This is a genomic window from Amycolatopsis sp. NPDC004378 (assembly GCF_053602455.1).
In genome coordinates, this window is record NZ_JBSGDR010000005.1 from 177,876 (window position 1) to 291,138 (window position 113,263).

110 protein-coding genes and 1 tRNA gene (1 of these 111 running past the window's edge) are annotated in these 113,263 nt (G+C 71.6%); 43 read left to right on the top strand and 68 right to left on the bottom strand.

Translation table 11 applies throughout. The features are described 5' to 3' along the window. The first annotated feature begins 258 nt into the window (after positions 1-258). Positions 259-825 (top strand): M23 family metallopeptidase, encoded by a 567-nt coding sequence (locus ACWEN0_RS18415; RefSeq protein WP_451975177.1) that lies wholly within the window; start codon positions 259-261, stop codon positions 823-825. On the opposite strand, the gene ACWEN0_RS18420 is transcribed toward ACWEN0_RS18415, so the two are convergent. From ACWEN0_RS18420 to ffh, 18 genes are all read right to left on the bottom strand, one after another. Beyond that, complete coding sequence (locus tag ACWEN0_RS18420) at positions 826-1,677, bottom strand: FliA/WhiG family RNA polymerase sigma factor (protein WP_451974626.1); 852 nt, start codon at positions 1,675-1,677, stop codon at positions 826-828. A gap of 109 nt (positions 1,678-1,786) precedes the next feature. Beyond that, positions 1,787-2,767, bottom strand: coding sequence for a tyrosine recombinase XerC (locus tag ACWEN0_RS18425; RefSeq protein ID WP_451975179.1), 981 nt, complete (start codon positions 2,765-2,767; stop codon positions 1,787-1,789). Positions 2,768-2,869: 102 nt separating this feature from the next. Beyond that, entirely contained in the window at positions 2,870-4,009 is a 1,140-nt protein-coding gene (dprA, locus tag ACWEN0_RS18430) for a DNA-processing protein DprA (RefSeq protein ID WP_451974628.1), read from the bottom strand. 406 nt (positions 4,010-4,415) lie between these two features. Beyond that, positions 4,416-5,927: a YifB family Mg chelatase-like AAA ATPase gene (locus ACWEN0_RS18435; protein ID WP_451974630.1), complete on the bottom strand. Its 1,512-nt coding sequence runs from the start codon at positions 5,925-5,927 to the stop codon at positions 4,416-4,418. Further along, positions 5,927-6,304: a YraN family protein gene (locus ACWEN0_RS18440; RefSeq protein ID WP_451975181.1), complete on the bottom strand. Its 378-nt coding sequence runs from the start codon at positions 6,302-6,304 to the stop codon at positions 5,927-5,929. The genes ACWEN0_RS18435 and ACWEN0_RS18440 overlap by 1 nt, the downstream gene beginning before the upstream one ends. 267 nt (positions 6,305-6,571) lie before the next feature. Continuing rightward, positions 6,572-6,895 (bottom strand): DUF2469 domain-containing protein, encoded by a 324-nt coding sequence (locus tag ACWEN0_RS18445; RefSeq protein WP_003096226.1) that lies wholly within the window; start codon positions 6,893-6,895, stop codon positions 6,572-6,574. After that, positions 6,892-7,731 (bottom strand): ribonuclease HII, encoded by an 840-nt coding sequence (locus ACWEN0_RS18450; protein ID WP_451975183.1) that lies wholly within the window; start codon positions 7,729-7,731, stop codon positions 6,892-6,894. Before ACWEN0_RS18450 ends, ACWEN0_RS18445 begins: the two co-directional genes overlap by 4 nt. A 91-nt stretch (positions 7,732-7,822) precedes the next feature. Then, entirely contained in the window at positions 7,823-8,761 is a 939-nt protein-coding gene (lepB, locus tag ACWEN0_RS18455) for a signal peptidase I (protein ID WP_451974632.1), read from the bottom strand. Between the two features lie 31 nt (positions 8,762-8,792). Further along, complete coding sequence (gene rplS, locus ACWEN0_RS18460) at positions 8,793-9,161, bottom strand: 50S ribosomal protein L19 (protein ID WP_072480952.1); 369 nt, start codon at positions 9,159-9,161, stop codon at positions 8,793-8,795. A 165-nt stretch (positions 9,162-9,326) separates the two neighbouring features. Continuing rightward, the gene (gene trmD / locus ACWEN0_RS18465; protein WP_451974634.1) at positions 9,327-10,073 is read right to left on the bottom strand and encodes a tRNA (guanosine(37)-N1)-methyltransferase TrmD; all 747 of its coding nucleotides are present in this window, start codon (positions 10,071-10,073) and stop codon (positions 9,327-9,329) included. A gap of 4 nt (positions 10,074-10,077) precedes the next feature. Further along, complete coding sequence (locus tag ACWEN0_RS18470) at positions 10,078-10,782, bottom strand: hypothetical protein (protein ID WP_451974636.1); 705 nt, start codon at positions 10,780-10,782, stop codon at positions 10,078-10,080. Next, a complete protein-coding gene (rimM, locus tag ACWEN0_RS18475; RefSeq protein ID WP_451974638.1) occupies positions 10,779-11,291 on the bottom strand; it encodes a ribosome maturation factor RimM in 513 nt (170 codons plus the stop codon). The genes ACWEN0_RS18470 and rimM overlap by 4 nt, the downstream gene beginning before the upstream one ends. Positions 11,292-11,314: 23 nt before the next feature. Next, positions 11,315-11,554, bottom strand: coding sequence for an RNA-binding protein (locus tag ACWEN0_RS18480; protein WP_003103110.1), 240 nt, complete (start codon positions 11,552-11,554; stop codon positions 11,315-11,317). Then, on the bottom strand, positions 11,551-11,994 hold the full coding sequence (gene rpsP / locus ACWEN0_RS18485; RefSeq protein WP_086680523.1) for a 30S ribosomal protein S16: 444 nt from the start codon (positions 11,992-11,994) through the stop codon (positions 11,551-11,553). Before rpsP ends, ACWEN0_RS18480 begins: the two co-directional genes overlap by 4 nt. A 159-nt stretch (positions 11,995-12,153) precedes the next feature. Further along, a complete protein-coding gene (locus ACWEN0_RS18490; protein WP_451974640.1) occupies positions 12,154-12,951 on the bottom strand; it encodes a CPBP family intramembrane glutamic endopeptidase in 798 nt (265 codons plus the stop codon). Between the two features lie 102 nt (positions 12,952-13,053). Beyond that, positions 13,054-13,779: a CPBP family intramembrane glutamic endopeptidase gene (locus tag ACWEN0_RS18495; protein ID WP_451974642.1), complete on the bottom strand. Its 726-nt coding sequence runs from the start codon at positions 13,777-13,779 to the stop codon at positions 13,054-13,056. Positions 13,780-13,823: 44 nt separating this feature from the next. Continuing rightward, entirely contained in the window at positions 13,824-14,900 is a 1,077-nt protein-coding gene (locus ACWEN0_RS18500; protein WP_451974644.1) for an amidohydrolase family protein, read from the bottom strand. Then, entirely contained in the window at positions 14,897-16,432 is a 1,536-nt protein-coding gene (ffh, locus tag ACWEN0_RS18505) for a signal recognition particle protein (RefSeq protein WP_451974646.1), read from the bottom strand. The genes ACWEN0_RS18500 and ffh overlap by 4 nt, the downstream gene beginning before the upstream one ends. A gap of 196 nt (positions 16,433-16,628) precedes the next feature. Between ffh and ACWEN0_RS18510 the strand changes: the two genes are divergently transcribed. Together ACWEN0_RS18510 and ACWEN0_RS18515 are read left to right on the top strand one after the other, a co-directional pair. Next, positions 16,629-18,419 carry an ABC transporter ATP-binding protein gene (locus ACWEN0_RS18510; protein WP_451974648.1) on the top strand — a complete coding sequence of 597 codons (1,791 nt, stop codon included), beginning with the start codon at positions 16,629-16,631 and terminating at the stop codon, positions 18,417-18,419. A gap of 10 nt (positions 18,420-18,429) precedes the next feature. Further along, positions 18,430-18,894: a MarR family winged helix-turn-helix transcriptional regulator gene (locus ACWEN0_RS18515; RefSeq protein ID WP_451974650.1), complete on the top strand. Its 465-nt coding sequence runs from the start codon at positions 18,430-18,432 to the stop codon at positions 18,892-18,894. 279 nt (positions 18,895-19,173) lie between these two features. On the opposite strand, the gene ku is transcribed toward ACWEN0_RS18515, so the two are convergent. Next, positions 19,174-20,046: a non-homologous end joining protein Ku gene (gene ku, locus ACWEN0_RS18520; RefSeq protein ID WP_451974652.1), complete on the bottom strand. Its 873-nt coding sequence runs from the start codon at positions 20,044-20,046 to the stop codon at positions 19,174-19,176. Positions 20,047-20,099: 53 nt separating this feature from the next. After that, positions 20,100-20,459, bottom strand: a complete 360-nt coding sequence (locus ACWEN0_RS18525) for a hypothetical protein (RefSeq protein ID WP_451974654.1) — start codon at positions 20,457-20,459, stop codon at positions 20,100-20,102. Between the two features lie 121 nt (positions 20,460-20,580). Here ACWEN0_RS18525 and ACWEN0_RS18530 point away from each other — a divergent pair, with 121 nt between their 5' ends. The 6 genes from ACWEN0_RS18530 (at position 20,581) to ACWEN0_RS18555 (ending at position 26,403) form a co-directional block, all read left to right on the top strand. Further along, complete coding sequence (locus tag ACWEN0_RS18530) at positions 20,581-21,165, top strand: TetR/AcrR family transcriptional regulator (RefSeq protein WP_451974656.1); 585 nt, start codon at positions 20,581-20,583, stop codon at positions 21,163-21,165. A gap of 23 nt (positions 21,166-21,188) precedes the next feature. Next, complete coding sequence (locus ACWEN0_RS18535; RefSeq protein ID WP_451974658.1) at positions 21,189-21,941, top strand: glucose 1-dehydrogenase; 753 nt, start codon at positions 21,189-21,191, stop codon at positions 21,939-21,941. Positions 21,942-22,442: 501 nt separating this feature from the next. After that, positions 22,443-23,747, top strand: a complete 1,305-nt coding sequence (locus ACWEN0_RS18540) for a diguanylate cyclase (protein WP_451974660.1) — start codon at positions 22,443-22,445, stop codon at positions 23,745-23,747. A gap of 70 nt (positions 23,748-23,817) precedes the next feature. Beyond that, entirely contained in the window at positions 23,818-24,420 is a 603-nt protein-coding gene (locus tag ACWEN0_RS18545) for a TetR/AcrR family transcriptional regulator (protein WP_451974662.1), read from the top strand. Further along, entirely contained in the window at positions 24,417-25,079 is a 663-nt protein-coding gene (locus ACWEN0_RS18550; protein ID WP_451974664.1) for a VC0807 family protein, read from the top strand. Before ACWEN0_RS18545 ends, ACWEN0_RS18550 begins: the two co-directional genes overlap by 4 nt. Beyond that, the gene (locus tag ACWEN0_RS18555) at positions 25,072-26,403 is read left to right on the top strand and encodes an FAD-dependent oxidoreductase (RefSeq protein ID WP_451974666.1); all 1,332 of its coding nucleotides are present in this window, start codon (positions 25,072-25,074) and stop codon (positions 26,401-26,403) included. Before ACWEN0_RS18550 ends, ACWEN0_RS18555 begins: the two co-directional genes overlap by 8 nt. Here ACWEN0_RS18555 and ACWEN0_RS18560 read toward each other — a convergent pair. Genes ACWEN0_RS18560 through ACWEN0_RS18570 form a run of 3 tightly spaced genes read right to left on the bottom strand, consistent with a single transcriptional unit; the run spans position 26,400 to position 30,436 of the window. After that, positions 26,400-28,709: a [protein-PII] uridylyltransferase gene (locus tag ACWEN0_RS18560; protein WP_451974668.1), complete on the bottom strand. Its 2,310-nt coding sequence runs from the start codon at positions 28,707-28,709 to the stop codon at positions 26,400-26,402. The genes ACWEN0_RS18555 and ACWEN0_RS18560 overlap by 4 nt on opposite strands. Positions 28,710-28,718: 9 nt before the next feature. Then, a complete protein-coding gene (locus tag ACWEN0_RS18565; RefSeq protein ID WP_072480971.1) occupies positions 28,719-29,057 on the bottom strand; it encodes a P-II family nitrogen regulator in 339 nt (112 codons plus the stop codon). Continuing rightward, positions 29,054-30,436, bottom strand: a complete 1,383-nt coding sequence (locus ACWEN0_RS18570; RefSeq protein WP_451974670.1) for an ammonium transporter — start codon at positions 30,434-30,436, stop codon at positions 29,054-29,056. The genes ACWEN0_RS18565 and ACWEN0_RS18570 overlap by 4 nt, the downstream gene beginning before the upstream one ends. 173 nt (positions 30,437-30,609) lie before the next feature. On the opposite strand from ACWEN0_RS18570, the gene ACWEN0_RS18575 reads away from it, so the two are divergent. Together ACWEN0_RS18575 and ACWEN0_RS18580 are read left to right on the top strand one after the other, a co-directional pair. Then, complete coding sequence (locus ACWEN0_RS18575; protein WP_451974672.1) at positions 30,610-31,458, top strand: putative RNA methyltransferase; 849 nt, start codon at positions 30,610-30,612, stop codon at positions 31,456-31,458. A gap of 47 nt (positions 31,459-31,505) precedes the next feature. Beyond that, on the top strand, positions 31,506-32,216 hold the full coding sequence (locus tag ACWEN0_RS18580; protein WP_451974674.1) for a (2Fe-2S)-binding protein: 711 nt from the start codon (positions 31,506-31,508) through the stop codon (positions 32,214-32,216). Between the two features lie 6 nt (positions 32,217-32,222). Here ACWEN0_RS18580 and ACWEN0_RS18585 read toward each other — a convergent pair whose 3' ends face one another. The 4 genes from ACWEN0_RS18585 to ACWEN0_RS18600 form a co-directional block, all read right to left on the bottom strand. Further along, positions 32,223-33,080, bottom strand: coding sequence for a sigma-70 family RNA polymerase sigma factor (locus ACWEN0_RS18585; RefSeq protein WP_451974676.1), 858 nt, complete (start codon positions 33,078-33,080; stop codon positions 32,223-32,225). Between the two features lie 108 nt (positions 33,081-33,188). Then, positions 33,189-33,626, bottom strand: a complete 438-nt coding sequence (locus tag ACWEN0_RS18590; RefSeq protein ID WP_451974678.1) for a VOC family protein — start codon at positions 33,624-33,626, stop codon at positions 33,189-33,191. After that, on the bottom strand, positions 33,623-34,939 hold the full coding sequence (locus ACWEN0_RS18595; protein ID WP_451974680.1) for a serine hydrolase: 1,317 nt from the start codon (positions 34,937-34,939) through the stop codon (positions 33,623-33,625). The genes ACWEN0_RS18590 and ACWEN0_RS18595 overlap by 4 nt, the downstream gene beginning before the upstream one ends. 20 nt (positions 34,940-34,959) lie before the next feature. Then, positions 34,960-35,487: a DUF3887 domain-containing protein gene (locus tag ACWEN0_RS18600; protein WP_451974682.1), complete on the bottom strand. Its 528-nt coding sequence runs from the start codon at positions 35,485-35,487 to the stop codon at positions 34,960-34,962. Positions 35,488-35,765: 278 nt separating this feature from the next. Here ACWEN0_RS18600 and ACWEN0_RS18605 point away from each other — a divergent pair, with 278 nt between their 5' ends. From ACWEN0_RS18605 to ACWEN0_RS18620, 4 genes are all read left to right on the top strand, one after another. Continuing rightward, complete coding sequence (locus ACWEN0_RS18605) at positions 35,766-37,052, top strand: O-acetylhomoserine aminocarboxypropyltransferase/cysteine synthase family protein (protein WP_451974684.1); 1,287 nt, start codon at positions 35,766-35,768, stop codon at positions 37,050-37,052. Next, complete coding sequence (locus ACWEN0_RS18610) at positions 37,049-37,525, top strand: CoA-binding protein (RefSeq protein ID WP_451974686.1); 477 nt, start codon at positions 37,049-37,051, stop codon at positions 37,523-37,525. Before ACWEN0_RS18605 ends, ACWEN0_RS18610 begins: the two co-directional genes overlap by 4 nt. A gap of 35 nt (positions 37,526-37,560) precedes the next feature. Beyond that, on the top strand, positions 37,561-38,316 hold the full coding sequence (locus tag ACWEN0_RS18615) for an MBL fold metallo-hydrolase (RefSeq protein WP_451974688.1): 756 nt from the start codon (positions 37,561-37,563) through the stop codon (positions 38,314-38,316). A gap of 332 nt (positions 38,317-38,648) precedes the next feature. After that, positions 38,649-38,822, top strand: coding sequence for a hypothetical protein (locus ACWEN0_RS18620; RefSeq protein ID WP_451974690.1), 174 nt, complete (start codon positions 38,649-38,651; stop codon positions 38,820-38,822). A gap of 40 nt (positions 38,823-38,862) precedes the next feature. Here the strand turns inward: ACWEN0_RS18620 and alc are convergent, their stop codons facing one another. Together alc and allB are read right to left on the bottom strand one after the other, a co-directional pair. Then, entirely contained in the window at positions 38,863-39,876 is a 1,014-nt protein-coding gene (gene alc, locus ACWEN0_RS18625; protein ID WP_451974692.1) for an allantoicase, read from the bottom strand. Between the two features lies 1 nt (position 39,877). After that, entirely contained in the window at positions 39,878-41,206 is a 1,329-nt protein-coding gene (allB, locus tag ACWEN0_RS18630) for an allantoinase AllB (protein ID WP_451974694.1), read from the bottom strand. A gap of 130 nt (positions 41,207-41,336) precedes the next feature. Between allB and ACWEN0_RS18635 the strand changes: the two genes are divergently transcribed. The 6 genes from ACWEN0_RS18635 to ACWEN0_RS18660 all read left to right on the top strand — a co-directional run bounded on the left by ACWEN0_RS18635 (position 41,337) and on the right by ACWEN0_RS18660 (position 45,982). After that, a complete protein-coding gene (locus ACWEN0_RS18635) occupies positions 41,337-41,861 on the top strand; it encodes a helix-turn-helix domain-containing protein (protein ID WP_451974696.1) in 525 nt (174 codons plus the stop codon). Between the two features lie 79 nt (positions 41,862-41,940). Next, complete coding sequence (uraD, locus tag ACWEN0_RS18640; protein ID WP_451974698.1) at positions 41,941-42,420, top strand: 2-oxo-4-hydroxy-4-carboxy-5-ureidoimidazoline decarboxylase; 480 nt, start codon at positions 41,941-41,943, stop codon at positions 42,418-42,420. Then, complete coding sequence (gene uraH / locus ACWEN0_RS18645) at positions 42,417-42,734, top strand: hydroxyisourate hydrolase (protein WP_451974700.1); 318 nt, start codon at positions 42,417-42,419, stop codon at positions 42,732-42,734. Before uraD ends, uraH begins: the two co-directional genes overlap by 4 nt. 3 nt (positions 42,735-42,737) lie before the next feature. Beyond that, positions 42,738-43,619, top strand: coding sequence for a factor-independent urate hydroxylase (pucL, locus tag ACWEN0_RS18650; RefSeq protein WP_451974702.1), 882 nt, complete (start codon positions 42,738-42,740; stop codon positions 43,617-43,619). Positions 43,620-43,719: 100 nt separating this feature from the next. Continuing rightward, a complete protein-coding gene (locus ACWEN0_RS18655) occupies positions 43,720-44,304 on the top strand; it encodes a TetR/AcrR family transcriptional regulator (protein ID WP_451974704.1) in 585 nt (194 codons plus the stop codon). Between the two features lie 100 nt (positions 44,305-44,404). After that, positions 44,405-45,982: a glycoside hydrolase family 27 protein gene (locus ACWEN0_RS18660; RefSeq protein WP_451974706.1), complete on the top strand. Its 1,578-nt coding sequence runs from the start codon at positions 44,405-44,407 to the stop codon at positions 45,980-45,982. Here the strand turns inward: ACWEN0_RS18660 and pucD are convergent. The 4 genes from pucD to ACWEN0_RS18680 are packed head-to-tail and all read right to left on the bottom strand — an operon-like array spanning position 45,975 to position 50,885. Further along, positions 45,975-48,230 (bottom strand): xanthine dehydrogenase subunit D, encoded by a 2,256-nt coding sequence (gene pucD / locus ACWEN0_RS18665; protein WP_451974708.1) that lies wholly within the window; start codon positions 48,228-48,230, stop codon positions 45,975-45,977. The two genes, ACWEN0_RS18660 and pucD, sit on opposite strands and share 8 nt — an antisense overlap. Next, the gene (locus tag ACWEN0_RS18670) at positions 48,227-49,567 is read right to left on the bottom strand and encodes an 8-oxoguanine deaminase (protein WP_451974710.1); all 1,341 of its coding nucleotides are present in this window, start codon (positions 49,565-49,567) and stop codon (positions 48,227-48,229) included. The genes pucD and ACWEN0_RS18670 overlap by 4 nt, the downstream gene beginning before the upstream one ends. Next, positions 49,564-50,031, bottom strand: coding sequence for a (2Fe-2S)-binding protein (locus ACWEN0_RS18675; protein WP_451974712.1), 468 nt, complete (start codon positions 50,029-50,031; stop codon positions 49,564-49,566). The genes ACWEN0_RS18670 and ACWEN0_RS18675 overlap by 4 nt, the downstream gene beginning before the upstream one ends. Beyond that, on the bottom strand, positions 50,022-50,885 hold the full coding sequence (locus tag ACWEN0_RS18680) for an FAD binding domain-containing protein (protein WP_451974714.1): 864 nt from the start codon (positions 50,883-50,885) through the stop codon (positions 50,022-50,024). Before ACWEN0_RS18680 ends, ACWEN0_RS18675 begins: the two co-directional genes overlap by 10 nt. Before the next feature lie 124 nt (positions 50,886-51,009). On the opposite strand from ACWEN0_RS18680, the gene ACWEN0_RS18685 reads away from it, so the two are divergent. From ACWEN0_RS18685 to ACWEN0_RS18695, 3 genes are read left to right on the top strand one after another with little or no spacing between them, the layout of a single operon-like run. Further along, on the top strand, positions 51,010-52,332 hold the full coding sequence (locus tag ACWEN0_RS18685) for a PucR family transcriptional regulator (RefSeq protein WP_451974716.1): 1,323 nt from the start codon (positions 51,010-51,012) through the stop codon (positions 52,330-52,332). Positions 52,333-52,364: 32 nt separating this feature from the next. Continuing rightward, on the top strand, positions 52,365-54,851 hold the full coding sequence (locus tag ACWEN0_RS18690) for a P-loop NTPase fold protein (RefSeq protein WP_451974718.1): 2,487 nt from the start codon (positions 52,365-52,367) through the stop codon (positions 54,849-54,851). 47 nt (positions 54,852-54,898) lie between these two features. Continuing rightward, positions 54,899-55,387: a MarR family winged helix-turn-helix transcriptional regulator gene (locus ACWEN0_RS18695; protein ID WP_451974720.1), complete on the top strand. Its 489-nt coding sequence runs from the start codon at positions 54,899-54,901 to the stop codon at positions 55,385-55,387. An 8-nt stretch (positions 55,388-55,395) separates the two neighbouring features. Here the strand turns inward: ACWEN0_RS18695 and ACWEN0_RS18700 are convergent, their stop codons facing one another. Next, positions 55,396-56,583, bottom strand: a complete 1,188-nt coding sequence (locus ACWEN0_RS18700) for a DUF6986 family protein (RefSeq protein WP_451974722.1) — start codon at positions 56,581-56,583, stop codon at positions 55,396-55,398. Beyond that, positions 56,583-58,160: a malate synthase A gene (aceB, locus tag ACWEN0_RS18705; protein ID WP_451974724.1), complete on the bottom strand. Its 1,578-nt coding sequence runs from the start codon at positions 58,158-58,160 to the stop codon at positions 56,583-56,585. The genes ACWEN0_RS18700 and aceB overlap by 1 nt, the downstream gene beginning before the upstream one ends. Positions 58,161-58,273: 113 nt before the next feature. On the opposite strand from aceB, the gene ACWEN0_RS18710 reads away from it, so the two are divergent. Further along, entirely contained in the window at positions 58,274-59,050 is a 777-nt protein-coding gene (locus ACWEN0_RS18710; RefSeq protein WP_451974726.1) for an IclR family transcriptional regulator, read from the top strand. A 73-nt stretch (positions 59,051-59,123) separates the two neighbouring features. Then, entirely contained in the window at positions 59,124-59,444 is a 321-nt protein-coding gene (locus ACWEN0_RS18715; RefSeq protein ID WP_451974728.1) for a hypothetical protein, read from the top strand. 1 nt (position 59,445) lies between these two features. Here the strand turns inward: ACWEN0_RS18715 and ACWEN0_RS18720 are convergent, their stop codons facing one another. Then, the gene (locus tag ACWEN0_RS18720; RefSeq protein ID WP_451974730.1) at positions 59,446-59,946 is read right to left on the bottom strand and encodes a GNAT family N-acetyltransferase; all 501 of its coding nucleotides are present in this window, start codon (positions 59,944-59,946) and stop codon (positions 59,446-59,448) included. A 146-nt stretch (positions 59,947-60,092) separates the two neighbouring features. Between ACWEN0_RS18720 and ACWEN0_RS18725 the strand changes: the two genes are divergently transcribed. Further along, positions 60,093-60,542, top strand: coding sequence for a hypothetical protein (locus ACWEN0_RS18725; RefSeq protein WP_451974732.1), 450 nt, complete (start codon positions 60,093-60,095; stop codon positions 60,540-60,542). On the opposite strand, the gene ftsY is transcribed toward ACWEN0_RS18725, so the two are convergent. Then, entirely contained in the window at positions 60,539-61,804 is a 1,266-nt protein-coding gene (gene ftsY / locus ACWEN0_RS18730) for a signal recognition particle-docking protein FtsY (protein ID WP_451974734.1), read from the bottom strand. The two genes, ACWEN0_RS18725 and ftsY, sit on opposite strands and share 4 nt — an antisense overlap. A 140-nt stretch (positions 61,805-61,944) precedes the next feature. Here ftsY and ACWEN0_RS18735 point away from each other — a divergent pair, with 140 nt between their 5' ends. The 4 genes from ACWEN0_RS18735 to ACWEN0_RS18750 all read left to right on the top strand — a co-directional run bounded on the left by ACWEN0_RS18735 (position 61,945) and on the right by ACWEN0_RS18750 (position 65,588). Continuing rightward, the gene (locus ACWEN0_RS18735; RefSeq protein WP_451974736.1) at positions 61,945-63,147 is read left to right on the top strand and encodes an anhydro-N-acetylmuramic acid kinase; all 1,203 of its coding nucleotides are present in this window, start codon (positions 61,945-61,947) and stop codon (positions 63,145-63,147) included. A 20-nt stretch (positions 63,148-63,167) separates the two neighbouring features. Continuing rightward, positions 63,168-64,730, top strand: a complete 1,563-nt coding sequence (locus ACWEN0_RS18740) for a sodium:solute symporter (protein ID WP_451974738.1) — start codon at positions 63,168-63,170, stop codon at positions 64,728-64,730. An 84-nt stretch (positions 64,731-64,814) separates the two neighbouring features. After that, the gene (locus tag ACWEN0_RS18745; RefSeq protein WP_451974740.1) at positions 64,815-65,315 is read left to right on the top strand and encodes a DUF3455 domain-containing protein; all 501 of its coding nucleotides are present in this window, start codon (positions 64,815-64,817) and stop codon (positions 65,313-65,315) included. A gap of 48 nt (positions 65,316-65,363) precedes the next feature. Then, positions 65,364-65,588 carry a hypothetical protein gene (locus tag ACWEN0_RS18750; protein WP_451974742.1) on the top strand — a complete coding sequence of 75 codons (225 nt, stop codon included), beginning with the start codon at positions 65,364-65,366 and terminating at the stop codon, positions 65,586-65,588. Between the two features lie 4 nt (positions 65,589-65,592). Here the strand turns inward: ACWEN0_RS18750 and smc are convergent, their stop codons facing one another. Together smc and ACWEN0_RS18760 are read right to left on the bottom strand one after the other, a co-directional pair. After that, positions 65,593-69,195, bottom strand: a complete 3,603-nt coding sequence (gene smc / locus ACWEN0_RS18755; protein WP_451974744.1) for a chromosome segregation protein SMC — start codon at positions 69,193-69,195, stop codon at positions 65,593-65,595. Between the two features lie 169 nt (positions 69,196-69,364). Then, positions 69,365-69,652, bottom strand: a complete 288-nt coding sequence (locus ACWEN0_RS18760; protein WP_451974746.1) for an acylphosphatase — start codon at positions 69,650-69,652, stop codon at positions 69,365-69,367. A gap of 187 nt (positions 69,653-69,839) precedes the next feature. On the opposite strand from ACWEN0_RS18760, the gene ACWEN0_RS18765 reads away from it, so the two are divergent. Continuing rightward, complete coding sequence (locus ACWEN0_RS18765) at positions 69,840-70,481, top strand: hypothetical protein (RefSeq protein WP_451974748.1); 642 nt, start codon at positions 69,840-69,842, stop codon at positions 70,479-70,481. 42 nt (positions 70,482-70,523) lie between these two features. Here the strand turns inward: ACWEN0_RS18765 and ACWEN0_RS18770 are convergent, their stop codons facing one another. Next, a complete protein-coding gene (locus ACWEN0_RS18770) occupies positions 70,524-71,165 on the bottom strand; it encodes a TetR/AcrR family transcriptional regulator (protein ID WP_451974750.1) in 642 nt (213 codons plus the stop codon). Positions 71,166-71,230: 65 nt separating this feature from the next. On the opposite strand from ACWEN0_RS18770, the gene ACWEN0_RS18775 reads away from it, so the two are divergent. Then, complete coding sequence (locus ACWEN0_RS18775) at positions 71,231-72,370, top strand: acyl-CoA dehydrogenase family protein (RefSeq protein ID WP_451974752.1); 1,140 nt, start codon at positions 71,231-71,233, stop codon at positions 72,368-72,370. Positions 72,371-72,382: 12 nt separating this feature from the next. Here ACWEN0_RS18775 and ACWEN0_RS18780 read toward each other — a convergent pair whose 3' ends face one another. Genes ACWEN0_RS18780 through kdpF form a run of 6 tightly spaced genes read right to left on the bottom strand, consistent with a single transcriptional unit; the run spans position 72,383 to position 80,015 of the window. Beyond that, positions 72,383-73,081, bottom strand: a complete 699-nt coding sequence (locus tag ACWEN0_RS18780) for a response regulator (RefSeq protein WP_451974754.1) — start codon at positions 73,079-73,081, stop codon at positions 72,383-72,385. Next, entirely contained in the window at positions 73,078-75,663 is a 2,586-nt protein-coding gene (locus tag ACWEN0_RS18785; protein ID WP_451974756.1) for a DUF4118 domain-containing protein, read from the bottom strand. Before ACWEN0_RS18785 ends, ACWEN0_RS18780 begins: the two co-directional genes overlap by 4 nt. Next, positions 75,611-76,201, bottom strand: a complete 591-nt coding sequence (locus ACWEN0_RS18790) for a potassium-transporting ATPase subunit C (protein WP_451974758.1) — start codon at positions 76,199-76,201, stop codon at positions 75,611-75,613. Before ACWEN0_RS18790 ends, ACWEN0_RS18785 begins: the two co-directional genes overlap by 53 nt. Before the next feature lie 6 nt (positions 76,202-76,207). After that, the gene (gene kdpB, locus ACWEN0_RS18795) at positions 76,208-78,256 is read right to left on the bottom strand and encodes a potassium-transporting ATPase subunit KdpB (protein ID WP_451974760.1); all 2,049 of its coding nucleotides are present in this window, start codon (positions 78,254-78,256) and stop codon (positions 76,208-76,210) included. After that, on the bottom strand, positions 78,253-79,914 hold the full coding sequence (kdpA, locus tag ACWEN0_RS18800; protein WP_451974762.1) for a potassium-transporting ATPase subunit KdpA: 1,662 nt from the start codon (positions 79,912-79,914) through the stop codon (positions 78,253-78,255). The genes kdpB and kdpA overlap by 4 nt, the downstream gene beginning before the upstream one ends. Next, on the bottom strand, positions 79,914-80,015 hold the full coding sequence (gene kdpF, locus ACWEN0_RS18805) for a K(+)-transporting ATPase subunit F (protein ID WP_451974764.1): 102 nt from the start codon (positions 80,013-80,015) through the stop codon (positions 79,914-79,916). The genes kdpA and kdpF overlap by 1 nt, the downstream gene beginning before the upstream one ends. A gap of 398 nt (positions 80,016-80,413) precedes the next feature. Between kdpF and asnB the strand changes: the two genes are divergently transcribed. Continuing rightward, positions 80,414-82,255: an asparagine synthase (glutamine-hydrolyzing) gene (asnB, locus tag ACWEN0_RS18810; protein ID WP_451974766.1), complete on the top strand. Its 1,842-nt coding sequence runs from the start codon at positions 80,414-80,416 to the stop codon at positions 82,253-82,255. A 34-nt stretch (positions 82,256-82,289) separates the two neighbouring features. Then, entirely contained in the window at positions 82,290-82,610 is a 321-nt protein-coding gene (locus ACWEN0_RS18815; protein WP_451974768.1) for a hypothetical protein, read from the top strand. 70 nt (positions 82,611-82,680) lie between these two features. Here ACWEN0_RS18815 and ACWEN0_RS18820 read toward each other — a convergent pair whose 3' ends face one another. Continuing rightward, positions 82,681-83,679 carry a Gfo/Idh/MocA family protein gene (locus tag ACWEN0_RS18820; protein ID WP_451974770.1) on the bottom strand — a complete coding sequence of 333 codons (999 nt, stop codon included), beginning with the start codon at positions 83,677-83,679 and terminating at the stop codon, positions 82,681-82,683. Beyond that, complete coding sequence (locus ACWEN0_RS18825; protein ID WP_451974772.1) at positions 83,676-84,695, bottom strand: LacI family DNA-binding transcriptional regulator; 1,020 nt, start codon at positions 84,693-84,695, stop codon at positions 83,676-83,678. The genes ACWEN0_RS18820 and ACWEN0_RS18825 overlap by 4 nt, the downstream gene beginning before the upstream one ends. 113 nt (positions 84,696-84,808) lie before the next feature. Between ACWEN0_RS18825 and ACWEN0_RS18830 the strand changes: the two genes are divergently transcribed. After that, a complete protein-coding gene (locus ACWEN0_RS18830; RefSeq protein WP_451974774.1) occupies positions 84,809-85,687 on the top strand; it encodes a TIM barrel protein in 879 nt (292 codons plus the stop codon). Here the strand turns inward: ACWEN0_RS18830 and ACWEN0_RS18835 are convergent. Next, complete coding sequence (locus ACWEN0_RS18835) at positions 85,671-85,970, bottom strand: hypothetical protein (protein ID WP_451975230.1); 300 nt, start codon at positions 85,968-85,970, stop codon at positions 85,671-85,673. The two genes, ACWEN0_RS18830 and ACWEN0_RS18835, sit on opposite strands and share 17 nt — an antisense overlap. Between ACWEN0_RS18835 and ACWEN0_RS18840 the strand changes: the two genes are divergently transcribed. The 6 genes from ACWEN0_RS18840 to iolD all read left to right on the top strand — a co-directional run bounded on the left by ACWEN0_RS18840 (position 85,864) and on the right by iolD (position 92,389). Then, positions 85,864-86,802, top strand: a complete 939-nt coding sequence (locus ACWEN0_RS18840; protein WP_451975185.1) for a sugar ABC transporter substrate-binding protein — start codon at positions 85,864-85,866, stop codon at positions 86,800-86,802. The two genes, ACWEN0_RS18835 and ACWEN0_RS18840, sit on opposite strands and share 107 nt — an antisense overlap. Beyond that, a complete protein-coding gene (locus tag ACWEN0_RS18845) occupies positions 86,802-87,845 on the top strand; it encodes an ABC transporter permease (RefSeq protein WP_451974776.1) in 1,044 nt (347 codons plus the stop codon). Before ACWEN0_RS18840 ends, ACWEN0_RS18845 begins: the two co-directional genes overlap by 1 nt. Continuing rightward, complete coding sequence (locus ACWEN0_RS18850; RefSeq protein WP_451974778.1) at positions 87,842-88,621, top strand: ATP-binding cassette domain-containing protein; 780 nt, start codon at positions 87,842-87,844, stop codon at positions 88,619-88,621. The genes ACWEN0_RS18845 and ACWEN0_RS18850 overlap by 4 nt, the downstream gene beginning before the upstream one ends. After that, positions 88,618-89,547 carry a 5-dehydro-2-deoxygluconokinase gene (gene iolC / locus ACWEN0_RS18855; protein ID WP_451974780.1) on the top strand — a complete coding sequence of 310 codons (930 nt, stop codon included), beginning with the start codon at positions 88,618-88,620 and terminating at the stop codon, positions 89,545-89,547. The genes ACWEN0_RS18850 and iolC overlap by 4 nt, the downstream gene beginning before the upstream one ends. Positions 89,548-89,666: 119 nt before the next feature. Further along, on the top strand, positions 89,667-90,557 hold the full coding sequence (gene iolB, locus ACWEN0_RS18860) for a 5-deoxy-glucuronate isomerase (RefSeq protein ID WP_451975187.1): 891 nt from the start codon (positions 89,667-89,669) through the stop codon (positions 90,555-90,557). After that, complete coding sequence (gene iolD / locus ACWEN0_RS18865; protein ID WP_451974782.1) at positions 90,554-92,389, top strand: 3D-(3,5/4)-trihydroxycyclohexane-1,2-dione acylhydrolase (decyclizing); 1,836 nt, start codon at positions 90,554-90,556, stop codon at positions 92,387-92,389. Before iolB ends, iolD begins: the two co-directional genes overlap by 4 nt. Here iolD and ACWEN0_RS18870 read toward each other — a convergent pair. Further along, positions 92,374-93,756: a cytochrome P450 gene (locus ACWEN0_RS18870; protein WP_451974784.1), complete on the bottom strand. Its 1,383-nt coding sequence runs from the start codon at positions 93,754-93,756 to the stop codon at positions 92,374-92,376. The genes iolD and ACWEN0_RS18870 overlap by 16 nt on opposite strands. A gap of 78 nt (positions 93,757-93,834) precedes the next feature. Between ACWEN0_RS18870 and ACWEN0_RS18875 the strand changes: the two genes are divergently transcribed. Next, complete coding sequence (locus tag ACWEN0_RS18875; protein WP_451974786.1) at positions 93,835-94,407, top strand: TetR/AcrR family transcriptional regulator; 573 nt, start codon at positions 93,835-93,837, stop codon at positions 94,405-94,407. Here the strand turns inward: ACWEN0_RS18875 and ACWEN0_RS18880 are convergent. From ACWEN0_RS18880 to pcaG, 18 genes are all read right to left on the bottom strand, one after another. Continuing rightward, complete coding sequence (locus ACWEN0_RS18880) at positions 94,397-95,329, bottom strand: TolB family protein (protein ID WP_451974788.1); 933 nt, start codon at positions 95,327-95,329, stop codon at positions 94,397-94,399. The genes ACWEN0_RS18875 and ACWEN0_RS18880 overlap by 11 nt on opposite strands. Continuing rightward, on the bottom strand, positions 95,326-96,555 hold the full coding sequence (locus ACWEN0_RS18885; RefSeq protein ID WP_451974790.1) for an MFS transporter: 1,230 nt from the start codon (positions 96,553-96,555) through the stop codon (positions 95,326-95,328). The genes ACWEN0_RS18880 and ACWEN0_RS18885 overlap by 4 nt, the downstream gene beginning before the upstream one ends. A gap of 8 nt (positions 96,556-96,563) precedes the next feature. Continuing rightward, a complete protein-coding gene (locus ACWEN0_RS18890) occupies positions 96,564-98,123 on the bottom strand; it encodes a discoidin domain-containing protein (protein ID WP_451975189.1) in 1,560 nt (519 codons plus the stop codon). A gap of 444 nt (positions 98,124-98,567) precedes the next feature. Further along, on the bottom strand, positions 98,568-99,626 hold the full coding sequence (locus ACWEN0_RS18895; protein WP_451974792.1) for an NAD(P)-binding domain-containing protein: 1,059 nt from the start codon (positions 99,624-99,626) through the stop codon (positions 98,568-98,570). Between the two features lie 238 nt (positions 99,627-99,864). After that, positions 99,865-101,091, bottom strand: coding sequence for a diguanylate cyclase (locus ACWEN0_RS18900; protein WP_451975191.1), 1,227 nt, complete (start codon positions 101,089-101,091; stop codon positions 99,865-99,867). Between the two features lie 747 nt (positions 101,092-101,838). Further along, complete coding sequence (locus ACWEN0_RS18905) at positions 101,839-102,558, bottom strand: SRPBCC domain-containing protein (protein ID WP_451974794.1); 720 nt, start codon at positions 102,556-102,558, stop codon at positions 101,839-101,841. 87 nt (positions 102,559-102,645) lie between these two features. Next, entirely contained in the window at positions 102,646-103,500 is an 855-nt protein-coding gene (locus tag ACWEN0_RS18910; RefSeq protein ID WP_451974796.1) for an FAD binding domain-containing protein, read from the bottom strand. Further along, positions 103,497-105,938, bottom strand: a complete 2,442-nt coding sequence (locus ACWEN0_RS18915; RefSeq protein ID WP_451974798.1) for a xanthine dehydrogenase family protein molybdopterin-binding subunit — start codon at positions 105,936-105,938, stop codon at positions 103,497-103,499. Before ACWEN0_RS18915 ends, ACWEN0_RS18910 begins: the two co-directional genes overlap by 4 nt. Further along, positions 105,938-106,462 carry a (2Fe-2S)-binding protein gene (locus ACWEN0_RS18920; RefSeq protein ID WP_451974800.1) on the bottom strand — a complete coding sequence of 175 codons (525 nt, stop codon included), beginning with the start codon at positions 106,460-106,462 and terminating at the stop codon, positions 105,938-105,940. Before ACWEN0_RS18920 ends, ACWEN0_RS18915 begins: the two co-directional genes overlap by 1 nt. A 261-nt stretch (positions 106,463-106,723) precedes the next feature. Continuing rightward, positions 106,724-107,836, bottom strand: a complete 1,113-nt coding sequence (locus ACWEN0_RS18925) for an XdhC family protein (RefSeq protein ID WP_451974802.1) — start codon at positions 107,834-107,836, stop codon at positions 106,724-106,726. Then, positions 107,829-108,941 carry a vWA domain-containing protein gene (locus ACWEN0_RS18930; protein ID WP_451974804.1) on the bottom strand — a complete coding sequence of 371 codons (1,113 nt, stop codon included), beginning with the start codon at positions 108,939-108,941 and terminating at the stop codon, positions 107,829-107,831. Before ACWEN0_RS18930 ends, ACWEN0_RS18925 begins: the two co-directional genes overlap by 8 nt. 23 nt (positions 108,942-108,964) lie before the next feature. Beyond that, positions 108,965-109,038 (bottom strand) — tRNA-Arg (locus ACWEN0_RS18935). Positions 109,039-109,299: 261 nt separating this feature from the next. Then, entirely contained in the window at positions 109,300-110,169 is an 870-nt protein-coding gene (locus ACWEN0_RS18940; RefSeq protein WP_451974805.1) for an AAA family ATPase, read from the bottom strand. A 171-nt stretch (positions 110,170-110,340) separates the two neighbouring features. Further along, the gene (locus ACWEN0_RS18945) at positions 110,341-110,928 is read right to left on the bottom strand and encodes a nucleotidyltransferase family protein (RefSeq protein ID WP_451974807.1); all 588 of its coding nucleotides are present in this window, start codon (positions 110,926-110,928) and stop codon (positions 110,341-110,343) included. A 34-nt stretch (positions 110,929-110,962) separates the two neighbouring features. After that, the gene (locus ACWEN0_RS18950; RefSeq protein ID WP_451974809.1) at positions 110,963-111,796 is read right to left on the bottom strand and encodes an IclR family transcriptional regulator domain-containing protein; all 834 of its coding nucleotides are present in this window, start codon (positions 111,794-111,796) and stop codon (positions 110,963-110,965) included. Between the two features lie 10 nt (positions 111,797-111,806). Next, positions 111,807-112,211, bottom strand: a complete 405-nt coding sequence (gene pcaC / locus ACWEN0_RS18955; protein ID WP_451974811.1) for a 4-carboxymuconolactone decarboxylase — start codon at positions 112,209-112,211, stop codon at positions 111,807-111,809. Next, the gene (pcaD, locus tag ACWEN0_RS18960) at positions 112,208-113,011 is read right to left on the bottom strand and encodes a 3-oxoadipate enol-lactonase (protein ID WP_451974813.1); all 804 of its coding nucleotides are present in this window, start codon (positions 113,009-113,011) and stop codon (positions 112,208-112,210) included. Before pcaD ends, pcaC begins: the two co-directional genes overlap by 4 nt. Next, a protein-coding gene (pcaG, locus tag ACWEN0_RS18965; protein WP_451974815.1) for a protocatechuate 3,4-dioxygenase subunit alpha crosses the window boundary here: on the bottom strand, positions 113,008-113,263 show its final stretch. The gene runs 299 nt beyond the window's last position; the window shows 256 of its 555 coding nt (coding positions 300-555); its start codon lies off the right edge, out of view; it ends in the stop codon at positions 113,008-113,010. Before pcaG ends, pcaD begins: the two co-directional genes overlap by 4 nt.

A 113,263-nucleotide genomic window follows, 5' to 3' on the forward strand; every position in this document is an offset into this window, starting at 1 on the left:
CACGAGCCAGCCCACAAGCCCGCCGAACCACCCGAGCCAGCCCACAAGCCCGCCGAACCACCCGAGCCAGCCCACAAGCCCGCCGAACCACCCGAGCCAGCCCACAAGCCCGCCGAACCACCCGAGCCTGCGAGCGAGCCCGCCGCGCCGTGGACACCCGGGCCTGCGAGCGAGCCGGTGCCCGTCGGGCCCTGGGCCGCGGCGCCCGGCTCGGATTCGAGCCGGCCGACCGCGCCCAGCCCGTTCATCGCCTCGGCCATCGGCTTCGGCGCGGCTACCGCCGGCCGCGAGCTCGCGTCCCCCGATCCCTGGGCCGCCGGATCCTGGACATCGCCCCTCGGCACCACCCCGACCTGGCCACCTCGCGTCTCCCCGGCGAGCGGCCGCGGCGCCACACAGCAGGCGCGACTGTCCTGGCCACTGTCACCCACACCGGTGGTCACGAAGTACTTCGACGCCCCGGAGACCCCCTACGGCGCCGGGCACCGCGGCGTCGACCTCGCCGCCGTACCCGGGCAGGACGTGCTGGCCGCCGATGCCGGGGTCGTCGTGTTCGCCGGGGTCGTGGCCGGGCGGCCCGTCATCTCTGTCGACCACGATGGTGGCCTGCGCACCACCTACGAGCCCGTCGAGCCGCAGGTGGCCGTCGGCGACCAGGTCTACCGGGGACAGGTGCTCGGGAGCGTGCTCGCCGGGCATCCCGGCTGCGCGGTCGCCGCCTGCCTGCACTGGGGCGTACGGCGCGGTGACGAATACGTCGATCCCCTCGCCCTGACCGGCGAGGTGGGCGAGTTCCGGCTCAAGCCGTGGGGAGGTGGCCCCTGATCAGGCGCCGCCGGTCTGCTCGACCAGCTTGGCCCGCAGCCGCATGACCGCGCGCGTGTGCAGCTGGCTGACCCGCGACTCCGTGACGCCCAGGACCTTGCCGATTTCGGCGAGCGTCAGGCTCTCGAAGTAGTAGAGGCTGACCACGATCTTGTCGCGCTCCGTCAACTGCGCGATGGCCTGCGCGAGCTGGCGGCGGTTGTCCTGGTCGACGAGCACCGCGACCGGGTCGACGGCGTCGTCGTCGGGCAGCGTGTCCACCAGCGAACCGCTGTCCTTGCCCGCGGCCACCAGGTCCTCCAGCGCGACGACGCTGGTGAGCTGCAGCTGGCCGTAGAAGTCACGCAGGTCGTCGAGGCCGATGCCGAGCTCGGCGGCGAGCTCCGCGTCGGTCGGGGTGCGGTTGAGGCGGGCGCCGAGGCGCTCCATCGCCCGCTCGGCCTCCTTGGCCTTGCTGCGGACCGCGCGCGGCACCCAGTCCTGCGAGCGGAGGTCGTCGAGGATCGCGCCGCGGATGCGCTGCATCGCGTACGTCTCGAAGCGCAGGCCGCGCTCGGGGTCGAACTTCTCGATCGCGTCGACGAGCCCGAAGATGCCGGACTGCACGAGGTCCCCCACGTCGACGTGGGTGGGCAGACCGGTGCCGACCCGGCCCGCGACGTACTTGACCAGCGGGGCGTAGTGCAGCACGAGCCGATCGCGTGACGCCTGGTCGGGGCTGTCGGCGAACTGCCGCCACAGCGCCGCGATCCCGGCGTCGACGTCGTAGCCGGCGCGCGATTCCGCGGGCACGGCGGCCTCACCGTGAGTGGTCACTCCGGCGGCTTCGGTCACGTGCGGTCCTGCGGTCATTGCACAGTCGTTCTCGGCATGCGGCTCAGTATCGTCTCCGTGCTCGTGCGGATGCGCGTGCGCCGCCGGGCCCGCTGGCCACGACCCCGGCGAGACTCCCCGGGCCGCCTCAGGCCCTGGGATGCGCTCGGTCATGGATCGCTTTCAACCGGTCGACGGTCACATGAGTGTAGAGCTGCGTCGTGGCAAGCGTAGCGTGACCAAGCAGTTCCTGAACGCTCCTGAGATCGGCACCCCCCTCCAGCAGATGCGTCGCGGCCGAATGCCGCAGGCCATGAGGCCCCATGTCGAGCGCTCCGGGCACCGCGGAGACCGCGTCGTGCACGACACGCCGGACCGCGCGCGGGTCGACGCGTTTGCCCCGGACGCCGAGGAAAAGCGCGGGCTCGACGCCGCCACCGGCGGTTTCGGCCAAGATCTTCGGCCGCCCCTCGTCGATCCAGTCGTGCAGCGCGCCGGCCGCCGGGACCCCGAACGGCACCACGCGCTCCTTGCCGCCCTTACCCAGGACCGTCACGACACGACGGGAGAAATCGGCGCCACCGACGTCCAGCCCGCACAACTCGGACACGCGGATGCCGGTCGCGTAGAGCAGCTCGACGATCGCACGATCACGCAGCGCCACCGGATCACGCTCGGCCGCGCCGGCCGCCGACGCCTGCATGACCTCCCCCGCCTGCCCGGCGCGCAGCACCCCGGGCAGGGTCCGGTGCGCCCGCGGGGCGGCGAGCCGCCCGCCCGGGTCGGTGGTGAGGACGCCGGAGCGGTGCGCCCAGGCCGTGAACGTCCGGGCCGACGCGGCCCGCCGCGCGAGCGTCGTCCGGCTCGCCCCGCCGGTCTGCTGGGCGGCGAGCCACGCCCGCAGCCGCGCGAGGTCGAGCTCGGCGAGCGTGCCCCCGCCGTCCACGAGGAACCCCAAGAGCGACACGGCGTCGCCGATGTAGGCCCGGACGGTGTGCTCGGACAGCCCGCGTTCGAGCCGGAGGTGCCGTTCGTAGCCGGTGACGACGGCCTGGACCGGCTCGGGCAGCGCGGCCCGGAGCGCGCGCAGGTCCGGACGGCCTCCCCGGCCGGAGCGTGGTGGCGGCATGGTGTCACGCTGCGCGAACAACCGCCGCCGGTCAAGGATCGCCACGCGGGCCCACCGGACCGGCCGAACGGATTCGACGTTTTCGGGCGGAATTCGTGGTCCTCACGCGCTTTCCCTCCGTCGTCGCCAACCGCCGTCCCCGCGGACGGCGAATCCGTCGATCTCCAGTGCCGGCAGCAGCGCCCGCACCTTTCCCAGCGGCAGCCCGGATTCGACCGCGATCTCGGCATCGGACCGGTCGGCGCGCGCGACCAAGGCCTCGTACGCACGGAGCGCATCGGGCCCCAGCCGGTCGGTGGGCCGCCTCGGCCGGGCGGCCTGGTCCTCGGCGATGCCGAAGCGGCCCACGGTCTCGAGGACCTCGTCGACGGTCGAGACGAGCGTCGCGCGCGCGTCGCGGATCAGCTCGTGGCAGCCGACGGACATCCCCGACGAGACGGGCCCCGGCAGCGCCATGACGACCTTGCCGAGGGCACCGGCGGTGCTCGCCGTGTTGCGCGCGCCGCTGCGCCGGCCGGCTTCGACCACCACGGTGCCCTCGGTGAGGGCGGCGATGAGCCGGTTGCGGACGAGGAACCGGTGCCGGGCCGGCGGGGTGCCGGGCGGGTACTCGCTGACCACGACGCCGCCGTTGCGGACGATCCGGTTCAGCAGCCCGACGTGGCCGGCTGGGTAGCCCGCGTCGACGGCGCACCCGAGCACGGCACCGGTGACCCCGCCGGCGGCGAGCGCGCCGCGGTGCGCGGCACCGTCGATGCCGTAGGCCGCGCCCGAGAACACCGGGACGCGCCGGCTGGCCAGCCCGTACGCCAGCTCGGCGGCGTGGTGCTCGCCGTAACTGGTCGCCGCACGAGCCCCCACCACGGCCACGGCCCGATCGGCGGCGGCGCCGAGCGCGACATCGCCGGCAACCCACAAAGCCAGCGGCGGCACGGCTTCGGCCACCCCACGCCGGGCCGCCTGCTCGAGCGCGAGCAACGGCCAGCCGGGCCACTCGTCGTCCTCGGGCACGACCAGCCGAGCACCAACCGCGGCGGCGCGCGCGAAGTCCTGCTCCACGAGGTCGTACTCACGGCGGGCTTCGGTCGCTTTCAGCACCTCGGGCGGGCAGTCACCGCACCGCACCCGGGCGGCCGCATCGATGGGACCGTGTTCGGCCACGAAGGCGACCAAGGCCGGGGCCGGGGGTTCGGCCACGCGGAGGAGGTAGGCGCGGGCTCGGTGCAGCTTGTCGGGGGTCATGGCGCCACCGCTTTCGGCATGGTTCGAAGGTGGTCGGCCCGTGCTCCGCGCAGCTCTTCCAGGCTTGCGCCGCCTCTCGGAGGGAGCCGGTGCGCCTCGCGCGAGTCCCTCAAATTCACGCAGCCGCCGCGCGGAAGGAGCCGACGCAGGACGGCTCGGGCCATACGCGACTCACCCAGCTTCGCGCGGCCACCTCGCAGACGATGCCCATGCAGAAAGGTGCTGATCTGGCGCGACTCTCTTGGCTTCGTCGCGCGCAGAGAGACGTGGGTTCGGCGTGACCCGTCCGGGCTGACGCAGACGCTCTCACGGTGCCGGGAGGCGCAGGCTTGGTGAAGGTTCGGGTACATGCCGTCGTCTCTCGGGAAGGGCTGGCGAGGAACGGCCGGGCCCAGCTTGTCGGGGGTCATGCCGCTACTCGTTCGCGGAAGTCCAGGGCCGTGGCGACCTGGTCTGGGCCTGGTTGGTCCTCGTCGTCCAGGTCGGCCAGGGTCCAGGCGATGCGCAAGCACCTGTCGGCTCCTCGGCCGCTCAGGGCACCGCGGTCCATTGCTCGGTCCAGGAGGGCCGTTGCTTCCGGGCGCAGGGCGAACTCGCGTCTCAATGCCGGGCCTGGGACTTCCGAGTTGGAGCGCCAGCCGTGGGTCTGCCAGCGGTGGGCCGCCCGGTCGCGGGCCCGTAAGACCCGCTCGCGGACCGACGCTGAGGACTCCCCCGCGCCCGTGTCGTGCGCGTTGATCGCGCTCAAGGGGCGGAGGCGGACGCGCAGGTCCACGCGGTCCAGCAACGGGCCCGACAGCCTGCTGAGGTAGCGGCGGCGGGCCGTCGGGGAGCACACGCAATCGGCTTCCTTTGGGGGTGCGCACGCGCACGGGTTCGTCGCCAGGACCAGCTGGAAGCGCGCCGGGTACGTGACCGCGCCCTTGACCCGCGCGATGCGGACCTCGCCTTCCTCCACCACCGTGCGCAGCGACTCCAGGCGCTGGGCGCCGAACTCGCAGACCTCGTCCAAGAACAGGACCCCGCGGTGGGCCCGGCTGATCGCGCCCGGGGTGGCCAGGCCGCTGCCGCCGCCGATCAGGGCCGCCACCGTGATCGAGTGGTGCGGGGCCACGAACGGCGGGACCGTCACCAGCGGGGACGACTTCGACAGCGAGCCGTCGACCGAGTGGACCGCCGTCACCTCAAGGGATTCTTCGGGCGACAGGCGTGGCAGGAGGCCGGGCAGCCGGCGCGCCAGCATCGTCTTGCCGACTCCGGGCGGTCCTGTGAGCAGCAGGTGGTGGCCTCCGGCGGCCGCGACTTCCAGGGCCCAGCGCGCTTCCGGTTGGCCGACCACGTCGGCGAGGTCCGGGACCGACGGCGGTTTCGCGGGCTCCGGCGGCTCCGGAGACACGAGACCGCCTTCGTTCTTCAGCCACGCCACCAGGTCGCGGAGGTGGGCCGCGCCCGCGACGTCGATGCCGTCCACCAGCGCCGCCTCAACCAGCGAGTCCGCCGGGACCACGGCTCGTTCGTAACCGGCCGCCCGAGCCGCCAGCAGGCCGGGGAGGACGCCGCGGACCGGGCGGACGCGGCCGTCGAGCGCGAGCTCGCCCAGCAGCACCGTGCCGAGCAGCCGCGTTGCCGGGACCGAGCCCGTGGCCGCCAGGACGGCCGCCGCGATGCCGAGGTCGTACGCCGAGCCGACCTTCGGCAGGTTCGCCGGGGACAGGCCGAGCGTCACCTTTCCGTCCGGCCAGGGCTGGCCGGAGTTGCGGACGGCCGAGCGGACTCGGTCCTTGGCCTCGCGTAACCCGGCGTCGGGGAGTCCGACGAGCGTGACGCGGCTCAGCCCGCCGCCGAGGTCGGCCTCGATCTCGATCACCCGGCCGTCGATGCCGAGCAAGGCAACACTCCACGCCTTCGCGATGGGCATCAGAACGCCGCCTCGATGTGCTGGACTCGGGGGGTTGTTCCCGGCTCGGCGAGGATCGTCACCACGTCGTAGCGGACTGGGCACCAGCCGATGCGGAACTCTCGTAACCAGCGTTGGGCCGCCTGGCGGACTCGGCCTGCCTTCTCCTCCGAGACCGTCTCCGACGGGAGGCCGTACTCCGTGCTCGTGCGGGTTTTCACCTCGCAGAAGACCACTCGGGTCCGGTCCGTCAGGATCAGGTCGATCTCGCCTTCGCGGCAGCGCCAGTTGCGGCCGAGCAGGACGAGGCCGCGCTCCTGCAGGTGGCGGGCGGCGAGGTCTTCGCCCCACGCGCCCAGGTCGCGGCGGTGTCTTGCGAGCTCGTCGGTGCCCGTCATCGTGTTCGCCCCCTCGTCGGTCACCGGGGCGATCCCGGTGATCACAGTGCGTGTGCGTTCGACGATGCCAGCGGGCGGGGCGGCGAAACCAGAGCGGAATCGGCCGTCTGTGGACAACCGGGGGTATGTGGACAACCCGTCCACGGATCGCGGCGGAACGAGCAGAACTGTCGGGGTGTTGTGCTACGGCGCCAAAAGATCACGCAAAAACGAGCCGCGCCGGCCCGTCGGGAAGACGAGCCGGCGCGGCTGGGAACAGGACCGGGGTCAGCCCGAGAACGGGCCGTCCTCGGGGAGCCGGAGGTCCGGCTTGTCGAGCTCCTCGACGTTCACGTCCTTGAACGTGATGACCCGGACGTGCTTGACGAACCGGGCCGGGCGGTACATGTCCCAGACCCACGCGTCGGACATGCGGACCTCGAAGTACACCTCGCCGCCGCCGTCTCGGACCTGGACGTCGACCGCGTTCGCCAGGTAGAACCGCCGCTCGGTCTCCACCACGTACGAGAACTGTCCGACGATGTCGCGGTACTCGCGGTACAGCGAGAGCTCCATCTCGGTCTCGTACTTCTCGAGATCCTCTGCGCTCATGAAATCCGCGCCCCTCCTCGGGATCGTGCCGCTGCTCCGCCGGCGGAGCGTTCATTGTGACCCACAGCCGCGCCCGGGGCAGCCAGCGGCAGGCTGAGTTGTGGCTCGAGTGCCTCGTCGAGGACCGCCGCCAGCCCCGCGGACGCCCCGGGCTCCATCGCCTTCTCCAGCGCCGCGTAGGTCAGCAGGACCGGCCGCGAGGGCCGCAGGCCACGCTTGATGGCCACCGTGGCGACGTTCGTGTACGACCAGCGGTGGACGTCGCTGGGGCCGTGTTCGCGAAGCGCCGCGAGATGGTCCGTCGTGCTGTACCCCTTGTGCACGTCGAAACCGTAGTGCGGGAGGTCGTCGTGGTGGCCCGCCATGATGCGGTCGCGCGTCACCTTCGCCAGCACCGACGCGGCCGCGATGCACGCCACCGAACGGTCGCCCTTGATCACCGCCGCGTTCGGGGCCGTCAGGCCCGGGACGCGGAACCCGTCGGTGAGGATGTAGCCCGGGTGCACGCGCAGCGCCGCCGCGGCGCGCCGCATGCCCTCCAGGTTCATCACCCGGATGCCGTAGAGGTCGACTTCGGCGGTCGGGATGACGATCACCGAATAGTCGACCGCCCGCTTGAGCACCAGGTCGTAGACGCGGTCGCGCGCCTTGGCCGTCATCAGCTTGGAGTCCGTCAGCTCGGTGAGCTTCGCGTCGCCCTGCTTGAGCACGCAGGCCGCTACCACCAGCGGCCCCGCGCACGCCCCGGCGCCGGCTTCGTCCACACCGGCGACCGGGCCGAGGCCACGGCGGTCGAGCGCGCCCTGCAGACCCCAGAAGAGGTCGCCGCGCACCACGGCCCGCGGCGGCCGGATCGGCTCGGCCGCGGTGAGGGGACCGGGAAGAGTCAAAGCTGGATCACCCGTCTGCCGACACGGACCGGGCTGGCTAGCGTTTCCGCCCGGCCGCCCGGAGCAGTCCGGACTTGAGCTTGCGCCCGAAGAACAACGCCGGCCACGCCGCCGCGATCCCGGCCCCGAGCGGGATGCCGCTCTGCCAGGCCGGCGCACCGAGCGCCACCGGCTGGGCCGACGCCTGCGGGTTGTGGTCGGTGATCCCGCCCCACCGGCTCGGCGGCAGGACGATGATCCGCGCCTTGCCGATGATGTTGTCCACGGGAACAGCGCCGTTCACGCCGCCGCCGCCCTGGAACCGGGAGTCGTCCGAGTTGTTCCGGTTGTCGCCCTGCACCCAGACCGTGCCGGCCGGGACCTTGACCGGATCGAAGGTCTTCTGCTCCTGGTTGGACGGGTTTTCCCAGTAGATGTAGGGCTCGTCGAGCGCCTTGCCGTCCACGATCATGCGGCCCTGCGGGTCGCAGCACTGGACGGTCTGGCCGCCGACCGCGATCACGCGCTTGACGAAGTCGCGCTCGTCCGGCGGGGCGAACCCGACCAGCGAGCCGAGCCCGCGCAGGCCCTGCACGATGATGTTGCTCGACTCCTGGGGCGCGATCTCGTTGTTGATCCACGCCTGCGGGCCCTTGAACACGATCACGTCGCCCGGCGAGGGCTCGGTGAAGTCGTAGGTGACCCGGTCGACCAGGATCCGGTCGCCGGTGCAGCCGGGACACCCGTGCAGCGTCGCCTCCATGGACCCCGAGGGGATCATGAAGACCTTCGCGAGGAATGTCTGGATCAAGATCGTGAGCACCAGGGCGATCACGAGCAGGATCGGCAGTTCCTTCCAGAACGACCGTTTCTTGGCGGGCTTGGCTCGCCGCCGACGGGATCCCCCGCGCTCTTCGGATCGGGACAGCCTGGGCTTGTCCTCTTCGGAGCGATCGGGGTCATCCTCGGGAGCGTTCTGGGACACGGGTTCGGCCACGTCGTCAGGCTACCGGTAACCGAGTGGTGACTCAGTTAGCCGAGGCCGTCTCGCGGTTCTCACGCCGCTCCTTGATCTTGGCGGCCTTGCCGCGGAGGTCGCGCAGGTAGTACAGCTTCGCCCGGCGGACGTCACCGCGCTTGAAGACCTCGATCGAGGCGATGTTCGGCGAGTGCACCGGGAAGGTGCGCTCGACGCCGACGCCGAACGAAACCTTGCGGACGGTGAAGGTCTCCCGGATGCCACCGCCCTGACGGCGGATGACCACGCCCTGGAAGACCTGGTTGCGCTCGCGGTTGCCCTCGATGACGCGGACACTCACCTTGAGCGTGTCGCCCGGGCGGAAGTCCGGGATGTCGGAACGCAGCGACTGCTTGTCCAGCGCGTCCAGGGTGTTCATCGGTGGTCCGTCCTCGTCTTCGTATGGCTTGCGTACACGTCCCCGGGCGCGCAACGGTGCCGCTGCGGGCGACCCAGGGGGCTGATGGCGGGCTCGTGAACGACGAGGTCCACTCACGCCAACCTGTCAAGTATTACAGACCCTGCCACGCGTCGGGTAACCGGGCTAAGCCTGTTCGGGATCCAAGCCCTCCAGGACCCCGCGGTCGTGCTTGTCGAGACTACCTTCCGGCAGCGCCGCGAGGAGATCGGGGCGGCGCCGGGCGGTCCGCTCCAGGGCCTGGTCACGCCGCCAGCGGTCGATCAGGGCGTGGTTGCCGGACCGCAGGACGTCGGGGACCGCCAGGTCCCGCCAGACCTCGGGGCGCGTGTAGCTGGGCCCTTCGAGCAGGCCGTCGGAGAAGGAGTCCTCGGCGGCCGAGCGCGCGTTGCCGAGCACGCCGGGCAGCAGCCGGACGACGGCCTCGACGATGACCAGCACCGCCGCCTCGCCGCCGACCAGCACGTAGTCGCCGATCGACACCTCGTCGACCGGCATCCGGCGCGCGGCGTCGTCGACGACCCGCTGGTCGATGCCTTCGTAGCGGCCGCAGGCGAAGACCAGGTGCTTCTCCGCTGCGTATTCGTGCGCCAGCTCCTGGGTGAACGGCTTGCCGGCCGGCGTCGGGACGACCAGGCGCGTCCCGTCGCCGCAGACGTCGTCCAGGGCCGGGCCCCAGATCTGCGGCTTCATCACCATGCCGGGCCCGCCGCCGTACGGCGCGTCGTCGACCGCGCGGTGCACGTCGTGCGTCCAGTCGCGCAGGTCGTGCACGCCGACCTCGATCAGGCCGCGGTCGATCGCCCGGCCCAGCAGCGCCGCGCGCAGGGGGTCGAGGTACTCGGGGAAGATCGTGACGACGTCGATGCGCACCCGGTCACCACTTCCAGTATTCGGTGGCCTCGGCGTGCCAGGGCGACGGCACCTGCTGGTCGATCAGGAAGGCCATGCCCAGGCCCTGGGCGATCTTGATGTCCCGGCGCAGCGTCTCGCGGACGGGCGAGCCGGCGGCCAGGTCCTTGTTGTCGGACCAGGATTCGCTCTGCGTGACGCAGGTCCGCGCGCCGAAGCGGGCCGAGCTGCACGGCGCGGGCGCGCCCCAGGTCTGTTCGTGCTTGAACCGGAACGACTTACCGCTGCTCTGCTCGGTGACGGTCCCCTCCGCCACCAGCCGGTAACCGGTCGAGGGCACGGTCCAGCGCACGTAGTGCTGGCGCCCGCCGTCGGAGGCGATCGGCGTGCAGACGCCTGCCCGGCAGAACGACTCGGCGGTCACGCGCTGGGTGTAGTACGTGCCGTTGCCGCCCCAGCCGTCGAGCAGCACCCAATCACCCGATCGAAGGAAATGTTCCGCGTACGACGGCGGCCACGCGGCCGGGTCGCCCCAGGAGATCTGCGACTCCGTGGCCGACTGCGGCGACCACGCCCACTGGAACGCCTTCTCCCCCGGCGGCGCGTACTGGCCCGCGCTGCGCTGGAACATCATCGAGAAGTCGCCGTAGGTCGGGCTCGCCGCCCGGGCGGCGGGCGCGAAGGTCAGGGCGATCAGCAGGGCCGCGAGAACGGCTGTCCAGCGCCTCATGCGTCGAGCAGGCCTTCCGGCGGGTCGAGCACGACCCGCCCGCCCGCGACGTCCACCGTGGGGACGATCGCGCGGACGAACGGCACCAGCACGGCGCGCCCGTCGACGTCCAGCTCCAGCAACTCGCCCGCGGGCGAGTGGACGACCTCGACGACCTTGCCCACGACCGCGCCGTCGAGCAGCTCGGCGCGCAGGCCGGCCAGCTCGTGGTCGTAGAACTCCTCGGGGTCGCCCGTCGGCGGCAGCGTGTCCGTGTCGGCGAGGAGGAGCGCCCCTCGCAGCGTCTCGGCGACGTCGCGGGTCAGCACCTCCTCGAAACGCACCAGCAGCCGCCCGCTGTGTTCGCGGGCGGCTGCGATGGTGAGTTCCCTGGTGCTGCCGTCACGCAGCTTCGTCGTCACGGCCGCACCGACCTTGAACCGCTCTTCCGGCGAGTCCGTGCGCACGTCCACCGCGAGTTCTCCGCGGATGCCGTGCGCCTTGGCGATGCGGCCGACTACGACGTCCATCCTGACCGTGTTCCGAAAGGGGCTCAGCGATCGGTGTCGACGACGTCCACGCGGACGCCGCGGCCACCGATGCCGCCCATGACGGTGCGCAGGGCGGTCGCCGTGCGACCACCCCGGCCGATCACCTTGCCGAGGTCGTCGGGGTGCACGTGCACCTCGAGCGTGCGGCCACGGCGCGTGGTCAGCAGCTCGACCCGGACCTCGTCCGGGTTGTCGACGATCCCGCGCACCAGGTGCTCGAGGGAGTCAGCCAGAAAGCTCACTCGGCCTTCTCACCCTCGGCGGCTTCGGCCTTCTCGGCCTCGGCCTTCTTCGGGGCGGACTTCTTCTTCGGCGTGGTGGCCTCGGTGGAGGGCTCCTCGCCGGCCGCGGCCAGCGCCGCGTTGAACAGGTCCTGCTTCGACGGCTTCGGCTCGGCCACCTTCAGGGTGCCCTCGGCGCCCGGCAGGCCCTTGAACTTCTGCCAGTCACCGGTGATCTCCAGCAGGCGCTGGACCGGCTCGGTCGGCTGCGCGCCGACACCCAACCAGTACTGGGCGCGCTCGGAGACGACCTCGATCAGGCTCGGCTCTTCCTTCGGGTGGTACTTGCCGATCGTCTCGATGGCCTTGCCGTCCCGGCGGGTGCGCGCGTCGGCGACGATGATGCGGTAGTACGGCGCACGGATCTTGCCGAGGCGCTGCAGCTTGATCTTGACGGCCACGGGTGTGGGTTCTCCTCGAGTCTCTCTGGTGCTGGGGTGGGCGCACGCGAGCCGAGTGGGGACACGGACGCGGGCACCCGAAGGTCAGGAGCTTTCGCGCGGTGAGAGGGTCCGGCGGAAGCAGGCAGTGAACCATTCTGCCAGATGACACTCGCGCACTCAGAAAGAGGCCACCCCGAGCGCCCCGAGCAGGATGGTCAGCGCCGGGAGGAAGTTGTTCACCTGGTGCGCCACGATACTGCCCGGCAGCCGCCCGGTGACCAGCCGGGCCAGGCCGATCGGCACCGCGATGACCAGCAGCAACGTCGTCCGCAGGGGCTCGAGGTGGCTCGCCGCGAAGACCGCTGTGGACAGGAGGAACGCCGCGACGCGCCCCCAGCGTTCGCTGCGCCACTGCAGTTGCTCGACGGCGCCCCAGAGCAGGCCGCGGTAGATGATCTCCTCGCAGATCGGGCCGAGCAGCCACAGGTAGACGAACATCACGACGGCCGCCGAGAGGGACATCTTCCGGTCTTCGACCAGGGAGCTGATCGCGGACGTCGCGTTGGCGTTGCCGACCAGCCGCGTCCACAGGTAGGCGGCGATGGTCGTGAAGACGAGCCCGATGCAGCCGTAGCGGAACCCGGTGCGGACGTCGGCCCAGCGCCACTGGAGCCGCAGGTCGACGACCGGGCCGTTGCCGCGTACGCAGGTGATCAGCACGGCGACACCGGCCGCGATCATCGTCGGGAGCATGGTGCCGAGCAGCACGACCCGCATCGGCAACGGGCCGGGGCCGGTGTCGCCGACCAGCACCGACACGAACGCCGCCGAAGCCAGCAGCACGGCTTCGACGAGCAGGAAGGCCCCGAAGCCCCACCGGTGGCGCCGCACCGGCGGGAGGAAGGCCGTCGCGGCGGGCTCCTCCGGCTCCGGAGGCGCGTCGGAAGCCGGGTCCCGGGGCTGGGAAGTGGTCACGCCTTGCCCTCCGCGGTCGCTCGGCTCCAGGTTCCGAGCCTAGCCGCCGGAAAGTGATCGCACAGTATCCGCACGGCTACTGTCCATCGATCTTCGTAACGCTCAGTGGGCGACGAACAGGAGGACCGCCGGCGGCAGGTTGTTGGCCGCGTGGGCGATCACCCCGGCGCTCACCCGCCCGGACAGGTGCCGGGCCAGCCCGATCGCGATGCCCTGGCCGAACAACGCGATCGTCCGCGTCGGCTCGCCGTGCAGCTGCGCGAACACCAGCGACGTCAGGATGAGCACGACCCACGGCGGGATGCGGTGGAACGACAGCGCGTTCCACAGCGTGCCGCGGACCAGCAGCTCCTCCGTGATCGGCGCGCCGGCGATGACGATCACCGCGGCGAGCACCAGCCAGACGGTGTCGCCGTCGAAGGTGTCGGCGAGGTCGGAGAGCGGGCTGTCGGAGACGTCGTCGGCGCCGTAGACGGCGATCAGCACCAGGTTGAGCCCGTACCCGACGACCAGGGCGAGCGCGCCGCAGGCGAGACCGATCCGGACGTCGCGCCAGGTCGGTTTGAGCCCGAAGTCCGCGCGCAGCCCGTGGCCCCAGAGCCACGAGCCGGCCGCCGGGCCGAGGCCGAGCAGCAGGTTGGGGACGAACGCCAGGAGCAGCAGCGGGCCGATGTCGTGGAGTTCGAGGGGGTCGAATTCGCCGACGTTGCGGTTGACGGCGGCGGCGATGATCAGGTTGATGAGGTAGTAGCCCGCGATCCCCGCGAAGAACGCGACGAAACACCAGTGCGCTCCGAGCACGCGCCGCGCGCCGTCGTCGTCCGTCACGGCCCCAACGCTAAAGTGCCGACCCCGCAAGGAAATCGGCGGGGTCACGCGTAGACGGCGCCGCCCAGCACGATGTGCTCGGGATGCCGCAGGACGCCCAGGTCTTCGCGCGGGTCGCTCGCGTGGACGAGCAGGTCCGCGGGCGCGCCGTCGGCGATGCCGGGGTGGCCGAGCCAGTCGCGGGCGGCCCACGACGCGCTCGCAAGCGCCGCCTCGCGCGTCATGCCGGCGCGGTGCAGGGCTTCGATCTCGTCGACGAGCCGGCCGTGCTCGACCATGCCTCCGGCGTCACTGCCCGCGAAGACGCGTACGCCCGCTTCGATGGCCGTCGCGACCATCTCGCCGACGCCGGCGTGCAGCGCGCGCATGTGCGCCGCGTACGCCGGGTACTTGCCCGCCTTGTCCGCGATGCCGGGGAAGTTCTCGATGTTGATCAGGGTCGGCACCAGCGCGACGTCGTTGCGCGCCAGCTCGGCGAGCTGGTCCGCGCTCAGGCCGGTGCCGTGCTCGAGGCAGTCGATGCCGGACGCGATGAGCCCGGGCAGCGCGGCTTCGCCGAACACGTGCGCGGTGACGCGGGCGCCGTGGTCGTGCGCGACCTTGACGGCTTCGGCCAGGACGTCGTCGGGCCACAGCGGCGCGAGGTCGCCGGCGCCGCGGTCGATCCAGTCGCCGACGAGCTTGACCCAGCCGTCGCCGTCGCGGGCCTGCTCGGCGACGGCGTCCGGCAGCTGCGACGGGTCCTCCAGCTCGATGCCGAGCCCGGGGATGTACCGCTTGGCCAGGGCGAGGTGCTGCCCGGCGCGGATGATCGTCGGCAGGTCGGCCCGCGCCTGCAACGGCCGGACGTCGATCGGCAGGCCGCAGTCGCGGATGAGCAGCGTGCCCGCGTCGCGATCGGCCGCGGCTTGCGAAGCCGCCTCCTCCAGCGACACGGGCCCGCCGACGCCGATGCCGGGGTGGCAGTGCGCGTCGACCAGGCCGGGCACGAGGAAGACGTCACGCCCGAGCGTCTCGGCGTCCGGCACCGGCTCGAACGAGATCCGGCCGCCGGTGATCCACAGCTCGCGGGACTCGCCGCCGGGCAGCACCACCCCGGCGGCGTGGAGCGCGGTGCTCAATTGTCCTTCGGGTTCTTCGGCAGCTTGAACTTCGACGGGTCGAAGCCCGGGACGTCGTTCATGCCGCCCAGCTGGGAGAGGTCCGGCATGCCGCCGCCCATCCCGCCCGGGGGCAGCATCGGCATGCCACCGGGCAGCCCGCCGCGCATCTTCGGCTGGGTCGGGCCGCGCCCGCCCTTCTTGCCCTTCTTGCCCTTGCGCTTGGAGCTGCCGCCCCCGCCGCCGAAGCCGAACCGCCCGGCCATCTGGGCCATCATCTTGCGGGCCTCGAAGAACCGGTTGACCAGGTCGTTGACCTCGCGGACGGTGACGCCGGAACCGTTGGCGATGCGCAGCCGGCGCGACCCGTTGATCATCTTCGGGTTGTCGCGCTCGGCCGGCGTCATGCCGCGGATGATCGCCTGCAGCTTGTCCAGGTGCTTGTCGTCGACCTGGGCGAGCTGGTCCTTCATCTGGCCCGCGCCCGGCAGCATGCCGAGCAGGTTGCCGATCGGGCCCATCTTGCGGACCGCGAGCATCTGCTCGAGGAAGTCCTCCAGGGTGAGCTGGCCGCTCGACAGCTTCTCCGCGGCCTTCTCGGCCTGCTGCTGGTCGAAGGCCTGCTCGGCCTGCTCGATCAGGGTCAGCACGTCACCCATGCCGAGGATGCGCGAAGCCATCCGGTCCGGGTGGAAGGTGTCGAAGTCCTCGAGCTTCTCACCGTTGGACGCGAAGAGGATCGGCTGGCCGGTGACCTCGCGGACGGACAGCGCGGCACCACCGCGGGCGTCGCCGTCGAGCTTCGTGAGCACGACACCGGTGAAGCCGACGCCGTCGCGGAACGCCTCCGCCGTGGTGACGGCGTCCTGACCGATCATCGCGTCGACGACGAACAGGACCTCGTCCGGGCTGACCGCGTCCCGGATGTCCGCGGCCTGCTTCATCAGCTCTTCGTCGACACCCAGGCGACCGGCGGTGTCGACCACGACGACGTCGTGCTGCGCGTGCTTGGCCTCTTCGATGGCGCGGCGGGCGACGTCGACCGGGTCGCCGACGCCGTTGCCCGGCTCGGGCGCGAAGGTGACGACGCCGGCACGCTCGCCGACGACCTGCAGCTGCGTGACGGCGTTCGGGCGCTGGAGGTCGCAGGCGACCAGCATCGGCGCGTGGCCCTGCTTCTTCAGCCACATCGCGAGCTTGCCGGCGAGGGTCGTCTTACCGGCACCCTGCAGGCCCGCGAGCATGATCACGGTCGGCGGGTTCTTCGCCAGGTTCAGCCGGCGCGTCTCGCCGCCGAGGATCCCGACGAGCTCCTCGTTGACGATCTTGACGACCTGCTGGGCGGGGTTCAGCGCCTGGGAGACCTCGGCGCCCTTCGCCCGCTCCTTGATCCTCGCGATGAAGGTCTTGACCACGCCGAGGGCGACGTCGGCCTCCAGCAGCGCGATGCGGATCTCGCGCGCGGTGGCGTCGATGTCGGCGTCGGACAGCTTGCCCTTGCGCGTGAGCGTCTGCAGGGCGGCGGTGAGCCGATCGGAGAGGGTGTCGAACACGGGTGTGCACGCTCCAGCTGGGTCGAGAGTGGCGCGCCGGACGAGGCCGGCCCTTCCGAGGGTAGTCGCTCCGGCTCCCCCGCCTCACGGGTACGCGAAGATCGCACGCACAGGTAGTACGTACGTGCGTACTACCTCCATGGCAGCTTCGGGAAAATGACTGGATAGTCGTCGATGATTCGGTAAACATACGTGTATGACTTCCGCGACCAGACCCCGGCCTTCGCTCGCCGAACCGGCCGCCGACGCCGACGAACCGGTCCCCCTGCGGCGGATCGCCGGCCTGTTCCGCCCGCACCGCGGGGCCCTCGCCGCGCTGTTCGCGCTGATCGTGGTGCAGGCCGGGCTCGGCGTGACCTCGCCGTTCCTGCTGCGCGAGATCCTCGACGACGCCCTCCCGCACCGCGACACGCTGCTCCTCAGCTTCCTGGCCGGGGGGATGATCGCCTGCGCGGTCGGCAGCGCCTCGCTGGGCGTCGCCACCACCGGGCTGTCCAACACGATCGGGCAGCGCGTGATGAACGAGCTGCGCGTGTCGGTCTACGGGCACCTGCAGCGGATGTCGCTCGGCTTCTTCACCCGCACGAAGAGCGGCGAAGTGCTCTCGCGCGTGTTCAACGACATCGGCGGCGTCGACAACGTCATCACCACCACGGCCGGGTCGGTGGTGCAGAACCTGACGACGACGACCGCGATCACGGTCGCCCTGATCCTGCTCGACTGGCAGCTCGCGGCGCTGTCGCTGATCGTGGTGCCGCTGTTCCTGCTGTTCACCCTGCGCCTGGGCAAGAAGCGGCGGAACCTGGCCCGCGGCCGGACCCGGCGGATGGCCCGGCTGACGACGATGGTCGAGGAGTCCCTGTCCGTCACCGGTGTGCTGCTCGCCAAGACGATGGGCAACGAGCGGGCGATGCGCGAGCGCTTCGGCGAAGAGTCGCGGGAGATCGCTTCGCTGGAACGCGCCGCCGCGCTGGCGGGACGCTGGCAGATCGCGTCGCGGGCGATGAGCCTGACCGTGATCCCCGCGCTGGTCTACTGGATCGCCGGGCTGGCGATCGCGGGCGGCGCGTCGCCGATCTCGCTCGGCACCGTGGTGGCGTTCACCAGCATGCTCAACCGGCTGGTCGCGCCGGCCAGCGCGATGCAGACGATCGGGCAGAACGTGGCGACGTCGAAGGCGCTGTTCGGGCGGATCTTCGAAGTGCTGGACCTGACGGTGGAGATCACCGACAAGCCGGGCGCGGGCACGCTCGACGTGCGCCGCGGCGACGTCTCGATGCGCGGCGTCTCCTTCCGCTACGACGAAGACGGGCCGCTGACGCTCACGGACATCGACCTCGACGTCCCCGCCGGGACGACGACGGCGCTGGTCGGCTCGACCGGCTCGGGCAAGACGACGCTCGCGTACCTGGTCGCGCGGCTGTACGAGGTGAGCGGCGGGTCCGTGGAGATCGACGGCACCGACGTCCGGGACGTCACCCTGGCGTCGCTGGCCGCGGGCGTCGGGATGGTGTCGCAGGAGACGTACCTGTTCCACGACACCGTGCGGGAGAACCTGCGCTTCGCGAAGCCGGACGCGACCGACGAGGAGATCGAGGCCGCCGCGAAGGCCGCGCACATCCACGACACCCTGGCCGGGCTGCCCGAGGGGTACGACACTGTCGTCGGCCAGCGTGGCTACCGGTTCTCCGGCGGCGAGAAACAGCGGATGGCGATCGCGCGGATCCTGCTGCGCAACCCGCCGGTGCTCATCCTCGACGAGGCGACCAGCGCGCTCGACACCCGCACCGAACGCTCGGTGCAGGCCGAGCTCGACCGGCTGGCCGCGGGCCGCACGACGCTGACGATCGCGCACCGGCTGTCCACTGTGGAGCACGCCGACCAGATCGTGGTGCTGCACGAGGGCCGGATCGTCGAGCGCGGGACGCACGAGGAGCTGCTGGCGCGCGACGGGCGTTATGCCCGGCTGGTCCGGGGAACCGCCTAATCTGGGGGCCATGCACCCCGAACCCGACGTCGCTCCCCCGGTCAGCGCGGACCCCGAGCTGGCCGACCTGGCCCGCCGGGTGCGCGAGGGCGTCGGGCGGCTGAACTGGCGGATGCGGGCGGAACGGGACCCGAACGGGCCGGGCCCTGCGGTGCTCGCGGTGCTGAGCCGGCTCTACCGGGCGGGCACGCACACGCCGACGGAGCTGGCCGAGGCCGAGCGGCTGCAGCCGCAGTCGCTGACCCGGATCCTCGCGTGGGTGACCGAACGCGAGCTCGTCACGCGTTCGCCCGATCCGGCGGACGGGCGCCGGTCGCTGGTCAGCATCACCCCGGCCGGGCTGGACGTGCTGCGCGAGTACAGCATCCGGCGGGAGCGCTGGCTGGCCGGCGCGATCGAGTCGACGCTGTCGCCGACCGAGCGGCAGCTGCTGAGCCTGGCGTCGGAGCTGATGCTCCGCGTCGCGGACGCCTGAAAGCCGCCGCGGAGACCCCTCGATCCCTCCGCGGCGACCTTCACGACACCCCCCTGTTCGCACCACCTCCCCGTGGTGCGGCACGGGTCCCGGAACGGGCCGCTCCTCCTGTCGGCCCGCCCCGGAACCCTGGCCGCCCGGACGGCTCACCTCCCCAGGGGCCGTCCGGACTTCCCCCCTCTGCCGGCGATCCGGTATCCGCCGGCAGGACGAAGTCTGCCGCCCGGAGGCACCCGGCCAGCAGTGGGAGAACCCTCAATTACCCGTGGGTAGTAATACTCAAGACGTCTTCGCGCGCCCTCGCGACGCAGCTCGCGTCGCCGTCGTACGCGCCTTCGCGGCCCTCGATGCTGCGGCTTTGGCCTTCGCGACGGCCGCGTTGCGCGCGTCCTCCGCTTCGGCCGCGGTCTCCTGCAGCGCCGCCAGCAGCCGCGTGACGCCCTCGGCCTGCTCGGCGGCCGTCGGCTGGACGACTTCGGATCCGTCGATCTTCGCCTGCACCAGCGCCTGGAACGCCTCGCGGTAACGGTCGGGGTAGCGGCCCGGGTCGAACTCGCCGGTCAGCTCCTCGACGAGGTTCACCGCGCGCCGCAGCTCGCCGGGCCGGATGTCGACGTCGGCGTGCTGGAACGGGAAGTCGGGCGTGCGGACCTCGGCCGGCCACAGCATCGTCTCGAGGACGATCACCTGGTCGCGCACCCGCAGCGCGCCGAGCGTCTCGCGCCGCCGCAGCGCGACCGTCACGAGCGCGATCCGCCCGGACTGCTGCAAGGCCTCGCTGAACAGCACGTACGGCTTGGTGCCCGCCGGCTCCGGCTCGAGGTAGTAGCTCTTCGCGAACCAGATCGGGTCGACCTCGGCGAGCGGCGCGAAGCCGCGGATGGCGATCGTGCGGCCGGGCATCGGGAGCGACGCGAGCTCGTGGTCCGACAGCAGCACGACGTCGCCACCGGGGACGGGGTAGCCGCGGACCATCTCCTCGGGCGGCACCTCGGCGCCGTCGACCTCGCACACCCGCTTCACCCGCACGCGCCCGCCGTCGGCCTCGTGGACCTGGTGCAGCGGGATCTCGCGGTCCTCGGTCGCGCCGTACGCCTTCACCGGAATGGCGTAGCTGCCGAACCCGATCGTGCCCGTCCACACCGCGCGCATGCGAGCCACCTCCGCAGCTCCCAGGCTAGTCAGCCGCCCTCGCGCGAAAACAGCTACAAACGGGTGTCAGGTGCGACGGATTCGCTCACACATTCGAACGACGGCGTGACCTCGTCGAGCGCCTCGGCCGAACAGCGGGCCGCGATGGCCGCCGCGCGGAGCACCTCGGTGACGACCTCGACGTCCAGCGGCGGGGCCGCGACGAGCGCGTTCGAGCCGCCTTCGACGCGGGCGGCGAGGCCGGCCAGCGCGTGGGAGATGGCCTCCTGGCCGGCGACCAGGTCCGCGATGACGTCGATGAGCTCGGCGGTCGTGGCGCCCGGGCCGCCGCAGCGCAGGCCCGCGGCGAGCTCCTCGGCGCAGGACCGCAGGTGGGTGGCGACGACCGTCGGCGGCAGCGTCAGGTCCTGCATCACTCACCCCCTCGGGCCCGTCAGAGCAGCCATAGTGCCACCGCACCCGCCGGCACCGGAGACGACACACCGCCATCCGGATATTTGACCGATCGTTCTCGATAGGGCTAGGGTTTCGATCATGTCCCGGGTCAAGGAGTTCGACGTCGGCGAAGCCTGCGACGCCGCGCTCACGCTCTTCCGGCGTCAGGGCTACGAGGCGACGTCGGTCAACGACCTCGTCACGCACCTCGGCGTCGCCAAGGCCAGCTTGTACGCCACGTTCGGCACGAAGCACGACTTCTACCTGACGGCGTTGAAGCGCTACGCCGAGCGGACCGACGCGCGAGTGCTGGCCCAGCTGTCCGAGCCGGGGTCCGGCGTGGCCGCGGTGCGCCGGCTTTTCGACGGCTACCGGGCGGAAATCCTCGGCGACGAGACGAGGATGGGCTGTTTCGTCGTCAACGCGGCGATCGAACTGCTCCCCCACGACCCCGACGTCGCACGGCTGGTGGAACGCAGCTGGGACACCCTCGAGGTCGCCCTCACCATGACGCTGGAACGCGCTCGATCCCAAGGCGAACTTCCCGGCGGCAGCGACCCGGCGATGCTCGCGCGGTTCCTGCTCACCGTGCTGCAAGGACTGCGCGTCCTGGGCAAGAGCGCGGACGCGGCGAACCGGCTGGACGCCGCCATCTCGCAAGCAATGCGACTTATTCAAGACTGATCGGACCAGAAAGAAGGCGGGCAATGGGGGCACGGTTCACGGGCAAGGTCGTCCTGGTGACGGGCGGCGGCTCGGGCATCGGGAAGGCGGCGGCGCGGGCGTTCGCGGCCGAGGGCGCGACGGTTGTCGTCGCGGGCCGGGACGAGCAGCGGCTGGCGTCGGCGGTGCAGGAGATCGGCGGGGACGCGAGCGCGGTCACTGTGGACGTCACCGACTCCGCGGACGTCGCGCGGATGGTCGAGACGGTCGTCTCGCGGCACGGCGGGCTGGACGTCGCGTTCAACAACGCGGGCATCCTCGGGTCGCCCGCCCCGCTCGCGGACCTCGACGAAGACGACTTCGGCGCGGTGCTCGACACGAACGTCACCGGGACGTGGCTGTGCCTGAAGCACGAGGTCGCGCACATGCGGGCGCACGGCGGCGGCGCGATCGTCAACATGGCGTCGAACATCGGCGCGCACGGCCGCCTGCCGAACATGGCGGCCTACGCGGCGTCGAAGGCCGCGGTCAGCGTGCTGACGCGCACGGCGGCGCGCGACCACATCGCCGACGGCGTCCGCATCAACGCGGTCAGCCCGGGCGCGACCGACACGGAGATGTCGCTGCGGCCCGGTGAGACGGCCGCGGACCGCGCCGCGCGGCTGAAGGACGCGATCCCGCTGGGCCGGGTGGGGGCCACCGCCGAGGTGGCCGCCGCGGTGCTGTGGCTGGCTTCGGACGAAGCCGCCTTCACCGTGGGGCACGACCTGGTCGTCGACGGCGGCGCGACCGCCTGAGCGGCCCCACCCGGACCCGCGTTCGGAGTGGCCGGAACTCCTCCGGCGGACGTTCACGACTCACGGTTGCGCATGGTGACGTTCCCCTCTCGTGCTGGGACGGACTGGTGCCGGACGTGGTCAGGACTCGCGGTTGCGCACGGGGCTCTCCTTTCCGGGTGCAGGGGCTGGTCAGCACGGGTTCACGACTCGCGGTTGCGCACGGCGGTACTCCTTCCTGGCGCGGGGGCGGGCACGGCGATCAGGACTCGCGGTTGCGCACGGGCTTCTCCTCTCCGGGCGTCGGGACCGGTCAGCACGGGCTCAGGACTCGCGGTTGCGCACGGCACTGCTCCTCTCGGGCGAAGGAACGGGCGTCAAGGCGTCAGGACTCGCGGTTGCGCATGGCGGCGGCCTCCCTTCGCTGCTCCGATCGTGTGGCAATCATCGATCGCGGCCGCCCGGTGTGATGGGGTGGACGCGGATCGTCGGATCACCCAGGGGAGTTGCACCGCCTTGAGTATGGACGGCGCCCGACCGGCGGAACGCCACGCGGGCCGGATCCGAGGGGCGCTGAACCCTGCTCGCTGGACCCTCTGGCAGCAGCGCGGGTCGCTGATCTTCTACTGCTTCCTCGTCGAGTCCGTGGCGCTCGTGGCCACCGTCTGGACGGCCGCCGCGGTGCCCGTCCGGGCGTGGGACCTGGCCGTCTTCGGCGTCCTCGCCGGCCTCGGCGTGCTGCAGGCCGAGCTGGGCCGGCAGATCGAGCGCGTCCGCCGGCTGGTGTCGGACACCCCGCACATCAACCTGACGTCGGTCTGGACGTTCGCGGGCGTGCTGCTCCTGCCGCCGGCGCTGGTCGTGGCCCTCGTGGCCGTCCTGTACGTGCACCTGGCGACGCGCAGCCTGGCGCGCATCAAGCGCGTCCCGCCGTTCCGGACCACGCTGAACGCGACCCTGGTCGTCATCACCTGCTACTCGGCCGAGCTGGTCCTGAGCAGGCTTCACGTGCCCGACATGTACTCGGCGCTGACGTCGGGCTGGCGCGGCGTCACGGCGATCGCGCTGGCCGCGGCAACCTACTTCCTGGTCGCGGCGATCACGATCGTCCCGGCGTTGACGATCACGAAGCGCTCGGTGAAGGCGTTCTTCGGCGGCCTCGGGGACAACCTCCTCGAGGTCGCGACGCTGTGCCTGGGCCTGCTCACGGCGCTGACGCTGGCGACGCTGCCCGCGCTGGCCGTCGCGATCGTGCCGCCGCTGCTGGTGCTGCACCGGGCGGTGCTGATCAAGCAGCTGGAGATCGCCGCGACGACGGACGAGAAGACGGGCCTGTTCAACACGACCGGGTGGCACCTGCTCGCGTCGCGCGAACTGGCGCGCGCCCAGCGCAGCACGCGAAGCACGTTCGGCGTGCTGATGATCGACCTGGACTACTTCAAGCTGATCAACGACGAGCACGGCCACCTGGCCGGCGACACGGTCCTGCGCGCGGTCGCGACGACGATCAAGAACGCGGTCCGCGACTACGACTCGGTCGGCCGCTTCGGCGGTGAGGAGTTCGTGGTCCTGCTCCCGGACATCGGCCCGGCGGCGGTGCTCGCGGTGGCCGAGCGCATCCGGGCGGCGATCGAGAGCCTGAAGGTCGAGTACGAGGACGGCAGCCGCGTCCGCGTCATCGGCGCCCTGTCGGCCTCGATCGGCGTGGCGACCTACCCGGACGGCGGCACTGCCGTCGAGCGCCTGCTGCAGGCGGCGGACAAGGCCCTCTACCGGGCCAAGGACGCGGGCCGCAATCAGGTCGTCGACGGCACTGCGCCCGCCTGACCCACCCCGCTGTTTCCCGCCCTTGACCAGGTGACTTGTCATTTTTGCTCGGCTGAGCTAAATTTTGCTCATGCGAGCAAGAACCTTCACCGAGTCCGGCCGCCGAGCACAGATCGTGCGAGCGGCGATCGCCGTGATCGCCGAGGCCGGGTACGCGAAGGCGTCCTTCAGCCGGATCGCGAAGCAGGCGGGCCTGTCGAGCACCGGCATGATCAGCTACCACTTCGCCGGCAAGGACGACCTGCTCGCGGCCTGCGTCACCGAGATCGAAGAGATCACCGGGGCGTACATGCAGCCCCGCATCGACGCGGCCGTCGGCCACGTCGCGCAGCTGCGCGCCTACGTCGAATCGAACGTCGACCTCGTCGGGGAGCACCCCGCCGAGGTCCGGGCGCTGATCGACCTGGTGAAGAACGCCGGCTCGCAGAGCGCGAGCGTCAACGGGCGGCTCGCGCTGTTCGAAGAGCACTTCCGGACCGGGCAGGCGGCGGGCGCGTTCGGCCCGCTCGACGCCCGGACCACGGCGCTCGCCTTCACCGCCGGCCTCGACGCCGTCGTCGCCACGGCGGCCGCCGCCGGGCTGGCGCCCACCGAGCTCACGCGCATCGGCCGTGAGCTCGCCGACCTGTACGTGCGGGCGACCGCACCGGAATCCACTGGGGGAACCGCATGATGATCGAGCAGAAGTCCGAACCCGACGCCGGCCTGCGCCGGGTCGTCCGCGCCAACGTGCTGAACGTCGTGTTCGAAGTGGTCGTGCCGATGGCGCTGTTCTACGGCCTGCGCATCGCCGGCGTGAGCCAGTGGTGGGCGCTGATGGCGGGTGTCCTGGTGGCCGCGCCGTACGTGCTGTGGACCATCGCGCGCACCCGCAAGGTCGACCTCGTCGCCCTGGTCACGCTGAGCGTCCTGGTGCTGTCGGTGGTGCTCGGCCTGCTCTCCGACGACCCGCGCACGCTGGTGATCCGCGAAGGCTGGACAGCGGCGCTCGGTGGCCTGTTCGGCGCGTGGATGCTGGTCACGGTGTTCGTCGGCCGGCCCGCGCAGCTGACGCTGGGCCGCACCATCGCCGAGGTCAAGCGCGGCGCCGAAGGGGCGGAGGCGTGGGCGGGCCGCTGGGACACCGACGCCCGGTTCCGCCGCGGCCTGCGGATCAACACGGCCGCCTGGGGCGCGGTGCTGCTGGGCAGTGCGGTGGTGCACGTCGTGCTCGTCTACACCCTGCCGATCGACCTCATCGCGCTGGTCACCAACCTCGCGTGGTTCGGTGCGCTGGCCGTCCTGATCGCCTGGCACGTCTGGTACCTCCGCAAGGAGAACCTCGATGCCTGACGTCCTGGTCGCGGGCGCGGGCCCGACCGGCCTGCTGACCGCGTTCGAGCTGGAACGCGCCGGGCTCGACGTGCTGGTCCTGGAGCGGGACGCCGAGCCGCCGGCACAGTCGAAGGCGCTCGGCCTGCAGCCGCGGTCGGTCGAGGTGCTGGCCGACCGCGGCCTGCTCGCCGCGATCGAGCCGCACGTCCAGGCGAGGCTGCCCGCCGGGCACTTCTCGGGCCTCCCGATCGACTACGCCGACCTGCCGACGCCGTTCCCGTACCAGCTCGGCGTCGAGCAGGCCCACGTCGCGGCGGCGATCGAGGCGCGGCTGCGGACCCCGGTGCTGCGCGACGCGGCCGTCACGGCGGTGGCCCAGGACGACGAGGGCGTCACCGTCACCGCGGGCGGGCGCGAGCACCGGGCCGGCTGGCTCGTCGCCGCCGATGGCGGGCACAGCACGGTCCGGGCGCTGCTGGGCGCCGCGTTCCCCGGCAGCGCGGCGCGGATCTCCTTGGTCGTCGCCGACATCACCCTGTCCGCCAAGCCCGCCGGGCTCGCCGAGGCCTGGCAGCTGCCGTCGTCGGCGTCGGGCTACCTGCTGCCGCTGTCCGGAGGCCGCTACCGCACGATCGTCTACGGCGAGGAGCAGCAACGGCTCGGCCGCGACGAACCGGTCGGCGCCGACGAGCTGCAGCGCGCCCTGACCGCGGCGCACGGACCGGAGCTGCTCGTCGGCGAGGTGCTGTGGGCGTCGCGCTTCGGCGACGCGGCCCGGCAGCTCGAGCGGTACCGGCACGGCCGGGTGCTGTTCGCCGGTGACGCCGCGCACGTCCACCTCCCGGTGGGTGGCCAGGGCCTCAACCTGGGCCTGCAGGACGCGGCGAACCTCGGCTGGAAGCTGGCCGCGACGGTCCGCGGCACGGCGCCGAGCGACCTGCTCGACAGTTACCACGACGAGCGCCACCCGGTCGCGGCGCGCGTGCTGGTCAGCACCCGCGCACAGGCGGTGCTCGGCGTCCCGGACCCGGACGCGGCGGCCGTCCGGGAGGTCGTCACGGGGCTGCTGGCGGTCCCCGAAGCCCGCCGCGCCGTCGCCTCGGAGCTCTCCGGTCTCGGGGTGACGTACCCGGGAACGACGGGGCGTGCCACCGACGTCCCGGCGAGCCCCGACGGCCGCGCGGTCCTGGTCGGCACGTCCGTGCCCGCCGGGTGGGCCGGCCGGGTCGAGGGCCGCGAGGGGGCGGCACCTCGGCTCGTCCGGCCCGACGGATACGTCGCGTGGGCGGGCGGACCGGGCCTGGAAGATGCACTCCACCGGTGGCTCGGCGCGCCCGCCTAGGAAGCCGCGGCCAGGATCGCCTGCTCCACCTCGCGCCGCCACCCCGGCTCGATCCGGCCGCTGCGGGGTGTCACGGCGAAGGAGTCCACGACGGCACCGCCCAGCGTCGACACCTTCGCCCAGCGGACCTCCGCCTCGCAGCGGCGCAGCGCCCCGGCGACCCGGAACAGCAGGCCGATCCGGTCGGCGGCACGCAGCTCGAGGACCACCGTGTCGGGGCCGCTCGTCTCGTCGTCGAACCAGAGGACCTTCGGCGCGACCGCGTCGGGCGAGCCGTAGTCGCGTTCCTTCGCCGCCAGGCGCTGCGTCAACGGCAGAGTGCCGGCGACCGCGCGGGCGAACTGCTCGCGCAGGAGCGTCGCGTCCGGCAGGGAGCCGAACTTCGGGGACGCGGTGAAGACGCCCGCGCGTCCGCCGTCGTGGCCGCGCAGGACCGCCGAGTGCACCTCCAGGGAGTTCAGCGCCAGCACGCCCGCCGCCGGGGCGAGCAGTTCCGCGCGGGCCGGCACGGCCAGCAGGACCGTGACGACCTTGCCGTGCGCGCTGATCCGGATCTCGCCGGTGCCCGAGGCCACGGCCTGCGCGACGAGCTCGCGCTGTTCGTCGTTCATCGGCTCCGGCGCGGTGAACCCCTTGCCGCGCAGGACTTCCTCGCAGCCGGTGACGAGCTCGGCGAGCAGCCGCGCCTTCCAGTCCGTCCAGACGCCGGGGCCGGTGGCCAGCGAGTCCGCCTGCGTGAGCGCGTGCAGCAGCTCGACCAGGACGATGTCGCTGTCCAGGGTCTTCACCACCCGCGCCACCGTTTCCGGCTCGCTGATGTCGCGGCGCGTCGCGGTGTGCGGCAGCAGCAGGTGGTGGCGGACGACCGCCGACACCGTGCCCGCGTCCGCCGGGCTCAGGCCGAGCCGCGTCGCGACCTGGGCGGAGATCTTGGCGCCCAGCTCGGAGTGGTCGACGTCGCGGCCCTTGCCGATGTCGTGCAGCAGCGCGCCGATCAGCAGCAGGTCCGGCCGCGACACCGTGGTGGTCAGTTTCGCGGCCTCGACGCAGGTGCGCACGAGATGCCGGTCGACCGTCCACTGGTGCACCGGCGAGCGCGGCGGCAGGTCGCGGACCGCGCCCCACTCGGGGAACAGCCGGGCCCACAGCCCCGTCCGGTCGAGCGACTCGACCGCGTCGACCAGTCCCTCCCCCGCGCCCAGCAGCTCGACCAGCGCGTTCAACGCCTCCGGCGGCCACGGCGCCCGCAGCTCGGGTGCCGATTCGGCCAGTGCCCTGAGCGTGCCGAGCGCGATCGGCTTGCCGGTGCGGGCCGACGCCGCGGCCACCCGCAGCAGCAGCGCGGGGTCCTTCGCCGGGACGGCGTCGCGGGCCAGCGCGACCTCGTTCCCGTGCAGGACGACGCCTTCCGCGAGCGGGGTCCGCGACGGCCGTCGCCCGAACCGCGGCTTCGGCGGCTCCACAGTGGACCGGAGCGCGACGTCCAGCGCGTACGCGATGGTGCGGCCCGCGCCGGACAGTTTGCGCGCCAACGTGAACCGGTCGCCGAAGCCGAGTTCGGCGGCGACCAGCTCGGCCTCCGGCGCGGCCAGGACGTCCCGTTCGCGCCGGATCTCGCGCCGCAGCTCGGTGCGGACGTCGAGCAGAAGCCCTTTCGCATCAAGGAGTTCTTCGCCGGGGCGAGCGGTGAGCTGTGCCGCGGCCAATGCTTCCAGGACGGCGAAGTCCCGCAACCCACCCCGGCCGTGCTTCAGGTCGGGTTCGGCGGACTGCGCGATCTCCCCGCTGCGGGTCCAGCGCTGCCGGACCGACGCCGTCAGGTCGGGCAGCTGCTTGCGCGCCGTGCGGCGCCACTGGTCCCGCGCCGCGGAGACCAGCCGGCTCGACAGCTCGGCGTCCCCGGCGAGGTGCCGGGCGTCGAGCAAGCCCATCGCGGTGCGAAGGTCCTCCGAAGCGACCTTCAGCGCTTCGCCGGGCGTGCGCACCGAGTGGTCGAGCCCGACTTTCGCGTCCCACAAGGGATACCAGAGCGCGTCCGCGATCTCGCCGACGCCGCTGTTGCCGTTGTGCACCAGCAGCAGGTCGAGATCGGAGAACGGCACCAGCTCCCGGCGGCCGAGCCCGCCCACGGCGACCAGCGCGACACCCGGTTCCGCGGTGTCGACGCCGGCCGCCGAGGCTCCCCTGCCCAGCCAGAACTCGTAGAGGTCGACCAGGGCCGCCCGCAGTGCGGACGCCCCCAGCCTCCCGTGCCTGCCCTCGAGCAGTCGCTCGGTGGCCTTGACCAGTTCGCCCCCGTCGGCCATCCCGGACGCCTATAGAGCGTCCGTGCCGCGCTCACCGGTCCGTACCCGGATGACCGTCTCGACCGGCGTCACCCACACCTTGCCGTCACCGATCTTGCCGGTGTGCGCGGCGGTGGTGACGGCCTCGAGGACCTTCTCCACGTTGGTGTCGTCGGTGACGACCTCGATCTTCAGCTTGGCCACGAAGTCGACCGAGTACTCGGCACCGCGGTAGACCTCGGTGTGGCCCTTCTGCCGGCCGTAGCCCTGGACCTCGCTGACCGTCATGCCCAGCACGCCCAGCTGCTCCAGCGCGGAGCGGACGTCGTCGAGCGTGAACGGCTTGACAATCGCCGTGATGAGCTTCATGCCTTGCTCTCCTCGAGTTTCGCGGCCGGAGCGGTCTTGACCGGAATGGTGGACGGTGCGCCACCGCCGGACAACCCGGTGAAGTCGTACGCGCTCTCCGCGTGCTGCGCCTCGTCGATGCCGGCGACCTCGTCCTCGGTGCTGACGCGGAAGCCGCCCGCCTTCTTGATCACGAAGGCGATGATGAAGGACAGGACGAACGAGTACGCGAGTACCGCACCGGCTGCCGCCGCCTGCTTGACCAGCTGGCTCCAGCCACCGCCGTAGAAGAGGCCGTTGCCGCCCGCGCTGTTGGCGTCGGTCGTGGCGAAGAAGCCGATGAGCAGGGTGCCGACGATGCCGCCGACCAGGTGGACGCCGACGACGTCGAGCGAGTCGTCGAAGCCGAACTTGAACTTGAGCGAGATGGCCAGCGCGCAGACCGCACCGGCGATGACGCCGATGGCGATGGCCCCGAGCGGGCTCACGAAACCACACGCCGGGGTGATCGCGACCAGGCCGGCGACCGCGCCGGACGCGGCGCCGAGCGTGGTCGGCTTGCCGAACTTGAGCTGCTCCACGATCAGCCAGCCGAGCACGGCGGCGGCGGTGGCGACGGTCGTGTTGGTGAACGCGACGGCCGCGAGGTCGTTGGCGGCCAGCGCGGAGCCGGCGTTGAAGCCGTACCAGCCGAACCACAGCAGGCTCGCGCCGAGCAGCACGAACGGCACGTTGTGCGGGCGGCCGGTGTCCTTCGGCCAGCCCTTGCGCTTGCCGAGCACGATCGCCAGCGCGAGACCCGCCGCACCGGCGTTGATGTGGACCGCCGTACCACCGGCGAAGTCGAACGCCTTGAGCTTGTTGGCGATCCAGCCGCCGCTGAAGTCCGCGCCCGTGAAGCCGTCGAACGAGAACACCCAGTGCGCGACCGGGAAGTACACGACCGTCACCCAGATGACGACGAACAGCGTCCAGCCCCAGAACTTCGCGCGGTCGGCGATGGCGCCGGAGATCAGCGCGGGCGTGATGATGGCGAACATCAGCTGGAACATGACGAACGCGAGCACCGGCAGCGCGTCGGAGCCCGGCCACGCGACCGCAGGCGACGAGCCGCTGGCGGCCGTCGCGAGACCGACCAGCTTGCCGATCGAGTCGCCGAGACCGGCGAAGTGGAAATTACCGACCAGCCCGCCGAAGGCGTCGTCGCCGAACGACATCGAGAAGCCGTACAGCGCCCACAGCACCCCCACCACGGCCAGCGCGATGAAGTTCATCATCAGCATGTTCAGGACGCTCTTCGCGCGGACCATACCGCCGTAGAAGAAGGCCAATCCCGGTGTCATGAGCATGACCAGCGCGGCGCTGGCCAGTACCCATGCGGTGTCTCCTGCGTTCAGCACATCGTCCTCCCGTGCCCTGGGTCTGTGCGATGGCAGTTTTGGCGCGCGGTGTTTCACGGGGCGGCGTGCGAGGTTTCGCCCGCGTGAACTGTCCGCACCCCGTTGTTACGGCCACGTTTCCCGGGGCGTGTACCGGAGTGTCCGGTTGCGTTACGTCGTGGTCGAATATCCCCATGACCTCGACCGACCACGGGAATGACCCACTGCTACCCCCGGTCGTGGCCGCGTTGCGCTGTTCGGTGTGCGCAGCGCCACTGAAGGCGGTCGAGCGCACGCTGCGTTGCGAAAACCGCCACTCGTTCGATCTAGCCCGCCAGGGGTACGTGAACCTGTTGCACGCGCGAATCCCGGCCGGAACGGCGGACACGGCCCCGATGGTCGCGGCCCGCGCGGACTTCCTGGCGTCGGGCGCGTACCGCCCGCTGGCGGACGAGCTGGCCCGGGTGTGCGCGGAAGCCGACAGCCTGGTGATCGACGCGGGCGCCGGAACGGGCTACTACCTGGCCCACGTCCTGGAGGCTTCCGGAGCGTACGGCCTCGCACTGGACGTCTCGGCGGTCGCACTGCGCCGCGCGGCCCGCGCGCACGCCCGCCTGGGCGCGGCGGTGTGGAACCTGTGGGAGCCGTGGCCGGTGGGCGACGAGGTGGCGTCGGTGGTGCTGAACGTCTTCGCGCCGCGCAACGGCCCGGAGTTCCACCGCGTGCTGGCCCCGGGCGGCCTGCTCGTGGTCGCCGCCCCGGCCCCGGACCACCTCGCCGAGCTGGGCGACCTGGTCCTGGCGGTGGACGAGCGCAAGGAGGAGCGCCTGGACGGCACCCTCGGCGAGTACTTCGCCCGGACGGGCCGCACGGAGATCCGGCGCACGGCGTCGCTGACGCCCGCGCAGGTCCGCAAGGCGGTGGAGATGGGCCCGACGGCCTTCCACCTGGACCGCGGCAACCGTCGAGCACGCCTCGACGCGCTGCGCGAGCCCCAGACCGTGACGGTGTCTTTTTCGGTCTCCACCTACCGGCGCCTCTGACGGCCTGTCCCCGGTCTTGTTCTACGGGGTCTGGAAGGCTGGGACAGGTGAAGCCCGACTGGACCGCCCCGGCGACCCTGCTCGCGGACGCGGAGTGGGTACGCGCCCGCATCGGCGGCGCGGCCAAGCTCTACGGCTGCGCCCCACCGGAGGTCCTCGGCACGATCTGGTGGTACTCGCTCTCGTCGGTCCTCGTCGCTCCGGCGGTGGAAAGCCTCGTGGCCGCGGCGCCTGCCTTGACTGGCGGCGGTTTCACACCGCCTGGTGAACCGCCGCCGGACGCCGCGGCGCCTGCTCCGAGCGACCTGGCCGCGCTCGCGGACCCGTCGCTGGACGCCATGGAACTCGACCTCGTGGCCGACGGCCGCTTCCTCGGCGCCCGGTCCACCCGGCGCCTGTCGGGCGGGCTGCCCGAGCTCGCCGCCGCGTTCGGCAAGGCACTCGGTGCCGCCATCACGACGATCGCCGCCGTCACCGGGGCGCGTGAACGGGCGCTCGGCGCCATTGCCACCGACTCGATCGGCAACCGGCTGCTGTGGACGCCCGACCCCGAGCGGGCCATGGCGCTCGCCGAACCACTCGTGGCCGCGATCGGTCTGGGTCTGCCGAAGCCGCGCTTCGTGCACGTCGGCCGGACGCCCGCCGTACGCCGGGCGTCGTGCTGCCTGATCTACGAAGTCGGCAACCCGAAGTGCGTGAGCTGCCCGCGCCAGACCCCCGCCGAACGTGAAGCCCGGCTGCGCGCCGCCTTGGGCTGACCCGGCTCAGTCGAGGACGGCCAGCTCCAGCCCCCGCAGCCGCTCGGGGTCGGCGATGACGTCGATGCCGCTGATCCGGTCGCCGTCGACCTGGAACGCCAAGACGACCGACAACCGGCCGTCGCGCACCCAGAGCAGCCCCGGCGAGCCGTCGACGAGCGCCAGCTCGCTCGTGCGGGCCCGTTCGGAGGCCAGCACCGCGCCCTTGCGCACGTTCTCGACGCCGCGCAGCACGACCGGCGCCGGACTGGGACCGACGAACCGGTCGGCGTGCAGCACCACCTCCGGATCGAGCAGGGCGAGCAGCGCCTCGAAGTCGCCACCGCGCGACGCCGCCAGGAAGGCCTCGACGACCTTCCGCCGCCTCGGCAGGTCCGCGTCCGTCGCGGCGCCGCCCTTGACCCGGCGCCGGGCGCGGCTCGCGAGCTGCCGCGCCGCGGCCGGGGTCCGGTCGAGCATCGGCGCGATTTCGTCGAACGGCACGGCGAACATGTCGTGCAGCACGAACGCGACCCGCTCCGCCGGCGCCAGCGTGTCGAGCACCACCAGCAGCGCCAGTCCGACCGAGTCGGCCAGCTCGGCCTCCTCCTCGGGGTCCCGGCGCTCCTCGCCCGGCTCGGGCCGGCCGTCGAGAGGCTCCTCGCGGTGGTTGCGACGCGTCCGGAGCATCGACAGGCACACCCGCGCGACGACGGTGGTCAGCCACGCGCCGACGTTCTCGACCTCGCCCATGTCGGTGCGGTCGAAGCGCAGCCAGGCCTCCTGGACCGCGTCGTCGGCCTCGCTCGCCGAGCCGAGCATCCGGTAGGCCACCGCACGCAGCCGCGGCCGCTCCTGCTCGAACCGCCCGGTCAGCGTGTCCACCGTGTCCCGTTCCTTCCGCCGCAGTCAGAGCAGTAGACCCCACAGCGGCGGCCGATGTGACCGGAACACCCGACGTCGCGAGTGATCTCGATCATCCGGGCCGGCGGCTCAGAGCACGCAGAACTCGTTGCCGCCCGGGTCCGCCATCACGATGTGGTCCGGACGGCCGTCCAGCTCGTACTCCCGCACCACCGTGGCACCCGCCGCGGTGAGCCGGGCGACCGCTTCGACGACCCGCTCCCACCGCGTCTCCCACGGGACCTCCCGGCCGCCGCCGGCCTGGACGTCGAGGTGGAGGCGGTTCTTCACGACCTTGGCCTCGGGCACCTTGAGGAAGCTCAGGTTCGGCAGCACGCCTTCCGGATCGCTCAGGTAGGCGCCGTCGTCCCATTCCTCCTCGGGCACCTCGTGGTGCACGAACCAGGCCTCCCAGGTCGCGAAGCCGGCGGGCGGCGGCCGTTCGATGTAGCCGAGGGCCACCGCCCAGAACCTCGCCAGCGCGCGGGGATCCGCGCAATCGATCGTCAGGCTCCACCGCACCGTCACGGACGAAGCGTAGCCGCGAGAAGCGCCACCGCACCCTTCGCGACGGCGATTCCCCGGGCCGCGACGTGGCTCTCGTTCAACGGAGCGGCCGGATCCGACACCATCACACTGGTGACCAGCGAGCGGCCGTCCGCCGTGCGCGCCAGGTAGTTCAAGGTCAGCACGCCGGGTTCACTGCCGCCCTTGAACCAGACCTCCGGGAACCTCGCCCGGTCGAGCCCCAGGCCGCCGTCGTTGAGCGACAGCGCATGCCCGATCTCCGGCTGGTTCTCCTTCTGCAACCCGGAGAACGCACGGCAGATGTCGTCCGGCGAACCGAACCACTCGAGGTCGTCGATCTTCTCGGGTGCCTGCCAGGAGGTGAGACCGGTGAGCGGCAGCCGCTCCAGGCCGGCGAGCGCCGCGGGCCGAGCCCATCGGGGCAGCGCCAGGTAAGCGTCGGCGCGAGCCGGGTACTGCGTGGCCTTGAGCTCGAACAACGCCTTCGTCGTCAGGAACGGGATGTTCGCCGACGGCCGCTGGTTGCCGAACGCCGTGAGCTGCCGCTGCACGGTGTCGCGGCCGAGCCGGTGGATCAGGTGGTCGGTCGCGGTGTTGTCGCTGATCGAGATCATCTTGTCGGCGTACGTCGACAGCGGGAGCCGCGTGCCGGCCGGTTCGTTCTGCAGCACCCCGGACGGCAGGCTCTTCCAGTCGTCGCGGATCGCCAGCTGCTCGGTCCAGGACGCCTTGTGCTCGGCGACCGCCTTGCCGAGCGCTCCCAGCACGTAGAGCTTGAACGCCGACCCCAGCGGCCGTTGCACGTCGTCGCGCACGCCGTGCACGTCACGACAGCGCCCGTCCGGCAGGATTTCCGACGCGCCGAACGACACGCGGCCACCGAGCGCCGCCAGCTGGGTGTCGAGCTCCTGCCAGGAGGCCGGGACCGGGTCGTCCGGGCTCGCTTTGAGCCCGTCGATCAGCCCGGCCTGGTCGACGTGGAGGTCGAGCAGGTAGTCGTCGACGGTCCCGTGGACGGCGGCCTCGACGTGGTCCGGCGCCTCGGTGACGACCCGTTTCACCTCGAGCCGGCCGAGCTGGGTCAGCGCGCCGTTGACGCCCGCTGTGCCGCCCACCGCGGTCAGGAAGACCTGGGCGACGTGTCCGCGTACCTCGGCATCGGACACCGGGACCCGCCCGGTCGCGTCGACCACCCACTCGAGCTGCTGCGTCGCCGTGGGCACTTCGGCCGCTTGGGCGGCCGGAGCCACCAGCGGTGCGAGGACCACGAGCACGCCCGCTATCGCCGTCTTCATCTTTCCCCCTGTCGTCATGGTTCCCCCTGGTGTCGCGCCTACTGTTCGGGCGGCCGGATCCAGAGCCCGACCACCTGGCCGTTCTCGCGGTAGGTCACCTGGACGGTCCGCTCGCCGGCCTCGAAGGCCAGCGGCATGTGGACGACGGTGTAGTCGCCCGTGGACCGCGCGTACGGCTCGCCCATCCCTTCGTAACGGCCGACCGCTCCGGCGACCTGGGCCCAGGCGAGCCGCAGCTCGTCCTCGCCGACCGCGGCTTGCATCCGGTCGTCGAAGTCCCGGCGCACCTCGTGCCACTGACAGCCGACCAGCTCCGCCACGAGCCCCTCGGCGCGGTGGATCGCGTCCGGCGGCTTCAGCTCCGTCATCGGCACTCCCGTCGCCGGGTCGACCGGCCGGCCGAACCGCTGGAAGGCGGCCTGCCGGCTGGTGCCGAGCAGGTCACCGATCTCCTGCCACGTGTGCCCGGCGGCCCTGGCCGCGTCCACGGCGTCCCGCAGCGTCGCCTCCGCGTCGCGGACTTTCCGCAGCGCTTCGCCGACCGCGACCAAAGGACCTCCCGGCACGACGTCAAGATTGGATTGACGCGGCCCGGTTGTCAAGTCATTCTTTACGTGCGCTCGCTGCCGACGGGCGGCGCTCCGACAGGTTGCGTCGCAGTACTGGCGGTTTCGACCAGCTCCGCGCCGAGGTGGCAGCGGCTTGCCACAGGCAGCACATTTCATGCTTTCGAGTGTAGCGCACGGAATTTCAAATCGTGCTAACGTGGACAGCACGAAATGGCCTCGCCCACGACCTGGGAGGCGTGGCCATGCGAAGGGGAGGACGGTTACGGTGAGGACCGATGAGTGAACGCACCTGGGGCTTCCGCACCCGCGCCCTGCACGCGGGCGGCACCCCCGACCCGGCGACCGGCGCGCGGGCCGTGCCGATCTACCAGACCACGAGCTTCGTCTTCGAGGACGCGGCCGACGCGGCCAACCTGTTCGCGCTGCAGAAGTACGGCAACATCTACAGCCGCATCGGGAACCCGACCGTGGCCGCGTTCGAGGAGCGGATCGCCAGCCTCGAAGGCGCCATCGGCGGAGTCGCCACCGCGAGCGGGCAGGCCGCGGAATTCCTCACTTTCAGCGCGCTCACCGAGGCGGGCGACCACATCGTGTCGGCGAGCGGCCTCTACGGCGGCACGGTCACCCAGCTCACCGGCACGCTCAAGCGGTTCGGCGTGGAAACCACGTTCGTCAGCGGCGGCATCGACGACTACGCGGCGGCAGTCACCGACCGGACCCGGCTGCTCTACACCGAGGTGATCGGCAACCCCGGCGGCGGGATCGCCGACCTCGCGGCGCTGGCGGATCTCGCGCACTCCCACGACATCCCGCTGGTGGTGGACGCGACGCTGGCAACGCCCTACCTCTGCCGGCCGATCGAGCACGGTGCCGACATCGTGCTGCACTCGGCGACGAAGTTCCTCGGCGGGCACGGGACGACACTCGGCGGGATCGTCGTCGAGTCCGGGAAGTTCGACTGGGGCAACGGGAAGTTCCCGCGGATGACCGAGACCGTCGAGAGCTACGGCGGCCTCAGGTACTGGGAGAACTTCGGCGAGTACGCGTTCTGCACGCGGTTGCGCGCCGAACAGCTGCGGGACATCGGCGCGGTGCTGTCGCCCCACTCGGCTTTCCTGCTGCTGCAGGGGGTCGAGACGCTCCCGCAACGGATGGAAGCGCACGTGGCCAACGCCCGGGCGGTCGCCGAGTACCTCGAATCCGACCCACGGGTGGCCTGGGTGTCCTACGCCGGCCTGCCTTCGCACCCGCACCACGACCTGGCGAAGAAGTACCTGCCCGCGGGCCCCGGGGCGGTGTTCTCGTTCGGCATCGACGGCGGGCGGGCGGCGGGCGAGAAGTTCGTCGAATCGGTGGAGCTGTTGTCGCACCTGGCGAACGTCGGCGACGCGCGGACCCTCGTGATCCACCCGGCTTCGACCACGCACGCCCAGCTGTCGGAGGACCAGCTCGCGGCCGCGGGCGTGGGTCCCGACCTGATCCGGCTGTCGGTCGGGCTCGAGGACGTGGACGACATCCTCTGGGATCTCGACCAGGCACTGGGCAAGGCGGTGGCCGGATGACCTACGCGGCCGGTGCCGTCGAGCGGCGTGCGATCCTCAACCGGACCAAGTCGGTGACGCTGGTGGGTGCGTCGGCCAATCCGGCGAGGCCGAGCTATTTCGTGGCGACGTACCTGCTCTCGTCGACGCGCTACGAAGTCAACTTCGTCAACCCGCGGCTGGACACGCTGTTCGGGAAACCGGTGTACGCCTCCTTGAAGGACGTCCCGGGTGAACCGGATCTGGTCAGCGTCTTCCGGAAGCACGACGACCTGCCTCAGGTGGCCGAAGAGGTGATCGACGCCGGCGCGCGAACGCTGTGGCTGCAGCTGGGGTTGTGGCACGAGCCGGTGGCCGACCGGGCGCGGGAAGCCGGGCTGGACGTCGTGATGAACCGGTGCGTGAAGATCGAACACGCGCGCTTCGCCGGCGGGCTCCATTTGGCCGGGTTCAACACCGGCGTGATCAGCTCCCGGAGGCAGTCGGCACCCTAGGGAAGAGACGGTCCGATCCCGCTGTTGGCCGGAGTATGACCGAGAACCTGGGGATCACTCTGTCCGGCGGCCCGACCGCGCTGCTCGAACTGGGCGGCGTCCGGCTGCTCACCGACCCGACCTTCGACGCGCCGGGCGATCACTCGATCGGCGAGCGTGTGCTGGTCAAGACCGAAGACTCGGTGCTGACCGAGGACGCGGTCGGGGTGGTGGACGCCGTGCTGCTGTCCCACGACCAGCACCCCGACAACCTCGACGACCGCGGTCGCGCCTACCTGGGGGCGGTGCCGCTGACGCTGGTCACGCCCAGCGGAGCCGAACGGCTGGGCGGGACGGCGCGGGGCCTGCGGCCGTGGGAGGAGGCGAGCGTCGGTCCGCTGACGGTCACCGCCGTCCCGGCACTGCACGGACCGGAGGGCGCGGAGCCGACAACCGGCGAGGTCACCGGCTTCGTCCTCACGGGCGACGACCTGCCAACGGTGTACGTCAGCGGCGACAACGCGTCGGTCGACCTGGTGCGGGAGATCGCGTCGCGGTTCCGCGTGGACATCGCGGTGCTGTTCGCGGGCGCCGCCCGGACGGCGCTCTTCGACGGCGCTCCTCTGACGCTGACCAGCGCGAACGCCGTCGAAGCGGCGAAGGTGCTGGGCGTGCCGAAGGTGGTACCGCTGCACTTCCGCGGTTGGCAGCACTTCAGCGAGGGCCCGGACACCTTGCGCAAGGAGTTCGAGACGGCGGGCCTTGCCGACCGTCTGGTGCTACTGGAGCCCGGCGAGCGCGCGGAGGTCTGACGCCAGCCCGGCGCTCGCGGGAGTGGCACCGACTGGTTGGCGCAAGTCCGACACGAGCGAACGCACTCGACCGCGACCCGGGAACCAGACGGAACGGGCGGCGATGGATTCGGCGAGCGGTGTCGGGCGATTCAGGCGTATCCGGCCCCGGGAGCGGGCCGAGCCCAGCGACTCGGGCGAAGCCGACCACCACCCGCGAGCAGGCGGCGCCCAGCGACTCAGGCGAAGCCGACCACCACCCGCGAGCAGGCGGCGCCCAGCGACTCAGGCGGCACCGGCCGCAACTCGGGAGCGGGCGGCAGGCCTCGGCTCGGCCGTGAGAGGCTGGCCGCATGGCCAAACCCACTCCGCTGCAGTTCCGGAACCTTCTTGTCGCCCTCTTGGCGGCGGCGGGCTTTGTCTGGAGCATCGTGGCCGGGTTGCCGTGGTGGGTCAGTGCGATCGTCGGCTGCGCGTGCGTGCTGTCGCTGGCCTCCGCTTACCTGAACCGTCCGGACGCGGGCTGACCGCGAGCCGCCTGGTGGGGACGGCGGCTCGCGGGCGGCTTCAGCGCGTCTTCGAGAACCGGGCCTTCAGGTTCGTCCGGCCCGCTTCGGTGAGGCGGCCGAACAGCCGCAGCCTGGCCAGGCCGCCGTCCGGGTAGATGTCCAACCGGGCCTCCGTCACCTCCGGGCCGTCCTTCAGGGCGAAACGGTGGCGGGTGTCCGGCTGCAGGCGGGTCTTCGGCAGCAGGTCGACCCACTCGCCGTACGTGTCGCGGCCGCTCACCGACGCCCAGCCCGGTGCGTTGCCCTTGAGGTTGCTCGTGTCCAGCTCGGCGAAGCGGACGATGCCCGCGCCGGCCAGGCGCAGCGTCACCCAGTCGTTGCCGTCGTCGCGGCGGCGGGCGGTCTCCCAGCCCTCCGCCTGGTGGGCCGCCAAGCCCGGCGAAAGAATGTTGTTCGGCGACGAATAGAACCTGTTGCTGCAGCCCGTGACCAGCGCGCCGTTCTCCAGCGCCGCCAGGTCGAGGGCGTCCATGTCCAGCAGCTCCGGGTCCGGGATCGGCGCGCCGTGCACGCGAAGACGCGCGACACCGCCGTCGGGGTGCTGCGTCAACCGGACGTGCGTGTAGCGGCGGGAACCGTTGACCGCGTAGAAGTTCTCCGTGTGACCGGCCGCCGGGGCGTGGTCGACCAGGGTGTCCCAGTCCGCCGACGCCAGCTCCGCCGCCGACGGGTAGCCCGGCACCGAGGCCGCCTCGACCGAGACGAACGGCGGGTAGTTGCCCTTGAAGAACGCCGTGTCGACGATGACGCCGGTGACCGTGCCGGCCAGGCCGAGCCGCACCACGGCCTGGTCGTCGCCCGGCTCGCGGTGGCGGCGGGTCTCCCAGCCGTCGTAGACCTGGCCCTTCGGGCCGAACGTCTCGGCGCGGTGCGCCGGCGTCCACGGGTTGACCAGGTTCTCCTTCTCGGCGAACAGCTCGTCGGTCGCCCACATCACCGTCCCGCCGAAGCGGCGTGACGCGAGGTCGGGCAGTTCGGTCCACTCAGGACGGTCGGACAAGGCAGCCTCCATTTCAGCAGTCCCCCCGGGTCAGCAACGCGCCGTGTGGCTCGTCGCCGGTGATTTCGGTGCCCCGCAACCACGTCGAGCGCACGACGCCGGCGAGCGGGCGGCGGTCGTAGGCGCTGACCGGGTTGCGGTGCTTCAGTTTCGCGACGTCGACGACGAACGCCTCGTCCGGCGCGAAGACGCAGAAGTCGGCGTCGTAGCCTTCCGCCAAGTGGCCCTTGCGGCGCATCCCGGCCTGGGCGGCCGGCCGCTCGGCCATCCAGCGGACGACGTCGGTGAGCGCGAACCCGCGTTGCCGCGCCTGCGTCCAGATCGCCGGGAGCCCCAGCTGGAGACTGGAGATCCCGCCCCACGCGAGGCCGAAGTCGCCGCTGTCGAAGCGTTTCAGCTCCGGCGTGCACGGCGAGTGGTCGCTGACGACGGTGTCGATCACGCCGTCGGCGAGTCCCTGCCAGAGCAGTTCGCGGTTGGCCGCCTCGCGGATCGGCGGGCAGCACTTGAACTGCGTCGCGCCGTCGCGGATTTCCTCCGCGATGAAGCTGAGGTAGTGCGGGCACGTCTCGGCCGTCAGCGCGACGCCGTCGCGGCGCGCGGCGGCGACCAGCGGCAGGGCTTCCGCCGAGGACAGGTGCAGGATGTGCGCCCGCGCGTCGTTGCGGCGGGCGGCGTCGATGACGTGCGTGATCGCGAGGTTCTCGGCCGCGCCCGGCCGGGACCGCAGGAAGTCGACATAGCGTCCGCCGTGCGGCTCCGGCGCTTCGTCGATCTCGTGCGCATCTTCGGCGTGGACGATCATCAGCGCGTCGAAGGAACTCAGCTCCCGCAACGCTTCGTCGAGCCCCGCCGGGTCGAGCGGCGGGAACTCGTCGACACCCGAGTGCAGCAGGAAGCACTTGAAGCCGAACACGCCGGCGTCGTGCAGGCCGCGCAGGTCCGCGACGTTGCCCGGGATGGCGCCGCCCCAGAAACCGACGTCGACGTGCACCCGGCCGGTCGCCGCCTTGCGCTTGACCTCCAGCGCGGCGACGTCGACCGTCGGCGGCAGGCTGTTGAGCGGCATGTCCACGATCGTGGTCACGCCGCCGGCGGCGGCCGCGCGGGTCGCCGTCTCGAAGCCCTCCCACTCGGCGCGGCCGGGGTCGTTGACGTGGACGTGCGTGTCGACGAGCCCCGGCAGCAGCACGACGTCGTCGCCGAGGTCGATTTCGCGGTCACCGGACAGCGAAGCGCCGCCGGGCTCGACCGCGACGATCCGGCCGCCGTCGACGCCGAGGGTCGCCGGAACTTCGCCCTCGGCCGTGACGGCTCGGGCCGCGCGCACCACAAGATCCATCCGAAACCCCTTCTCCGGGAGGAATGACCACCGCCGATTTCGCAGTACGGAAAGACGGTTTCGCACAACGACAGTAACCACGGCGCGCGCCGCTCGTCAACGACGGACGCGGCGCGTTACGGTCATCCTCGTGCGGCTTGAAGCGGAGTTCACCAGCGAACCGTTCCACGGCGAGGGTTCGCCGCCCGAGCACGCGCTCGCCGCGCGCGACGCCGCCGCGGAAGCGGGGCTGGAGACGGACTTCGGGCCGCTCGGGACCCTCGCGAGGGGCGAGGCGAAGGCCCTGCTCGACGCCATCCCGGCCATCGCGAAGGCGGCACTCGAAGGTGGCGCGACGCAGGTGACGCTGCAGGTGCGCCGAGCCGGTGCGGACAAGGCCGAAGCCGCCGATCCGAAACCGCCGGACGCCGCGAAGGCCGGCTCGCCGAAGACCGTCGTCGAACTCAACGACGCCCTGGCCCGGCTCATCGCCGACGTCGAGCGCGAACTGGGTGCCGACCTCGGGGAGCTCGACCGTCCCGGGAAGCAGCGCGCCGTCCGGCTCCTGCGGGAACGCGGAGCCTTCGGCCTGCGGAAATCCGTCTCCTCGGTGGCCGACGCGCTGGGCGTCACGCGGTTCACGGTCTACAACTACCTCAACCGCGAAGCGGACTGACCAGGCCTTTCAACAAAATGTTGACGGAACTCCGGCGTCGACGTACGGTCAGCGGGACGCCACTCACGAGGAGTTCCCCGTGCCGCTCACCCTCACCGACTTCAACGCCGCCGACGCCACCGAGGTGCGTCCGGCGCTGACCGCCTGCCTCGCCGTTCCCCGCTGGGTGGACGCGATCCTCGACCACCGGCCCTACGCGAGCCTCGGCGCGCTGCAGGCCGCCGCCGACCTGCCCTTGAGCAGCGACGAGATCCGCCAGGCCATGGCCGCGCACCCCCGGATCGGCGAAAAGCCGAAACAGGCGGGCACCGAAGGCGACTGGTCCCGGAGCGAACAGTCCGGTGTGGACAACGCCGACGCGTTCGCCGCCGCGAACGCCGAGTACGAAGCCAAGTTCGGGCACGTCTACCTGGTCTGCGCCAGCGGTCGCAGCGGGGAGGAACTGTTGAAGATCCTCGAGAGCCGCCTGGACAACGATCCCGCGACCGAACTGGCGGTCGCCGGGCGAGAACTCCTGAAGATCGCCGAACTCCGGCTCGCCAAGGCGGTGACCGCGTGAGTCTCGTGACCACCCACGTGCTCGACACGGCGAAGGGCCGCCCCGCGGCCGGGATCGCCGTCCGGTTCGAGACCGGCGAGGGCAAGCCGATCGCCGACGGGCGCACCGACGACGACGGCCGGATCCGCGACCTCGGCCCCGAAACCCTGGACCCCGGTGTCTACCGCCTGGTCTTCGACACCGGTGCTTACCTGGGCCCGGACGCGTTCTTCCCGGAAGTCGCGCTCACTTTCCGGATTGCCGACGGCACCGCGCACCACCACGTGCCGCTCCTGCTCAGCCCGTTCGCCTATTCGACCTACCGAGGGAGCTGAACCGTGGCCATCACCCTGGGCCCCAACCAGTACGGCAAGGCGGAGGTCCGCCTGGTTTCGGTGCGCCGCGACGGCCCCGTGCACCACCTGAAGGACCTCACCGTGTCGACGTCGTTGCGCGGCGAACTGGCCGCGACGCACCTCACCGGCGACAACGCCGGCGTGCTCGCGACCGACACGCAGAAGAACACCGTGTACGCCTTCGCGAAAGAGGCGCCGGTCGGTGAAATCGAGGACTTCGCACTGCGCCTGGCCCGGCACTTCACCGGCACGCAGGGGAACATCACCGGCGCGCGCGTCAAGATCGAGGAGCACGGCTGGGACCGGATCACCGTCGGCGGCGAGCCGCACGACCACGCGTTCAGCCGCTCCGGCGACGAACGGCGCACGACGGCCGTGACGATCCAGAACGGCCGGGAGTGGGTCGTGTCCGGCATCGACGGCCTGACGCTGCTGAAGTCGACCGGCTCGGAGTTCCACGGCTTCCCGCGCGACCAGTACACGACGCTCGCCGAGACCGACGACCGGATCCTCGCCACGGCGGTGACGGCGCGGTGGCGTTACCAGGGCGAGGGCATCGACTGGGCGGAGAGCCACCGCGAGGTCCGGCGCCTGATGCTGGAAACCTTCGCGACGAAGCACAGTCTTTCGCTGCAGCAGACGCTGTATGCGATGGGCGAGGCGGTGCTGAAGGCTCGCGAAGAGGTCGCCGAGGTACGGCTTTCGCTGCCGAACAAGCACCACTTCCTGGTGGACCTGAGCCCGTTCGGGCTGAAGAACGACAACGAGGTGTTCTACGCCGCCGACCGGCCGTACGGACTGATCGAGGGCACGATCCTGCGCGACGACGCCGAGGACGCGGGTCCGGCCTGGGACATCCACTGACCGAGGCCCGCCGGTGCCGGCTTGTCCACATCACGGCCATGCTGTGGACAAGCCGGCCAGTTGATAGAACGTTCTACAGAGTGCGGCGTATCGTGGATCCGTGGCAGGGACCAAGGAACGCATCATGGCCGCCGGCGCGGAACTGTTCCGGCGCAACGGCTACACCGGGACCGGGTTGAAGCAGATCGTCGCCGAGGCGAGTGCGCCCTTCGGGTCGCTCTACCACTTCTTCCCCGGGGGCAAGGAGCAGCTCGGCGAAGAGGTCATCCGGACTTCCGGGCTCGCCTACATCCAGCTCTTCGACCTCTTCATCGCGCCCGCCCCGAACGTCGTCAGCGGGATCGAGACTTTCTTCGCCGCCGGGATCGCCACGCTCGAGGCCACCGACTACGTCGAAGGCTGCCCGATCGCGACCGTCGCGCTCGAGGTCGCCTCGACCAACGAGCCGCTGCGGAAAGCCACCGCCGACGTCTTCACCGCCTGGATCGACGCCGGGACCGAGAAGTTCGGCAAGTTCGGCCTCTCGAAGGACGCCGCGCGGACCTTGACCATCACCGCCGTCAACAACCTCGAGGGCGCCTTCGTCCTCTGCCGGTCGCTGCGGGACACCGAAGCCATGGCCGTCGCCGGGGCCGCGACCGTCGACGTCGCCCGGCGACTGCTTCAAGAAAACACACAACTTTAGTCGGGAATCCAACAAGAATACTCAAGATGGCGCTTGACCGACCAGCAGCGGACACGGAGGCTGATCTCCTCCTCCCCCACCGCTGTCGGTTGGAGCTGCCATGCGCCGATTCCTCGCCGTCCTCGCCACCGCCCTCGCGGCCGCGACCCTCGTCAACGCACCCGCCGAAGCCCTCGAAAACGGGCTCGCCAGGACACCGCCGATGGGCTGGAACACCTGGAACACCTTCGAGTGCGACATCAACGAAACGCTCGTCAAGCAGACCACCGACCTCATGGTCAGCTCCGGGATGCGCGACCGCGGCTACACCTACGTCAACCTGGACGACTGCTGGATGACCAAGTCGCGGGACGGCAACGGCAACCTCGTCGCCGACTCCGCCAAGTTCCCCAGCGGCCTCAAGGCCCTCGGCGACTACATCCACGCCCGGGGGATGAAGTTCGGCATCTACGAAAGCGCCGGCACCGAGACCTGCCAGCACTACCCCGGCAGCCTCGGCCACGAGCAGACCGACGCGAACAGCTTCGCGAGCTGGGGCGTCGACTACCTCAAGTACGACAACTGCGGCAGCCCGGCCGGCGAAACCCAGCAGGACTACGTCCGCCGCTACTCCGCGATGCGCGACGCGCTCAAGGCCACCGGCCGCCCGATCGCCTACAGCATCTGTGAATGGGGCAACTTCAGCCCCTCGACCTGGGCGCCGGACGTCGGCAACCTCTGGCGCACCACCGGCGACATCACCAACAACTGGGGCAGCATCGACTCGATCTACCGCCAGAACGTCGGCCTCGCCTCCGCCGCGAAACCCGGCGCCTGGAACGACCCCGACATGCTCGAAGTCGGTGACGGCATGGACTTCCAGGAGGACCGCGCCCACTTCACGCTCTGGGCCGCGATGGCCGCGCCGCTGATCGCGGGTGCCGACCTCCGCAGCGCCAGCGTGGCCACCTTCTCGACGTACCTCAACAGCGACGTCATCGCCGTCGACCAGGACGCGCTCGGCAAGCAGGCCACGCGGATCTCGTCCAGCGGCGGCCTCGACGTCCTGAAGAAGCCGCTCCAGGACGGCGATGTCGCGGTCGTGCTGTTCAACGAGAACAGCACCACGAGGACCGTCTCGACGACCACGGCCGCGGCCGGGCTGCCCACCGCGTCGAGCTACCGGCTCACCAACCTGTGGTCCAAGGAGCAGACCACCAGCACCGGCACGATCAGTGCGAACGTCCCGTCGCACAGCACCGTGATCTACCGCGTCAAGGCCGGCGCGAGCGGCAGCAGCACCGCCCACCCGCTGCAGGGCGCGTCGTCGTCACGCTGCATCGACATCAACGGCAACGTCACCACGCCCGGCACGAAGGTCGACATCTGGGACTGCGACGGCGGCCCGAACCAGACCTGGACGTTCACCAGCGCCGGTGAGCTCAAGGCCGCCAACGGCCTCTGCCTCGACGCCAGCGAAGGCGGCACCACCGCGGGCACCAAGCTCATCGCCTGGACCTGTCACGGCGGCGCCAACCAGCAGTTCAAGCTCAACCCGGACGGCTCGGTCACCGGCACCCAGACCGGCCTGTGCGTCGACGTCACCGGCGGCGACAAGCCCGCCGGCAACGTCAACGGCGTCCAGCTCGAGCTCTGGGGCTGCAACGACGACGCCAACCAGAACTGGACGCTCAAGTAGCGGTCAGGTGCTCCGGCCGCACCGGGACGCGCGTGAGCGCGAGCCCGGTCGCGGCGCGGATCGCCGCCACGATCGCGGGCGTCGACGAGATCGTCGGCGGCTCGCCCACCCCGCGCAGGCCGTACGGCGCGTGCGGGTCCGGGCGTTCCAGGACGTCGATGCTCATCGGCGGCATGTCCAGGACCGTCGGGATCAGGTAGTCGGTGAAGGAGGGGTTCCGGATCTTCCCGCCGGAGGTCTGGATCTCCTCCATCACCGCGAGCCCCAGGCCCTGCGCGGAGCCGCCCTGGATCTGGCCCAGCACGGCTTGCGGGTTCAGCGCCTTGCCGACGTCCTGGGCGCAGTCCAGCGCGACCACCTTGACCAGGCCCAGCTCGACGTCGACGTCGACGACCGCCCGGTGCGCGGCGAACGCGTACTGGACGTGCGCGGTGCCCTGGCCGGTTTCCGGGTCCAGCGAAGAAGTCGGTCGGTGCCGCCACTCCACGGTTTCGTCGTAGACGTCGTCGCCGAGGACGTCCGCCAGGTCGGCGAGCACCTGGCCGTCGGCCGCTACGAGCTTGCCGCCGACGACCCGCACCCGCTGGCCGAACCGGGAAAGCAGGCGCGACCGCACCGCCGCGCAGGCGGCGTGCACCGCACCGCCGGTGACGTAGGTCTGGCGGGACGCCGACGTCGAGCCGCCGTTGCCGATCGAGGTGTCCATCGGCAGGATCGTCACCTGGTCGACACCCAGCTCGGTCCGGACGATCTGCTGCATGATCGTCACCAGGCCCTGGCCGACCTCGCAGGCGGCGGTGTGCACGGTCGCCGCGGGTTCGCCGCCGACCAGCTGCAGGCGCACCCGGGCCGTCGAGTAGTCGTCGAAGCCCTCGGAGAAGCAGACGTTCTTGATGCCGACGGCGTACCCGACGCCGCGGACGACGCCTTCGCCGTGCGTCGTGTTCGACACCCCGCCCGGCATGTGCCGCAGGTCGAACGGCCGCTCCGGCGGCATCGGCTTGGCGCGCACCAGCTCCAGCAGCTCCGCGACGGGCGCGGCGGAGTCGACGACCTGGCCGGTCGGCATCAGGTCGCCTTCGCTCATCGCGTTGCGGACGCGGATCTCGACCGGGTCGAGGCCGCAGGCGAGAGCGAGCTTGTCCATCTGCGACTCGTAGCCGAACGCCGCCTGCACCGCGCCGAAGCCACGCATCGCGCCACACGGCGGGTTGTTCGTGTACGTGCCCCAGCAGTCCACCGACGCACTGTCCACCTTGTACGGCCCGACGCCGAGCGTAGCCGCGTTAGCGACCACCGCACCGGTCGAGGACGCGTACGCGCCTCCGTCCAGGTACAGCCGCGTACGCACGTACACGAGCCGCCCGTCGCGAGTCGCGCCGTGCTCGTAGTACATCTTCGCCGGGTGACGGTGGACGTGACCGTAGAAGGACTCTTCGCGGTTGTAGACCATCTTCACCGGCTTACCGGTGTGCAAGGCCAGCAGGCACGCGTGCACCTGCATCGAGAGGTCTTCCCGGCCACCGAAGGCTCCCCCGACGCCGCCGAGGGTCAGCCGCACCTTCTCGACCGGCAGCCCCAGAGCCGCGACGATCTGCTGCTGGTCGACGTGCAGCCACTGCGTCGCGACGTACAGGTCTACGCCGCCTTCGGTGTCCGGCACGGCGAGCCCGGACTCCGGCCCGAGGAACGCCTGGTCCTGCATCCCGACTTCGTAGACGCCGGAGACGACGACGTCGGCTGAAACGTCCTGGGGACCGCGGCGGATCTTCACGTGCCGGACGACGTTGCCCCCTTCGTGCAGCGAAGGCCCTTCGCCCGCGACAGCCGCTTCGGAGTCCGTCACCGGAGAAAGCTCTTCGTAGGTGACAGAGATCCGCTTCATCGCGCGACGCGCGGTCTCCGGGTGGTCGGCGGCGACCAGCGCGACCGGTTCGCCCTGGTACCGCACGACTTCGGAGGCGAGCACCGGCTGGTCGGCGTGCTCGAGGCCGTACCGGTTGACGCCCGGGACGTCTTCGTGCGTCAGCACCGCGTACACCCCGGGCACGGCGAGGGCTTCGGCGATGTCGATCGCCGTGATCCGCGCGTACGGGTGCGGGCTGCGCAGGGTCACGCCCCACACCATGTCTTCGTGCCACAGGTCCGAGGAGTACGCGAACTCGCCGCGCACCTTCACCGTCCCGTCGGGACGCTGCGGGGAGGTGCCGACGCCGTTGACCGTCTGGGTGCCGACCGTGGTGGTCATCGGTCCTCCCGCAGCCGGGCGCTCGCGGACGCCAGTTCGCCGGCGATGTCCGCCTCGTCGGCCTCCCGCAGCACCCCGTCCTCGACGACGGCGGTGCCCCCGACGAACAGCCGCCGCACCGGCGGTGTCGTGCCCAGGACCAGGGCCGCGACCGGGTCGGTGATGCCCGCGTAGTTCAGCCCGGCCAGGTCCCAGACGGCGAGGTCGGCGAGCTTCCCGGGTTCGATCGAGCCCAGGTCGCCGTCCCGGCCGAGGCAGCGGGCGCCGCCCATCGTGCCCATCCACAGCGCTTCCCGCGTGGTCAGCCCGCGGGGCCCGCCACGCTGCCGGGCCTGCAGCAACGCCTGGTGCAGCTCTTCGCCGAGGCCGCCGGACTCGTTGGACGCGGCCCCGTCGGCGCCGAGGCCGACCGCCACGCCGGCGTCGAGGAGGTCGCGGACCGGGGCGATGCCGGCGCCGATGCGGCCGTTGGACGTCGGGCAGTGCGCCGAGCCGGTGCCTGTCGCGCCGAAGCGGCGGATCGCGTCGGGGGCGAGGTGGATGGTGTGCGCGAGCCAGACGTCGTCGGCGAGCCAGCCCAGCTTGTCGGCGTACTCGGCGGGCGTGCAGCCGACTTCGGCGAGGCACTGGCGTTCTTCGTCCAGGGTCTCGGCGAGGTGGGTGTGCAGGCGGACGCCCTTGCGGCGGGCCAGTTCGGCCGCGCCGGACATCAGCCGCTCGGTGACCGAGAACGGCGAGCACGGGCCCGCGGCGATCTGCAGGTGCGCCTCCGGCGCGGAGTCGTGGAAGCGGTCGATCGCCGCTTCGGTGCCGGTCAGCGCGTCCTCCGTCGACTCGACCAGGTTGTCCGGCGGGAGGCCGCCGTCGGACTCGCCGCGGTCCATCGACCCGCGCACGACGTGCAGCCGGACGCCGATCCGCTGCCGGGCCGCGGCCAGCGCCGCGACCTGGTCGCCGCCGTCGCGCGGGAAGACGTAGTGGTGGTCGGCGACGGTCGTGCAGCCCGTCAGCGCCAGCCGCGCCATCCCGGCCGTGGCCGCCGCGTGCGTGATCTCGGCGTCGAGGCGGCCCCAGACCGGGTAGAGCGCGACCAGCCATTCGAAGAGCGTGTGGTCGGCGGCCAGGCCGCGGGTCGCCCACTGGTAGAGGTGGTGGTGGGTGTTGATCAGGCCGGGCGTGACCAGGCAGCCCGTCGCGTCGACACGCTCGTCGAACTCGCCGGTGTAGACGCCTTCGCCGACTTCGGCGATCCGGTCGTTCTCGACGACGACGTAGCCGGACTCGTGTTCGGGACCGGTGACCGTGGCGACCGCGCCACCGCTGATGAGCGTCCTCACGCGACGCCTCCCTTCGCGACCGCGCGCACGGCGTCGAGGATCTTCTCGTAGCCGGTGCAGCGGCAGAGGTTGCCGGCCAGGGCCTCGCGGATCTCCTCGTCGGACGGGTCGGGAACGCGGTTCAGCAGGTCGTGCGCGGCGACGACCAGGCCCGGCGTGCAGAAGCCGCACTGCACCGCGCCCTGGTCCACAAAGGACTGCTGGACCGGGTCGAGCGCGTCGCCGTCGGCCAGGCCCTCGACCGTGCGCACGACGCGGCCCTCGGCCTGCCCGGCCGCGACCAGGCAGGCGCACACCGGAACGTCGTCGAGGTAGACCGTGCAGGAGCCGCATTCGCCCTGCTCACAGGCGTTCTTCGAGCCCGGCAGGCCGAGCCGCTCGCGCAGGACGTAGAGCAGGCTTTCGCCCTCCCAGACGTCGTCCGCCTCGCGTTTTTGGCCGTTGATGGTGACATTCAGGCGCATGCGCGCTCCCCCGTCCGGTGGTCGTCCCAAGCCCAGGTCAACGTACGCCGCGCGAGGACCGCCAGCGCGTGCTTCCGGTACGCGGCGCTGCCCCGGACGTCATCGATCGGCGACGTCGCTTCGACCACCAGCTCGCCGAAGCGGCGCTTCAGCGAGTCCGGCAACGCCTCCGGCGAACCCCACGGCAGCTCGGCGGCGAGGAACTCCTCGGCTTCGCGGGCACGGCGCGGGGTGGGCGCGGCGGAGCCGATGGCCGCGCCGACCACGCCGTTCCGCAGGGCCAGCGCGAACGAGCAGACCGCGATGACCATGGCGTTGCGCGTCCCGACCTTGGCGAACTGCTGCGGCCCGGCGTGCGCGGGCAGGTGGACGGCGGTGATCAGCTCGTCGGGGTCCAGTGCGTGGCGTTTCACCCCGGCGTAGAACTCCTCCGCGCGGAGGAGCCGGGTCCCCCGGACGGAGGCCGCCTCGACCCGCGCGTCCAGGGCCAGCAGCACCGGGTGGGTGTCGCCGGCCGGCGACGCCGCGCCGAGGTTGCCGCCGACGGTGCCGCGGTTGCGGATCTGCGGCGACCCGACCGTGCGCGAGGCCATGGCCAGCGCCGGGACGGATTCACCCAGTTCGGCGATGACGCGGGTGTACGGGACGCCGGCGCCGAGCCGGACCGTCCCGTCCGATGTGGACCACTCCGTCAGCTCCCCGACCCGGGTCAGGTCGAGCAGGGCTTCGGGACGGCGGTGGTCGAAGTTCAGCTCGACCATGACGTCGGTGCCGCCGGCGATCGGCACGGCGTCGGGCCGCTCGGCCTTGAGGGCCAGGGCCTCGGCGAGCGTCGTGGGACGCAGGAACTCCACTGCTGTTGCTCCTTCGTGCGGGCGATAGACCAGTAGACGCCGAAGGGGGCCGGGGCGGCAACGGCACCACGCATGAAACGCACAGGAGCGGAACCCGCCGCGTTTGTGCTTTCCTACAAGCCTGATGACGACCGTGAAAACTCTGCTGGGCCTGCCGGGGCTGCGGCTGCGCCCGCTGGCCGGGGCCGGCCTGCTCGACCGGCCCGTGACGCGCATCTACGTCACGGAGCTGCCCGACCCCGGACGGTACCTGTCGGCCGGTGAACTGGTGCTTTCCGGCTTGCTGTGGTGGCGCCGGCCGGGTGACGCGGAGCCGTTCGTCGCCGCGCTGGCCCGCTCGGGCGCGGCCGCGCTGGCCGCGTCCGGCGCCGACTCGGGCGGCATCCCCGACGACGTCGTCGAGGCCTGCGAGCGGCACCGGATCCCGCTGCTCGAAGTGCCGGCGGACCTGTCGTTCTCGGTGATCACCGAGCAGGTGGTGCTGGCGCTGGCCGCGGCGTCCGAGAGCGCCCGCAAACGTTTGCAGGCCGCGGCGGACGCGCCGGTGGAGACCCTCCTGGACCGCGCGTCGGCGGAGCTCGGCCTGCCCTGCTGGGTGCTCTCGGGCCTCGGCCGGGTGATCGCCGGGACGACGCCGCTGCCGGTCCCGGCGGCGGACGTCATCCGCCGGTACGCCGCCAAGGAACCCGGGTCGCTCACGGTGGTCCCGGTCGAGGGCCGCCACGCGGTGCCGTGGCTGATCGCCGTCGGCGGGCCGTTGAGCACCGCGCAGGCCGAACTGGCGGAGGAGCTGGCCGGGCTCATCGGCGTCACGCGGGCGCGTTCCTCGCAGCCCGAAGCCGAGTTGCCCACCGAAGCGCGCGTTGTCGCGTTGCGGACCGAAGGCAGCGACGAGAGCCGGGACGTCCTGACCGAGCTGCTTCCCGGCGGTCTCCTGCTCGAGTCCACAGGGGACACTTCGTACGTGGTGACGACGCTGTCGCCGTCCGCGGCCGAGCTGTCCACTGTGGAGCCTCTGCTGCGCGCGAGGCGGATCCTCTGCGGCGTCGGCGATCCGGCCCCCCGTGACGAGGCACGGGAGTCCGCGCGGTACGCCCTGGCGGTGGCGGCGCGGCGCACCGGCCGCGTCGCGGTCGTCCCGGCCGCCGAGGTGGACGTGCACCGGCTGCTGCTGGCCGGCGCCCCGGACGGCCTGCGCGCGGCCGTGCGGCGGCGGGTCCTCGGGCCCCTGCTGGACTACGACGCCGACCAGCACACCGACCTGGTGCACACGGTCCGGGTGTTCCTCGAGTGCTCGGGTTCCCCGACGCGGGCGGCGAAGGCGTTGCACGTCCACGTCAACACGCTGCGCTACCGCATCGGCCGGGCGGGCGAGCTGCTCGGCGCGGACCTGACCGAGTTCACCGACCAGCTCGACGTCTACCTGGCACTGCGCACGGAGGACTAGAATCCCGTCGTCCGGGGGCGAGGGAGGGCGCCATGTCCGACGCGGGCCCGTCCTCCCCCTTCAGGTCCCTCGCCGACTCCGAGTACCGCGTGAGCTCGTCGGACCGGCGAGAACGCTTCTGGTTCTCCGGCGGCACCCGGCTGGACCAGGGCCCGACGGGGTCCGCGGTGGGGTTCGCCTGGACCCACTGGCTGGCCGACCGCGAAGTCCTCCCCGAGGGGACGACCGCGGACGCCGGCTACGCGCAGGCGCTGCAGGACGAAGCGGGCCGGCTCAGCGAACTGCCGGAAAACGCGGGCGCCTTCCTGTGGAGCGGCGGGCTGGCCCTGCAGCGGCGCGGGCTCGTGCGGGACTGCTTCTCCTGCCCGGACCCGGCGGCGTTCCGGCTCGCCCTGCTGGAACGTGGCCCCCTCGTCGTCGGCGTGATCTGGCACGCCGGGATGGACAGCCCGGCGGAGATCGACGGCCGGGCCGTGTGCCGCCCCGGCGACTCCGAGGTGCGGGGCGGGCACGCCATCCTCGTCAACGGCCTCTCCCTGGACCTCGAGCTCGGTTCCGAACGGGGGTTCCTCCGGTTCAAGAACAGCTGGGGCCGGGCGTGGGGCGAGGACGGGCAGGCCCTGATCAGCCTGGCGGACTTCGACCGGCTCCTCGAAGGCGCCGAGGCACTCCTGGCGATCCCGGCGGCCGGCCGCGACCCGCGCGAGGACGCGGAACCCTGGACCGGCCGGGGCTGGGAGCCGCCGGAGCCCGCCTTCGACCACTACCGCCAGGAGGCGATCACCAGCGACCTCTGGACGGTCCAGGACAAGCTCGGCAACGCCGCGCACGCCGAGGCCATCGCCCGCGGGATCCGCCACCGCGGCACCAGCCCGCCCCTGACGATCGGCATCAAGGCGCAGTGGGGCGCCGGCAAGACGTCACTGATGCACATGATCCGCGACCGGCTCGAGTGGCCGTCGGGCACGGCCACCCCCGGCGCGCTCCGCGAGCTCCACCTGACCGGCGCGCCGGCGGCGGAGGTCACCAACGGCGAGCTGCTGAAGCTGCTGCGGAAGCCGGACCGGGCCGGGAAGCGGCAGCGGCTGGAGCCGCCGGACGACCAGTGGCGGCCCACGGTCTGGTTCAACCCGTGGACGTACCAGACCGGCCAGCAGGTCTGGGCCGGTCTCGCGCACGAGATCATCGGCCAGACGACCGCGCGGATGAGCCCGGTGGAGCGCGAGCGGTTCTGGCTCCGGCTCAACCGGCGGCGGATCGACGAGCAGGCCGTCCGGCAGCGGGTCTACGCCCTGATCGCCGGGCGGGTGGTGCCGTTCGCGATCGCCGCGGTGGTCCTGCTGGTCGCCGGGCTCGTGCTGCTGGCGGCCGGGCTGCCCGTGGGCGGCATCTCGCTGGCCGCCGGCAGCCCGGTGCTCCTGGCCGCGGCGGGCTCCGGCCAGGCGTGGGCGGTGCTGCGGTCCCGGATCGCCGGACCGCTGCGCACGGTCGCCGAGGGCGAGCTCAAGGACGCCCCGGCGAAGCTCCTCCGCACGCCCGACTACGCCAAGGACATGGGCTACTTCGCCGCGCTCCGGCAGGACCTGACCGAAGTGCTGGCGCTCGTCGCGACGCGCGAGCGGCCGCTCGTGGTCTTCATCGACGACCTCGACCGGTGCACGCCCGGCACGGTCGTCCAGGTCATCGAAGCGATCAACACGTTCCTCTCCGGCGAGTTCGGCGCCGCGATCTTCGTCGTCGCGATGGAGCCGCGGATGGTCGCCGCGCACGTCGAGACGGTGTACCAGGACCTCGTCGCCAAGATCCGGGAAACGGCCGGGCACGCCGACGAAGGCCTCGACCTCGGCTGGAAGTTCCTGGACAAGTTCATCCAGCTGCCGCTGACCCTGCCGGTGATGGTGCGGGACCAGTCGGCGTCCCTGCTGCGCTCGCTCTTCCCGGCGCCGGAGGACGGCCCCGAGCCGGAGCCGGGCACGGCTCCGGCCACGCCGGCGTTCCGGCCGCCGACCTCGCTGGACGAGGCCGTCCAGCTGGCGGACGCCGTCCCGGCCGGATCCGGCGAGGCGACGAAGAAGGCGGTGCGCGCCGGGATCGACCGGCAGCTCTCGCTCGACACGCCGGGCCTGCAGGCCGTGATCGAGTACAGCGCGCGGATCCTCGCGCCGAACCCGCGCGAGCTCAAGCGGTTCGCGAACGTGTTCCGGTTCTTCGTCATGATCGCCACGGAACGGCGGATGCTGGACCTGCCCGCGCCCGCCTCGCTGGACGCGCTGGCCAAGCTCGCGGTGCTCGCCGTGCGGTGGCCCACCCTGGTCCCGGTGCTCGCCGGGCCGGCCCAGGACGGCAGGACCGTCCTGGAGCTGCTGGAGCAGGCGGCGTCCGGCACGAAGGACCCCGGCACCGACCTGGCGGCCGCCGGCCTGACGGAGGGCACGATCGCCCAGCTGCTCTCCCCCGCGTTCCGGACGTTCCTGCGGACGCCACCGCGGATCGGCGCCGACCTGCACGGCTACCTCTAGCCGCACCTGGCGTCGCGCCCCGGCGACCGGGCTGGATGATGGGCGGCGTGGATCCCGAAATCACGTCGGCCCGGCAGGCGGGGTACGACCCGCGCGTGCTGGCCTTCGGGCGGCTGCAGGGCGCGGCGAACCGGCTGGAGTACCTGCTCGGGCGGGCGCTGGAACGGGAGTGCGGGATCACGCACCTGATGTACGAGGTGCTGCTGATCGTCGGGCGCACAGGCGAGGACGGGCTCACGATGCGCTCGATCGCCCAGGAGCAGGTCCTGACGACCGGCGGCGCGACCCGGCTGGTCGACCGGATGGAGACGCTGGGCCTGGTGACGCGCACGGCGTCCCCGCGCGACCGGCGCGTCCAGCTGGTGCGGCTGACCCCGCTGGGCGAGGAGACGACGGTGCGCGCCAGCCGGCTGCACGTCGAGAACATCGAGCAGTACTTCTTCCGGCCGCTGCCACCGGAGAACCGCGAACGGTTCGCCGAGGACCTGCGGACGTTGAGCCACTTCGCCCGCGACGCCCTGCCGCGGCTGCGCTAGACGCGGCGTCAGCTTTCGCGGCGCGCGTACTTCTCCAGCTCCGGCCGTCCGAACGACAGCTCGCCCTCGTCCAGCGCGCCACAGTCGAGCCCCCGCAGCAGGTACACCGCCAGGGCCTGCGCGGTCGCCGGTTCGTCCAGCACGCCCCCGGACTGCTTCTCCGCGTACGCGCGCAGCCGGTCCGCCGCCGCCGGGAAACCCGAGCGGTAGAACGCGTACGTCGCCGCGAAGCGCGTGGGCAGCTGGTGGGGGTGCAGGTCCCAGCCCTGGTAGAAGCCGCGCTCGAGCGAGCGGCGCACCAACCTCGAGTGCTCCGCCCACGCCGTGGGCAGCGCTTCGCCGATCGGCAGCTTGTTCGTCGAGCCGTCGGACAGCCGGACGCCGGTGCCCGCCGCCGCCACCTGCATCAGCCCCTTGGCCAGGTCGGCCGCCGGGTGCGCCATGCTCTGGTACTCCGCCGCGATGCCCAGGCCCGCGCTGTAGTCGTAGGTCCCGTAGTGCAGGCCCGTGCAGCGGCCGGCCGCCGCCTGCACGATCCGCGCGACCGACAGCGTCCCGTCCAGGTCCACGATGGACTGGGCGGTCTCGATCTGGACCTCGAAGCGCAGCGTGCCCGCGGCGAGCCCGTAGGCGGATTCGAGCCGGGACAACACTTCCGCGGCCACCTCCACCTGCTCGACCGCCGTCACCTTCGGGAGCGTGAAGACGAACCCGGGCGGCAGCGGGCCGGTTTCGAGCAGCGACCCGAGGAACAGGTCCAGGGTGCGGATGCCCCGCCGGCGCGTCGCCGCCTCGAAGCTCTTGAAGCGGATCCCGCAGAACGGCGTCCCGCCGGTGGTCGCCAGGGTCTGTCCCGCCGCCCGCGCGGCCGCGTCCTCGACGTCGTCGGGCACCCGGCCGAAGCCGTCCTCGAAGTCGATCCGCAGGTCCTCGATCGGCTCGGTCAGCAGCTTCGCGCGCACGCGCTCGTACACGTCCGCGTCGGCGCCCAGCAGGTCACCGTGCTCGATGAAGACCCGCATCGCCTGCTTGCCCCAGTCGGCGACCAGGCGGGTCTTGTACTGCGACGCCGGCACGTACACCGTGTGCACCGGCTGCCGTCCGGGTCGCTCCCCCGGGTACGCCGCCGCGACGCGCGCGTCGGCCGAAGCCAGGCGCGCGTCGGCGGCGGCGTAGACGTCCTCGGGAAGGCGCACTACTTGATCCGCTCGTACGCGGGCAGCGTGAGGAAGTCCGGGAACTCGTCGGCCAGCGCGACCTCTTCGAACAGCTCGATCGCCGGCACCAGCAGGTCGGCCGGGAGCTCGCGGGCGAGCTCGCCGCGGACGTCGGTCAGCACGCCGCGCACCAGCTCGGACGTCACGACGTCGCCGGTGTCCAAAGTGGTCCCGTTCTTGACCCACTGCCAGATCTGCGAGCGCGAGATCTCCGCGGTCGCCGCGTCCTCCATCAGGTTGTGGATCGCCGCCGCGCCGTTGCCGCCCAGCCAGGACGCGATGTAGCGGACGCCGACGTCCACCGCAGCGCGCAGGCCGGCCGCCGTCGCGCCACCCGGCGTCGAAGCGACGTCGAGCAGCTGGTCGGCCGTGACGCTGACGTCGTCGCGGGTGCGGTCGAGCTGGTTCGGCTTGTCGCCGAGGACCTTGTCGAACTCTTCCTTGCACAGCTCGACCATGCCGGGGTGCGCGACCCAGGAGCCGTCGAAGCCGTCGCCGGCCTCGCGGGACTTGTCCGCGTGCACCTTCTCGAAGGCGCCCTTGTTGACCTCGGGGTCCTTGCTGGGGATGAACGCGGCCATGCCGCCGATCGCGAACGCGCCGCGCTTGTGGCAGGTGCGCACCAGCAGCTCGGTGTAGGCGCGCATGAACGGCGCGGTCATGGTGACGGAGTTGCGGTCCGGCAGCACGAACTTCTCGCCCGCGTCGCGGAAGTACTTGATCACGCTGAACAGGTAGTCCCAGCGGCCGGCGTTGAGGCCCGACGCGTGCTCGCGCAGTTCGTAGAGGATCTCCTCCATCTCGAACGCGGCCGGGATGGTCTCGATCAGCACGGTCGCGCGGACGGTGCCGTGCTCGATGCCGAGGGTCTTCTCGGCGTGGGTGAAGACGTCGTTCCAGAGCCGCGCTTCGAGGTGGCTCTCCATCTTCGGCAGGTAGAAGTACGGGCCCTTGCCGCGCTTGAGCAGCTCGGCCGCGTTGTGGAAGAAGTACAGGCCGAAGTCGACGAGCGCGCCGACGGCCTGGCGGCCACCGAAGGACAGGCCGCGCTCGGGCAGGTGCCAGCCGCGCGGGCGGACGACGATCGTGGCGTGCTCGACGTCGTCCTTCAGCGCGTAGCTCTTGCCGCCGCTCTCCAGCGAGATCGTCTCGCGGACGGCGTCGTACAGGTTGACCTGGCCGGACACGACGTTGGCCCAGTGCGGGGTGTTGGCGTCCTCGAGGTCGGCCAGCCACACCTTCGCGCCGGAGTTGAGCGCGTTGATGGTCATCTTGCGGCTGGTCGGCCCGGTGATCTCGACGCGGCGGTCGCGCAGCGCGGGCGGCGCGCCGGCGACGGTCCAGTCGCCCTCCCGGATCTCCTTCGTCTCCGGCAGGAAGTCGAGCCTGCCGGTGGTGCGGGCCTCTTCGCGGCGCTTGCCGCGGGCTTCGAGCAGTTCGTCGCGCCGGCCGGCGAAGGCGTCGTGGAGGCCCGCGAGGAAGTCGAGCGCCTCCGGCGTGAGGATCTCGTCGCCGCGCTCGACCGCGCCGCCCAGCACCTGGACTTCAGAAGACATAGTGGAACACCTCGAGGGTTCGGATCTTTGGATAACGGCCCTACGGTTTTCTACCAGCCGGACTATAGTTTCTGCATAGCGGAACCTCAACGCCGACGTAAGGAGGACCACCGGTGGCAGCGGAGAAGAACGGGCGCGACGGTGGCGTCCAGTCCCTGCAGCGCGCCTTCGAGCTGCTGGAACACCTCGCGGACACCGGCGGTGAAGCCAGCCTGTCCGAGCTGGCGACACTGTCCGGGCTGCCGATGCCGACGATCCACCGGCTCATCCGCACCCTGGTCGACCTGGGGTACGTCCGGCAGAACACCAACCGCCGCTACGCACTGGGCGCCCGGCTCATCCGGCTGGGCGAGAACGCGAGCATGCAGTTCGGCGCCTGGGCGCGGCCACTGCTGGCGGAGCTGGTCGACGAGGTCGGCGAGACGGCCAACCTGGCGGTCCTGGAGCGCGACGAGGTCGTGTACGTGGCCCAGGTCCCCTCGAAGCACTCGATGCGCATGTTCACCGAGGTCGGCCGCCGCCTGCTGCCGCACGGCACCGGCGTGGGCAAGGCGATGCTGGCCCACCTGCCGGCGGACGACGTCCGCGAGCTGCTTTCCCGGACGGGCATGCCCGCGTACACCGAGCACACGTTCACCGACGCGGACGCACTGGCCGTGGAGCTTTCGCGGATCGCTTCGCAGGGGTACGCACTGGACGAGGCCGAGCAGGAGCTGGGCGTGCGGTGCGTCGCGGTGGCGGTGCCGGGCGCGCCGGTCCCGGCGGCGGTTTCGGTGTCGGGGCCGTCAGGGCGGCTGACCGCCGAGGCGGTGTCGCACATCGCCCCGGCGGTGCAGCGGGTGGCGGAGGCCCTGGGTGCGAGCCTTTCCCAGGCACCCCTATCGGTGTGACTCTAGGTGATACCTCGTGACTGAACGTAACCCCGATGCTGAGGGCTCCGAGGCCGCCGGTAAAGTACGCGACATGGCCAGCCTCGAAGATCTCGAAGCCCGAGTGACCGCGTTGGAGGAGCAGGTGCGCCAGTCCCGCGAGGACGCCACCGCGGCTCGCGTGCTCGCCGGCGCGGCGGACCGCGATGTCTCCGAGTTCAAGCAGCTCTTCTACGCCCAGGTCAAAGTGCTGAACGCCCTGCGCGAAACGCAGATCGAGCACGGGCAGCGTCTCGACGGCCTCGACGCCAGGTTCGACCAGCTGGAAACCAAAGTCGACAGCGGCTTCACCAAGATCAACGTCAGCATGGACCGGATCTCCCAGCTCCTCCAGCAGGTCGTCGACAAGGACTGACTCAGGTCAGCTCTCCCTTCAGCAGGTCCATCAGCAGGCCGTCGCGCCAGGTGCCGTCCGGGGCGCGCTCGTAGTCGCGCAGCCGGCCCACCGGGCGGAAACCCACCTTCGTGTACACCCGGATCGCCGTCTCGTTGGATGCCGCCGGGTCGATCGTCAGACGGTGGTGGCCCTGGTCGAGCAGGTGGCGGGCCAGGGTGCGGACCGCGTCCGTGCCCAGGCCGCGGCCGTGGAAGTGCGGGTGGACCGAGATGTCGATGCCCGCGTGGCGGTACTGCGGGTCCAGTTCCTCGCAGCTCTGGATCAGGCCGACGACTTCGCCGTCGAACTCGATGACGTAGACCGTGTAGCCCTCTTCGGCGACGTACAGGCCTTCGGTTTCGCGGTCCGGGTCGCCCCACCAGCGGGCGACCTCCGGCGTGGCCAGGATCTCCCGGACGCGGGCGCGGTCCGTTGCGACGATCGGGCGCAGCCGCACCCGTTCGCCGGTGATGGCAGTCATGATGGTTCCTCACTCTTGTAGCGGACGACGGCTTCGGGGCGTCTGCTACGAGGAGGGGCACGAGCGGAAGTGCGTCAACCGGGCATACCCGGATTCTGCGCCGCCGGGCCCGGCTCGTCACCTGGATTCCGCCTGAGGGAGCCTCGATGGAACCGCAGCTGACCTGGCTCGCCGCCGCGCACGTGGACCGGCTCGTCGACCGGGCGCTCGACGGCCTGCCGTCCCCGGCGGTGTGGCCGCACCCGCCCAAGACGGCCGCGGGGACGGTCGAGATCACCGTCCGCCACCACTCGGCGGCGAAGGTCCGCACGCCGGTGATCCTCACGCTGCAGGAGGAGGACAGCCGCACCGGCACGGCGTTTTCGGTGGTCCTCGGGCACACGGCCCGCATCACGATGCCGGGCGGCCGCTACTTCGGGGCGGCGATGGTCGTCGACCCGGCGCGCCGCACCCTCGACGGGATCGGCTGGTCCAAGCTCGCGGTCGGGGCCCGGCGGACGTGCCCGCTGGTCATCCCGGCCCAGCGCCCGTCGGCGCAGGTGATCTTCCAGCTGGGCCTGCGGAAGACGGACGGGACGCCGCTCTTCCGGCTCTAGCCGAGCAGGGCGTCCACGAAGGCGCCCGGCTCGAAGGGCGCCAGGTCGTCCGGTCCCTCGCCGAGCCCGACGAGCTTCACCGGCACGCCCAGCTCGCGCTGGACCTGGAACACGATCCCGCCCTTGGCCGTGCCGTCCAGCTTGGTCAGGACGATCCCCGTCACGTCGATGACCTCGGCGAACACCCGCGCCTGCATCAGGCCGTTCTGGCCCGTCGTCGCGTCGAGGACCAGCAGGACCTCGTCGACCTTCGCCTGCTTCTCCACGACGCGCTTGACCTTGCCCAGCTCGTCCATCAGGCCCGTCTTCGTGTGGAGCCGGCCCGCCGTGTCGACCAGGACCGCGTCGACGCCCGTGTCCACGCCGCGCTTGACCGCGTCGAACGCCACCGCCGCCGGGTCCGCGCCTTCCTTGCCGCGGACGACCTCCGCGCCCACGCGCTCGGCCCACGTCTGCAGCTGGTCGGCCGCCGCCGCGCGGAACGTGTCCGCCGCTCCCAGCACCACCGACTTGTCCTGGGCCACCAGGACCCGGGCGAGCTTGCCCGTCGTGGTCGTCTTGCCCGTGCCGTTGACGCCCGCCACCAGCACCACCGCGGGCTGTTTCTTGCCGTCCACGATGTGCGGCAGGGCCCGCACCGAACGCTCCGAGTCGGTTGACAGCTGCGCCGTCAGGACCTCGTGCAGCACCTCGCGCGCCTCGGCCGAGGACCGCACCGCGCGCCGGGAGAGCTCGTCGCGCAGCCGGTCGACGATCTGGGTCGTGGTCGCCGCGCCCAGGTCCGCCATCAGGAGCGTGTCCTCGACGTCCTGCCAGGAGTCCTCGTCCAGGTCGCCGGCGCCGAGCAGGCCGAGCAGGCTGGTCCCGAACACCGAGCGCGACTTCGACAGCCGGCCGCGCAGCCGCTCCATGCGGCCGGTCGCGGGCTCGATCTCCTCGACGACGGGAGCCGGCTCGTCGGGCAGCTTGACGTCCTTGACCGTGCGCTGCGGCGAGTCGCGCGGCACGGCGGCGTCGTCGCCGACCGCGGGCTGGCCGTCGGTCTCCGGCCGGTCCTCGACGGGGTGCTCGACCTCGGTGCCGCCGGGCGCGAGCGCGATGCCCCCGCTGGCCGCGTACGAGCCGCCCTTCGGTTTCTCCTCGACCTCGCGCTGGGCGTCCAGGCTGATCCGGCGCTTGCGCGCGACCAGCAGGCCGGTCACCAGGAGGGCGACCAGCACGACGACGGCGACGACTACGAACAGGAACCAGGTGCTCGACACCCGCCCATCCTTTCATCCGCGTCCGCCGGGCCCGGACACCCCGTCCGCACAGGCAATTCATCACGACCTTGGTCCCGATCGGGACAAGACTTCACCACGCGGGGTTGCGCCACCCCGGGGGCTGCACTAAACCCCACCGGATGGGGAAAAGCGCGAGTCACGGATTCCGGGTGATCGGGTTGCTTTCGGGCACGTCGGTCGACGGCATCGATGTCGCCGCGGCCGACCTGCACGCCGAGGACGGCACGGTCGTCCTGACGCCGCTGGGCGAGCTCGAAATCCCCTACCCCGAACCCCTGCGCGAGGGCCTGCTCGCCGCGCTGCCGCCGAACCCGTGCACCGCCGGCGAGCTGACGCGGCTCGACACCGGCGTCGGCCAGGCGTTCGCCGGCGCGGCCGCGCGCGGCGCCGAAGAGCTGGGCGGCGCGGACCTCGTCGCGTCGCTGGGCCAGACGGTGTTCCACTGGGTCGAGGGCGGCGAGGTCCGCGGCACCCTCCAGCTCGGCCAGCCCGCGTGGATCGCCGAGCGCACCGGGCTGCCGGTGGTGGCCGACCTGCGCGTCCGCGACGTCGCCGCGGGCGGCCACGGCGCTCCCCTGGCCGGCACGCTCGACCAGCTGTGGCTGCGTGGTCTCGCCGAGGACACCGGCCGGGCGGTCGCCGCGCTCAACCTGGGCGGCATCGCGAACATCACGGTCGTCGCCGACGGCGAACCGGCGATCGCCTACGACACCGGCCCGGCCAACGCGCTGCTCGACCTCGCGGCCCACCGCGTCACCGGGCGGCGCAGCGACGTCGACGGGCGGCTCGCGCTCGGTGGGTCGGTGCGCTCCGACCTGCTCCTGCGGCTGCTCGCGGACCCGTACTTCGCCGCCGCGCCACCGAAGTCCACCGGCAAGGAGCACTTCAACGGCCCCTACCTCGACGCCGCCCTCGCCGGGCTCCAGCCGATCGATCCCGGCGACCTGCTGGCGACGCTGACCGAGTTCACCGCGGTGACGGTCGCCGACCAGTGCCTCCGCCACGGCGTCACGACGGTCATCGCGTCCGGCGGGGGCGTCGCGAACCCGGCGCTGATGGCGGCGCTGGCGCGCAACCTCCCGGAAGCCGTGCTCAAGACCAGCGACGACCTCGGCCTGCCCGGCGCCGGCAAGGAGGCGTACCTGACCGCGTTGCTCGGCTGGCTGACCTGGTGCGGCGTGCCCGGTACGGTGCCGTCTGCGACGGGCGCCCGCGGGCCGCGCCTGCTCGGCGCGCTCGTCCCGGGCGCCGGTCCCCTGATCCTTCCCGCCCCGCTGGGGGGCACCGTGACGCGGTTGCGAATCGCGGAGAAGGCCGGATGACATGACAGTAGGAGAAGTCCATGCGTGGTGTTGACCTCGCCATCATCGTGGTCTACCTGGCGGCGATGCCGCTGATAGGCGTGCTCGTCGGCCGGAAGCAACGGTCGGCGGCCGACTACTTCGTCGGCGAGCGCAGCCTCCCGTGGGGCGCGGTGATGTTGTCCGTGGTGGCCACGGAGACCTCGACGCTCACCGTGATCAGCACGCCGGGGCTGGTCTTCGGCAACGCGTTCCTGTTCCTGCAGCTGGCTTTCGGCTACATCATCGGCCGGACCATCGCCGCGTTCGTGCTGCTGCCGCGGTACTTCAAGGGCAACCTCGTGAGCGCGTACGCGTTCCTGGGCAAGCGGTTCGGGCCGGGCCTGCAGGGCACCGCGTCGGTGACGTTCGTGATCACGCGGCTGCTCGCCGAGGGCGTGCGCCTGTTCGCCGGCGCGATCCCGATCAAGGTGATCCTCGGGCACTACAACATCCACCTGGACTACTGGGTGATCGTGGTGATCCTGACCGCGCTGACGCTGGTCTACGCCTACATCGGCGGGATCAAGGCGGTCGTCTGGGTCGACGTCATCCAGCTGACGCTGTACCTGGGCGGCGCGGCGGTCGCCGCGATCGTGCTGCTGAACAAGCTGCCCGGCGACTGGGCTTCGCAGGCGTCCGCGGACGGCAAGTTCATGCTCGTCGACTTCACGAAGAACCTGCTGACCAGCCCGTACGCGTTCGTGACGGCGGTGCTCGGCGGCGCGGCGCTCTCGATGGCGTCGCACGGTGCCGACCAGCTGATCGCGCAGCGGCTGATGGCCACCCGCAGCCTGCGCGACGGCCAGAAGGCGCTCATCGGCAGCGGCATCATCGTGACCATCCAGTTCGCGCTGTTCCTGCTGGTCGGGGCCATGCTGTGGGTGTTCGACGGCCGCAAGTCGGTCGCGCAGCTCGGTCTGCAGAGCCCGGACGACGTGTTCTCGCGGTTCATCATCGACGACCTGCCGGTCGGGGTGTCGGGCCTGCTCATCGCGGGTGTGCTCGCCTCGACCATGGGCGCGCTGGCTTCGGCGCTCAACGCCCTCTCGACGTCCACCGTGGCCGACCTCTACCAGCGCTTCACCAAGCGCTCGCCGGAGGATTCGAAGCTGCTCAAGCACGGTCGCATGTGGACATTGATCTGGGCGGTCGTGTTCGCGGTGTTCGCGTCGCTGTTCTCCACGACGAAGAACTCGGTGATCGAGCTGGGGCTGGCGATCACCGGGTACACCTACGGCGCGCTGCTCGGCGCGTTCGTGCTCGGCCTGCTGATCAAGAAGGCCCGGCAGGTGGACGCGATCATCGCGTTCGTCGCGACGGTCGTCGTGATGGCGTTCGTCATCCTCGGCGTGAAGTTCAGCGCGAAGACCGGCGACCTGATCGGTGTCGACTTCAGCAAGGCCGCCGGGGACAAGGTCGCGCTGGCCTACCCGTGGTACACGCTGCTGGGCGTGGTGATCACGCTGGTCGTGGGCGGGTTGCTGGCGCTGCGGCATCGGACGCCGGACCCGAAGGCGGCCGAGGCCGAAGCCGGTGAGGCCGAAGAGGTCACCACCGCCTGATCCTTCTGAACCGTTTCCGGCGGGCGCCCGTGTCGGTGATCGGGTGCCCGCCGGGAAGCGGCGGGAAGGATCGAAGGTGGGTTCATGAAACGGATGACGGTGGCGCTCGCGGTCGGCGCCCTGGTCCTCGGCGGCGCGGCGACGGCTTCGGCCAGCCCGGCGGGCCCGAAGGTGCCGGACGCGATCAAGGTGCCGGCGGGCAACGTGGCGCTGGCGAGCTACCCGGCCGAGGGCGTGCAGATCTACGGCTGCACCGCGGGTGCCTGGACGCTGCTCCAGCCCGCCGCGGTGCTGTCGAAACACGGCAGGCCGGTGGCCCTGCACAGCAAGGGTCCGGTTTGGACGTCCATCGTGGACGGCAGCACGGTCGGGGCGGCCGCGGTGGCCAACGCGCCGCGGGCGGGCGCGATCCCGGAGCTGCTGCTCAAGGCGAACCTGAACACCGGTGACGGGATCTTCGGCAAGGTGACCTACGTCCAGCGGCTGAACACGCGAGGCGGGGTGGCACCGGCCGGGACCTGCACCGACGGCGCGCAGACCGCGGTGCGCTACTCGGCCGACTACGCCTTCTGGGTCGCCGGATAAGCGGATGTGCGGCCCCCTCCCGTAGCCTGGGCGCGGGAGGGGGATCACATGGGGTTCTTCATCGGGATCGGCGGGGTGCTCGCCGCCCTGCTCGTCATCGGCCTGGTCATGGACCGGCTCGACCGCAAGCGCGGGGTCAAGCACGGCATGCTCCGCCCGGGCGGGCGGCGTCCGACCATCGGCGACGCGGGCGGCGTCGGCAACGACCTCAGGCACTACGAACCGCGCGTGCGGGGCGAAGACCGCCGCGCACCGCGAGAAGACGAGATGTGACGCCTCAGCCGGCCGGGACCGGCTCCTCCTCGGCCGTGCGCAGGCGCTGCGAGATCACCTTCGTGATGCCGTCGCCCTGCATGCTCACGCCGTAGAGCGCGTCGGCGATCTCCATGGTCGGCTTCTGGTGGGTGATGATGATCAGCTGGGACGAGTCCCGCAGCTGCTCCAGCAGCCCGATGAGCCGGCGCATGTTGGTGTCGTCCAGCGCGGCCTCGACCTCGTCCATGACGTAGAAGGGTGAGGGCCGGGCGCGGAAGATCGCGACCAGCATGCCGACCGCGACCAGCGACTTCTCGCCACCGGACAGCAGCGAAAGCCGCTTGACCTTCTTGCCCGGCGGGCGCGCCTCGACGTCGACACCCGTCGAAAGCAGGTCGTCCGGCTCGGTGAGGACCATCCGGCCTTCGCCGCCCGGGAAGAGGACGCCGAACACGGTCTCGAACTCGCGGGCCACGTCCGCGTAGGCGCCGGCGAAGACCTCGAGGATCTTCTCGTCGACCTGCTTGATGACGGCTTCGAGGTCCTTGCGGGTGTCCTTGAGGTCTTCCAGCTGCGTCGAGAGGAACTTGTACCGTTCCTCCAGGGCCGCGAACTCCTCGAGCGCCAGCGGGTTCACCTTGCCCAGCAAGGACAAGTCCTTCTCGGCGCGCTTGGCGCGGCGGGCCTGGGTGTCGCGGTCGTACGGCATGGGCGGCGGCGGGGTGACGTCCTCGCCGCGGTCCTTGGCCGCCTCGTACTCGGCCATCTCGCCCGCGCTCGGCGGGACCGGGACGTCCGGGCCGTACTCCTGGACCAGGTCGGCCAGGCCGATGCCGAAGTCCTCCGCGATCTTGGCTTCGAGGGTCTCCAGGCGCAGCCGCTGCTCGGCCCGCAGGACCTCGTCGCGGTGGACGGCGTCGGTCAGCTTTTCCAGCTCGCCGGTCAGTTCGCGGACCTTCGCGCGGACGCCGGTCAGCGCGGCCTCACGGCTCTGGCGGCGGGCCTGGACCTGGTCGCGCTCGGCGGCCGCGCGCTGCACCGACTGCTCGATGCGTTCGAGCGCGATCTCGCCGCCGTTGACGACGGCGTTCGCGATCTCGGCGCCGCGCTTGCGGGCCGCGGCGGCGCGCTCGGCGCGTTCACGGGCCTGCTGTTCGGCGTGCGCGGCGCGGCGAAGCCCCTCGGCCTTGCCCGCGATGCTGCGCGCCCGCTCCTCGGCGGTGCGCTGCGCGAGCCGCGCCTCCATCTCCTCCTGCCGGACGACGGCCAGCTCTTCGGCGGCGGCGTCGCGCTCGGCGGTGTCCGGGTCGTCCTCGACCGGCTGCTCGGCGACGGCGGCGAGCCGTTCCTCCAGCTCGGCGAGCTGGGCCAGGGCCTGCTCACGGCTCTGCTCGACCTTCGCGCGCTGGCCGGTGAAGCGCTCGACCTCGGCCTGGGCCTGGCGGGCCGCCTGCTGCAGCCGGCTGAGCCGCTCCGACGACCGGGCCTTGCGGACCTTCGCCTCGCCGAGGGCGTCCTTGGCCTGCGACACCTCTTCGCGGCGGGCCTGCTGCTCGGCGCGGGCACCTTCCAGCTCGGCCGTGTAGCGCTCCAGCGAGCGTTCGGCCGTGCGCAGCCGCTCCCCCGCCTCGTCGACGGCGGCCTGGACCTCGATGACGCTCTCGCGCTTGCCCGAGCCGCCGATCGCCCAGCGGGCGCCGAAGACGTCGCCTTCGGCCGTGACCGCGCGGACCTCCGGGTGCACCGCGACCAGGTGGCGCGCCGCTTCGAGGTCGCGGACGATGGCCAGCTTGTCGAGAGCCTGCTCGACGGCGGGCCGCAGCTGCGCGGGCGCCGTGACGACCTCACGCGCCCAGCGCGCGCCGTCCGGCAGCGACGGCCACGCGTAGGTGTCCACAGTGGACTCGGGCCCGCCGAGCAGGATGCCCGCGCGGCCGGAGTCGGTGTCCTTCAAGTACTTCAGGGCGCGCAGGGCGTCTTCGCCGCCGGTGACGGCGACCGCGTCGGCGACCGGGCCGAGGGCCGCGGCCAGTGCCACCTCGTACCCCGGCTCGACGGTCAGCAGCGCGGCGACCGAGCCGAGCAGGCCCGGCAGCTCGTGGGACGCGCCGAGCAGCGCGCCCGCGCCGTCCTTGCGCTTGAGCCCGATGGACAGCGCCTCGACGCGCGCCTTCTCCGACGCGATCTCGCGCTCGGCGGCGCGCTCGGCCTTGACCAGCTCTTCCACGCGCGCCTTGGCCGCGTTGTTGGCCTCGACCGCGCGGTCGTGGCGGTCCATCAGGCCGGCGTCGTCGGACTCCTCGACGCCGCCTTCGGCCTTGGCCATCTCCAGCTCTTCGACGGCGATCTCGGCGCGCTCGGCGGCCTCTTCGAGGGAGACGCTGAGGCGGTCGATCTCGTCGGAGGTCGCGCCGTTCTTGCTGCGCAGCGCCTCGACCTGGCCGGTCAGCTTGGCCATGCCCTCGCGGCGGTCGGCGATGGCGCGGACGGCGGCCCAGTGCGCGCGTTCGGCGGCCTGGACGCGCTGTTCGAGGTCTTCGCGCCGCAGCACGGTCTGGGCCAGCAGCTCCCGGGCCTCCATGACGGCCTCGTTGAGCTCCTCTTCCTGCTCCGCGACGCGCTCGGCTTCTTCGAGCAGCTCTTCGGGGTCGCGGCCGCCGGTCGACGTCGAAACATCGGCCGAGAGGTGGCGCTGCCGCTCGATCGCGAGCCGGACCGTGCCGCGCAGGCGCTCGGCCAGGGCCGAAAGCTTGTACCAGGTCTCCTGGGCCGTCTGCAGCAGCGGCGCGTCCTCGGCCAGCGAGGACTCCAGCTCGGCTTCCTCGGCGGCGACGACCTCGAGGGTCTGCTCGACCTCGGCGCGGCGGGCGCGGGCCGTCTTCTCGTCGGCCTCTTCGCGCGCGATGGCGTCCCGCTGGGTGACGAGGTCGTCGGCGTGCAGGCGGAGGCGGGCGTCGCGCAGTTCGGACTGCACGGACTGGGCCTTGCGGGCGATCTCGGCCTGCTTGCCCAGCGGCTTGAGCTGGCGCCGCAACTCGGTGGTGAGGTCGCCGAGGCGGTCGAGGTTGCCCTGCATGTTGGCCAGCTTGCGCAAGGTCTGTTCCTTGCGCTTGCGGTGCTTGAGGACGCCGGCGGCCTCTTCGATGAAGGCGCGGCGCTCCTCGGGCTTGGACTCGAGGATCGCGGAGAGCTGGCCCTGCCCGACGATGACGTGCATCTCGCGGCCGATGCCGGAGTCCGAGAGCAGCTCCTGGACGTCCATCAGGCGGCAGCGGTCGCCGTTGATCTCGTACTCGCTGGCCCCGTCGCGGAACATCCGGCGGGTGATCGACACCTCGGCGTACTCGATGGGGAGGGCGCCGTCGGCGTTGTCGATGGTGAGGGTGACCTCGGCGCGGCCGAGCGGCGCGCGGCCCGCGGTGCCGGCGAAGATGACGTCTTCCATCTTGCCGCCGCGCAGGTCCTTCGCGCCCTGGGTGCCCATGACCCAGCGCAGCGCGTCCAGCACGTTGGACTTGCCCGAGCCGTTCGGCCCGACCACGCAGGTGATGCCCGGTTCGAAGCGCAGCGTGGTGGCCGAGGCGAAGGACTTGAAGCCCTTCAGCGTCAAGCTTTTCAGGTGCACTGGGTGCTGACCCCTCCGGCCGCGATTACTGGCGTTTCAATCGTCCCAGGCTACCTGGGGGTCTCCGGGGACCGCCGGACGCGCCCCCTCATCGGCGCGCCTTAGCACAGGCTGGACGGTCCCAGCAACCTCACGAACCACACCGGCCCCGGATGTACCAAGGCGTCCGCTACCGCTCGACGAACCCGCTGAGTCCCCCTTTCGGGTCGGACCAGCGCTCGACGACGTTCTCCACACTTCCGGGTGATTCTCCGGACCGCAGGGCGGTCAGCAACCGCTCACAGTGGTTTCGATCACCCTCCGCTATGACCTCGACACGCCCGTCGGGCATGTTGCGGGCACTGCCGACCAACCCGAGCTCGAGCGCCCGGCTCCGGGTCCACCAGCGGAAACCGACGCCCTGGACGCGTCCGCGCACCCACGCCGTCAACCGGGTGTTCGTTTGTTCCTCACTCACGCTTTCATCCTTTCCGGACAGATCGACTGCGCACAGTGATCGCACAGGCCCACTACCTGGGCGAATGGGGCACCGACGGTGATAGCCTCCGCGCCGAGGTCGTCCTCCCGGGGTTCCCCCACCCGGGAAGGCAGTGATCGATTCACGGCCTCACCCCGCGCTTTCCCGAACCCCCGAGGAGCCTGCAATGCCCCGCCCCGACGGGTCCGCCTCGAACTCCCCCGTGACCAGGATCGACACCGCCCCGCCGAAGAGCAGCAAACCGAACCGCACCGGGTACGTCGTGCTCGGGGTGGCCGGACTGGTGGTCGCGACCGCGTTCGCCGCGGTCGCGGAGCTGGCCGGCCCGGACATCGCCGGCACCGCGGGCGGCACCGGCGGCACCGGTGGCCAGGGCACCTCCCTCGGCGGTCTGCAGACGGTGTCGAACACCCCGTCGTCGGCCACCCCGTCGACGCTGGGCGGCATCCCGACGAGCGCACCGGCCACGACGCCGTCGAGCGTGCCGACCACGGTGGTGTCGGTCAGCCCGGACGGCAAGACGACGACCACCCTCGTCAACCAGCCGCCGCCCCCGCCCCGCGACGACACGGGCAACCCGCCGCCGAACTCGCCGCCGCCCTCGTCGCAGAAGCCGCCGCCGACGACGACCAAGACGACGCCGCCGCCGACCTCGTCGCCCGACCCGACGACGTCGCCCGACCCGACCTCGACCCCGCCGAGCGGCGGCGGGACGAGCACCGCGGGTTCGCCGTCGCCGACCACGACGGGCACGTCCGCCTCCGGGGGCGCCACCGCCTCGACCGCGGGCCCCACGCACGCCCAGTGAGCTCCCCGAAGGCCACCGCCGCGGCGGTGGCCTTCGGGGTGTCTAGACCAGGACGGCGGCGATGATCGCGTCGCGCAGGAACCGCCCGTAGCGCTCCGGCGGCCAGCCGCGCTCCAGGCACAGCAGCTCGTACTGCTCCGGGCCGTGGTAGGTCCACAGGATGTCGCGGACGTCGTCGGCCGAGAGCCCGGCGCGGACCTGGCCGGTGGCCATCAGGTCGGCCGAGAAGTACGTCATCGCCGTCAGCATCTCCTGCCGCATCTGCGCCCACACCTCGGCGGCGGCGGGGTCGGCGGCGGCCGCGTCGCGGGCCAGCAGCTGCACCGGGGTCACGGCCGGGACCACGGTGACCAGGTGCTCGAGGTACATCTCGATCTTCCGGGCGGCGTCCGGCTCGGCCTGGATCGCCGCGATGAAGTCGCGGCCGGCGATGGGGACGTCCTCGTCGTCGCCCGCCACCGTGATGTCGAAGACGGCCTTGAGCAGGGTCGCCTTGTTGGCGAAGGCCTTGTAGACCGTCTGCACCGCGACGCCCGCCTCCTTCGCCACCTCGGGCATCGCCGTGCCCGCGTAGCCCTTCTCCCGGAAGAGCCCGGACGCCGCCGTCAGGATCCGGCGGCGGTTCTCGCGCGCCTGCTCCTGACGCCGCGACGTGTCGTATCGGCGCTTGACAGGCTCGGCCATTTAAGTAGAGACTCCTCTATCGAATAAACGTCCATCTATCATGACACCCTGAGGGGGCGTTGACCATGATGGGACAAGCCACCACCGACGCCGTGACCGCCGCGCGGGAGCTCGCACCCGAGCTGAGTGCGCGCGCGGTCGAAGCCGAACAGCTGCGGACGCTGCCGCGCGACCTGGTCGAAAGAGCGCGGGAAGCCGGGCTCTTCCGCCTCGCGACACCCAGGGCGCTCGGCGGGCAGGAACTGCCGCCCGCCACGCTCGTCGAGGTGATCGAAGAACTTTCGCGTGCGGACGGCTCCGCGGGCTGGACGATCACGATCGGCAACGGGTCGGCGTTCCTCGCCTGGCTCGACCCGGCCGTCGCGACGGACCTGCTGACCGGCGTCCCGGACCCGGTCGGCGGCGGGGTCTTCGCGCCGACGGGCCGGCTCACCTCGGACGGCACCGGCAAGTTCGGGCTCGCCGGGCGCTGGGCGTTCTGCAGCGGCAGCCCGCACGCCGACCTGTTCTTCAACGGCGCCTTCGCCGACGGCGACCCGCGCGACTGGCGGCTGGCCGTCGTCCCGGCCGCCGGGGTGCGGGTGGTCGGCAACTGGGACGTCAGCGGCCTGCGCGGCACGGGCAGCCATGACGTCGAGATCGAGGCCGTCGTACGGGCGGAGCACACGATCTCGCCGTTCACGACCCCGGCGCGCCACGACGGGCCGTTGTGGCGGTTCCCGTTCTTCACCTTCATCGGCACGCTGATGGCGGGTGTCCCGCTCGGCATCGCGCGGCGCGCGCTGGACGAGTTCACCGCGTTCGCGCCGGCGAAGATCCGCCCGCCGGGCCCGGGCCCGATCGCCGAGGACGGCGACGTCCAGATCGCGCTGACCCGCGCCGAAGGACGGCTGTGCTCGGCCCGCGCGTTCGTCTTCGACGCCCTCGGCTCGCTGTGGGACACGGCGTGCGCGGGCGACGTGCCGGACGTGCGGCAGCGCGGGCAGTTCCTGCTGTCGACGCAGCAGGCGATGCGCGCCTCGCTGAGCGCGGTGAACATCGCGTTCGGCTTCGCGGGTGCGGGCGCGCTGCACGCGGACCAGCCGATGCAGCGCTGCTTCCGCGACCTCCACGCGGCATCCCAGCACATCTACTTCTCCGCGGCGGCGTCGAAGCGGTACGCCAAGCTGCGCTTCGGAATCGACCAGCCGACCTTCTGGTTCTAGGGGCTGCCGCGGCTAGGCCTCGAAGCGGTAGCCCATCCCGGGTTCGGTGAGCAGGTGCCGGGGCCGGGACGGCTCCGGCTCCAGCTTGCGCCGCAGCTGGGCCAGGTACACGCGCAGGTAGTGGGACTCCGTCTCGTACGACGGGCCCCACACCTCGTGCAGCAGCTGCTTCTGCGCCACCAGCCGGCCGCGGTTGCGGACCAGCAGCTCCAGCACGCCCCACTCCGTCTTCGTCAGGTGGACTTCGGTGCCGTCGGCGCGGCGGACCCTCTTCGCCGCCAGGTCGACCGAGAACGACGACGTCTCCACCACCGCGTCCGCGCCGTCCGCGCCCGCGACCGCCGAGCGGCGGACCGCCGCGCGCAGGCGGGCCAGCAGCTCGTCCATGCCGAACGGCTTGGTGACGTAGTCGTCCGCGCCCGCGTCGAGTGCCTGGACCTTGTCCGCCGAGTCGCCGCGCGCGGACAGGACGATGATCGGGACCGTCGTCCAGCCGCGCAGGCCGGCGATCACCTCCGTGCCGTCCAGGTCCGGCAGGCCGAGGTCCAGGACGACCACGTCCGGTTTGGTCTCGGCCACCGCCTTCAACGCCGCCGTGCCGTCGTGCGCGGTGATCACCTTGTAGCCGCGGGCGTTCAGGTTGATCCGCAGCGCCCGCACGATCTGCGGCTCGTCGTCCACCACCAGCACGGTGGCGCCCGGGTCGCTCATCGCACCCCCTCCTCTTGGAACTCGACGCTGAATGCGGGCAGCGAGACCACGACCGTCAGCCCGCCGCCCGGGGTGTCCTCGGCGCGGATCGTGCCGCCCATCGCCTCGGTGAACCCCTTCGCCACCGACAGCCCGAGCCCGACGCCCGGCGTCGTGTCCCGGTCGCCGCCGAGGCGCTGGAACGGCGCGAACGCCGAGTCCGCCGCGCCCTTGCGCAGGCCCTTGCCGTGGTCGACGATCCGCAGCTCGACGTGGCCCGAGTGCGCGCTGGCCCGCGCGGACACCACGCCCCCGCCGTGGCGGATCGCGTTGTCCAGCACGTTCGCCACCACCCGTTCCAGCAGGCCGGGGTCGGCGAGCACCGACGGCAGCCGGTCGTCGACCGCCACCTCGACCGCACCGGAGGAGTCTACAGTGGACAGAGCGTGCGCGACGACCTCGTCGTAGCCGACGGGCCGCAGGTGCGGCTTGACCGCGCCGGTGGCCAGCCGCGACGAGTCGAGCAGGTTGTCGATCAGCCCGGCCAGCCGGTCGGCCGACAGCTCGATCGCCTCTTCCAGTTCGGCCGTGTCCTCTTCGGACAGTTCGAGATCGGGCGCGCGCAGGCTGCCGATCGACGCCTTGATCGACGTCAGCGGCGTGCGCAGGTCGTGCCCGACCGCCGAGAGCAACGTCGTGCGCAGCTCGGTCGCCTCGGCCTTGCGCTCGGCGCGGGCCGCGGCGGCGGCCGTCCTCTGCTGGCGCAGGGCGAGCAGCGCCTGCCCGGCCACGGCTTCCAGCACCCGCCGGTCGGCCGCGGGCAGCGCCCGCCCGCGCAGGGTCAGGTGGACGTCGGCGGTGACGGCGATGTCGACGTCGGCCTCGTCCGGGTCGGCGCACGGGTGCTCCCCCGCGGTCGCCACCGCGCGCCACTCGCCGTCCTGCTTCTCCAGCAGCGTCACCGAAGTCAGCGCGAAGTTCTCCCGCACCTTCTGCAGCAGCCGCTCGATCGGGTTCGGGTCGGTCAGCACGGTCCGGGCGTAGGAGGCGAGCAGCGCCGCCTCCATCCGCGCCCGCGCCGCCTGCGTGGCCCGGCGCGCGGCCTGGTCGACGACCAGCGCGACGAGCACCGCGACCACGACCATCGCGATCAGCGTCACGAGGTTCTGCGGGGTGTGCACGTTGAGCGTGTAGAGCGGCGGGGTGAAGAAGAAGTTGAGCAGCCCGGCGCCGAGCACGGCGGCGACCAGCGCCGGGCCGAGGCCGCCGACCAGCGCCACGACGACCGTCGCCAGCACGTAGGAGATGACGTCGGTGGCGAAGTCGAGCCCGGTCGGGACGAAGAAGCCGATGGCGGTGACCAAGACCGGCAGCACGACGCTGAGCACCCAGCCCGCGACCAGCCGCGAGAGGCCCAGCGGGCTCGCGCTCAGCCGGGCCCGCAGCTTCCCGCCGGCCTCGGAGTGGGTGACCATGTGGACGTCGATCGACCCGGAGTGCCGCACGACGCCGGCGCCGATGCCCTCGTCGAACAGCCGCGCCACGCGCGAACGCCGTGAGGTGCCGATGACCAGCTGGGTCGCGTTGACGCCGCGCGCGAAGTCCAGCAGCGCGGTCGGGACGTCGTCGCCGACGACGGTGTGGAAGGTCGCGCCGACCTCTTCGGCGAGCGTCCGGCAGCGGGCGATCGCGGCCGGTCCGAGCCCCGACAGGCCGTCGCCGCGCAGGATGTGGACGACCTGCAGCTCGGCGCCGGCGCGGGTGGCGATCCGGCTGGCGCGGCGGATGAGCGTCTCGCTCTCCGGGCCGCCGGTGATGGAGACGACGACGCGTTCGCGAGCCTCCCACGTGTCGGTGATGCGCTGTTCGGCGCGGTAGCGCTGCAGCGCCACGTCGACCTGGTCGGCCACCCACAACAAGGCGAGTTCGCGCAGCGCGGTCAGGTTGCCGGGGCGGAAGTAGTTGCTGAGGGCGGCGTCGATCCGCTCGGCCGGGTAGACGTTGCCGTGCGCGAGCCGCCGCCGCAGGGCCTCGGGCGTGATGTCGACGAGCTCGAGCTGCTCGGCGCGGCGGACGACCTCGTCCGGCACCGTCTCCTGCTGGGTGACGCCGGTGATCCGCTCCACGACGTCGTTGAGGCTCTGCAGGTGCTGCACGTTGACGGTCGACAGCACGTCGATGCCGGCTTCGAGCAGTTCCTCGACGTCCTGCCAGCGCTTGGCGTTGCGCGAGCCGGGCACGTTGGTGTGCGCGAGCTCGTCGACGACGGCGACCTCCGGCGCGCGGGCCAGCACGGCGTCGACGTCCATCTCGTCGAAGGCGCGGCCGCGGTGCTCGGCGTGGCGCCGCGGGACGGTCTCGAGGCCGTTCAGCAGCGCGGCCGTCTTCTCACGGCCGTGCGTCTCCACCAGCCCGACGACGACGTCGGTGCCGCGGTCCAGCCGCCGCCGCGCCTCGCCGAGCATCGCGAAGGTCTTGCCGACGCCCGGAGCCGCGCCGAGGTAGATCCGCAGTTCCCCCCGGCGCGGCTTCTTTGCACTGGTCACGCTGTCAGTGTGCCCCTCCGGCCGCGGCTTGCACGGCCAAGTTGAGCTGGAGCACATTCACCCCGGGGACGCCGATTCCCGCTCCGGAGGTGTTCTGCTCGACCAACTGGCGCACGCGGTCGGCCGGCAGGCCGGTCACGCGGGCCACGCGGGCGATCTGGAGGTCCGCGTAGGCCACGCTGACCGCCGGGTCGAGACCCGAGCCCGAGGCGGTCACGGCGTCCGGTGGCACCTGGTCGGGTGACACGCCTTCGCGCTGGGCGATGGCGGTCCGGCGCTCCTGGATGGTTTTCACCAGGCCCTCGTCGTACGGGCCCTTGTTGGACGCGCCGGACGGCATCTCGGGGGTGACCGCCGAGGGCCGGCTGTGGAACCACGGGTCCTTCGCCGGGTTGGCGGGCACCGGGTCGACGCCGATGAGCGACGACCCGACCGCCTGGCCGTTCTGCGTGACGACCGAGCCTTCGGCGTTGCCCTCCAGGCCTGGGATCCGGGCCACGGCCCACACCGCCAGGGGGTAGAGGACGCCGAGCAGGACGGTCAGCACGACGAGGACGCGCAGCCCGGCCCAGGTCTGCTTGACGAGAGTGTTCACTTCGGGTCACCCGATTCCAGGGATGAGGCGCACGAGCAGGTCGATCAGCCAGATCCCGAGGAAGGGGCTGACGATCCCGCCGAGGCCGTAGACGAGCAGGTTGCGGCGCAGCAGGGCCGAGGCCGACGACGGCTTGTACCGCACGCCGCGCAGGGCCAGCGGGATGAGCACGACGATGATCAGCGCGTTGAAGATGACCGCCGACAGGATCGCCGACTTCGGCGTCGCCAGGTGCATGATGTTCAGCGCGCCGAGCTGGGCGAAGATGCCGGTGAACATCGCCGGCAGGATCGCGAAGTACTTCGCGAGGTCGTTGGCGACGCTGAACGTCGTCAGCGCGCCGCGGGTGATCAGCAGCTGCTTGCCGATCTCGACGATCTCGATCAGCTTCGTCGGGTCGCTGTCGAGGTCGACCATGTTGCCGGCCTCCTTCGCGGCCGACGTGCCGGTGTTCATCGCGACGCCGACGTCGGACTGCGCGAGCGCGGGCGCGTCGTTGGTGCCGTCGCCGGTCATCGCGACCAGGCGGCCGCCCTCCTGCTCCTTCTTGATGAGCGCCATCTTGTCTTCGGGCTTGGCCTCGGCGAGGTAGTCGTCGACGCCCGCGTCCTCGGCGATGGCCTTGGCGGTGAGCGGGTTGTCGCCGGTGATCATCACCGTCTTGATGCCCATCGCGCGCAGTTCCCCGAAGCGCTCCTTCATGCCCGGCTTGACGACGTCGGACAGCCGGATCACGCCGCGCACCACGGTGTCCTCGGCGACGACCAGCGGGGTGCCCCCCTGGGCGCTGATCTCGTCGACCACGCGCTCGGTCTCGTCGGGGTAGTCGCCGCCGTTTTCGCGCACCCACGCGCGCACCGCGGACGCGGCGCCCTTGCGGATCCGCCGGTCGCCGACGTCGAGGCCGGACATCCGGGTCTGGGCGGTGAACGGGACGAACTCGCCCCGCACGTCCTGGTCCGCGTACTCCGACGTCAGCTCGACGACGCTGCGGCCTTCGGGGGTCTCGTCGGCGAGGCTCGCCAGGCGCGCGGCCCGGGCCAGCTCGTCCGGGGTGGCCGTGCCGACCGGGATCAGCTCGGTGGCCCGGCGGTTGCCGAAGGTGATGGTGCCGGTCTTGTCGAGCAGCAGCGTCGAGACGTCGCCCGCGGCTTCGACCGCGCGGCCGGACGTCGCGAGGACGTTGCGCTGCACCAGCCGGTCCATGCCCGCGATGCCGATGGCGCTCAGCAGCGCGCCGATCGTCGTCGGGATCAGGCACACGAGCAACGCCGTCAGCACGATCACCGACTGCTCGGACCCGGAGTAGCGGGACATCGGCTGCAGCGCGACGACGGCGAGCAGGAAGATGATCGTCAACGTCGAGAGCAGGATGGTCAGCGCGATCTCGTTCGGCGTCTTCTGCCGCGAAGCGCCTTCCACCAACGCGATCATGCGGTCCACAAAGGACTCGCCCGGCCTGGTCGTGATCTTCACGACGATCCGGTCGCTCAGCACGGTCGTGCCGCCGGTGACGGCACTGCGGTCGCCGCCGGACTCGCGGATGACCGGCGCGGACTCGCCGGTGATGGCCGACTCGTCGACGGTCGCGATGCCCTCGACGACGTCGCCGTCACCCGGGATGACCTGCCCCGCCTCGACGACGACCAGGTCGCCGATCTTCAGCTCGACACCCGGGACCTGCTCCTCGCCGGCGTCGGTGAGCCGGCGGGCGACGGTCTCCTTCTTCGACCGCCGCAGGCTTTCCGCCTGCGCCTTGCCGCGCCCTTCGGCGACGGCCTCGGCGAGGTTCGCGAACAGGACCGTGAACCACAGCCACACGGCGATGAGGCTGGTGAAGACGCTCGGGTCGGTGACCGCGAAGACGGTGGTGAGCGCGGAGCCCACCCACACCACGAACATCACCGGGTTGCCGAGCTGGTGCTTCGGGTTGAGCTTCCGGAAGGCGTCCGGCAGCGACGTCCAGAGCTGGCGGGGGCTGAACACCCCGGCGCCGACGCGGCCGGTGGCTTCGGACGGGGGAGTCACCTGGGGTCGTTCTTCGGTGACGGTCATGCGAGTGCCTCCGCGATGGGCCCGAGCGCGAGCGCCGGGATGAACGTGAGGGCCGCGACGAGCACCACCGTGCCGGTGAGCATGGTGGCGAACAGCGGCCCGGTGGTGGGCAGGGTGCCGGCGGTTTCCGGCACCCTGCGCTGCTCGGCCAGGGAACCGGCCAGGCAGAGCACGGCGATGATCGGGACGAACCGGCCGAGCAGCATCGCCACGCCGAACGACGACTGGAACCAGTCGTTCGTCGCGGTCAGGCCGCCGAACGCGCTGCCGTTGTTGTTGCCGGTGGACGCGTAGCCGTAGAGGATTTCGGACAGCCCGTGCGCGCCGCCGTTGCCCAGCGCACCGGCGGTGTCCGGCAGCAGCAACGCGATCCCGGCGCCGAGCAGCACCACCGTGGGCATCGCGAGCATCGAGATGGCCGCTGCCGTGACTTCGCGCTTGCCGAGCTTCTTGCCCAGGTACTCGGGCGTCCGCCCGACCATCAGGCCGGCCAGGAACATCGCGATGATCGCCATCACGAGGATGCCGTAGAGGCCGGTGCCGACGCCGCCCGGCGAGATCTCGCCGTAGAGCATGTTCAGCAGCGGTCCGCCGCCGCCGAGGCTCGACAGGCTGTCGTGGGCGCCGTTGATCGCGCCGGTCGACGTGCCCGTGGTCGTGTCGGCGAAGATCGACGTCAGGCCGATGCCGAACCGCTGCTCCTTGCCCTCCATGCTCGCCCCCGCGGCCAGGGCCGCCGGGTTGCTCGCCTTGGCTTCGGAGAACCAGATGATCACCAGCGAGGCGGCCCACAGCAGGCCCATCACGCCGAGCAGGACGTAGCCCTGCTTGGGCTTGCCGACGAGCTTGCCGAACGCGCGGGTCAGGCTGACCGGGATCACCAGGATCAGGAACAGCTCGATGAGGTTGGTCCAGGCGTTGGGGTTCTCGAAGGGGTGCGCGGAGTTGGCGTTGAGGATGCCACCGCCGTTGGTGCCCAGTTCCTTGATCGCCTCCTGGCTCGCGGCGGGCGCGAGGGCGAGGGTGCTGTGGCTGCCGTCCGGGTTCGTGACGGCGACGCCGGCCTTGAGGCTCTGCACGACGCCCAGGGCCACGAGCACGATCGCGAAGACGAACGCCATCGGCAGCAGCACGCGGATCGTGCCGCGCGTGAGGTCCACCCAGAAGTTGCCGAGCCGGTCGGTCTTCGCGCGGACGAACCCGCGCGTGACGGCGATCGCCACGGCGAGGCCGACGGCGGCCGACAGGAAGTTCTGCACGGTCAGCCCGGCCATCTGCACGAAGTGGCCCATCGTCGTCTCGGGGACGTAGGACTGCCAGTTCGTGTTGGTGACGAACGAGACCGCCGTGTTGAAGGCGACCGCCGGGCTCACCGAGCCGCGCCCCAGGTTCCACGGCAGGAGCGGCTGCAGCCGCTGCAGCAGGTAGAGCAGGACGATCGAGACGAACGAGAAGCCCAGCACGCCCGCGGCGTAGGTCGGCCACCGCTGTTCGGAGTCCGGGTTGACGCGGAAGAGCTTGTACAGGCCCTTCTCGAGCTTCAGGTGCTTCTCGGTCGAGAAGACGTGCGCCAGGTAGTCGCCGAGCGGTTTGTAGACCGCGGCGAGGGCGGCGAGGAGGAGGCCGAGCTGGATGAGCCCGGCCGCGGTGTCGGACATCAGAATTTCTCCGGCCGGATCAGCGCGATGAACAGGTAGACGAGAAGGCCCAGCGCCAGCAGTCCGCCGACGACGTTGGCAGGAGTTCCGGCGCCGCTCACAGCTTCTCCAGCCCGCGCAGCGCCAGTGCGAGCACCACGAACACGCCGATCAGCAGGACGGCGTAGAGCAAGTCGGCCACAGGCACCTCTCAAGACGGGTCACCGGGTTCGGTGACCGGACGCGTTCACTGTGCGGCTCCGGGACCCGGTCGCGACCTGCGGCTGATGGTGCCTTGATGCGTTCCTGACACGCGTTTACGGCGTCTTTATGGCCGGTGGCGCCGGTCACGCAAACGTTTGCCGATTAATCACTGTATGCAGTTGGTCAGTGACTCGCGACACACCGCGTGACCGAACAAGTGCGGAAAGTGCAATTCGGGCAGACAAGATCGACAGAGCGTGTTACACCTGTGTTACCGATAGTTGTATTGGCTAAGCAAATTCAGGGAGGGGCAACTATGTGCGGTATCGCCGGCTGGGTTTCCTTCGACGCCGACCTCACCCGCCGCGACGACGTGGTCGACGCCATGACCGCGACCATGTCCTGCCGCGGCCCGGACGACGAAGGCACCTGGGTGCGCACGCACGTCGCGCTGGGGCACCGGCGCCTGGCCATCATCGACCTTCCCGGCGGGCGGCAGCCGATGTCGGTGCGCACGCCGAACGGCGACGTCGCGATGGTCTACAGCGGTGAGGCGTACAACTTCACCGAGCTGAAGGAAGAGCTGACGAAGCTCGGCCACCAGTGGGAGACCGACAGCGACACCGAGGTCGTCCTGCACGGCTACCTGCAGTGGGGCGACGAGGTCGTCGACCACCTCAACGGCATGTACGCCTTCGCGATCTGGGACGAGCGCGACGACAAGCTCGTCATGATCCGCGACCGGATGGGCATCAAGCCGTTCTACTACTACCCGACCCCCGACGGCGTGCTGTTCGGTTCCGAGCCGAAGGCCATCCTGGCGAACCCGATCGCGAAGAAGGTCGTCGACCTCGACGGCTTCCGCGAGCTGGCCGGCTTCACCAAGCGGCCGGGCTGGTCGCTGTGGAAGGACATGGAAGAGGTCCAGCCGGGCACGCTCGTCACGGTGTCCCGCGAGGGCATCAAGACCCGCACGTACTGGAAGCTCGACGCGAAGCAGCACACCGACGACCAGGAGACCACGGTCGCGCGTGTCCGCGAGTTGATGACGGACATCGTGCACCGCCAGCTCGTCGCGGACGTCCCGCGGTGCGTGCTGCTGTCCGGCGGCCTCGATTCGAGTGCCGTCACCGGGCTCGCCGCCGCGCGGCTGGCCGAGCAGGGCGAGCGGCTGCGGACGTTCTCGGTCGACTTCTTCGGCCAGGAAGAGAACTTCAAGCCGGACGAGATGCGGGACACCGCGGACTCGCCGTTCGTGCGCGACGTCGCGTCCCTGGTCGGCTCGGCGCACAAGGACGTCGTCCTCAACCCGGGCGACCTGACCGACCCCGAGGTCCGGCGCGCGGTGCTGCGGGCGCGGGACATCCCGGCCGGGCTCGGCGACATGGACACGTCGCTGTACCTGCTGTTCAAGGCGATCCGCGGCGAGTCGACGGTGGCGCTGTCGGGCGAGTCGGCCGACGAGGTGTTCGGCGGCTACCGCTGGTTCCACGACGAGAAGGCCGTCAACGCGGACACGTTCCCGTGGCTGGCGTTCCGGAACTCGATGATGGACGAGCGGTCGTCGCTCTACACGCCGGAGCTGGTGAAGAACCTCGACGTCGAGTCCTACATCGCCGACCAGTACAAGACCGCGGTCGCGGGCGTCGAGCACCTGGACGGCGAGTCCGGGCGGGAAGCCCGGATGCGGACGATCTGCAACCTGCACCTGACCCGGTTCGTGCGGATGCTGCTCGACCGCAAGGACCGCGCGTCGATGGCGGTGGGCCTGGAGGTCCGTGTGCCGTTCTGCGACCACCGGCTGGTCGAGTACGTCTACAACACGCCGTGGTCGCTGAAGACGTTCGACGGCCGGGAGAAGAGCCTCCTGCGCCACGCGACCAAGCACGTGCTGCCGGACTCGGTGCGCGACCGCGTGAAGAGCCCGTACCCCTCGACGCAGGACCCGGGCTACGCGGCGGCGCTGCAGCAGCAGGTCAAGGAGGTGCTGGCCGAGCCGGGCCACCAGGTGTTCGACCTGGTCGACCGCGCCTGGGCGCACCGCGCGTCCGAAGTGGACTCGGCGACCATGGACCCGGCGATGCGCATCGGCCTGGACCGGCTGCTCGACCTGTACCACTGGATCGACATGTACCGGCCGGAGCTGCAGCTGTCTTGACTTCGAGTGCCCTTGAGGTGTGAGGCTCGGGAGCATGAAGGTGCTCCTGTTCGGCCGCAACCCGGCCACGGTCTCGAGGGTGACGGCGGCGCTGTCCGCGGCGGGTCTCGCCGCGGACGGCGTCGCTTCGGAGGAAGCTGTCCTTTCGCGTCTGGGCTTGGTGGACGCCTTGGTCCTGGGCGCGGGGGTGGCGGGCCCGCTGCGCGAGCGCGTCACGGCGGCGGCCGTGCGGCACGGCGTGCGCTGGGTGCAGGGGCCGCACATCCTGCCGGACCGCGACGCGCTGGAGTACGTCCGGACGGAGATCCTGCCGCGGCTGGCCGGGGCCGGCGAGCGGGGTCAGGCCCGGCTGTAGAGGCGGGTCGGGCCGCCAGCGGCCGAGGCGGGTTTCGGGCGTGCCGCGGACGTTGCTCCCGCGCCCCTGGTCAGCGCCGGACTTCGGTCAGCTTCACCGGCCGCCGTTCGCGGCGGGACACCTCGCAGGCCTCCGCGATGTAGAACGCCTCCAGCGCGTCCGCCGCGACGCACGGCGAAGGCGAACGGCCCGCGACGACGTCCAGGAACGCCCGTAGCTCCGTCGTGTACGCCGGGCGGAACCGCTCCATGAACCCGGGGTACGCCGGGCCGGGCAGCGGCGCGACGCCCGGCTCGACCGACCGCAGCGGGGCGCGGTCGTCCAGGCCGACCACCACGCCGGACACCGAGCCCAGCGCCTCCAGCCGCACGTCGTAGCCCGCGCCGTTGTAGCGGGTCAGGGACACCGTCGCCAGGGTGCCGTCGTCCAGGGTGAGCGTCGCCGCCGCCGTGTCGACGTCGCCCGCGTCGGCGAAGAACCGCTCGCCGCGGTTGGCGCCGATCGCGTAGACCTCGTCGATCTCGCGGCCGCTGACCCAGCGGACGACGTCGAAGTCGTGCACGCCGCAGTCGCGGAAGAGCCCGCCCGAGTGCGCGACGTACTCCGCCGGCGGGGGCGCCGGGTCGAACGTCGTCGCGCGCAGCGTGTGCAGCCAGCCCAGCTCACCGGAGGCGACGGCCGCGCGAGCCGCCGCGTAGCCCGCGTCGAACCGGCGCTGGAAGCCGATCTGCACCGGGACGTCCGAGGCGTCGATGCGGTCGATCACGGCCAGGGTGCCGGGAATGTCCGCGGCGACCGGCTTCTCGCAGAACACCGGGATGCCCGCGTCGACCGCCGCGATGATCAGGCCCGGGTGCGCGTCGGTGGCCGCCGTGACGACCAGCCCGTCGAGCCCCGCGGTGAACAGCTCGCCGAGGGAAGTCGTTTCGACGCCCAGCTTCGCGGCGGCGGACGCGGCCCGCGCCGGGTCGACGTCGGCCACGACGACCGACTCGACCTCCTCGAAGCCCTTCAGCGTCTCCGCGTGCGCGGTGCCGATCCGGCCGGTGCCCGCCAGTCCCAACCTCATCGTGGTGCTCCTCCTGTAGCAGAAAACCCGGCGGTGGTCGCGCGGACCACCAGGGACGGGTGCAGCAGGTGCCGGACCGGCTCCGTGCGCTCCCCGCGGACGCGCTCGATCAGCGCTTCGAAGGCCAGCCGGCCCATTTCCGTGCGCGGCTGGTCCACTGTGGTCAGTGACAGGTGCCGCAGCGCCGCGAGCGAGGTGTTGTCGTAGCCGACGACCGAGACGTCCTCGGGCACGCGCAGCCCGGCTTCCTCCAGGGCAGAGATGGCCCCGACGGCATTGAAGTCGTTGCCCGCCACCAAACCCGTCGGCAGCTCGGCGCGTGAGTACGTCGCCAGCAGCTCCCGCACCGACTTCTCGCCCGCGGTGTCGGTGTGCTCGCTGCGCACCACGACCGGCTCGAGGCCGTGGCGCCGCATCGCCGCCTGGAACCCGCGGCGCCGCTGGGCCGCCCCGGCCGCGCCGCCGCCGTCGAGGTGCGCGATGCGCCGGTGCCCCAGGCCGACGAGGTGGTCGACGGCCAGCGCCGACCCCGCCTCGCCGTCGTCGTTCACCGTGTCCACACCGGACGCCCGCGACGTGCGGGAGACCAGCACCACCGGGCACTGCCGCGCCGCGGCTTCGATGGCCGACGCGGGCACGACCGGCGAGAGCAGGATGACCCCGGCCGGGCGGAAGGAAAGCAGGCTGCGCAAGGCGTTCCCCTCCCGCGCGGGGCTGCGGCCGCCGGTGTTCAGCACGAGGTCGAAGCCCGCCGCCTGCGCGGCCGCGTCCAATCCCTCGACGACGTCGGCGAAGAAGGCGTTGCGCAGGTCGTTGACCATCACCCCGAGCACCGTCGACGTCCGGCTGGCCAGGGACCGCGCCATGACGTGCGGCTGGTAGCCCAGCTCCTCGGCCGCACGCAGGACGGCCGCGCGGCGGGCGTCGGAGACCTTCGGGGAGTTCCTCATCACCAGGGAGACCAGCGCGCGGGAAACCCCCGCTCGCGCGGCGACGTCCTCCATCGTCGGACGCATGCGGTGCACCTCCCCTGATCACCGGAAACTCGGCCTTGACTTGGTGTGACGGACGCTACAAGATTAGAGCGCTCTAATCAATAGAGCGCTCCAACGGACCACCGGAGGCCCTTGTGACAGCGACGATCCGCGTGGCGGCCGCCCCGATCTCCTGGGGCGTCTGCGAAGTCCCGGGCTGGGGCCGGGTGCTGGACGCGGCGACCGTGCTCGGCGAGATGGCGGCCCTCGGCGTCCAGGCCACCGAACTGGGCCCGCCCGGGTACCTCCCGCGCGACCCGGCCGAACTGCGGGAGCTGCTCGGGAAGCACGACCTGACGCTCGTCGGCGGCTTCCTCGCCGTCGTGTTGCACGCCGATCAGGACCACGCGCTGAAAGAAGCCGAAGAGTCGGCCGCGCTGTTCGCCGCGTGCGGGGGTGACGTCCTCGTCCTCGCCGCCGCGACCGGGCTCGACGGCTACGACGAACGCCCGAAGCTCACCGACGCCGAATGGGCGACGCTCGTCGACACGGCGGGCAGGATCCGCGACATCGCCGCCCGGCACGGCCTGCGCACCGTGCTGCACCCGCACGTCGGGACGCACGTGGAGCAGCAGGCGGAGGTCGAGCGGTTCCTGCGCGACTCCGATCTCGGCTTGTGCCTGGACACCGGGCACCTGATGATCGGCGGGACGGATCCGGTCGAGCTGGCGAAGCGCTTTCCCGAACGAGTGGGGCACGTGCACCTGAAAGACGTCCGAGAAGACCTGGCGGCCGACGTCCGAAGCGGCCGGCTGGCCTACACCGAAGCGGTCGGACGGGGCATCTACACCCCGCTCGGCGAGGGGGATGTGGACGTGGCGTCGATGGTGCGCTCCGTCCAGGCGGCCGGCTACGACGGCTGGTACGTCCTCGAACAGGACACCGCCCTCGGCGACTCGAGCCCCGACGACGTACCCCGGCGGGACACCGAGCGCAGCCTGGCCCACCTCTCGACGATCATCGACTCCCTGTAATCGGTCCCAAAGGAGTGACTGTGTTCTCTGGCAAAAAGATGGCGGCGAAGTTCTCTGGCAAAAAGATGGCGGCGAAGTTCTCTGGCAAAAAGATGGCGGCGAAGTTCTCTGGCAAAAAGATGGCGGCGAAGTTCTCACTGAAGAAGGCGGCGGCGATCGCCGCCGCCGGGCTCGTACTGGCCGCCTGCAGTGGCCCGAGCGCCGACAACTCGAAGAGCTCCAGCTCGAGTTCACCGGCGGCGGCACCGAGTTCCGGTGGTCCGCTCAAGGTCGCCGTGATCACGCACGGCACCGCCGGTGACGCCTTCTGGAACGTCGTGAAGAACGGTGCCGAGCAGGCGGGCAAGGACCTCAACGTCGGCGTCGACTACTTCGCCGACGGCGACCCCGGCAACCAGGCCCGGCTGATCGACAACGCCGTCGCGCAGAAGGTCGGCGGCCTGGTCGTTTCGATGGCGAACCCGCAGGCCCTGCAGACGTCGATCCAGAACGCGGTCAAGGCCGGCATCCCGGTGATCACCATCAACTCCGGCGAAGACTCCAGCGCGGCGTTCGGCGCGATCGCGCACGTCGGGCAGAGCGAAGGCCTCGCGGGCCAGGGCGCCGGGCAGCGGCTCAAGGCCGCGGGCAAGACGAAGCTGCTCTGCGTCATCCACGAAGCCGGCAACATCGGCCAGAACCAGCGCTGCGACGGCGCGAAGCAGTCCTTCGGCAACGTCACCACGCTGCAGGTCGACATCTCCAACCCGACCGACGCGCAGGCGCGCATCCGCGGCGCCCTGCAGTCCGACCCGTCGATCGACGCGGTGCTGGCGCTGAACTCGCAGGTCGCGGCCCGCGCGGTGAGCGCGGCCAAGGAGGCGAGCTCCAAGGCGCAGGTGGCGACCTTCGACCTCAACGCCGACGTCGTCGCGGCCATCAAGGACGGCAGCATCCTCTTCGCCGTCGACCAGCAGCAGTACGAGCAGGGCTACCTGCCGATCGTGTTCCTCAAGCTGTACAAGGAGAACGGCAACACCATCGGCGGCGGCCACCCGGTGCAGACCGGCCCCGGCTTCGTCGACAAGACCACCATCGACACCGTGGCCCCGTACGCGCAGCGCGGCACCCGCTGATGACCGCGGCGATCCAAGCCCAGCCCGACGAACGCGTGGGGAAGAAGGGCCTGACCGACCGGCTGGTCGTCCGGCCCGAGATCGGCGCGCTGCTCGGCGCCGTGCTCGTCTTCGTCTTCTTCTCCGTGGTCACCGGCCAGTTCCTCAGTCCGCTCGGGGTGGCGACCTGGCTCGACGACTCGGCGACGCTCGGCATCATGGCCGTGGTGGTCGCGCTGCTCATGGTGGGGGGCGAGTTCGACCTTTCGGCGGGCGTGATGACGGCGTCGACGTCGCTGGTCACCGCGACGCTGGCCACGCAGGCGGGCTGGAACGTCTGGGCGGCGCTGGCCGCCTCGCTGGTGTTCGCGCTCTGCGTGGGCGCGTTCAACGGCTGGCTGGTGATGCGCACCGGGCTGCCGAGCTTCATCGTCACGCTGGGGTCGTTCCTGGCCCTGCAGGGGCTGAACCTCGGCGTGACGCGGCTGGTCACCGGTACCGTCCAGGTGTCGGGGATGCGCTCGACGAGCGGCTACGAGTCGGCCGGCGCGCTCTTCGCGTCCACGTTCACCATCGGCGGCACCGAGTTCCAGGCGTCGATCGTGTGGTGGGTGATCGTCACGGCGATCGCGGCGGTGCTGCTCGTGCGCACCCGGTTCGGCAACTGGGTCTTCGCGGTCGGCGGGTCGCAGGTGTCGGCCCGCTCGGTCGGCGTGCCGGTGGTGCGCACGAAGATCCTGCTGTTCATGGGCACCGCGCTCGGCGCGTGGCTGGTCGGCTCGATCAACATCCTGCGGTTCACCAGCGTGCAGGCCAACCAGGGCATCGGGCTGGAGTTCCAGTACATCATCGCGGCGGTGATCGGCGGCTGCCTGCTCACCGGCGGGTTCGGCTCGGCGGTGGGCGCGGCGATCGGCGCGCTGATCTTCGGCATGGCACGCCAGGGCATCGTGTTCGCGCAGTGGAACAGCGACTGGTTCATGCTGTTCCTCGGCATCATGCTGCTGGCCGCGGTCCTGGTGAACAACGCCTTCCGGCGGCGCGCGGAGAGGGTACGCCGATGAGCTTGATCGAAGTGAAGGACATCGGGAAGACCTACGGCAGCGTCATCGCGCTGCGCGAGGTGTCCACTGTGGTCAACGCGGGCGAGGTGACCTGCGTGCTCGGCGACAACGGCGCCGGAAAGTCCACGCTGATCAAGATCCTGGCCGGGGTGCACCAGCACGACCGCGGCGAGTTCCTCGTCGACGGGCAGCCGGTGCGGTTCTCCTCCCCGCGTGAGGCCCTGGACCACGGCATCGCGACCGTGTACCAGGACCTCGCGGTGGTGCCGCTGATGAGCGTCTGGCGGAACTTCTTCCTCGGCTCGGAGCCGACGGTCGGGTTCGGCCCGGTCCGGTTCCTGGACCGGCGCAAGGGCCGCGAGACGACCAAGAAGGCGTTGTCCGACATGGGCATCGACCTGCGCGACGTCGAGCAGCCCGTCGGGACGCTCTCGGGTGGCGAGCGCCAGTGCGTCGCGATCGCGCGGGCGGTGTACTTCGGCGCGAAGGTGCTGATCCTCGACGAGCCGACCGCCGCGCTGGGCGTCAAGCAGGCCGGCGTCGTGCTCAAGTACGTCGCGCAGGCTCGCGACCGCGGGCTCGGCGTCGTGCTGATCACGCACAACCCGCACCACGCCTACCCCGTCGCCGACCGGTTCCTGCTGCTCAAGCGGGGTGCCGCGCTCGGGTCGTACGAGAAGTCCGAGATCGGCATCAACGAGCTGACCCGGCAGATGGCGGGCGGTGCCGAACTGGAAGCCCTCGAACACGAACTGCGCCAGGTGGAGAAGGCGTGAACCTGGAAGCACTGACGATCGGCCGGGTCGGGGTGGACCTCTACCCGGAGCAGAGCGGCGTGTCCCTGGCCGGGGTCAGCACGTTCGCCAAGTCGCTCGGCGGGACCGCGACCAACGTCGCGGTCGCCGCCGCGCGGCTCGGCCGGTCGACCGCGGTCCTCACGAAGGTCGGCCCGGACGGCTTCGGCGACTACGTCCGGCAGGCCCTCGGCGGCTTCGGCGTCTCACCGGCCTTCGTGGGCACGTCGGAAGACCTGCAGACGCCGGTGGTGTTCTGCGAGCTGAACCCGCCCGCGGACCCGCCGCTGCTGTTCTACCGCTCCCCCATCGCGCCCGACCTCACGCTCACCGACGAGGACGTGCCGTGGGAAGTCGTCGAGTCGGTGCCGCTGCTGTGGGTCACCGGCACGGGTGTCTCGACCGAGCCCGCCCGGACGACCCAGCGGAAGATCCTCGAAACCCGCGGCCGCCGCGAGCACACCGTCCTGGACCTCGACTACCGGCCGATGTTCTGGCCTTCGGTGGACCAGGCGCGCGAAGAGATCGGCGGGCTGCTCGACCACGTCACGGTCGCGGTCGGCAACCGGACCGAGGCCGAGGTCGCCGTCGGCACCGCCGACCCGGACACCGCCGCGGACCGCATGCTCGAGCGCGGGCTGCGGCTCGCGGTGATCAAGAAGGGCGCGGACGGCGTCCTGGTGGCGACCCCGGACGGGCGCTGGACCGTGCCGCCGCAACGCGTCGAGGTCGTCTGCGGGCTCGGCGCCGGCGACGGTTTCGGCGGCGCCCTGATCCACGGCCTGCTCTCGGGCTGGGACCCGGTGCGCCTCGCCGGGTACGCGAACGCGGCGGGCGCGCTGGTCGCGTCCCGGCTGGCCTGCGCCGACGCGATGCCGACCGCCGAGGAGATCGAGGAGCTGCTGTGATCCGCACGGACGAACGCCGGCGCGAACCGCCGCTGCCGCCGCCCGAGGTCGTCCGCACCCCGCTCCCCCGGCCCGACGGAAACACCCGTGCCGCCGCGAAAGGTCTTGGAGGCCGCGAAGTGAGCAAACTGCACCGCCCGTTCGGGACGCTGTCCGACGACGCCGACCCGGTCCGGCTCACCCCCGACACCGCGGGCTGGACCTACTGCGGCCTGCGGGTGCTGACCCTGGCCCCGCGCGAAGTGCGGATCCTGCACACCGGCGAGTTCGAGGCGTTCGTGCTGCCGCTGTCGGGTTCGGCGACGGTCCGTGTCGACGGCCAGGTCTTCGAGCTGCGAGGCCGTGAGTCGGTGTTCACGCGCGTCACGGACTTCGCGTACGTGCCGCGCGACGCCGAAGTCGAGTTGTCGACAGTGGACGGTCTGACGGTCGCGCTGCCGATGGCGCGCTGCACGCGTCGCCTCGAAGCGCGCTATGGCCCGGCCGAGAACGTGCCGGTCGAAGTCCGCGGCGCGGGACAGGCGACGCGGCAGGTGACCAACTTCGGCGTGCCCGGGGTGTGGGACCACGCCGACAAGCTCAACGCGTGCGAGCTGGTCACGCCGGGCGGGAACTGGTCGTCCTACCCGCCGCACAAGCACGACGAAGCGACCGAGTGCGAGGTCGTCAACGAGGAGATCTACTACTTCCGCATCGCGGGCCGCGACGGCGTCACGCCGTCTCGCGAAGGCTTCGGCCTGCACCGCACGTACACGACGGACGGCGACCTGGACGAGGACGTCGCCGTGCGCGACCACGACGTCTTCCTGATCCCGCGCGGTTACCACGGGCCGTGCGTGGCCGCGCCGGGCTACCCGATGTACTACCTGAACGTCCTGGCCGGGCCGGCCGGCGAACGCTCGATGGCGTTCTGCGACGATCCCGCGCACGGCTGGGTCCGCGACACGTGGGCCGGCCAGGACCTCGACCCGCGCTGCCCGGTGACGAGCCACGAAGGGCGGGTCCGGTGAAGCTGACGACGGCGCAGGCGCTGGTCCGCTGGCTCCTGGCGCAGCGCTCCGAAACCCTCGACGGCCGCGAAGTCCCGCTGTTCCCGGGGGTGTTCGCGATCTTCGGGCACGGCAACGTCCTCGGCCTCGGCACCGCGCTCGAAGAGCGCCGCGGCGAGATCCCCGTGTGGCGCGGGCACACCGAGCAGGGCATGGCCCTCGCGGCGGTCGGCTACGCGAAGGCCACGCACCGGCGGCAGGTCGGCGTCGTGACGTCGTCGATCGGGCCGGGCGCGCTGAACATGGTCACCGCGGCCGGGGTCGCGCACGCGAACCGGCTGCCGGTGCTCCTGCTGCCCGGTGACACGTTCACCGGCCGCGCGCCGGACCCGGTGCTGCAGCAGATCGAGCCGTTCGGCGACGCGACCGCGACGGTGAACGACGCCTTCCGCGCCGTCTCGCGCTACTTCGACCGGATCACCCGGCCCGAGCAGCTGCTCTCGACGTTGCCGCAGGTCGCGCGGGTGCTCACCGACCCGGCCGACGCCGGACCGGTCGTCCTCGCCCTGCCCCAGGACGTCCAGGCGGAGATGTACGACTTCCCGGACGCGCTGTTCGAACCCGTGCTGCACCGGCCGTTGCGGCCGCGCCCGGACCGGCGTTCGGTCACCGAGGCGGCGAGCGCCCTGCGTGCTTCCCGCCGCCCGCTCATGGTGCTCGGCGGCGGCGTCCGGTACTCCGGCGCCGGCCGGCGCGCCCTCGACTTCGCCGAGCGGCACGGCATTCCGCTGGTGGAGACGACCGCGGGCCGCACGCTGGTGCCACACACGCACCCGTTGCACGCGGGACCGCTGGGCATCACCGGCTCGACGTCGGCGAACGCCGTCGCGGCCGCCGCCGACGTGGTCTTCGCGGTCGGCACGCGGTTGCAGGACTTCACGACGGCGTCCTGGACGGTCTTCTCCCCCGACGTCCGCCTGGTCACGCTGAACGCAGCCCGGTTCGACGCGGTCAAACACGGCGCGCTGGCGGTCGTCGGCGACGCCGACGCAGGCCTGACCGACCTGGCCGCCCAGCTGGAGAGCTGGCGCGTCGACCCGTCGTGGACGTCGCAAGCCTCGGCCGAACGCGCGAAGTGGGACGCGCACATCGACTCGCTGCGTTCCGCAGCCGCCGAAATCCCGTCGTACGCGCAGGTCGTGGGCGTGGTGAACGACCTGTCGGCGGCGGACGACTACGTCATGACGGCGTCCGGCGGCCTGCCGGGCGAGCTGATCGGCGGCTGGCGCGGCTCCGGCTCGCTCTCGATGGACGTCGAGTACGGGTTCTCGTGCATGGGCTACGAGCTGTCCGGTGCGTGGGGCGCGGCGATCGCGCACCCGGGTCTGGTCACGACGCTGCTGGGCGACGGCTCGTACCTGATGCTGAACTCCGAGCTGTTCTCGGCGGCTTTCGCGGGCCACCCGTTCGTCGCGGTCGTGTGCGACAACGACGGCTACGCGGTGATCGCGCGGCTCCAGGAGGGACAGGGCGGGAAGCCGTTCAACAACTTCTACGCCGACTGCACGACTTCGCACGCTTCGCCACCGCGAGTCGACTTCGCACGGCACGCGGAGTCCCTGGGCTGCCTGACGTTCTCGGCATCCACAGTGGACTCGTTGCGCACCTCGTACGCGGCCGCGCGCGAGGCGGCCGTGACCGAGCGCCGTCCGGCGGTAGTCGTGGTGAAGACGCAGCCGTCGTCGTGGACCGAGGCGGGCGCCTGGTGGGAGGTCGGCGTCCCGGAGCACCTCGCCGGGCACGACGAGTACGCCCGCGAAAAGCCCGGGCAGGTGCGCTACCTGCAGCCCTGAAGGACGGCGGCGCGGACGCGGGGCCGCAAGGTGAAGCCGCTCGGCTTGAGCGTCAGCGACTCGGCGATCTCCAGCTCGTACGCCGGGTCGACGTCGAAGTCGTAGCGCTGCAGCACCATGCCGAGCGCCAGCACGGCTTCGTGCAGGGCGAACTGCCGGCCGATGCAGGCGCGCTCGCCCGTCCCGAACGGCTTGTACGCCTGCGCCGGCCGCTTCTTCACCGCGGCGGGCTCGAAGCGGTCCGGGTCGAACCGCTCGGGGTCCGGCCAGACCGCGGGATCGCGGTGCACCAGCGGGAGCGGCACGAGCACCCAATCGCCCTTGGCCATGGGGTACTTCCCGCCGAGCACGACGTCTTCGCGCGCTTCGCGGGCGTAGCCGGGCGCGGTCGGCCAGAGCCGCATCGCCTCGTCGAGGCAGCGACGCACGTAACGCAGCTTCGCGACGTCCCCGAAGGCGGGCTCGCGGTCGCCCCACACCGCGTCGACCTCGGCGCGTGCCTTCGCGAGCAGCTCGGGATGGCGCGTCAGGTAGTACAACGCGAACGACAGCGCGCCGGACGTCGTCTCGTGGCCGGCGACGACGAACGTGATGGCCTGGTTGCGGATGTTCACCGGGTCGAGGCGCTCGCCCGTGGCCGGGTGGCCTTCGGTGAGCATCAGGCCGAGCAGGTCGCGGCTCTCCCCGCCGTCTTCGCGGCGGGCTTGGATGACCTCGTCGACCAGGTTCGTCATGGTCGCGAGGTCGGCCCGGTTCTGCTCGGCCGTGCCGGCGAACGCGCGCCGCACGAACGGCAGCTTGACGTTCTGCATCTGCGCGTACCGCAGCGCGCGGATCATCGCCGTGACGAACGGGTGCGGCTCGGCGCGTTCGAACGAGCCGAAGCGGTAGCCGAACCCGGCGAGGCCGATCGTCTCGAGGGTCAGCCGGGTCATGTCGGCGGAGACGTCGACCGGCCCGGTCGCGGCGTCCCAGCTCGCGACGAGCTCGCGGGCGACGTCCAGCATGACCGGGTGGTAGCGGCGCATCGCCTCGGCCGAGAAGGCCGGCTGCAGGATGTCGTGCGCGAGCCGCCAGTTCGGTTCGTGGGTGTGGGCGGTGAACAGCCCGTCGCCGGCGAGCGCGCGCAGGTTTTCGATGCCCATGCCGACGTGCTTGCCGAACTTGGTCTCGTCGTTCAGCTGCGTGACGAGGTCGACCCCGCCGGCGAAGACGATCTCGAAGCCGAAGATCTTGCGCGTGAAGATCGGGCCGATCCGCTTGCCGATGCGCAGGGTGTCCTGCAGCGGCGTGCGCGGGTTGGCGCCGATGAGGTCGCCGATCACCGGCAACCGGCCCGGCCGGTGCGGAATCCCGGTGGTGTCCACGGCGTACCCCCTATTGAACCCGGATCCAATAGGGTCACGATCCCCCGCTGCTGAACCCGTGTCAAGTAAGGTCGGGGGATGCGGACGAGGCTGAGCACCGAACAGCGGCGCGAGCAGCTCCTGACGATCGGGGCCGGGTTGTTCGCGCAGCGGCCGTACGACGAGGTGTGGATCGAAGAGGTCGCCGAGATCGCCCAGGTCTCGCGCGGCCTGCTGTACCACTACTTCCCCACCAAGAAGGACTTCTTCGCCTCGATCGTCCGCGCCCAGCGCGACCAGCTCCTGGCGATGAGCGAGCCCGACCCGGCGCTGCCCGTCGCCGAGCAGCTCAGCCGGGGCCTGGACGTCTACCTCGAGTTCGCCCGCACCCACCCGGACGGCTACCGGGTCGTGCACCGCGCCGCGGGCGACGCCGACCGCGAGATCCGGGAGATCCGCGAGGCCGGGAAGGCCGCGAACGCCGCCCGCATCCTCGACGCCGTGAGCCCGCTGACCCCGGTCACCGAGGTGACGCGGCTGGCCGTCCGCGGCTGGCTCGCATTCGTCGCGACGACCATCCTCGAGTGGCTCGACCAGCCGAAAGTCACCCAGGAGGAGCTGCGCGACCTGTGCGTGCGGACGTTGTTCGCGGCGGTCGGCGTCACCCCGTGACGGCCGGCGACGCGGCGCCGCCGGCCAGCTTCCGCGGCGCGCCGGAGCCGTCCGCCGGAACCGCCCAGACGGCGTTGTCCCGGCCGTAGAGCACGGTGTGGTCGTCCTCCCACAGCGCCTGGTCGTCGACGCTGCCCTGTTCGGCCAGCGCGGTCTCCGCCATGCTCTTCAGGTCCAGCACGGACAGCCGCCAGACGCCTTCGCCGACCTGCTTCTTGAACGCGACCCGCGTGCCGTCCGGGGACAACGACGGGCATTCGACGTTCTCCCTGAGGACCTTCCCGCGGTAGCGCGCGTAGTCGGCTTCGACGAGGTAGGTCTTTCCCTTGCTGCCGAGGGTGGTGTAGAAGCGGTTGCCGTCCGGGGCGAAGGTGATGCCCCAGTAGTTGACGTCGGCGGCGAAGTACCGCTTGCCGTCGAGGAAGACCGGCAGCTCCTCGATCGTCTTGACCAGGCGTCCGGTGTCCACTTCGTACAGTCCCGCGCGCGTCGAGAACCCCGTCTGCGCGTAGGAATCGCCGGTGACGAACAATGTCCAGTAGACGCGTTTGCCGTCCGGGGAGACGCGGGCGCGGCTCGGCGTCCCCGGCAGGGTTTCGGTGTGGCGGACGTCGAGGTGGTCGTCGAGGACGAGGACGTCGGTCACGGCCGGGAGCGTGCCCGGCTGCACCGCGAGGCACACCGCGGTCTGCTTCGCCACCGCGAACCGGTCGCACTTCAGGCCGCTCAGCCGGCGTTTTCCCTGGTTCTCGACCCCGACGCGGCCGGTGGCCGTGTCGCGGAAGAACAGTTGTCCGGGGCCCAGCGTGAGCTGCGCGGCCGGTTCGGCGTCGGCGGTGTCGTGGCGGGCGCTGACGGTGTACGTGACGGCCGCGGCCACCAGGAGGGCCGTGCCGGTGAGGGCGAGGACGAGTTTCTTCACGGGCGCACCGGTTTCACGAGAGCGGCGGCGAGGGCGACGGCGGCCAGGCAGCCCGCGGCGACGAGCACCGCGGGCCGCAGGTCCCAGACCGTCCACGCCAGTCCGAAGAGGACGGACGAGAGCATGCGCGCGCCCGCCTGCCCGGTCTGCACGACCGCCATCCCGGTGGCGCGCAGGCCGGCCGGGATGAGCGGGCCGGCGGCGGCCATGAGGACGCCGTCGGTGGCCGCGTAGAACACGCCGTGCAGGCCGAGCGCGACGACCGCGAAGGGCAGCGCGGCCGGGCCGCAGAGCAGCAGCAGGGCCAGGCACAGCGCGACGTGCCCGCCGAGGAACACCGGCCAGCGGCCGACGCGGTCGGCGAGCTTGCCCAGCGGCACGGCCAGCACCAGGTAGACGCCGGCCGTGCCGAGCGGCAGCAGCGGGAAGAACGTCGCGGCGATCTCCCAGCGCCGCTGCAGGACGAGGTAGACGAAGGAGTCGCCGACCGTCACCAGGCCGAGCAGCGCGGCCCAGAGCGTCACGCGCCGGAAGTCGCGCTGTTTCAGCAGCCCGAACGCGGCCCGCGCGGAGACGGCCGCGCGTTCGACCGACCCGGGATGGTCTTTCACGAACAACGCCAGCAGCAGCACGGCGATCGCCGCGACGCAGAAGCTGGTGAAGAACACGCTCGTGTAGCTGCCGAGGCTCAGCGCGAGCACCGCCATGGCCACCAGCGGGCCGAGGAACGCGCCGACCGTGTCGAGCGCGCGGTGCACGCCGAACGACCGGCCGAGCGCGCCGGGCTCGCTGCTGAGCGAGATCAGGGCGTCGCGCGGGGCGGTGCGCAGGCCCTTTCCGGTGCGGTCGGCGGCGAGGACGACGCCGATCGCGGCGACCGACGAGCCGGCCGCGATCAGCCCGAGCTTGGCCACCGCGGACAAGCCGTACCCGAACCCGGCGACGGCCTTGAGCCGCCGCCACCGGTCGGCCAGGTGCCCGCCGAGCACCCGCACGAGGGCCGTGGCGCCGGCGTAGAGCCCGTCGAGCAGCCCGAACTGCAGCGGGTTCAGGCCGAGGCCGAGCACCAGGTAGAGCGGGAGGACGGCGGTGACCATCTCCGAGGAGACGTCGGTGACCAGGCTGACCATGCCGAGCGCCACGACGTTGGCGGAGACCCGCTTCAACGCGGGCTTCCGGTCTTCGCCCGCCGCCAGGTCCGAGGTACGGCTTGCCGCGATGTACATGCCGGCTCCTAGTGGCAGGTGTAGGTCGGGCTGCTGTCGAGGACCTTGCCGTCGACGCCGAGGAGCTGCGTCTGGAACGACGTGTCGGTCATCGAAAGCTTGAGGACGCCGTAGGTCTTGAGCAGCTTGGCCGTCGTCGGGTGCGCGGCGTGGATGTCGTACAGGCTCGCGCCGCCGCTGCCGCCGACGATCTCGACCGGGCCGTTCGCGTCGGCCTTGCCGTCGGCGTTCTGCGGGAGGAACCGCTCGTAGTCGTGGTCGTGCCCGTTGAGGACGAGGTCGACCTTGTTGGCCACCATCAGGTTCCACAGCTCGATGCTGTCGGGGTTGTCACCGTGGTCGCCGGAACTCCACCGCGGGTGGTGGTAGTACGCGGCGACACAGCCCTTCTTGTTGTTCGCCAGGTCCTGCTTCAGCCACGCCAGCTGCTCGCTCGGGCCGAACTCGTGGGTGGCGAAGTCGTTGGAGTCCAGGGCGATGAAGTGCCAGTTGCCCATTTCCCAGCTGTAGTAGCGCTGGCCCTGCGGCTTGGCGATGGCGCCGAAGTAGTCGTCGTACCCCTGGTAGGGCGTGTCGTCGTAGGTTTCGTGGTTGCCCGGGATCGGGTGGGTGATGCTCTTGAACCTGCCCCACGTCTTGTCGTAGTAGGACTTGAAGTCCGCCAGGTGGGCGTCGTCGTACTGGTTGTCGCCCATGGTGATCACGGCCGCGGGGTTCATGGTCTCGACGAGCTTGGCGGTCTTGACGTGGGCGCAGCTCGAACTGCTCGAGGTGCAGCGTTCGGCGATGTCCCCCGCCGCGGCGAGGACGAAGCCGCTCGCGCTGCCGGCCCGGGTCTTCACGGTGATCGGGGTGCTGGCGCCCGAGGCGTTCCCGGCGGCGTCCCGCGCGCGGACCGCGTACGTGTAGCTCGTGTCGGGTGTGAGGCCGGTGTCGGTGTAGGACGTGGTCGTGCTGGTCGCGACCGGCGTGCCGTTGCGCAGGATGTCGTACCCGGCGACACCGACGTTGTCCGTCGCGGCGCTCCACGTCAGGGCCGCGCTGGTGGCGGTGGTCGCACCGGCGGTGAGACCGGCCGGGGTGGTCGGGGGCTGGGTGTCGCCGGAGGAGTCCGTGCTGCCGAAGACCTGCATCTCCCAGAAGGAGTAGCCGTAGTTCGTGGCGCGCGTGACGCCGACGAAGCGCACGTACCGGCCGTGCGCGTTGAGGGTCAGGTCGTCGGTCTTGCCGTCACCGTTGTCGACGGTGACGGCGGGGGTGAACTGCGTGCCGTCGTCGGAGACCTCGATGCGGTACTTCTTGGCGTAGGCGGCTTCCCAGGTGAGGACCACCCGGTGGACGGCGGCGGACTGGCCGAGGTCGATCCGCAGCCACTGCGGATCGGCGCCTTCGGCGCTGGCCCACCGGGTGGCGGCATTGCCGTCGACGGCTTTGGCACCGGCGTAGGACGAGCTCTCGACGGTCGAGGTGGCGACCGGTTTTCCTTGCGAGAGAAGGACATCGGCTGGGGCATCGGCGGTGCTGGCCGCGGCGATCGCGGAGGGCAGCAGGGTGATCGCCGCGATCACGGGCGTGAGCCGGGTGAATGTGCGTAGGCGGGTCGACGGCACGTCGCGCTCCTTCTGGGCCTGGCGGAGGGCTGGGTGGGCTGCGGCGTTGGTGAACGGGAGTTGAACTGTTAGGAAAGTTTCCTAACTATTGGAAGAGTAGCGATGATCGGATTCGACTGACAAGACGTGTCCGGCCGTTGAATCGGTCAAGAGGGTGAGTTTCACCGGGTTTCCCCAGCTCAGAACCGTTCTCACTCAGCGGCACACTGCCCCGCCGCCCGGGATCGCCCGGCGGAACCCTCCGACCTTTCCCGTTCTGTCGGTGGTCGCCGGTAGCATGGGAACCGGGGGCAGCGCCCGTCGCTTCCCGTTGTCGCACAACGAAAATCCGGCCCCGCGCTTCACCCGATCCAGTGATGATCTTTCGCACAGTTGTTCGGTAGCTTCGGATGTATGACCGACTCAGCTCAGCAGCTTCCGGATCTCCGACACCGCGGCGCGCCCCGCCCGGTTGGCCCCGACAGTGCTCGCCGAAGGCCCGTACCCGACCAGATGCAGCCGCGGCTCGCGCACCACGCGCGTGCCGTCCACCCGGATCCCCCCACCCGGCTCGCGCACGTGCAACGGCGCGAGGTGCTCGATCGCGGCCCGGAAACCCGTCGCCCAGAGGATGACGTCGGCGTCGAACCGCGAGCCGTCGGCCCAGACGACCCCGTCGGGCGCGATGCGCTCGAACATCGGCCGCCGGTCGAGAATCCCGGCAGCGCGCGCGGCTCGGACCTCCGGCGTCACGGCGAGATCGGTCACGCTGACAACGCTCTCGGGCGGCAGCCCGGCTCGCACACGTTCGTCGACCTTCGCGACGGCGTGGCGTCCCCAGTCCTCGCTGAAGGGTTCGTCGCGCCACACGGGCGGACGCCGGGTCACCCACGCCGTCGCGCGGGCGAGAGGAGCGAACTCCATGAGGAGCTGAACGGCTGAAGCCCCACCCCCGACCACGACGACCCGCCGGCCGCGGAAGTCCTCCGGCCCGGTGTAGTCGGCCGTGTGCAGCTGCCGGCCGGCGAACGTCTCCTGGCCGGGGTAGTGCGGCCAGAACGGCCGGTCCCAGGTCCCGGTCGCACTGATCACGGCCCGCGCCGCCCACGACTCGGCCGGGCTCGAAACCAGCAACCGCTCCCCCGCACGCGTCACGGACTGGACGTCGACGGGCCGGAAAACCGGGAGGTCATAGACGCTTTCAAAGCGCGCGAAGTACTCCGAGACGACTTCGGAAGCCGGACGCGTCACGTCCGGGCTGCCGAAGGCCATGCCCGGCAGGTCGTAGATGCCGTGCACTTTGCCGAGCACCAGCGACGGCCACCGGTACTGCCACGCACCCCCGGCCCGCTTGCCGTGATCGAGCACGACGAACCCGGAGCCATTGCCAAACCCGGCCCGGCGCAGGTGGTAGGCCGCCGAGAGCCCCGCCTGCCCGGCACCGATCACCACCACATCGGTCTCGTGATCCGCACCGCCCATGACGAGTCCAACGGCCCACAGCCGAGGGTATTTCGCGCCGTACATCACACGGCGCGGCTTTCCCTCATGCCCAGGTGTCGCCACTCACCCAGCGTCGCCACCCGCCTGGCCTCGCCAACCCGCCTGGCCTCGCCAACCCACCCTGCGCCGCCAACCGACCCGACGTTGCCACCCACCCGGCGTCGCCAACCCACCTGACGTCGCCACCCGCCTGGCCTCGCCAACCCGCTACGGCCCCTCACACCGCCACGCGATTCCGCCCGGCCTCCTTGGCGCGGTACAAAGCGGCATCGGCGGCCCGCAGAACGTCATCCAGCGCCGGCCCGGCGTCCGGGTACTGCGCGACCCCGATGGACACCGACAGGCCGCTCACCCGGACGGTGCCGCTGCCCGTCGAGATCACGACGTTCAGCTCCCCCACCGCCACCCGCACGCGCTCGGCGATCCCGAGCACGTCGGCGCGGCCGATCCCCGGCAGCAGCACGACGAACTCCTCGCCGCCGAACCGCCCGACCGTGTCGCCCTGGCGCACCGAGCCGGAGATCGCGACCGCGACGGCAGCCAGGACGTCGTCGCCGGTCAGGTGGCCGTAGGTGTCGTTGATGCGCTTGAAGTGGTCGAGATCGATCATCAGCACCGCGAAGCCGCTGCCGGTGGCACCCCGGCGCAGGACACGGGCGTGCTCGCGGACCGCGGACTCGTGCCAGCCGGCAGTGTTGAGCAGTCCGGTCTTCTCGTCGGTGACGGCCGTGACCTGCAGCTGTTGCTTCAGCAGCAGGTAGCGGTGCAGGAGCAGCAGGGGCGCGACGACGAACACCACGAGCACCGGCTGTTCGACGAGCGCCAGCGCGGCGAGGCCACCGAGGCAGAGCGTCGCCAGCTCGAACGCGTTGTCCTCCCAGGTGCCGATCAGGTCCGCGGCCGAGCGCTGGCTCGTGTAGAGGTAGATCCCGGCGGCGACGAGACCGACGTTGACCAGCTCGAACACCGCGGCGGCCAGGCAGAGCGCAATCAACCCGCGCGCGGTCTGCATCTGAGAGCCGTGCAGCCCCGAGACCGCGAGCACGGACGAAGCGGCAAAGCACGAGAGCATCGCCCAAGCCGTGCTCGCGACGAAGCGGTGCGCGGGCCGCGTCCGGACCTGACGCCACACGCGCACCCACAGGTGGGTGTAGAGCACGACGGCGAGCAGCGCGACCCAGGCGGGCGGCAGCAGGACGACGCCCGCGAGGTACCAGACGGAGGTGACGTTGATGTGCGTCTGCCCGCTCATCCACCGTCGCAGCCGCTCGATCCGGCGCGACATCTCGGCCTGGGCCACGCCGAGCGCGACGAGCACGGCGAACCACACCAGCCGCACGGGCCCGCCGAACCCGGTGACGAGCGCGGTCCCGGTGGCGAGGACGGCGACGAGTTCACAGCCGAGGGCGTAGGTGATCCAGCGGTTCTTCGCGCCGCCCCACATTTCCCAGCGCGCGGGCCAGCCCGGCCAGGCGGAAAGCGCTTCCCGGCGCACGGCGGCCTGGGCTCTCAAGAGCCGAAGCCACAGAAGTGACGGACCGGCATCGTGACGTACCCCTTGCGCGAAGTTCGGCCGACCAGGTAGCCCAGCGTAGCCGTTCCAACGACGCGCGTCGCCAGTCCGGGCGAATTGCGGGCAACGCCCCTGCCCAAAGACACGCGCAGGGTAGATCAGCGCAGCTCAGCGCCCCACGAGCGGATCATCGACCAAGACACCCGCAGCCGCGCCCGGTCCGGCCTGAGCGCCCCGGCTCGCGTGCAGAACCCACCACGGCGGCGGCGATGCGTTACTGGCCGCAGCGCGAACACCCGTCGCGGGGCCACCTACGCGCGGCGGTGCAACGGGCGGTCGGGCGAGCAGAGCCGCGCAGCAACACGGGCAACCACACACCGCAACGCCAACTCCGCGCGGCGGCGCAGCAGGGCGGTGCAACGGGCGGTCGGGCGAGCAGGGCCGCGCAGCAACGCGGGCACCCGCACGCCGCAACGTCAACTCCGCGCGGCGGCACAGCACGGCGGTGCAACGGGCGGTCGGGGCACCGCAGCGGCGCGACAACCGCATACCGCAGCACCCACCCCGCGTCGCGGCGTAGGGCAGCGCAGCGCCAGGCCAGCAGCGCAGGCAGCGGGGCGGTCCAGCGCAACAGCGCGAGCAACCGCACGTCGCGAAGCCAACTCCGCGCGGCGAAGCCTACTTCCGCAGCGCGCGAATGATCGCCACCAAACCGACCACCGCGGCAATGCCGACCAGCACCGGCACCAGCCGCTTCACCACGGACTCTCCCGCATAGTCCAGCAGGTCGATCGCCTCGGTCTCGGGGGCTGCCGGGACGCTTCGCAGCGCCGGGCGCTCCGGCGCCGGCTTCGGGTCCGTGTTGATCTCCGGTGTCGTCGGGGCCGGCTTCACCGCCGGCTCCGGCGTGGCCACCGGCTCGGGAGCAGGAGCGGGCGCGGCCGCCGGCTCGGCCGCGGGGGCCAGTTTGCCCGACAAACACCCCGCGAACGTGTCCAGGATCTTGCCGCCCACCTCGGTGATCAGGCCGCGGCCGAACTGGGCCGGCTTGCCCGTGATCGACAGGTCCGTGGCCACCGCGCCGTGGGTTCCGCCGTCGGTCTCCGTCAGCGTCAAGGTCACCGTCGCCGCCGCTGTGCCCGCTCCGCGCGCGTCCTTGCCCGAGGCCTTGATCGTGACCTTGTGGCCGGCTTCGTGCTTCTCGAGGAACTCGCCGTTGCCCTTGTACAGCAGGGAAATCGGCCCGAGCTTGACCTTCACCGTGCCGCTGAAACGGTCGCCTTCGACCTTGGTCAGCGTGGCTCCCGGCATGCACGGGGCGACGCGCTCGGGGTCGACGACCGCCTGCCAGACCTCGCCGATCGGAGCCGGGACGGTGAATTCGTGGTCGAGCCGCACGGGCCGACCTCCTTCCTGATGACGGACGGGTCCGGTCCCCACCCTAGCCGCCGCCGCGACGGCGGCCAGGGTGGCGAACCCGGAGCGTCAGGCCCCGGCCGCCGCCGCGATCGCGCGACCCGTCAGCACCTCGGCCAGGTGACGGCGGTATTCGACGTCGGCGTTGCTGTCGACCGGCGGGTTCGTACCTTCCGCGGCGTGGGACGCCGCCGCGCGGATCGCGTCGGCCGAGGCCTGGACGCCGACCAGCGCAGCTTCGACGCCCGAGGCGCGGATCGGTGTGGAGCCCATGTTGGTCAGCGCGACCCTGGCCTCCTCGATGACCCCCGCCTCGGTGCGGACGGTGACCGCGACCGCGACCATCGACCACGCCTGGGCGACCCGGTTGAACTTCTCGTAGTGCGCCCGCCACCCGGTGTGCTTGGGCACGCGGACCTCGACCAGCAGCTCGTCCGGCGCGAGCGCCGTCGTGAACAGGTCCTGGAAGAACTCCGCGGCCGGCACCGTCCGGCGCCCCGAAGGGCCGGCCACCACCAGCGACGCGTCCAGCGCCAGCACCGGCGCGAGGAGGTCCCCGGCCGGGTCGGCGTGCGCGATCGCGCCGCCCAACGTCCCGCGGTGGCGGATCTGCGGGTCGGCCACCGTGTCTGTCGCCTCTTTGAGCAACGCCGCGTGCTCGGCCACCAACGCGTCCCGCTGGACGTCATAGTGCGTGGTCATCGAGCCGATGACCAGCTCGTCGCCCTCCTCCCGCACGCCGCGAAGCTCCGCGACGCGCCCGAGGTCGATCAGAGTCGTCGGCGCGGCGAGCCGCATCCGCAGCACCGGCAGCAGGCTCTGCCCGCCGGCCAGCACCTTGGCGTCCTCGCCCGCCGCCGCCAGGGCCTGCACCGCTTCGTCCACTGTGGACGGGCGGACGTAGTCGAAGGAAGCCGGGATCACTGCGCACCTCCGGAAGCGTCGATGGAGCCGAGCCCGCCGCCGGCTTCGGAGCGGCCGGGGCCGCCCGCGTCGGTCGTGCCGTGCTGGATGGCGTGCCACACCCGCATCGGCGTCAACGGCATCTCGATGTCGTTCACGCCGAAGTGCCGCACCGCGTCGATCACCGCGTTGACCACCGCCGGGGTGGAGGCGATGGTGCCCGCCTCGCCGACGCCCTTGGCGCCGAGCGGGTTGGACGTCGCCGGCGTCTCCGTGCGGTCGGTGGTGAACGACGGCAGGTCGGCCGCCGACGGCAGCAGGTAGTCGGCGAACGTGCCCGTGGTGAGCGTCCCGCTGTCGTCGTGCTCCGTGCCCTCGAACAGCGCTTGCGCGATGCCCTGCGCGAGCCCGCCGTGCACCTGGCCCTCGACGATCAGCGGGTTCACGGCGACGCCGACGTCGTCGACGCAGACGTACGAGCGCAGCTTGATCCGGCCCGTCTCGGTGTCCACCTCGGCGGCGCACAGGTGCGTGCCGTGCGGGAACGAGAAGTTCTCCGGGTCGAACGTCGCGTCCGAGTCGAGCGACGGCTCGATCCCGTCGGGCAGGTTGTGCGCCGCGAAGACCGCGAGCGCGACGTCGCCCAGGGTGGTGGACGTGTCGGTGCCCTTGACGGTGAACTTGCCGCCGGCGAACTCGAGGTCGTCCTCGGCGCATTCGAGCAGGTGCGCCGCGATCGGCTTCGCCTTGGCGACGACCTTCTCGGCGGCCTTGATGACGGCGATCCCGCCGACCACCAGCGACCGCGACCCGTAGGTGTCCATGCCCTTGTGCGACGACTGCGTGTCGCCGTGCAGGATCTCGACGTCCTCGAACGCGACGCCCAGCTGGTCGGCGACGATCTGGCTCCACGCCGTCTCGTGGCCCTGGCCGTGCGCGGACGCGCCCGTGGTGACCTCGACCTTGCCGGTGGGCAGCATCCGGATGGACGCGTACTCCCAGCCGCCGGCGCCGTAGTCCAGCGAGCCGAGCACCCGCGACGGCGCGAGCCCGCACATCTCGGTGAACGTCGAGATGCCGATGCCGAGCTGCACCTTGTCGCCCGACTCACGGCGCTTCGCCTGTTCGGCACGCAGGCCGTCGTAGTCGAAGAGCTGCTTGGCCTTCTCGGTGGCGGCCTCGTAGTTGCCGGAGTCGTAGGTCAGCCCGCACACCGTGGTGAACGGGAACTCCTCGTGCTTGATCCAGTTCTTCTCGCGCAGCTCCATCGGGTCCATGCCGAGCTCGACGGCGAGCTCGTCCATGATCCGCTCGATCGCGAACGTCGCCTCCGGGCGGCCGGCGCCGCGGTAGGCGTCGGTCAGCGTCGTCGTCGTGTACACGTTGGTGCACGCGAAGTGGTACGCCGGGAACTTGTAGATCGCGTTGAACATGAACGCGCCGAGGATCGGCACACCGGGGCCGACGAGGCCGTTGTACGCGCCGAGGTTGGCGAGCAGCTCGACCTTGAGGCCGGTGACCTGGCCGTCACGCGTCGCGGAGATGGTGATGTCCTGGATCTGGTCGCGGCCGTGGTGCGCGGCGAGCATGGTCTCCGACCGCGTCTCGTTCCACTTGACCGGCTTGCCGAGCTTCTGCGCGACCAGCAGCGACATCATCTCTTCCGGCAGGACGCCGATCTTGCCGCCGAAGCCGCCGCCGACGTCCGGGGCGATCACGCGCAGCTTGTGCTCGGGGATGCCGAGCGTCAGCGCCGACATCACGCGCAGGATGTGCGGCACCTGGGTGGCCGACCACATGGTGATCTGGGTGCCGGTCGGGTCGACGACGCAGGCACGCGGCTCCATGAACGCCGGGACCAGGCGCTGCTGGCGGAAGCGGCGTTTGAGGACGACCTCGGACGAGCTGATCGCGTCCTCGACGTTGCCGCCGGTGCCCGCCTCCGCGGAGTCGAACTTCCAGACCGCGCTCGTGTTGGTGCCCAGGTCCTCGTGGACGAGCGGGGCGCCGTCGGCGATCGCGGCTTCCATGTCGAGGACGACGGGCAGCTCGTCGTACTCGACGTCGATCTCCTCGAGCGCGTCGTGCGCTTCGGCGGACGACCGCGCGACGACGACCGCGACGCCCTCACCGGCGAAGTTGACCGTGTCGGCGGCGAGCACCGGGCGGCGCGGTGCCTTCATGTCCGGCGTGATCGGCCACGCGCAGGGCATGCCGACCGCGCCATCCGGGTCAAGGTCCTTGCCCGTGTAGACGGCGATGACGCCGGGCGCGCTCTTGGCCGCCGACGTGTCGATCGAGACGATCTTGGCGTGCGCGAACGGGCTGCGCAGGACCGCCATGTGCAGCAGGCCCGGCAGCGTGAGGTTGTCGGTCCAGCGGGTGCGGCCGGTGATCAGCCGCTCGTCCTCCTTGCGGCGGCGGGACTTGCCGACCTCGGGTTCGATCGTGGCGGTCATCAGTCACCACCCACACCGACGTGCTTGTTCTCGGCGATGCGTTCGGCTTCGGGGCCGGCGCCGGGACTCATGTGCTGCGCGGCGTCCCGGACCGCGCGGACGATGTTCTGGTAGCCGGTGCACCGGCACAGGTTGCCTTCGAGACCTTCGCGGACGGCCTGCTCGTCGGGATCGGGGTTGTCGGCCAGCAGGTCGATCGACTGCATGATCATGCCGGGCGTGCAGAACCCGCACTGCAGCGCGTGGTTGTCGTTGAAGGCCTTCTGGACGGGGTGCAGCTCGCCGTCGCGGGCGAGGCCTTCGATGGTGGTGACCTCGCAGCCGTCGGCCTGCACGGCCAGGACGGAGCAGGACTTCACGCTGTGCCCGTCGAGGTGGACGGTGCAGGCGCCGCAGTTGCTGGTGTCGCAGCCGACGACGGTGCCGACCTTGCCGAGTTTTTCGCGCAGGTGGTGGACGAGCAGCGTGCGGGGCTCGACTTCGTCGGTGTACTTCGTCCCGTCGACAGTGACGGTGATGCGCATCAGGCCTCCAAAAGCCGGTTCGGGAGCGGCCTGCCCGACCGTGATCGGGCTCACAGACCTCCGAGCGTGCTACGCGACCTTCGCGCGGACAAGTCCTGATGTCACACGTTCAACTACCTGTTCCGCAGATGCGCGGCGATCCACAAGGGAAAGCCGCATCTGCGGAAATCCGGATGGGTGAACTTTTGTGGGGCATCCGAACCGCGCCGAGCGGTCGCGATCCGCCGCCGACGACCGGGGGAAGCGGTCCCGCCGGACAGTTCAGCCGTGGATGCGCCCGGTCAGTTCGGCGAGCCGCTTGCCGCCCCCGCCCCACCGCAGCGCGATGATCTCCGCCGCGATCGAAACGGCCGTCTCCTCCGGCGTGCGGGCGCCCAGGTCGAGGCCGATCGGCGACGACAGCCGCTCCAGCTCCGCCTCGGTGATCCCGGCTTCGCGCAGGCGGGCGAAGCGGTCGTCGTGCGTCTTGCGGGAGCCCATCGCGCCGACGTAGCCGACCTCCAGGCGCAGCGCGACCTCCAGCAGCGGCACGTCGAACTTGGGATCGTGGGTCAGCACCGCGATCGCCGTGCGCTGGTCGATCCGGCCCGCCTCGGCCTCCGCCTTCAGGTAGCGGTGCGGCCAGTCGACGACGACCTCGTGCGCGTCCGGGAACCGGCTGCTGGTGGCGAAAACGGGCCGCGCGTCGCACACCGTGACCTGGTAGCCGAGGTAGCCGCCCATGCGCGCCATCGCGGCCGCGAAGTCGATCGCGCCGAACACGAGCAGCCGGGGCGGCGGCTCGAAGGAGTTGACGAACACCGCCATCCCCTCGCCGCGGCGCTGCCCGTCCGGGCCGTAGTGCAGGGTGCCGGTGCGGCCGCTGGCCAGCAGGCCGCGCGCGTCGTCGGCCACCGCGTCGTCCATCCGCGACGACCCCAGCGAGCCGGCCGTGCGGTCCGGCCACACGATCATGTGCTCGCCGACCAGGCCTTCGCGCTCGTGTTCGATGACCGTGACGACCGCGACGGGCTCGCCACCGCGCACCGAGGCGACGACGTCGCCGAGCTCCGGCATGGACGCGCGGTCCACGTGCTCGACGTAGATGTCGATGATCCCGCCGCAGGTCAGGCCCACCGCGAACGCGTCGTCGTCGGTGACGCCGTAGCGCTGCAGCACCGGCTTGCGTTCGGCGACGACCTCCTGCGCGAGCTCGTAGACGGCGCCTTCGACGCAGCCGCCGGAGACGCTGCCGGCCACCGTGCCGTCCGGCGCGACGACCATCGCGGCACCGGGCGCGCGGGGCGCCGACGAGAAGGTGGCGACCACGGTGCCGAGTCCGACGGTTTCCCCGTCGGACCAGCGGCGGAACACGTCGTCGAGTACGTCACGCATCGGAAATCTCCCCGAGCAGTCGTTCCAAAGTGGCCAGGGTGTGCCCGGCCAGCAGCCGGTCGATGTGGGGCAGCGCGGCCACGATGCCCGACTGGACCGGAGCGTACCCCGCCCGGCCGGCGTGCGGATTCACCCAGAATACGGCGTGCGCGAGCCGGCGCAGGCGGGCGAGCTGTTCGCCGAGCAGGCTGGTGTCGCCGCGTTCCCAGCCGTCGGAGAACACGGTGACCACCGCGCGGCGCGCGACACCGCGCTGGCCCCAGCGGTCGAGGAACGCCTGCAGCGTCTCGCCGAGCCGGGTGCCGCCGGCGAAGTCCGGCACCGCCGATCCGGCCGCGAGCATCGCTCGTTCCGGGTCGCGCTGGCGCAGCTGGCGCGAAACCCGCGTCAGCCTCGTGCCGAGGGTGAAGACCTCGACGGACTGCGGCGCGCACCGCGTCAGGACGTGGGCGAACCGCAGCAGCGAGTCGGCGTACGGGCTCATCGAGCCGGAGACGTCGATGAGCAGCACGACCCGGCGCGGCCTGCTGCCGCGCCGGACGTGCGCGAGCTTCAGGGGCTCACCGCCGCTGGCGAGCATCGCCCGCAGGGTCCGGGAGGGATCGAGCCGGCCGCGCCGCGACGGCGTCTTCCGGGCGGCGGGCCGGTTCGGCGGCGCCGGCCGGAGCGTGGCGAGGAGTTCGCGGAGGTGCTCGCGTTCGGCCGTGGTCAGCTCGGCGAGGTCCCGGTGGCGCAGCACCTCTTGGGCGCTCGCGGCGACTTTCAGCTGGTCGGGGCCGTCCCCGCCGTCGGCGTCCCCGCCCTCGGCATCGACGAGCGGCGCGATCCGCGCCTGCTTCGGCGCGGCGGCCTTCGCGCGCTGCGGCTTGGTGGTTTCGATGGAAAACCACTGGCTGAAGGCCTCTTCGTAGCACGGGAGGTCGTCGGGGCTGGAGCACAGCGTCAGCCGTCCCGCCCAGTAGAGCTGGGTGGGTTCGGCGACGTCGATCTCACCGACGGCGCTCAGGTAGGCCTGGACGCGGTGCGCGTCGCAGGCAACCCCGGCTTCGCGCAGCGCGGCGGCGAAGCCGGCATACCCGGCGACGGGGTCGGCGGCGGTGGTCATGACTCCATTGTGCGCTTTCTCGGCGTCCCGGCGAGGAGTCGAACCTCGGACCTCGGCGTTCGTAGCGCCGCGCTCTGTCCGGCTGAGCTACCGGGACGGGGGCGGCCTGCGCGAGCGTCCCTCCCCGGACGTGCCGCGCAGACCGCGCTCTTCGCCGCGGCCGACCCGAGGTAGCGAGGGGTGGGCGCGAAGAGCCTTCAGGAAGATTCAGCGAACGGCACGGGAGATCGCGCCGCATCGGTGCTTCCGGGTTTCGGTCACGATCTCCTCCTTTCGGGGTGTTGCCTGCTGTGCTGGGAAAAGGATGCCGGAGCGCCCGCACCGGGGTCAACGCAATTACCGACGGTCCACTGTGGACTCAGGCGAACAGGGCGTCGAGTTTCGCGCGGACCCGGTCGAGGTCCTCGCTGTACTTCAGGACGGCGCCGAGGGTGCGGGCCGCCGATGCCGCGTCGAGCTCGTCGCGGTGCAGGGCCAGCAGGGCACGGGCCCAGTCGAGCGATTCCGCCACACCCGGCGGCTTGAGCAGGTCCATCTCGCGGAGGCGGTGCACGGCTTCGGCGACCTGCCGGGCCAGCAGCTCGCCGACGTCGGGAATCCGCCGGCGCAGGATGGTGACCTCGCGCGCCAGGTCGGGGTGTTCGAGCCAGTGGTAGAGGCAGCGGCGCTTGAGGGCGTCGTGCACTTCGCGGGTCCGGTTCGAGGTCAGCACCACGAGCGGCGGCTCTTCGGCACGCACTTCGCCGTACTCGGGGATGGTGACGGCGTGCTCGTCGAGCAGCTGCAGGAGGAAGGCTTCGAACTCGTCGTCGGCGCGGTCGATCTCGTCGACGAGCAGCACGCACGGCGCGGTGATGAGGGCTTGCAGGAGCGGCCGGGCGAGCAGGAAGCGTTCGGTGTAGAGCGACCGCTCGGCGGTCTCGACATCGACCCGCCCATCCCCGGCGGCTTCGAGCGCGCGCAGGTGCAGGAGCTGGCGCGGAAAGTCCCATTCGTACAGCGCCTGGGCGGCGTCGATGCCCTCGTGGCACTGGAGGCGCACGAGCGGCCGGCCGAGCGCGGTGGCGAGGGCCAGGGCGAGCGAGGTCTTGCCGGTGCCGGGTTCGCCTTCGCAGAACAGCGGACGCCCCATCCGCAGGGCGAGGAACCCGGCGGTCACCAGCCCATCATCGGCAAGATAGCCGGTCGCATCCAGAGCGGCGGCAAGTTCTTCAGGCGAGTCGGTCACGGAGTCGATCGTAGGCGGCCGCGCGCCCGCGCGCGGCTCACCGGCGGGGCTGGAGCGAGTTGCGGGCAGGTCGGCCCTCCGGCGACCGGCCCTGGTTCTCGACCGCGCAGGTTCTCGAACAGGCAGCTTCTGGGCCGGGCAGGTTCTCGGCCGCGCGGGTCAGTGCTGGGCTCAGCGGCCGGGGAGGTCGGCTCGGCGGTCGACGTCGCGGCCGCTGCCCAGGTCGGCGCACTCGATGAGGGTCAGGTCGGCTCGAGTGGCCAGCCAGTCTCGGGCTCCGCGGTCGCCTTGGGCGGTTTCGGCGATTTGCGGCCACCAGTGGCGGCCGAGGAGGACCGGGTGGCCGGGGACCCCGTCGTAAGCCGCGCGGGCGACGGTTTCCGTGGTCGCGTCGGCCGTGACCCGGGTCAGGATGTCGGCGCCGACCCAGGGCAGGTCGACCAGGTGAACCACCGCCGCGACGGGTTCGGGCTCTTCGGACAATGCCGCCAAGCCCGCTTTGAGCGAAGCGCCCATGCCGGTTTCCCAGCCTTCGGCGAACACGGCCTGGCCAGGATCGGGCAGGAGCGCCCGGACCTCGTCGGCCGCCGCGCCGAGAACGACGCGGATCGGCGCGCAACCGGCGGCATCGAGGGTGCGCAGGGCCCGGAGCACGAGCGGCTCGCCATCGAGTTCGGCGAGGGCTTTGGGACCACCGAAGCGACGGCCGGCCCCGGCGGCGAGCAGCAGCCCGGCGACGGGTTCGGTGACCGAGGTCATGGGCGGGACGGAGGTGAACGCACGTGGGGGCCGGTCAGCCATGGGCTCGGCCCGGTGCGCCCACTGCCAGGTCGGCTTCGATCGCCCGGGCCGTTTCCAGCAGGGGTGGGACCAGGTCCTTCTCCACCGACTCCGCCGTCGTGCGGCTCGCGTGGGTGGACAGGTTCACCGCCGCCACCACCCGGCCTCTGCGGTCGCGGATGGGGGCCGCCACTGAGCGGAGGCCTTCCTCCAGCTCCTGGTCCACCATGGCCCAGCCCTGGCCGGCGACCGTCGCCAGTTCTGCGCGCAGGCGTTCCGGGGCCGTCACCGTGCGGTCGGTGAGGCGGTCGAGCTTCGCCACCAGGAAGTACGCCTCCAGCTCCGCCTTGCTCAGGCCCGACAGCAGGACGTGGCCCATCGACGTCGCGTGCGCCGGGAAGCGGGTGCCCACGTTGATGCTCACCGTCATGATGCGGGAGACCGCCACCCGCGCCACGTAGACGATGTCCGTTCCCTCCAGGACCGAGACCGAGCTCGACTCGTGCACCCGTGCCGACAGGTGTTCCAGGTGGGGCTGGGCCACCTCCGGCAGCGTCATGCTCGACAGGTACGCGTAACCCAGCTCCAGCACCCGGGCCGTGAGCGAGAAGTACTTGCCGTCCGTGCGGACGTAGCCCAGGTCGGTCAGGGTCAGCAGGAAGCGGCGGGCCGCCGCGCGGGTCAAGCCCGTCGCGCGGGCGACGTCGCTCAGGGTCAGCTCCGACGCGTCCGCGTGGAACGCCTTGATCACCGCCAGGCCGCGCTCCAGCGACTGGACGTGGTGGGCGCCGCGGTGCGCCGGCTCGCTGTCGAGCTCGGCTTCGATCCGCGGCCTCCCCGTGTCCATGCCCGGCAGCCTATCCGGCGTCGGACGGCAGGGCCGTCGGCTCGCCGAGCTCCGCCAGGGTGCGCTGCGCGATGGCGAACGCCGCGTTCGCCGCCGGTGCGCCCGCGTAGACCGCCGTGTGCAGCAGGACCTCGCCGATCTCCGCCGCCGTCAGGCCGTTGCGGACCGCCGCGCGGACGTGCATCGCCAGCTCGTTGTGCGCCTGCAGCGCAGTCAGCGCCGCCAATGTGACGCAGCTGCGGGTCCGGCGGTCCAGGACGTCACGCGACCACACCGAGCCCCACGCGCCCTCGGTGATGTAGTCCTGGAACGGGCGGCTGAAGTCCGTGGTGCCCGCGACCGCGCGGTCGACGTGCTCGTCGCCCAGCACTTCGCGCCGGACCTTCATGCCCTGCTCGTGGCGTTCGGTCGTCACTTCGCCTCCAGGTGCCCGAGGATCAGCCGGGTGAACTCCTCGGGCCGCTCGTAGCTGCCCAGGTGCGCGGCGTCCGCCACGACCTCCATCCGCGCGCCCGGGATGCCGGCCGCGATCAGGTCACCGTGCCCTTCCGGTGGGGTCGACGGGTCTTCGGCGCCCGCGATGACCAGGGTCGGCGCGGTGATCTTCGGCAGCACGTCCAGCAGGTCAATCCGCTCGATCGCGCCACAGCAGGCCGCGTAGCCCTCGGCCGGGACCCCGGCGATCATGGATCGCAGGTACGCGGCGCGGTCCGGGTGCTTCCCGGCGTACGCCGGGGTCAGCCACCGGGCGACGCCGGCCGCGGCCACGGCGGCGGTGCCCTCCTCGCGGACCGTCCGGGCCCGGTCCCGCCACATCTCCGGCGGCCCCAGCTTCGCCGACGTGCAGCAGAGCGCCAGGCTCGCGATCCGGTCGGGCGCGTGGACGCCGAGCCACATGCCGGTCATCCCGCCGAGGGACAGGCCGACGAAGTGCGCCGTGCCGACCTCGAGGTCGTCCAGCAACGCGAGGAAGTCGGCGCCCAAGTCGTCGAGGTCGTACGGGCCCGGCGGCACCGGCGAGGCGCCGTGGCCACGCGTGTCGTAGCGGACCACGCGGTAGCCGCGCTCCAGCAGCGGCACGACCTGGGGTTCCCACATCCGGAGGTCGCTGCCGAGCGACCCGCCGAACACCACCACCGGCCCGTCTTCGGGCCCTTCGACGACCCGGTGCAGCCGCACGGCTCCCACGACGTCACCTCCGTTCACGTTCGTCATACCCGGAAGAACACCGTCTCGCCTTCGCCCTGGAGGCGCACGTCGAAGCGGTAGCCGTCCTCGGTTTTCGACGCGATCAGGGTGCTTCGCCGGTCCTCCGGGACGGTCGCCAGCACCGGGTCTTCCGAGTTGTCCTGGTCTTCGAAGTAGATCCGCGTGACGCAACGGTTGAGCAGGCCGCGCGCGAACACCGAGACGTCGATGTGGGGGGCCTGCGTGGTACCGCCTTCGCCGGGCAGGACACCTGGCAGC

Coding starts and splice junctions, on each gene's coding strand:
- ACWEN0_RS18440 (WP_451975181.1), bottom strand. CDS start 6,304: ATGACGGGCACCGACGAGCTCGCAAGACACCGCCGCGACCTGGGCGCG.
- ACWEN0_RS18770 (WP_451974750.1), bottom strand. CDS start 71,165: ATGGCCGAGCCTGTCAAGCGCCGATACGACACGTCGCGGCGTCAGGAG.
- ACWEN0_RS18535 (WP_451974658.1), top strand. CDS start 21,189: ATGGGGGCACGGTTCACGGGCAAGGTCGTCCTGGTGACGGGCGGCGGC.
- rimM (WP_451974638.1), bottom strand. CDS start 11,291: ATGGACGTCGTAGTCGGCCGCATCGCCAAGGCGCACGGCATCCGCGGA.
- ku (WP_451974652.1), bottom strand. CDS start 20,046: ATGCGCGCGGTGTGGACGGGCACGATCGGGTTCGGCAGCTACGCCATT.
- ACWEN0_RS18510 (WP_451974648.1), top strand. CDS start 16,629: ATGACTTCCGCGACCAGACCCCGGCCTTCGCTCGCCGAACCGGCCGCC.
- ACWEN0_RS18610 (WP_451974686.1), top strand. CDS start 37,049: ATGACCTACGCGGCCGGTGCCGTCGAGCGGCGTGCGATCCTCAACCGG.
- asnB (WP_451974766.1), top strand. CDS start 80,414: ATGTGCGGTATCGCCGGCTGGGTTTCCTTCGACGCCGACCTCACCCGC.
- pucD (WP_451974708.1), bottom strand. CDS start 48,230: ATGACCACCACGGTCGGCACCCAGACGGTCAACGGCGTCGGCACCTCC.
- ACWEN0_RS18895 (WP_451974792.1), bottom strand. CDS start 99,626: ATGGGCGGTGCGGATCACGAGACCGATGTGGTGGTGATCGGTGCCGGG.
- ACWEN0_RS18875 (WP_451974786.1), top strand. CDS start 93,835: ATGCGGACGAGGCTGAGCACCGAACAGCGGCGCGAGCAGCTCCTGACG.
- ACWEN0_RS18775 (WP_451974752.1), top strand. CDS start 71,231: ATGATGGGACAAGCCACCACCGACGCCGTGACCGCCGCGCGGGAGCTC.
- ACWEN0_RS18660 (WP_451974706.1), top strand. CDS start 44,405: ATGCGCCGATTCCTCGCCGTCCTCGCCACCGCCCTCGCGGCCGCGACC.
- ACWEN0_RS18740 (WP_451974738.1), top strand. CDS start 63,168: ATGCGTGGTGTTGACCTCGCCATCATCGTGGTCTACCTGGCGGCGATG.
- ACWEN0_RS18750 (WP_451974742.1), top strand. CDS start 65,364: ATGGGGTTCTTCATCGGGATCGGCGGGGTGCTCGCCGCCCTGCTCGTC.
- ACWEN0_RS18915 (WP_451974798.1), bottom strand. CDS start 105,938: ATGACCGCCACGATCGAACCCGAGGTCGGCAAGTCCCGCCGCCGCAAG.
- ACWEN0_RS18575 (WP_451974672.1), top strand. CDS start 30,610: ATGACCTCGACCGACCACGGGAATGACCCACTGCTACCCCCGGTCGTG.
- dprA (WP_451974628.1), bottom strand. CDS start 4,009: ATGACCCCCGACAAGCTGCACCGAGCCCGCGCCTACCTCCTCCGCGTG.
- ACWEN0_RS18615 (WP_451974688.1), top strand. CDS start 37,561: ATGACCGAGAACCTGGGGATCACTCTGTCCGGCGGCCCGACCGCGCTG.
- ACWEN0_RS18815 (WP_451974768.1), top strand. CDS start 82,290: ATGAAGGTGCTCCTGTTCGGCCGCAACCCGGCCACGGTCTCGAGGGTG.
- ACWEN0_RS18785 (WP_451974756.1), bottom strand. CDS start 75,663: ATGTGCTCCAGCTCAACTTGGCCGTGCAAGCCGCGGCCGGAGGGGCAC.
- ACWEN0_RS18530 (WP_451974656.1), top strand. CDS start 20,581: ATGTCCCGGGTCAAGGAGTTCGACGTCGGCGAAGCCTGCGACGCCGCG.
- aceB (WP_451974724.1), bottom strand. CDS start 58,160: ATGTCTTCTGAAGTCCAGGTGCTGGGCGGCGCGGTCGAGCGCGGCGAC.
- ACWEN0_RS18825 (WP_451974772.1), bottom strand. CDS start 84,695: ATGCGTCCGACGATGGAGGACGTCGCCGCGCGAGCGGGGGTTTCCCGC.
- kdpB (WP_451974760.1), bottom strand. CDS start 78,256: ATGACCGTCACCGAAGAACGACCCCAGGTGACTCCCCCGTCCGAAGCC.
- ACWEN0_RS18950 (WP_451974809.1), bottom strand. CDS start 111,796: ATGGACACGGGGAGGCCGCGGATCGAAGCCGAGCTCGACAGCGAGCCG.
- ACWEN0_RS18725 (WP_451974732.1), top strand. CDS start 60,093: ATGGAACCGCAGCTGACCTGGCTCGCCGCCGCGCACGTGGACCGGCTC.
- ACWEN0_RS18675 (WP_451974712.1), bottom strand. CDS start 50,031: ATGCGCCTGAATGTCACCATCAACGGCCAAAAACGCGAGGCGGACGAC.
- ACWEN0_RS18470 (WP_451974636.1), bottom strand. CDS start 10,782: ATGAGGCGCTGGACAGCCGTTCTCGCGGCCCTGCTGATCGCCCTGACC.
- ACWEN0_RS18690 (WP_451974718.1), top strand. CDS start 52,365: ATGTCCGACGCGGGCCCGTCCTCCCCCTTCAGGTCCCTCGCCGACTCC.
- kdpA (WP_451974762.1), bottom strand. CDS start 79,914: ATGTCCGACACCGCGGCCGGGCTCATCCAGCTCGGCCTCCTCCTCGCC.
- ACWEN0_RS18850 (WP_451974778.1), top strand. CDS start 87,842: ATGAGCTTGATCGAAGTGAAGGACATCGGGAAGACCTACGGCAGCGTC.
- ACWEN0_RS18945 (WP_451974807.1), bottom strand. CDS start 110,928: ATGACCTCGGTCACCGAACCCGTCGCCGGGCTGCTGCTCGCCGCCGGG.
- ACWEN0_RS18885 (WP_451974790.1), bottom strand. CDS start 96,555: ATGTACATCGCGGCAAGCCGTACCTCGGACCTGGCGGCGGGCGAAGAC.
- ACWEN0_RS18745 (WP_451974740.1), top strand. CDS start 64,815: ATGAAACGGATGACGGTGGCGCTCGCGGTCGGCGCCCTGGTCCTCGGC.
- ACWEN0_RS18445 (WP_003096226.1), bottom strand. CDS start 6,895: ATGAGCGCAGAGGATCTCGAGAAGTACGAGACCGAGATGGAGCTCTCG.
- ACWEN0_RS18595 (WP_451974680.1), bottom strand. CDS start 34,939: ATGACGACAGGGGGAAAGATGAAGACGGCGATAGCGGGCGTGCTCGTG.
- ACWEN0_RS18545 (WP_451974662.1), top strand. CDS start 23,818: ATGCGAGCAAGAACCTTCACCGAGTCCGGCCGCCGAGCACAGATCGTG.
- ACWEN0_RS18720 (WP_451974730.1), bottom strand. CDS start 59,946: ATGACTGCCATCACCGGCGAACGGGTGCGGCTGCGCCCGATCGTCGCA.
- ACWEN0_RS18900 (WP_451975191.1), bottom strand. CDS start 101,091: ATGTGGGGCGGCGCGAAGAACCGCTGGATCACCTACGCCCTCGGCTGT.
- pcaD (WP_451974813.1), bottom strand. CDS start 113,011: ATGACGAACGTGAACGGAGGTGACGTCGTGGGAGCCGTGCGGCTGCAC.
- ACWEN0_RS18515 (WP_451974650.1), top strand. CDS start 18,430: ATGCACCCCGAACCCGACGTCGCTCCCCCGGTCAGCGCGGACCCCGAG.
- ACWEN0_RS18565 (WP_072480971.1), bottom strand. CDS start 29,057: ATGAAGCTCATCACGGCGATTGTCAAGCCGTTCACGCTCGACGACGTC.
- ACWEN0_RS18540 (WP_451974660.1), top strand. CDS start 22,443: ATGGACGGCGCCCGACCGGCGGAACGCCACGCGGGCCGGATCCGAGGG.
- ACWEN0_RS18605 (WP_451974684.1), top strand. CDS start 35,766: ATGAGTGAACGCACCTGGGGCTTCCGCACCCGCGCCCTGCACGCGGGC.
- ACWEN0_RS18735 (WP_451974736.1), top strand. CDS start 61,945: ATGGGGAAAAGCGCGAGTCACGGATTCCGGGTGATCGGGTTGCTTTCG.
- ACWEN0_RS18555 (WP_451974666.1), top strand. CDS start 25,072: ATGCCTGACGTCCTGGTCGCGGGCGCGGGCCCGACCGGCCTGCTGACC.
- ACWEN0_RS18620 (WP_451974690.1), top strand. CDS start 38,649: ATGGCCAAACCCACTCCGCTGCAGTTCCGGAACCTTCTTGTCGCCCTC.
- ACWEN0_RS18685 (WP_451974716.1), top strand. CDS start 51,010: ATGACGACCGTGAAAACTCTGCTGGGCCTGCCGGGGCTGCGGCTGCGC.
- ACWEN0_RS18560 (WP_451974668.1), bottom strand. CDS start 28,709: ATGGCCGACGGGGGCGAACTGGTCAAGGCCACCGAGCGACTGCTCGAG.
- rplS (WP_072480952.1), bottom strand. CDS start 9,161: ATGAACACCCTGGACGCGCTGGACAAGCAGTCGCTGCGTTCCGACATC.
- ACWEN0_RS18435 (WP_451974630.1), bottom strand. CDS start 5,927: ATGCCCATCGCGAAGGCGTGGAGTGTTGCCTTGCTCGGCATCGACGGC.
- ACWEN0_RS18925 (WP_451974802.1), bottom strand. CDS start 107,836: ATGCGTGACGTACTCGACGACGTGTTCCGCCGCTGGTCCGACGGGGAA.
- ACWEN0_RS18930 (WP_451974804.1), bottom strand. CDS start 108,941: ATGACCACCGCCGCCGACCCCGTCGCCGGGTATGCCGGCTTCGCCGCC.
- ACWEN0_RS18920 (WP_451974800.1), bottom strand. CDS start 106,462: ATGCGCATCACCGTCACTGTCGACGGGACGAAGTACACCGACGAAGTC.
- ACWEN0_RS18550 (WP_451974664.1), top strand. CDS start 24,417: ATGATGATCGAGCAGAAGTCCGAACCCGACGCCGGCCTGCGCCGGGTC.
- ACWEN0_RS18780 (WP_451974754.1), bottom strand. CDS start 73,081: ATGAGCGACCCGGGCGCCACCGTGCTGGTGGTGGACGACGAGCCGCAG.
- ACWEN0_RS18420 (WP_451974626.1), bottom strand. CDS start 1,677: ATGACCGCAGGACCGCACGTGACCGAAGCCGCCGGAGTGACCACTCAC.
- ACWEN0_RS18845 (WP_451974776.1), top strand. CDS start 86,802: ATGACCGCGGCGATCCAAGCCCAGCCCGACGAACGCGTGGGGAAGAAG.
- ACWEN0_RS18525 (WP_451974654.1), bottom strand. CDS start 20,459: ATGCAGGACCTGACGCTGCCGCCGACGGTCGTCGCCACCCACCTGCGG.
- ACWEN0_RS18425 (WP_451975179.1), bottom strand. CDS start 2,767: ATGCCGCCACCACGCTCCGGCCGGGGAGGCCGTCCGGACCTGCGCGCG.
- ACWEN0_RS18715 (WP_451974728.1), top strand. CDS start 59,124: ATGGCCAGCCTCGAAGATCTCGAAGCCCGAGTGACCGCGTTGGAGGAG.
- ACWEN0_RS18765 (WP_451974748.1), top strand. CDS start 69,840: ATGCCCCGCCCCGACGGGTCCGCCTCGAACTCCCCCGTGACCAGGATC.
- allB (WP_451974694.1), bottom strand. CDS start 41,206: ATGGATCTTGTGGTGCGCGCGGCCCGAGCCGTCACGGCCGAGGGCGAA.
- alc (WP_451974692.1), bottom strand. CDS start 39,876: ATGGAGGCTGCCTTGTCCGACCGTCCTGAGTGGACCGAACTGCCCGAC.
- ACWEN0_RS18820 (WP_451974770.1), bottom strand. CDS start 83,679: ATGAGGTTGGGACTGGCGGGCACCGGCCGGATCGGCACCGCGCACGCG.